Origin of the sequence: Nocardia sp. NPDC004168 (genome assembly GCF_040610355.1) — a bacterium.
In the GTDB taxonomy this organism is placed as follows: Bacteria; Actinomycetota; Actinomycetes; order Mycobacteriales; family Mycobacteriaceae; genus Nocardia; species Nocardia sichangensis.
Genome location: NZ_JBEXME010000004.1, coordinates 56,459 through 171,801, shown reverse-complemented (window position 1 = coordinate 171,801; position 115,343 = coordinate 56,459). Strand labels below are relative to the sequence as shown.

Below are 115,343 nucleotides of genomic sequence, written 5' to 3'. Positions count from 1 at the left end.
CCGGTACGGCCTGGGCGAACGACGTGCGCGGCGCGTCGGTGGATATGAGCACCGTGTCGGTGTCCCTCGCGGAGGGCAACGTGAACGAAGGCTATCTGCTCGGCGGTGAGGTCGGCGTGCTCGTCGCCGTCGTGTTCACCTTCGGGCTGTTGCTCGCGTGGGAGCGCGCACTGTATTCGCGGTTCTTCCCGGTCCTGGTGCTGGGGCTCGCGATCACCGGCGCCTCCACCCTGTTCGAACGCGGGATTCTCGGCAGCTTCGAGAATCTCGGCAAGTTCGCCCAGTCGGCCGTGCTCGCCTGGTTCGTCCATCTGATCGTCACGGAATTCCGCCGCCGCGCGACGCCGCTCCCGTCACCGGCGCACGCTTCAGCAGTTACGAAGACATGAGGTCGCAGTTCATGGGTTTGATCGATATCTGGCATATCGTCCGGCGGCGGTGGATGCTGATCGCCGCCATCGCGCTGACCGTCACGGTGGCCGGCGTCTGGTACGCCTCCTCCCGCGCCGTGACGTACGTGGCCAGCAGCACGATGTACGTCTCGATGGCCACCGGCACCTCGGTCAACGACTCCTACCAGGGCGGTCTGGCGGCCCAGCAGCGCGTGCGGTCCTATCTCGAACTGGCCACCAGCGCCGCGGTCGCGGAGCGGGTCGTCCACGACCAAGGGCTGACGGAATCGCCGGACGAGTTCCGCGGGCGGATCACCGCCTCGTCGCCGCCCGCAAGCACGATCCTGGAGATCGCGGTCTCCGCGCCCACCGCGCAGCGGGCGCGTGATCTCACCGACGCCACGGTCTCCCAATTCCGGGCTCTAATCGACAGTCTCGAATCCATCGAATCAGGCGCTGCTCCCGCCGCCCGCGTCTCGGTCGTCGACCGTGCCCGGTTACCGGCCGCTCCGGCAGGCCCCGGCACGAGCCGGTTCGTCGCCATGGGCTTGTTCGGTGGACTGCTGCTCGGCTTCGCGGCCGCATTTCTGCGCGAACGCACCGACCGGCGTATTCGCACCAGTAGCAACCTCGCCGAGGTCGCGCCGGTCCCGGTGGTCGCCGCCTTCGACCACGGAGAATCCACCTCCGAGGCGGCCCGGCGACTGCGTAATCACCTGCGGGGCGCCCAGATCATCGAATGCACCAGCCTCACCGACCGATCACTATCAAAGGTGGCGAACACCCTGGCGCTGGCCTTCGCCGATGCCGGTCATCCGGTGATCCTCGTCGACGCCGACACCTCCGGCGACGGAAGCTCCGGCACGGTGCCCGGTCCAGGCCTCACGACGCTGCTGCGCGGCGGTGTACCGCTGGACCGGGCGATCACCGAGGACTGGGGCGGGACCGGGGTCGCGGTGCTGCCGATCGGGCACATCGAGCCGGATACGTCCGACCTGATCGCCTCGGAACACTTCGCCCATCTCATCGCCGATCTGCGCGAGCGCTATTACCGCGTGATCATCGAGACCGCACCGGTCAGTCGTGCCGCCGACGCGGTCGCCGTCGCGCCGTTGTCCGATGCCATCCTCGGCGTCGCCGATCTCGGCAGACTCACCGAACCGTGGCTGCGTACCGCCCTGACCGCGTTCGGCACGTCCGGGCCGACCGGCGTGGTCGGCTACCACGCGCCCGGATCGGCGGCGGACCGACTGGTGGGATGGTTGAGGGTATGAGCGACGACATTCTCCGGCGGCGCCGCTTGCTCGCCGCGACTTTGGGTGCGGCGGCGGTACTTCCGATCACCGCCGCCTGCACCACAGCCGAGCCGGACGACCCGCAGTTCCGGTCGCCGACCACCGATGCGCCCGCGGCACGTAACGTCCGGGACTTCGGAGCCGTCGGAGACGGTATCGCCGACGACACCAAGGCTTTGGCCGCAGCCGTGGCCAAGGACCCGGACGAGCCGCTGGTGCTCTACCTGCCCGCCGGGCACTACCGGGTCGAGTCGATGCCCGATCTGCCGGACTACGCCACGATTCTCGGTGACGGCGCCGACGTCACCACGATCGTCTACGCGGGCGAGGGCACTCTGGTGCGGCTGCGCAAGCGCAGCCGGGTCCGTTTCGCCAGGCTGGGCATCTACACGACAGGTCCCGGCTCGACGGCGGTCGACCTGTCGGAATGCTTTCGCTGCTCCTTCGACGCGGTGGTACTGCGCGGCAACCACCTCGCCGACAACCATCCCCGGTACCTGACCCAGCGCGGAGTCGTGTTGCGCGACAACACCGGCGGCACCGCCTTCATCAACTGCGACATCAACAACTTCGGGATCGGACTGACCACATCCTGTATCCAGAACTACGTCACCTCCTCGAAGTTCACCAGTAATCACACCGGCGTCCTCGGCACCGGCAACGACCACAACGCCGGGCTGGCGCTGACCAACGTCGAATTCGTCTCCGACCAGAACCCGCTCACCACCCACCGGCACCTGCGGGTCGACGGCGCCGCCAACGACTGGTGGCTGACCAACGTGTGGTTCGAAGGAGCCGACGTCGCCGTGTCGGTCGGCGAGAACGGGCGCGGCGGGCCCGCGCAGTTCGGCATGGTCAACGCGAAGGTCGCGGCCCGTTCGGTCGGGCTCGAACTGAACTACTGCCGACAGCCGTATCTGGCGAACGTGATCTTCGACGCGGAGTCGCAGCCGCCGGGCATCCCGGTGCGCGTGGATCCGGTCGGCTGTCCGGAAGGCACTGCGCTCGGATTGATCTCGGGGATCACCGACGACATTCCCGTCGAGACGTTTCCGGGCGGCTGGAATGTCATCGGCCGCAAGGGCATGCGCACTCCGCGGTTCACCGGCACCGTGGTATCCCAAGCGGGGCCGCACGGCGCGGACGTGTTCCAGGCACAGAGCAGCGACGGCGCCGTCCGCGCCGCGGTGACCGCCGACGGAACCTGGGTCTGCGAGCACGCCGACAACGGTCCAGTGCTCAAGGCGCCCGACGGCGGCTACTGGCGGCTCACGGTCTCCGACGACGGAAAGCTGGGCACGGTCGCGCTCGGCAGGAAGCGTCCCGGCGGATGACCCGACGCCAGTACCGCCGTATCGAAGCGCAGCCGACCATCACCGGTCCACTCGGAACGCCGGTGCGGTTGCGGCCGCCGCGCTTCGACGATTTCGCTGAGTGGCGGCGGATCCGGCTCCGTGACCGCGCGATCATGGAACCCTACTGGGTCAGCTCGGAGCAGGACTGGCCCGACCGCCACACCGCACGCCACTGGGTGCGGGAATGCCTGGACAACTGGGCCGAGGCACGCGCCGTGCGGCGGGTGAGCATGGTCATCGAGGTGGCCGGGCGGTTCGCCGGACAGATCGAACTGGCCTCGATCGATGCGGCGGCGGGCAGCGCCGAACTCGGCATCTGGATCAGCTCCGCCGTCGCGCGCGGCGGTATCGGCGCTCTTGCCTTGACCATGATGACGGACTTCGGTTTCGACAGTCTCGGCCTCATGCGAATCACCGCACCGATCGCACCCGGCAACATCGCCGCGGCCAAGGCCGCGGCCACGGCGGGCCTGCGGTACGAAGCCCGGATGACCACCTATTTCGATGCCGGTGGCGCACGCCGCGACCACGAGCTGTGGGCGGTGACCCGCCCCGATCGGCCCGACCTCGGCTTCACCGCCGTCTACCTGGCCCGGCAGCGCCTCCACCCGATGACGACGCAACTGCCCGCCGCCCCCGCTGTCCCGCACGGGCCGCCCCGCGTGAGCATCGCAGCCGCGCGTCTGCGGTACCAGCTTTCCCGATTGCGCCGGGTGTTCAGGTGGTTGCGGGGCAGCGCCGCCGTCGCCCTCTCCGACTCCGATGACCGCGGCGGGGTGCTGGTGCGGTCACGCCGTGTCTCCGATTTCCGGCAGCGCCGCGCGGCCCGTATCCGCAACCGGGCGACGCTGGCACGCGATCCGCACATGTCACCCGCCGCGTGGCTGCGCCGACATTCCCTGCGCCACTGGCTGGCCGAACTCGCCGAAGCCAGGGCAGGCCTTCGTTCCGGGCCTGGGCTGACGCTGACGATTCTCGACGACGGCCGATTCGTCGGGGAAGCCCGGCTGCACGGGCTGGACATGTTCGATCGCAATGTCCGGCTCAGCGTCTGGACCGACGCGTCGGTTCGTCCGGAAACCCGCGCGAGCGTGCTCCGCCTGCTGGTGCGCCATGCGACCGAACAGCTCGAGATTCTCCGCGTCGCCATCGCGATCCCCGTATCCGACGTCGCCGCGGCGGCTGCGGTCGCCGCGGCCGGGTTCGCCGAGGAGGGGCGGATGCGCGGGCACCTCGATGTCTTCGGGCCCCGCGGCGATCACGACCTCTGGGCGTACAGTCATCCGGCCCGCACGGCTGCCCCGGATGACGCGCCGGTTCGTGGGGAGCCGGTCCCGTGAGTTCGGCGACCGGGCGCGCCCCGGCGCACGACCACAACACCTCCGGCCGTCCCGCGACCTCCTCGACGCCAGAGCGTATCCCCGCCCGGCACTTCACCGGCACCGCTCTGCTGTACCGGCTTCCGCCGGTATCCTGCCCGAACCGCATACGGAGCACCAGATGACTCTGCACCCCGGCCTCCCACCACACCACGGGTTCGCCCGCAGCAATGCGCTGCAGCGTCGGCTGCACGAGCTGGTGCCGGGCGGCGCGCACACCTACGCCCGCGGAGCCGATCAATACCCCGAGCAGATGGCGCCGATTTTGGTGCGCGGCAACGGATGCCGAGTCTGGGATGCCGACGGCAACCAGTACGTCGAATACGGGATGGGACTGCGTTCGGTCACCCTCGGCCATGCCTTTGCACCGGTTCTCGACGCCGTGACGACCACGATCGCCGACGGAGTGAACTTCAGCAGGCCGACCGAACTGGAACTGCTCGCGGCCGAGGACTTCCTGGACCTGGTTCCCGGTGCGGACATGGTCAAGTTCGCCAAGAACGGCTCCGATGCCACCACCGCCGCCGTCCGGCTGGCCAGGGCCGTGTCCGGTCGCCAGCGGATCGCCGTCTGCGAGCAGCCGTTCTTCTCGGTCGACGACTGGTTCATCGCGACGACACCGATGTCGGCGGGCATCCCCGCTCAGGTCGGCGCCGAAACCGTCCGGTTTCCCTACAACGACGTCGACGCCCTCGCCGCGGTCCTGGCGGGCGACACCGTGGCCGCGGTCGTCATGGAGGCGGCCACCGCGACCGCGGAACCCGAGCCCGGCTATCTCCAAGCCGTGCGCACCCTGTGCGATCGGCACGGCACCCTGCTGGTGTTCGACGAGATGATCACCGGATTTCGCTGGGCCGCAGGCGGCGCACAGTCCGTCTACGGCGTAACTCCCGACCTGTCCTGCTGGGGCAAGGCCATGGGTAACGGATTCCCCATATCGGCGCTCGCCGGACGGCGCGAGTACCTGGAACGGGGCGGTCTGCGCACCGACGCCGACCGCGTGTTTCTGCTGTCCACCACGCACGGGCCGGAAACCAGTGGGCTGGCGGCCTTCCGCGCGGTCGCCGCGGCCTACCGGACCGGCGATCCGATCGCTCGAATGGAAGCGGCCGGCGCCGCACTGGCGACCGGGTTCACCGCGCTGGTAACCGAACTCGGGATCGGCGACCACCTCCGGGTCCGCGGTCGCTCCTCCTGCCTGATCTTCGAAACCCTCGATTCCCACGGGAACCCATGCCAGGCGTTCCGCACGTTGTTCCTGCAAGAACTGCTGCAACGCGGAGTACTCGGGCAATCCTTCGTCACCTCGGCGGCACACGACCACGACGCGATCGCCGCCACCCTGTCGGCTTGCGCGGCCGCGGCCGAGGTGTACCGGACCGCCCTCGAACGCGGCAACGTCGATGGACTGCTGCGCGGACGATCGGTCGCTCCCGCGATTCGACGCACCGCCGCGCCGCGGCAGATCGAAACGAGCACATCTCGATGACCACACCCCGCATCGCCATCGTCCACGAACGGTTCACCGAATTCGGCGGATCCGAAGCCGTCGTGGGCGAATTCGCCCGCACCTGGCCCGGTGCGGACATCTACGCCCCGATCGTCACGCCGGACGGAATCCGCCTGCCCGTCCGGCATGTCCACGACACCTGGCTCTCTCGCGCCCACACGGTGACCCGCGGTCGGCACGCCCCTCTGCTGCCGTTCGTCCCCCGTTCCCTGCGTCGTATGCCGTTGCGGGGCTATGACGCCGTGGTCGTCAGCCACCACTCGTTCGCCACTCAGGCCGCGTTGGCCACCGACGCGCCCGTGATCGCCTATGTGCACAGCCCCGCGCGATGGGCCTGGGATCGAGAGTTCCGCATCCGCGAAGCCGGCGGACGGACCGGCCAGTTCGCCCTCGGCGCCCTGGGCGCACTGGCCCGCCGCACCGAACTGCGAGCCGCGCCGCGCCTGACCCAGGTGATCGCCAACTCGACCGCCGTCGCCGACCGGATCCGCGACTGGTGGGGCCTGACCGCCACCGTGATCAATCCCCCCGTCGATGTCGACCGTTTCACCCCCGATCCCACACGTGCCCGGGAGGACTTCTTTCTCTGCGCCGGTCGCCTCGTTCCCTACAAACGCGCTGATCTCGCCATACGAGCCGCGCAACTCGCCGGCGTGCGGCTGGTCGTGCTGGGCGCCGGTCGTTTCCGGCCTCAGCTCGAAGCCCTCGCCGGACCCGAGACAACTTTTCTGGGCGCCACCTCTACCGACGTCCTGCGGGACATGTACCAACGCTGCCGCGCCCTGCTCATGCCCGGCGTGGAAGACTTCGGCATCGTCCCGGTCGAAGCCATGGCCTGCGGTACCCCGGTGATCGCCATCGGCGCGGGCGGCGCGCTCGACACGGTACGACCGGGCACGACCGGCGAACACATCGCTCCGGGCGCCGATCCCGACGTCGTCACCCGCCTGGCCGCGGCGATGGCCGACTTCGACGCCGCCCGCTACGACCCGCGCATCGTCCGCGCCCACGCGGAAACGTTCGCACCAACCGCGTTTCGGGCACGGATGGCCGCGTGCGTCGCTCAGTAAGCGGCCGCCCAGCGAAGTGCCGAACGCTGTTTGCTCGGCGAGCGTGATCTGCCTGGCCGCATGGTCGAGCGCGTCTGCTCACTCGTCGAGCCGGTCGTAGCAACGGCTGCCGTGACGTATCACAGGTTCTCCGGGATGGGAACGGATGCGCAGGGGGGCAACGTGTTCCGGGTCGATGATGGTCGGTATGGGCGGCATCGTCGACTTCGTTCGGGCCAGGCGCATCAGTGTGCATCCAGCTGTAGAGCGTCGGTGACCCGTGCGGGTGCTGTTGACGGCGAGTGGGTCGCGCGGCGACAGCGAGCCGATGTTGGGGCTCGCGCTGTGGTTGCGGGAATTCGGAGCGCGAGTGCGGGTGTGCGCGCCACCGGATATCGCCCCGCGTTGCGCTGACCTGGGGGTGCCGATAGTGCCGCTGGGGCCGCTGAAGGCCGGTTCGCGGGCCGGGAGGCCGTCGCGGGCCGAGCTGTCGCGGTATGTGACGGACTGGCCCAGAATCCAATTCGACACGATCGCCACAGCGGCCGCAGGATGCGACGTCGTGGTCGCGGCCGGCGTGACACAGGTCGCGGCCCGGTCCGTCGCCGAGAAGCTCGGCATCCACTACCAGTATGTGAGCTATCAGCCGACCAGTCTGCCCTCGCTACATCACCCGCCGATGCCGCTGCCGGGCGATCGACCCGCACCGGAGGCGATCGACAACCAGCTGCTGTGGGAAATCGATACCCACGGTTGGAACGCACAGTTCGGCCACGCGCTCGATACCGGCCGGGCGGCGCTCGGGCTAGGGCCGGTAACCGACGTACGCGACCACGTCATCACCGAGAGTCCGTGGCTGGCCGCGGACCCCGTTCTGGGTCCATGGCCGCAGTCGCCGGAACTGAACGTGGTGCAGACGGGTGCCTGGATCGTCCCCGACGAACGCGCCTTGCCCACCGACTTGTCGGCGTTCCTGGACGCGGGCACACCCCCGGTGTATGTCGGGTTCGGCAGTATGCCGATGCGCAGCGGAATCGCCCGTGCGGCAATCGAGGCGATCCGCGCCCACGACCGCCGAGTCCTCCTTTCCAGTGGCTGGGCCGAGCTGGCCCTGATCGACGATCTGCCCGACTGCATGGCCATCGACGAGGTCAACCACCAGGCGCTGTTCGCTCGGGTCGCCGCCGTCATCCACCACGGCGGCGCGGGCACGACGACCGCCGCCGCCCGGGCGGGCGTCCCGCAAGTGGTGGTACCCCAGATGATGGACCAGCCGTACTGGGCACGCCGGGTGGTCGACCTCGGCATCGGCGCGGCGTGTACGGAAGCCGACCCCAGCGCAGCGTCATTGTCTGCCGCTCTCGACATCGCATTGGCGTCTACCACCCGAGCGCGCGCGAACGAAGTGGGCGGCATGATCCGCTCGGACGGGGCGGCGGTGGCTGCGAAACTGCTGATCGACGGGATCAATTGAGTTTCGGCTCGTAGCCAGCGCGATTCCGCGAGTGCTCATTCAGGTCAGCATTCCCCGCACTTCGGCAATCCGCCGATCCAGCCGTGCCGAGTGCGCGGTGGCGGCAGCCTTCTCCGCCTGCCGGATGGTTGCGCGCGCTGCGTCCAGTTCACGCTTCCTCAGGAAAGACTCCGCGAGCCAGGTGCGGTAGAGGGCCACTTCGCGGGTTCGGTCGGCCGAGAGTTGCCCGATCGCGCGGGACAACAGTGGGCTCGCTTTGGCTGGTTCGCCCAGCTCGACGAAGCACCTGCCTGCCATCACGTCTATCTCGGTACGGTCCATCCAATACACCCACTCCGGCTCAGGAATGTCCGATGACCTGCGCTCATACGACTCGTCGACCGCATCGAGCGCTCGTTCGGCTCCTTCGCGATCACGCGACCGTGCGCATGCCCACGCCAAGCGATCGGTCAGCAAGGACCGGACCACCGGAGGTGCATCTATCGCTCCCTTGACGGCGGTACGTGCGAGCAGCGCGGCCTCACTGGGATTGCCGATATTTGCGATCTGATAGCTGAGGCTGGATAAAAGTTGCGCCGTCAATACGCGGTCTCCGGCATCATCGGCGGCCGATGCGCCGCTCAGGTACAGCCGCTGGGCGTCGTCATATCTACCTGCGTCGCCGGCCACCCACCCGGCGAGTTGTGCGAGCTCACCCGCGACTGTCAACAGCCGCTTGCCCACTCGTTCGGAATAGCTGCATTCCGTGATGACTTCCCGTGCGCTTTCGAACTCCTGCAATACCAAGGGGAACAAGTCCTCGCCACCGACACTGTCGTCCAGATGCCGAAGCTGGACCACACGGTGTTCCATTTCGGTCGCCAGCGATTCTCCGACGCGCCGACCAGTCGAGGCACGCGCCTTGGGCACAGGATCCGCCACCAGCCATTCGTGCGCGACTCGGATCGGGTCCGGTGATGGCGTCATGAGGGCACCAATCGGAATATTCAGTGCCCGTGAGTAGCCAATGATGTGCTCTTGCTTCACATCGCGCTGCCCGTTCTCCAACATGCCGAGCAGCGACTTGCTGTAGTTGGTCTTCGCCGCGAGCGCGGCCAGGCTGACCCCCTGGCTCAGCCGCGCAGTGCGGAGCAAAAATCCAGGATTCTCCATGGAGCCGACGCACCCCCGATTCTGTGGACTCTTGTGGACTGTAAATCGATTCCGCGCCCCACCGATCGATCCGAGACTACTACGTACCGCCTGGTAGAGGCGGGTCCGAATCGTATGGGAGTGGGGGTACCGAATGGAAACGCGCGGAGATACACCGTTGTCGCGATGCTTGTTCTATCGGCAGGAGTGCGGTCTGCCCGCTGTGGTCGACCCGCCGGAACTCGGGCGGATCGTCATGCGAGCGGGGTCAGTGTGGGCGATGACGATGCCTATTCGCCTGGGGCAGGCGGTGAAGGCGCACATGCACAACAGAAGCGTCCCGTTGGGACCGATTGTGGGACATCCGCGTTCGGGGCGCTGGACCTTCCTTATCCAGCCTGATCTGCCCGATGACGTGCGGTTGTTCGCCGAACTGTTCCGGCTGGACGTGGCGGTCGCGCGGACGGGAGCGACGATCGCGCTGCCTTCGCCAACCGCTGCGGTAGGCGCGATCCGGCACTGGATAGTGCCGCCGCGCACCGCCTTCCGCCCGTCAGGCAGGTTCGTAGTCGAAGCCGTCCGGGCGTGGGCGGACCAGATGCCGCGTACTCGGCGCAGGTCGGGGACAACTCATGTCGGATGACGAATTGCGCACGAGGCGGTTCCTCCGCGTCGATGAGTCGCGGCTCCAGCGCGCACATGACAACCCACACTGGCCGGTATCCAGTCCCGCGAATGCCAGAAAGGCGCTGGAACTGCACTACGAATGCGACTACTCATCGTGCGCGACGCTCGTCGCGGCGGTGATAGCCAGCCGCGAGGACTACCGATACTTCCGCCGCACCGAAACGAACGCAGCCGGAGTCGTGAGCGAGTGCGCGACGTCCACACCGGGACCAGGTGCGTGATGTGTGGCGATTCATCCATGAACCCATCGAACGACGTTCACGTGAGCGTATTCCTACACGGACTGCGAATGGATTTCGCCGCATGCGCCACGGCGGCGATGACCTTCGCGCGGGAATGGCGGCACACCCATTACCCCGACGCGGTGGAGATCCTCCCGGACGGCGCACACGGCCTGCCCCGCCTCCCTTGTGAACGCTTGTATTGCGATCGTTCGCGCCCCGCTAGCGGAAACGAGTGAGCGCGAGCCGGTGAGATCAGCTGACGTAGCGCATCATTTCGACAGCTTGGGTCATGTCGTAGCGCTTCTCGAGAATGTTCAGCAACTCATCGATCGATTGGGGCGGGTTGCGGTAACGGCGGCTCAGGCTCGTCAATGCGCGAAGTGCTGTCTCGGGAGCAGTCGAGACTGTGTTTGCCGCGAACAGCGCTGGTTCGATCACCTGGATATGCCTGGGCACCCGCGTATCCGGGAAATCCTTCACGTTGCTGGTGATGATCGCGCCCGCCCCACCGACCAGGGCGGCGGCGAGCACGTGCTCGTCGTCGGGATCGGGAAGCCCGAAGGTTCCCTCATGGGGTTCCCAGTTCCGCACCACGGCATCATCGAACGCTGCTCGCATCGTTTCGACGAGCCGCCGTGCCCGCCGCTCGGCGTCGCCTTGAACCTCGCCCTGCTCAACAAGTTTGGCGGTTTCGGTGTACTCGACCTCTTCGAGGATCCGGTCCGACCATAGCGGCCGGTACAAGCTCTCCACGGCGAGCGACAGCAGGAAGTCCCGCTGCAAGCTGGGATAGAGCACACAGGTGTCGAGCACTACCGCGAACACACGGTGATTCTCTCAGCTCTGCGCTCGTCGCCGCGCCGCCACAGCACGGCGTGCCTCCTTCAGCCGCGCTCGCACCGCGTCGGGATCGTCCTCGGCGTCGATATCGACGGTGCTCGCTGCGATCGCCTCGTACTGCCGTACCTTGCGCGCTTCCTGGTACTCCAGTACGTCGTCCAGCCGCAGACGGTGACGGGAACCGATGCGCTCGGCGGGCAGTTCACCGCGCTCGATCAGCTTGATGACCGTCGGCCGACTGACGCCCAGCAGGTCGGCTGCTTGCTGCGAGGTCAGTGTCATGCTGCGCGGCGCGACAGTCACGGCTTTACCCGCCTGCATCGCCGTGACCACCTGCACCAGTGCCTCGTGTACTTCGGGTGGGAGCTCTATCCGATCGCTTTCACTCGCGCCGACCAGTGCATAGCGCACTGAGGGCCCCGCACCCTGCGAGATGGCGTGCGCGATCAGGAAATCCAGCAGCGAAGGCAATGTTTCAGTGTGTTCCGGCACGAACGTCCGCGCTTCGATCGCCGTGGTCATGTCTGCGCCTCCATTCGCACATCCAACGAAAATTCCGCAAGATGTTTCGAATCTTTCGAATAAGCATCGCACGGCTTCCGTGCGATGTCGAGAGAGGCGATGGACACAGCTCGGCAACGCTCGTACTGCCGCCGTGTTCGGTGCCGCCTCGATCAACGGAAGCGGGTGAGTGCGCGGCACGGGGACGGGGCGGGTACCTCACCTCGGAGGAACGACGTCGGTGGCACGCCCATCAGGATGCGGAAATCGGCTGTCATGTGGGACTGGTCGTAGTAGCCGGTGGCTGCCGCGAGGTCGGCCCACGGTGTGTCTTCGGCTCGGGACAAGACGCGCCGGACGCGGTCGATGCGGGCGAAGTGTTTCGGGGAGACGCCGATTCCGGTGGTGAACAGGTTGCGGAGCTGACGTTCGCTGACGGAGAGGCGTGTGGCGAGTTCCGGGACGGGGAGCGGGTGGGCGGCGGCGATGGTGGCTACGGCGGTGGCGAGCAGTCGGCGGTGGGCGCGCTGGGCCGGATCGTCGGGGATGCGGCGCGGCAGTTCGTTCTCCAGGTACGGCACGACCTCGTCGTGCTCGAGTTCGATCAGCTCGGCGGCGAGGTGCGCGACCGGGCCGGGTAGGTCGTCCAGTCGCGCTACGCGATCGGTGAGGTCCGCCGCAGGGACTCCGAGCAGGGCGGGGACGGCACCGGGCGCGAGTCGTAGGCGCACGCAACCTGCGGGTTTGCTCGCGCGCGAGTAGCTGGCTTTCGTCTGCGGGCCGACGACGAGCGCGACGCGGGTGGCTCCGGCATCTCCGTGTTCGGCGCGCAGCACGATCGTGGTGGCCGTCTGCGGAATGTGCGCGAACGGCTCGGAGAGGTCGAGCACGGTGGGGATGCGTCCGAGTTCGACCAGCCACGGCCGCAGCGACTCCGGTGCGGGTTCGGACGTCTCGACCAGATCGGCGGTCACGACGCGCGGCAGGGTGATCACCGGATCCACTGTAGGCAGTCGCTGCCGCGCCAGGTGTGCCGGAATTTCCTAGAGACCTGCGCGAACGCCCGGCACGGTGGTCCACATGATCGTGATCACGGGTGCGACCGGCACCATCGGCAGTGAAATCGTCCGGCAGCTGAGCGAGCGGGGGATATCGGTCCGGGCCGTCACCCGAAACCCGGACCGGGCGGAGGTGCCCGCCGGGGTAGAAGTGGTGCGCGGCGATTACACCGACCTCGCGTCCATGGCGAAGGCGATGGCCGGTGCGGAGGCCGCGTTCGTCGTCGGCGTGCTGGGCCCGGAATATGTGGAGGCCGACCGGGCACTCATCGCCACCGCGCGGGACGCGAAAGTTGCCAGGATCGTCAAACTTTCCGCCATCGGCACCGGAGATGCCGGACTCGGCCGGGTCGGAACCTGGCATTTGCCCGGTGAGCAAGCCGCACGCGAGAGCGGAGTCGACTGGACTATTCTGCGCCCCAGCGCTTTTGCCTCCAACACCCTGAGCTGGGCCGCCGCGATTCGTGCCGGGCAGCCGGTGCCGAATATGACCGGCTCCGCCGCACAGGGTGTGATCGATCCTCGTGACGTCGCCGGTGTCGCCGCCGAAGCGCTGGTTTCCGCCGAGCACGCGGGCCGGATCTACACCCTCACCGGGCCGGAATTGCTCACCACGCACGATTTGGCCGCCACTTTGGCTACCGTGACCGGCCGAACGGTGGAGGTTGCCGACATTCCGGAAACCGAAGCGCGGCAACACATGCTCGCGTCCGGAATGTCCGCCGAATTCGCGGACGGTGCGCTTGCGGGGCAAGCCTATGTGCGTGCGGGACACAACGCGATCGTCACCGACGACGTGCGGCGGATACTCGGGCGGGCGCGAACTTTCGCCGAATGGGCTGCCGACAATGTGCGGGCATTCGATGCCGCGGTGCGCACGTCATAGGGTATATGTGATTGGCCTCACATCGAATTGCCGAACGCTGCCTGCTCGGCAAGGGTGACATGACTGGCCGCGTGGTCAGTGCGTATACACGAAAAGGGGATTCGGATGCGTCGACGGGTCATGACGGTCTTGGTCGCGCTCGTAGCGGGAGGTTCGGCAGCGGCGTTCGGCGGGGCGAGTGCCTCGGCGGTCGCGGTGAATCCGTTCCCCGGTGGCACGGAGGTCTACTTCGACAACGGTGAATCCGCGGCGATCGCGAACCTGAACCTCGGACCGGTGCTGAGCCAGGTGGCCGTCGCATGGTCGCCCGGAGCGAAAGCGCTTCTCGGCGAAGGGATCACCGAGCACGCCCAATGGGCCGCCGAAACCCCGACCGGCGGGGTGTCGATCGAGGTCTACGGGGCATTCATCCAACCGTCGCTGGTCACGGTCACCACGCTGCGCGGCTGAGCTTTTTTCGTTTCGGAATTCGGTGTGCCAGAGGTATGCTCGCCCATGGCGTTATGCGCATGAGACCTCCTGGCGGATGCCCGGACGGGACGACACCACGTGTGCCGTCCCGTCCGGTGTTTCATCATCGTGCTCGGTTGCCCGCGGTTTCCGGGAACGCGTCCTGAGCGGCCATTTCCTGGGCGATCGCCGTCGCGAAGGCGTCCACGCCGGCTTCGGCGGTGTCGAACGAGCACATCCAACGGACCTCGCCGGTGCGCTCGTCCCAGGTGTGGAAGCGGAAGCGTTTCCGCAGCCGCTCGGCGACCTCCCGGGGCAGTATGGCGAAGACGGCGTTGGCCTGGACCGGCCGTACGATCTCGACACCCGGCACCAGGGCGACGGCCGTGGCCAGCCGGGCCGCCATCGCGTTGGCGTGCCGCGCGTTGCGTAGCCACAGGTCACCTTCCAGCAGCGCGACGAACTGCGCCGACACGTACCGCATCTTGGAGGCCAGCTGCAACGCGGCCTTGCGCAGGTACTGCACGCCGCGCACCGCGTCCGGGTCGAGCACCACGATCGCCTCACCGAGCATCAGGCCGTTCTTGGTGCCGCCGAACGACAGCACGTCCACCCCGGCGTCAGTGGTGAACGCGCGCGGCGGCAGGTCGAGCGCGGCGGCCGCGTTGGCCAGCCGGGCGCCGTCCACGTGCAGCAGCATGCCGCGCTCACGCGCCAGCGCGCCGATCGCCGCGATCTCACCGGGCGTGTAGAGGGTGCCGAGTTCGGTGCTCTGGGTGATGGAGACGACCTTGGGCTGGGCGTGGTGCTGATCGCCGAAGCCCCATGCGTACCGGTCGAGCAACTCCGGCGTCAGCTTGCCGTCCGGAGTGGGCACCGGGATCACTTTCAGCCCGGCCACCTTCTCGGGTGCGCCGCGCTCGTCCAGGTGGATGTGCGCGGACTCCGGGCAGATCACGGCGCTCCACCGGTCGCACATCGCCTGCAACCCGACCACGTTCGCGCCGCTGCCGTTGAAGACCGGATAGACCTCGGCACGCTCGCCGAAATGCCCTTTGATCAGCTCGCGTAGCCGGGCGGTGTGGACGTCCGCGCCGTAGGCCGGCTGGTGGCCCTCGTTGGCAGCGGCGAGCGCCGCCATGATCTCCGGGTGCACGGAGGCGTTGTTGTCGCTGGCGAATCCGCGGAGCGGCTCGCCCTCGTAGTCGGGCTCGGGAGAGCTGTCGCTCACCGGTCCTCCTCGGTCGACACGGGTAGGCCTGTAGTTCGCTCGAAATGCCGGACGGGACGACACTACGCGTGCCGTCCCGTCCGGTGTTCCGTGTTATCGGGCTGTCGAGCGGAAGCCGCGCAACCGCAGGCTGTTGCTGACCACGAAGACCGAGGAGAACGCCATCGCGCCGCCCGCGAGCATCGGGTTCAGCAATCCCGCCATGGCCAGCGGGATCGCGGCCACGTTGTAGGCGAAGGCCCAGAACAGGTTGCCTTTGATCGTCGTGAGGGTGCGGCGGGACAGGCGGATCGCGTCCGCCGCCGCCCGCAGGTCGCCGCGGACCAAGGTCAGATCGCCCGCCTCGATGGCCACGTCGGTGCCGGTGCCCATGGCCAGGCCCAGGTCGGCCTGGGCCAGTGCCGCGGCGTCGTTCACACCGTCGCCGACCATCGCGACCACTTTGCCCTCGGCCTGCAACCGCTTGACGGTGTCGACCTTGTCCTGCGGCAGCACCTCCGCGATCACCTCATCGATGCCGACTTGCGCGGCGATCGCGTCGGCGGCGGCCCGGTTGTCGCCGGTCAGCATGATCGGGGTGAGCCCGAGGGCGCGCAGCTGGGAAATCGCCTCGGCCGAGGTGGGTTTCACCGCGTCGGCCACCACGAGCACGCCGCGCGCCTCGCCGTCCCAGCCGACCGCGACGGCGGTCTTTCCTTCGGCTTCGGCCGCGCGCATCGCCCGGGTCAGGTCGTCGTCGAGATGCTGTGACCAGTCGGCGAGCAGCCGCGCGCGGCCGACGACCACCGCGTGCCCGTCAATCGTGCCCTGCACGCCCAGGCCCTCGACGTTCGCGAAATCCTCGACCGGCTTCAGCTCACCCACCCGCTCGCGGGCGCCCTTGGCGATGGCCTGGGCGATCGGGTGCTCGGAGGAATCCTCCAGCGCCCCGGCCAGTTCCAGAATCCGTTCGACCTGCTCACCCTCGGCCGCGAAGACATCGAGCAGCGTCATCTTGCCCGCGGTGACGGTGCCGGTCTTGTCCAGCACGATCGTGTCCACCCGCCGGGTCGACTCCAGCACCTCGGGACCCTTGATCAGGATGCCCAGCTGCGCGCCGCGTCCCGTGCCGACCATCAGCGCGGTCGGCGTGGCCAGTCCGAGCGCGCACGGGCAGGCGATGATCAGCACTGCCACCGCGGCGGTGAACGCCGCGGCCACCGAACCGCCGGTGCCGAGCCAGAATCCGAGCGTCGCGACCGACAGCGCGATGACGATCGGCACGAAGATCCCGGAGATCCGGTCGGCCAGCCGTTGCGCCTGCGCCTTGCCGGTCTGCGCGTCCTCGACGAGCTTCGCCATCTGCGCCAGCTGGGTGTCGGAACCGATCCTGGTGGCGCGCACCACGATCCGGCCGCCCACGTTTACGGTCGCGCCGACCACGGCGTCATCCGTGCCGACCTCCACCGGCACCGACTCACCGGTGAGCATCGAGGCGTCGACGGCCGAGGAACCTTCCACCACGACGCCGTCGGTGGCGATCTTCTCGCCCGGCCGCACCACGAACCGGTCGCCGACCGTCAGCTGCTCCACCGGAATGCGCAGCTCGGTTCCGTTGCGCAGAACCGAGACCTCCTTGGCCCCCAGCTCGAGCAGGGCACGCAGCGCCGCACCCGCCCGCCGTTTGGCGCGCGCCTCGAAGAAGCGTCCGGCCAGGATGAACGTGGTGACACCCGCCGCGGCCTCCAGGTAGATGCTGCCGGTGCCGTCCATCCGGGAGATGGTGAACTCGAACGGGTGCGTCATGCCCGGCCTGCCCGCGGTGCCCCAGAACAAGGCGTACAGCGACCAGCCCAGTGCGGCCAGCGTTCCCATCGAGATCAGGGTGTCCATGGTCGCGGCGCCGTGGCGCAGATTGGTCCACGCCGCGCGGTGGAACGGCAGCGCGCCCCACACCACGACCGGCGCGGCCAAGGTCAGTGACAGCCACTGCCAGTTGGTGAACTGCAAGGCCGGGATCATCGCCATGGCGATCACCGGCACCGACAGCGCCACGGAGATCAGCAGGCGGGTGCGCAGGCTCGCCGCGGGATCTTCCTCGGCGGCGATTTCTTGTGGCTTCGGGGGCGCGGGCAGGGCGGCGGTGTAGCCCGCTTGTTCGACGGTGGCGATCAGGTCGTCGGGCGAGACGTCACCGGTGACGTCCACCCGGGCCTTCTCGGTGGCGTAGTTCACGGTCGCGGTGACGCCGTCGAGCTTGTTGAGTTTCTTCTCGATCCGGGCGGCGCAGGACGCGCAGGTCATTCCACCGATCACGAGTTCAACCTGCCCGGAGGGCTGCGGTTGTGTCGCGGTGGTCATCGTGGGTGCTCCGTTCTGTGCGGCGGTCGGCGGGTCAGTGCACGTGGCCGTCCGGCGCCTGCTGCTGACCAGTGTGTTCGTTGTGGCTCGAGGCGTCTACGGCGGGGGTACCCGGCGCGACGGCCAAGGTGAATTCGGCGGTGCGGACCACGCCCTCGTGCTGGAAGTCGAGGAACAGGCGGTAGTCGCCCGCGCTCGGCGCCGTGACGGCGAAGGTGATGCCCGGTCCGGCCGCGGTCACGCCGTCGCCGGGGTAGCCTTCCGGATGGACGTGCAGATAGCCCAGGTCGGCGGCGCGCAGGGCCACCAGATGCCCGTAAGCGCCGAGGTAGGGCTGTAGGTCGGTCACCGGCTTGCCCGCGCGGCTCACCGACAGCGTCACCTTGGAAGCCCGGCCGGGAACTACGGTGCCGTCCAGCGTCACGATGTAGTCGCCGACGTTGGTGGTGGAGGTCGCCGCGGGCAGCTGCTGTGGGTCGTAGACGCCCGCCACCAGCAGGTCCGCGCCGAGTGTCAGGTTCTCGCCGCCCTGCGGAGTGAAGTCGGCGAACACGCGATAGTCACCGGCGCGGCTGAGGTCGAGTGGGACGCTCCAGGTCCCGTCGGCGCCGAGCACCGGGTGGACGTGCTGGAAGGCGGCCATATCACGGCGCACGACGATCAGGTGCAGATCCTTCTCGTGGCTGCGCACGTAGCGGGTGACGGGCTTTCCGTCCCGGTCGAGGATGGTGAAGCGCAGCGGTACGTTCGCCGCGGCGGTGGCTCGGGTGGTGTCCAGCCGCAAGGTGTAGCCGCGGTCGGTCGCCATCATTCCTCCAGGTAGTGCGTGGTCCTCGCCTTGGGCGGCGCCGTGTGCGTTCGAGTCGTGGGCGGCGGGTTCGGTGGGCTCCGGCCCGATGGTCGCACCGGCCGCGAGGGCGATCCCGAAGACCGCGGCGAGGCCGAGGGCGAAACCGCCGAATTTGATGGTCGCGTTCATCGGAGTACTCCGTCCGTCAGCCTGCGACCGCGTCGCCGGCGCGAACCACCGCCGCGGCGAGTTCGGCGCGTTCGATCGGGGTCGCGCTATCGACGGTCACCAGCCCGTCGGCGAGGTCGGCGGCCACCGACTCGACGCCGGAGATGCGGCCGATCTCGGTGCGGACCGATGCGGCGCAGCCGCCGCAGGTCATGCCGGTGACGGTCACGGTGGTGGTGCTCATGGTCGGTGTCCTCCTGCTGGTTCGTCTGCTTCTCGAGTTTTACCCTACCCCCCTAGGGTATCTACATGTCAAGTCCGGAGCAGACGAAAGCCCGGCCCGCGACGAGTCGCGGACCGGGCTGTGCGGGTCGGGATCAGCGGTAGGTCACCAGCGCGACGGCGGGTGCCGAGACCACTTGCACATCGGCCGAGTCCGATACCTTGACGTGCAGGAATCCGCCCTCGATCGCGATGTGGACGTCATCGACGGTGCGTGCGGCCCGGCCCTCACGGTCCACCAGGGAGTAACCCTCGACCAGGACAACCTTGCTCGCGGGCCGCCATTTCGCTTCCATTGCCGTGCCTTTCGTCGGTGCCGCGGGCGGGAAGTCGAGTTCCGGCTCGGCGACATGGTTGAAGTAGTTGGACAAGACGTTCAGTGCGACATGGCCGACGATCTCGCTCAGTTCGGCGTCGCTGACGCCACGGGCGCGCGCCGAGGCGAGCGCGGCGTCGTCGAGCCGGCCGCCGGAGCGGAGCACGTCACGGGCGACGCGCAGGATCGCGTCGGCGTGCGGGTCGTCGGCGCGCGCCGCGCGGGTGTCGACGATCGCCTGCTCGGTTAAACCCATCCGGTCGGCGCGCATGGTGTGCGCGGCGGTGCAGTAGTCGCAGCCGTTCTCGCTGGCGACCAGAAGGGCGAGTTGCTCGCGCACCCGGGCGGAGAGCTTTCCCTTGGTCAGCGCGTCGCGCAGGTTCAGGTATCCGCGCAGGGTGGCGGGGCTGTTCGCCATGGCGGCGTAGAGATTCGGGACCCGGCCCAACTGGCGCTGTACCTCGGCGAGCAGATCGGCCTGCTCGGCGTCGGCGGAGTCGGTGGACACAAGGGGCAGGCGGGACATCGAAGCCTCCAGCTCGGACAAGATGGTACCGATCGGTTCCGAATCGAGACGGTACCGATTGTTTCCGTATTGGTCAAGTCGAATGGTACTGATCAGTTCCGTTCTGCTACCGTGGCGTTATGCCAACCCGGGCCAAGCAACGTTTGCTCACCACGGCGGAAGAACTGTTCTATGCCGAAGGCATTCGTGCCGTAGGCATCGATCGCCTGCTCCAGGAGTCCGGCGTCGGCCGGGCTTCCTTCTATCGCCACTTCGCGAGCAAGGGCGACTTGGTCGTCGCTGTGCTGGAGGATCGCGACCGCCGGTGGCTGGACTGGCTGCGCGAATCGGTCGAACAGACCGTCGACCCCGCCGCCCGCCCGCTCGCGGTCTTCGACGCTCTGGCCGAACGGTTCGCCCGCAACGACTTTCGCGGCTGCGCGTTCATCAACACCATGGTCGAGGTGGCCGATCGCGAGAGTGCTGCCCATCAGGTCGCCGATCGGCACAAGCGCCGCGTGATCGAATATCTGAACGAACTGCTCACCGAAGCGGGGCGATCCGACGCTGAGGTGCTGGCCGCCGAACTCGCGCTGCTGGTCGACGGAGCGATCGTCACCGCGGTCCGTGAGGGAACTCCGGAGGCGGCCCATCGTGCGCGCACGATCGCGGAGCGTTTGCTCGCGACGCGGTGAGAGTTGGCGTACTACCGCCGATTTGCATGCGGGGTCTACTCGCTCGCGGTGATCGGGCCCGTGGCGTGTACCCGCTTCTTGGCTACGGACCTGTTGGCTTCATGAACTCGTCGCGAGACGGTCGGCGTTGTGACGAAGCGCCACCCGGATCGCTGAGCGGCGCCCGAGGTAGTCATCGCGGACCCGTCGCTGTCGGCGTCGTGGCGACTGCGGCCGTTGGGCGAGCTCACCGGCGCGCCACCCGCTGGAGTCGTCGCCGGACCGCCTTGGTCGCGCAGCGGTCCGAATGCCCGGTGCGGGTAGTGCGGTCGTGGGTATGCGCGCCGGGTGCCGCCCCGGCTGACTTATCGCGGGGCGGCACCTGCTTTGATCAGGCGGAGTGCAGATTACGTGCCGTGGGTGAGGTCTCGGTCGTGGCCGGGTCGGGGTAGGTGCCGAAGAGGCGGTCGGCGGTGCCGGAACTGGTGACCGTGAACCAGTAGTGCTCGTTCTTGTAGTGGTGGTGGCGATGGTTGCGCCAAACCGCCCGGTAGAGCGAACCTTTCGGCTTGTAATCGGTGTGGATCAGGTAGTGCGTCCACTCGTAGCCCAGGCCGAGCAGGGTGATGGTGATCAGAAAGGTCAGGCCGAGGCCCGAACCGGGGAAGGCGAAGGCCGCCAGCGCGATCAACACCACGACCAGCACCGCCAGCGTTTTCGTCGGGATGAAGATCAGCGGGATGTCGCGCGGATCCACGTGATGCTCGCGGTGCTTGCGGGCCAGTTCGCTGTCGAGTGCGATCGGGCCGAGCCGCCGTGGCCGCCAATGCAACACCGTGACGTGCACGATCCACTCGAACACCGGGAACACCGCCAGCATCACGGCGGGGACCAGCAGATCGGTGAGCTGCCAATCGCCGACGACGACGCGAGCGATCAGCGCGCCCACCAGCGTGGTCCCGATCATCCACGGCGAGGGGTGCCGGAGGAATTCTTCGAATGCCCGGCCGAGGGTGAGTCCGCGCCGCAGCGCCCGCTCATCCCTGCGTACCCGCGCCCGTGCGTCCGTGTCGATCGAAGCGTGTTCGGATGCTTTCGGTTCGGTCATGATCGTTTCTAGCTGTGCGTGACCGGCGGTCCGCCGAGGACCTCGATCAGGGCGGTGGTCGCCGGCTCGAGCAGCGCCCGAGCAGTGCCGGCGGCCTTCTGCGGCCGGCCCGCGGCGATGGCGGCGGCCAGTTCGCGGTATGCCTCGACGTTGCCCACCTCGGCGGACATGATCGGGGCCAGCGCCGCGAGCGCCGGTTCATATGCGGCGCGCAACATGTTGAACATCAGCCGGAACACGATCGAGTCGGCCGCGTCCACGACGTGATCCCAGAACTCCATCGCATGCCGTTGCTGTGCGATCGGGTCCTGTTCGGCGGCAAGCGCTTCGAGGGAAGCCTCCAGCAGGGGACGAACCGCGCCCGCGCCGATCGCGCCGACCCGGCGCGCGGCCAGCTCCGCCACCTTCGGCCCGTTGTGCAGGCGGGCCTCCAGAATGCTGCGTGCGACCGCGGGGTCCAGTTCCCCGGCCTGCACCAGCAGCCTGGGCAGAACCTCGAGCCCGGCGCCGCGCCGATAGTCCAGCACGGTCGTCGCGTCTCCCTGGCGCACCGACACCAGCCCGGCCGCGGCCAGCCGCTGCAAGGCTTCCCGCACCGCGGGCCGGGACACCCCGAGCGCCTCCGCCAACTGCCGCTCACTGGGCAAGGTCGCCCCGGGCGCCAGTTCACCGCTGAGCACGTCCGCGGCGATCTGCTCGAACACGTCCGCCGACACCGATCGCTTGACCACAGGTTGCAACGCCATGCGTCTACTGTGCGCCTCAGTGGTCAGGAGGTCAAGTGGTCAGACCAATTGCTGTCGATCAACGTCGCCGCCTTCGAATGAGCCGAGGAGGCCGCGCTGGTCGACGCGCTACGCGACGACCCAGCATGGATCGACGGCCTGTCCTGGGCCCATCCATGCGCGGTGGTGTGGCGGCGCGAGCTTCGTCCCGCCGTCGGGCACCGCTGCGTACCGGCCTACGGCACCGGACCTGTCGGGGTCGAAACCCTGGGATGGCGGAGCGGCCGGATCGCGCAGGCCGAGTTCTGGCTAACCGAACGGGATCTGGGTATCGCGCTTTGCTATAACAGCGGGAATGCTGCAATCACCGACCGTGCTCGGTCCTGGTCGACAGAGGTGATGATCGTGGGAGCGGCACGTGATTCGTTGTATGGCAAAACTCTGGCAATCATCGCAATAGATAGCCAATGTATATGATTTCGCGCGAAACTGTGCGAAGTATCCCCGCGTGGTGGCAGGTACTTGACGTCTTGCGCCGGTGGGTTGCTCGTGATAAGTTCCATGACACGCGGTGTAAAGCTGATGCACCGGTGCAAGGGAGGGTTTTCCAGCATTTTGGGGGAGTCGGTCAGTGGGTAAGAGTAGACGTGTTCTATCGATCTGACCTCAGTGTCAAGATCGGGCTGCGGCACCTGCGCTTATTCTGATGGCGGCTGCTTCATTCGAAGCGCAAGGGGAGATTTCATGGGGGCGGAATATTCTGTAAACCACCATGAATGGTGGGACAGGGCCGGGGAATGACATCCACGGAACAATGGGATGGTATCTCGGAACCGCGAATGGTCTTGGTGGGATCGATCCGAATCTCTGATTCGCCGCGGATGGTACGGGAAAACCTGGAACATATTCGCACCTTGGTGCACGTGGAGACGCCGATGCCACCGATAATTGTGCATCGACCGTCTATGTGCGTCATCGACGGCATCCATAGGCTGCGCGCCGCCAGACTTCGCGGTGACGAACACATCCTGACCGCCTTCTTCGACGGCACCGCCGCCGATGCCTTCGTAGTGGCGTTGAAGGCGAACGTGGCGAATGGATTGCCCCTGTCGCTGGCCGAACGTACCGCCGCTGCCCAGCGCATCCTCCGAACCCATGCCCACTGGTCGGACCGTGCCATCGCGCGATATGCGGGACTTTCGGCAAAGACCGTCTCCGCCATCCGGCAGCGTTCGAGCGTGGAAATTCCACAGTCGAACACTCGATCGGGACAGGATGGGAGAGTCCGCCCCCTCGACAGCGCCGAAGGCAGGCGGCTGGCAGGCGAATTGATCCACAGCCGCCCCGACGCTTCGTTACGGGAGATCGCCCGGGAAGCGGGAATCTCCGCGTCGACTGTATTGGATGTACGCGAGCGTATACGTCGTGGTGACGACCCGATTCCGGAAAGCAGGGTTCGGGGTCGGTCCTCGAAAAAGACTGGAGAAGAGGACCCGGCTCTTGCCGTGGATGCGGTGCGTTCGCTCGGCAGGGATCCTGCTCTGCGTTTCAACGAAACGGGCAGAAGTTTACTTCGGCTGCTCAACATACTTTTGCTGGACGTCGAAACGCGCAATCGCCTGATCGACAATGTCCCGCCGCACTGCAACGAGATGGTCGCTCGTGCCGCTCGCGGTTGTGCCGTCGCCTGGCAGGAATTCGCGACCCAGGTAGAGAACAGGTGTGCTGATGGTGGAGAAGCCATCGGGAGATGAGAATGAAGGGAGGTGTAATCATGGAAATCGAATTCAAGAAGGTGGCGATCGACGTCATCGCGGAGGCCGAACTCGACGACATCGTGGGTGGCGTGGTCCTCTCCGGTCCGCTCGCGACGCAGGCCATCTAGTAGTTGCCCTGGGTGGCCGTGAACGGCGACCCAGGGCTTCTCGAAGAAAGCTGATCATGACGCTTCCAGTAATGCCGAGTCAGGCGGATGTCCTGTGGGATCAAGAACGGGCCGGTACTCCCAGCAACAATCTCGGATTTGTTCTGACATTCGGTCCGGACATTTCCGATGCGCGAGTCGTGCGCGGGCTGGAGGCTGTGATATCCGTGTTCGCCGCTTTTCGAATCCGGTGTAGCGGCTCTGCCGAATCCGGCTATTCGCAGGAGATTCTTCCTCCGAGCGAACCCGCGGATATCGAACTGCTCGATGTCGCGGATTTCGACCTGAGAAGAGTCGACCGCTACCTCCAGGCCGTCCTGTATCGGGACTCGGTCGCCTGGGACTGGCAACGGCGTGGCACGTACCGCTTCCGGGTTCTGAAAGCGGATCAAGGGGTACATCATGTCGCGGCATCGCTGCAGCACGTGGCCTTCGACCACCGTTCGGTGCAGATCGTTCTCGATTCGATCCGAGACTTCGCTCTGACGAGCGACGAGAAGCGTCGCACCACCACTGATTCGGACGACTACGAGAAAGCGGTCCGTGCGACGATTCCCAATGCCGACGCGAGTGAGCGGGCCCGTGCGTACTGGGAGAACGAGCTGAGTACTGTGCCGGCCGCATTCTCCGTGCCATTCGATTCGCGGCCTGCTCCGTGGCACCGGCAGAGTCTTGTGCTGGAGGGTGACGACTACACGCGATTTCGCGAGCGCGCGGGTACATCGACGTGGGGAGCCGCGGCATTGCTGTTGGAGCGACTGCTGGACGAATGGCGCGAGCGGCAACCGTCGGCCGCGGTAGTGGACGTCCGCCTGAACTGCCGTCCACCGCGGTTCGAAAAGCAGGTCGGAATGTTCGCAACCACGCGTCCGCTTGTCTTCGATCTTGTCGGTACCGAGTGGCGCAGCCGCGTCTGGTCGAAACTGATGCGGGCCGCCGTACACCAGTGCGTGGACAGCATCACGCTGCGCGCGATCGAAGAAGGGAGCGGAATCGGAGCGCATCGTCCGATTCCCGTCTTCGACTACGTCGTCGACACCGAATCTTCGACATCATCCGCGCTCCACTCGCCCGGCACCGACGTCCGCAGGGTTCCCTTCCGGCCACGCAGCGTCACCTACCGGCCGATGGGGCTGAGCGTCCGCGAAAGAGGCGGTTCGGTAGCGATCCAACTCGGGTTGAACTCGCGGCTGTTCAACCAGGCCGATGTCACCACGATGCTGAATCGGATCGCAGGTAGATGAGCGGCGACAGCGAGCGCGCAACGATCACCGACGGTTGGGACGACTCCGGACGGTTTCGTCGGCATGCCACGGACAAGGGCGGAAGGATTGGGCATTTCGGCAGTCCGACGTTCATCCAGGGCCAGGACCCGGTCGAGCGCGCGACCATGGGGTTCCGGCGTGGCGTGCGGTCGGTGATCCCCGAGAGCCGTCAGGTGGGCGAGGTCGACTGTGGCCCGGCGAGCCTGCGGATGGCGCTGGCCAGTCGTGGCATCGATGTTCCGTTGGAGCAGCTTCGAAGAGAGACCGGCAGCGGCAGGAACGGTACCTCGGCCGCGGCGCTGCTGCGGGTGGCTCGATTGCACGGAATGGACGGGCGTGGAGTTCGAAGTAATCTCGCCGGACTTCGTCATCTCGCCACCGGCTCGATTCTGTTCTGGCGCTTCAACCACTTCGTAGTTCTAGAGGGCGCCAACCGGTCGCATGTGGTGCTACTCGACCCGGCCGTGGGCCGTCGGCAGGTTCCTTGGAGTGAGGTCGATGAAGAGTTCACCGGTGTGGCACTGGAGTTCGCCGCCGCGCCTGTGGTGCGCGCGAACAGCCGACGGCCTGGGTGGCGGCGAGTAGTCGGCGAACTCGAAACAGCGAGTTGGATAGTTCCGCGTACCGCGAAGTGGGTCTCAGCGCTCGCCGCGTCCGCGGCACTGCTGATCTTCAATCTGGCCTACCCGTACGTTCTCGGCAAGATCGTCCCGCTGGCCGCGGGGAATGAGATCTCCGAGCCAGGGGCCGAATTGCGCTACGGCGCAGTACTGGCCGCGGCGGTGATGTCGTATGGCCTGTTGCATCTCGTCCGTTCTCGGCTGATCGTCACCATCCAAAGTCTGGTGGAGGCGCGGACCGCCGAGACACTGGCGGCTCGAATCACCCGTTTGCCGTTGGATTTCTTCCTCGGCAGGCACCCCGGGGATCTGGCCATGCGGATTCGGTCCGCAGGGCGCTTCAAGCAAGTCGTTTCCGTGACCACACTCGGGGCAGCGTTCGACGCGGTGCTGATCATGGGATATCTGCTCGTGGTCGGGGCTCGTGATTTCGTCTTGGGGGCGGTGGCGGCAACCGGGGTGCTGGCGTTCGCACTCGGACTGGCGGCTACGTGGAAGCGTCAGCGCGAACTATCGGTAGCCGCGTGTGCCGCCCAGGTGGAGTCGACGAACGTCGTGCACGAGATGTTGTCGAACATGACGACGGTGAAGGCGCTCGGCGCAGAAGGCGCAGTCCATGCCAGGTGGCTGAACGTCTTCAGCGGCGAGCTGACCACCGGGACGCGAAAGCGTCGACATGCCGGCTCCATCTCAGTTTTCGTCTCGACACTACAGTTCGCGACACCTCTGACCGTCCTGTTCACCGGTGTGCTCACGGCTTCGGGCGACCGGACCGGTCTGACCGATGCCGTCATGTTGAGTGCGGTGAGCGCCGGATTGTTCGTTTCGCTGGCCAATCTCTCCGTCGCAGTCGCCGCCTTGGTGGACCTCGCACCGGACCTGCTCCGGATCAACGATGTCCTCGACAGCGCGGAGGAACCGAGCGGCGGACGGCACTTCGCTCGACCCGAGCGAGCCGTCTCGGTCCGACTCGACGGAGTGTCGTTCGCCTATCCGGGGAATCCCAGCGAGACGATTCGAGAGGTCGGCCTCGATATAGCACCCGGCGCCACGACGGTCATCGTCGGGAAATCCGGCTGCGGGAAATCGACTCTCGGAATGTTGATCGCGGGACTTCTGTCGCCGATCGGCGGACGGGTCCTGGTCGACGACGTGGACCTCGCGCACCTCGATCGCCCCGCGTACCGAAGGCATATCGGGTATGTCGATCAGAACAGCAGTCTGATGGCCGGGAGCATTCTGGACAACATCCGCCTCGGCGATGAGTGCGCCAGCCTCGCTGATGTTCGCCGGGCAGCCCGGATCGCGCAAATCGATGAATTCATCGGGAAGCTGCCCATGAAATACGAAACGATGCTCGGCGCCGGGGGCGGCGGTATCTCGGGAGGGCAGCGTCAGCGGATCGCGCTGGCGCGGGCTTTGGTGAAGAATCCCCGATTGCTCGTCCTCGACGAAGCGACCAGCGCGGTCGACCCGGTCACAGAGCAGGCGATATTCGGGCAATTGGCCTCGACGGAGACAACTGTCGTCGTCCTCGGGCATCGGGTGCCGCCGCAGTGCGATGGGTGCCACGTCGTGGTGATCGAGAACGGACGAGTCGGCACAACGAGGAACAGTGTATGACTGATTGCTACTATTGTGCGCTGCACGCAAGAAGAAGCGAAGATATTCCGATTCATCCGGCAGAATTCGACCTCGGGTCGCCTGCGCCGCGCTGCGCCGCACACTGGCGTATGATCTGTGAGTGTTGCGGTTTATCCGCACATTTCATGGCTACGGCGTTCTGTGCGGTGCGTGAACAATATTTCTGTGCGAATTGCGCCGAAGCTGTCGAGACCGTTTCGGATTCCTTCCTCGGCTGGGAGTATTATTTCCGGTACCGGTCTCCGTGGAGCGGCTCGTGGGAACTGGCGCTGGACCGCGCCATATTCGAGGGTTGTCATCCGCATCAGGGCGCGGTGCGGGCCGGTAAGCCCTTTCCTGGTGTCTCTCCCGAGCGTCACGTGGGTCGCCGGGATGCGCGATCCCAGGTCTGGCTCGGCGATACCGTAGACAGTGCGTACATCACGCGAGCCTGGAACCGTAATGCGGAGCGCTGGGATGCGGTTTTCGATGTAGACGGCGATGAGAGCCGAAAATACCACGGCGATGCCGCTCTCTTGTCATTGACAGGCGACGTGCGCGGCGCGCGTTTGCTGGATCTGGGCTGTGGTAATGGCTATCTGAGTCGCATTCTGGCGGGTGATGGTGCTGAGGTGACCGGGGTGGATCCCAGCGAAAACATGGTGGCGCTGGCGCTGGATCGGGAATCGCGGGATCCGCTCGGAGTGAAGTTCGCCGTAGCCTCGACCAGTGATTTGTCACCGTTCGCCGATGCCGAATTCGACGTCATCGTCGCCAACCACGTTCTCACGGCGGTCGTAGATCTGGATGGTGCGTTGGCCGAAGTGAATCGGGTACTTCGGCCCGGGGGCCGTCTGGTCGCCCTTTTCAGTCATCCGTGTTTCTCGTGCGGCCCGCGGGCGTGGATTTCGCTGGTTGCCGACTCGCCTCGGCGAGAAGAAATAGGCGGATATCTCGTAGATCACTACTTCCGCAGCGGGACATATATCCTGGAGGGATGGGAGGGGTTCACCCCGGTGCCATATGTCCATCGCCCGCTGAAAGCGTACTGGCGCGCTATACGGGATGCCGGATTCACAATAGATGAGTTCGACGAACCGTCGGTGAACGAGCGTGGTATCGCGGAATTGCCCGCGTGGCGAGTCGCGCAACTCGAGCGTGCGGCACAATCATGTGTCTTCGCCTGCACCAAGGTGGAGAACAAATCCCGAGTCGGCAAGCAGTGGGGGGAATCTTGAGTGCACCGTTGCGGATCTGGTACGTCTCGGCACAGCGGCTGTGCAATTTTCGTTGCACATACTGCGTGTCGGTGAACGACTACAGCAAAAGTAACAAATTCGACTGGGCGAAGGACAGCGACCGCGACGACTTCGATGCCATCGTTCGCTGGATAGGATCCCGGCCTTTTCCGGTCGAGGTCCGCTTGGCGACGCTCGGCGAACCGTTCGCATCGCGCGACTTCCTCGCCGGTGCATCGTGGTTGACACGACAGGAGCAGGTCGGATTCGTGGAGCTCCTGACGAACGGGGCCCTACTCAAACGACGTCTTCCCCAGATGGCGAAGACCGCGGATATGACCAAGGTTTCGTTGTGGATCACTCATCACCACACCGAGATCGAGATCGAACGCTTCATCGAGAATGCCAGGTTCGCGCAGGATCACTACGGTTGCTTCGTCGTCGTAAACGCGCTTCTGTTCCCCGGAAACCAGCGCGAGGTAGCCGATCTGCGAAAGGCTGCCGAGCAGGCCGGGTTGCGGTTCCACGTCGATATCGGCTACGACCCGGCGACGAGCGGATCGTCCGGGCCACCGTCGCGGTCGGTGCCGATACTGCAAGAGCCAGGAGGCGCCGACGCTGTCGTGGAGATGGGTGTCGATCCGGAAATGTTGCGGCTGAACCTGACCGCTTTGGACGACCCCGGCGGCAAAGCGTGTTCGGCTGGACACGACTACGTCTACATCGGCATCGACGGCGACGTGTATCCGTGCTCACGGTATTACGTGCTGAAAGAGGACAGGTTGGGCAATGTCCTCGACCCGGACTTCGAGTTGGTGCCGCGGCCATCGCAATGGACCCGGTGCCGAGCGCTCGCGGGCTGCTGCAACAAGGAGGACTTCCTGAATCTCGCTGTGAGTCGCAGCGTCGGCGAGCGTCGTGATCCGAGTCTGGGCTGGACGAGCAGGTGAGAGGAACCGGAGTTTCGATGCGAGCAGCGGACATAACCTGGCCCGAGTACCGAGACAGTTTGCGGGATAGGCTGTGTGTGCTCCCGATCGGTGGGACGGGCGCACACGGACCACACCTGCCGCTGGGCACGGATACCATCGTGGTAACCCGTCTGGCTGAGCTACTGGGCGAACGGATCCCATGCCTGGTGCTTCCTCCGATACCGTATGGATGCCGCACCAATCCGGCCAGAACCGGAGGCGAGTTCCCCGGTAACGCGGACATCCGAGGGTCCACTCTGACGGCCCTGGTCACCGAGGTGATCGCTGCTGCCTATCAGCAAGGCGCTCGTCGATTCGTTCTCCTCAACGGTCACTATGCCAACGGCCCCTTCATCTTCGAGGCGTGTGCCGATCTGACGCGAAACGCACACGGTGCGCGGTTGATGACGGTGTGCTGGTGGGAGATGACCACCGAGCAGACGCGCGATGCCATCGCGGGGGAATCCGGTGTGACCAGGGCCGAGGACAATCACGCCGCCGTGGTGGAGACCAGCCTCGTGATGCACCTGTCGCCGGGTGCGGTGCGAGCCGATCGGATAGTCGACGACGTCGCCGAACGACCTCTTCGATACTCGATGCTGCCGCTGCCCGCCTCGGCCTGCACGAGTCAAGGCGTCGTTTATCGCGCCCGTGGCGCGAGCGCCGACATCGGTTCGCGCGTGACCGAGGAGATCCTCGCGAACTTGGTGCGCGAGATCGCTGACAATTTGCCCGCCGCGGGCGGGGATGTACCAGGGGCCGAAATCTTCGCGGGGGAGGCCGAATACGCCGAGCCCGGCCTACCGGACCGATACGCGTTCCCGAGCGTGCTGGAGTTCGACGGCAGTGACCGCTCCACGGCGAAGTCCGGGGTGTGAGCTGAGCATGTCGCGGAGTATCGGATGCTGAAATTCGTCTTGGACAGGCAGGCAGAGTGCGGAAGCTCGTCCGATTGGCGCTGGGACGGCCGTGCGTGGCGAAAGGGCGACAGTTGGATCGTCCCGCTGCGCCATCCCGCGCTGACGCACCGGATGGTGACCTGCGAAGAGACGGTATCGGTTGTCTCCCGGGAGCGTCGACGCGGAGATCCCGCCGTCGAACCCGGTGCGCCGGAACAAATCTCCTATGCGGAGCTCATCCGTCTGGCACAGGAAACGGCGCGGTGGCCGATCGACTACACGATGCTGCGCATCGACGCGGGCACGGTAGCCGTCGAGGCCGGAGTCTGGGCGATCGCACCGATCTATCTGGCGGGTGGGCGGGATCGGCTTGCTGGTTCGTGGCAGCCCACCGATCTGCACGACTACGCGGACACCTCGACCCTGTCGGACACCGAGGTCGCCCGCCTGCTGACCAGGCGACACCGATATGGTCACGAGACCGTCTGGCGCGCGGTGAAACGGCTGACCGAGCGCTCGACCGCGACTTGGCAAGACGGCACGCTGCGGCTGACCTATCCGAGCCCCGCTGAGCACGCGATGCCGAGACCGCTGCGCCGTGGCGCGGATGTGCTGACCGCCTTCGAGCACGCGTTGGACACCGCGGTGCACCGGCGCGAGTTTCCGGCGCACCAGTGCGGTATCGAATTGTCCGGCGGACTCGACAGCACCAATGTGGCCGCGACGCTGGCCGAACGCGGCGGCCAGATGATCACCGCCGCCGCCGTGCTGATGGACGGGTCCTGCGGGCAGGCGCAGCGGAACCGGCGTCGGCAGTTGATCGAGGAGTTCCACTGCGCCGGCGATATCACGGTGGACGCAACCGAACACCTGCCATTTCATCCCGGTGGAGTACGCGGCCGTGGGCTTCCGGTCAGCCCGTACTCCGAGCCGTGGATCGAGGCGAAACAACCGATGCTGGCGGGCCTGGCGGCGTGCGGTGTGCGGTGGTCCTTCGGCGGCACGGGCGGTGACGAATTGATGTCAGTGCGGGCCTGCGAGAAGACCGGATCGCACGGCTCACGTCCTTACCCGCCCTGGCTCGGTAAGCGAGCTGTCGCGGCGGCGCCGCACAGCGAGGAGGGCATCGCGCCGGCCACTGTCCTGCGCGAGAGCACGTTATTGGCGTTCGGTAGCCGAACACCCCAATTTCTCGACAAAGGATTGTGGCCGGTCTCACCGCTGGCGGATCCGCAGTTGACTCGTTTCTGCGAGTGGCTGCCCCTACCGTGGCGGGCGGACAAGACGCTGGCACGACTGCGCCTGAGCGGCTTGGGTTTGCCGCTGTCCGTGTACTGCGGCCCGCGCGACGATCCACGAGAGACCTTGGATATCGCGTTCCGGCGCCATGTCCTGCCCTTCCTGGAGACCATGTGCGTCGAAGGCGGCGTCCTGGTCGATTCCGGTTACGTCGACGCCGATGGGCTGCGTAGGACCGCGCGGGCGGTGCGTCGCATGGGCGAGAAGGTCGCGCTGGACCGGACTCTGTTCACGATCGCCGCGGTGGAGGCGGGACTGCGAACGTGCTCGGCGCACGCTGTCGGATGACATGAGGGGGAGAACCAGTGGACTTTGTAACTACGACGCCTGAAGAACTCTTCGTGTTTTCGCCCGCGTCGTCGTACCCCGATCCGGCGGCGTTCGTCGTCGATCGCACAGGCGCGGAACTTCATCGGTGGAGCAGTCCCGCGGAGCAGCCTGGTGAGCGCACCGACCCGCCGAGTTTCCTGCGGGGCTGGAATCACGTCGAGGTGCTGCCCGACGGTGGCCTGCTCGCCATTGTCCCTTTGCATGGCGTACTTCGACTCAGCAACACATCCGAGGTCCTATGGTGTTCGTCTGTCGCGGCGCATCACGACATGTATGTTGACGCCGAGGGTGCGGTGTACGTCCTGACCGAGCATCGGCGTCGAATGCGAGTCGACGACAAGCCCTGGGCGATACTCGACAATGCGATCACGATGCTCGGTCCGGACGGCGTGGTGCAACGGTCGTGGTCCATATACGAAATTCTCTCCACAGAGCCGGTTATCGCAAGGATGCTCGACGAAGCGCAACGCCGGAAACATGCGCTGTTTCTCCGATCCGGCTGGCCCGCAGTGGATTCTGCACTGCGTGCGGCCGAAGTTCCACAAGCTCTGGAGCTTCTGGGCAATGACGACCGTACGTATCTCTCGCGAGATGAACTCGCCGTCCTGCGTCGGCTGCCTCATTCTCCGTGTGACGTGTTGCATGCCAACTCCATAGAACTGCTCGGAAGCCCTCCGCACGGGTTGTGGGAGCAAGGACACTGGCTGGTCTCGCTGCGAGAGCTCGATCTGATCGCAGTACTCGATCTCCGGGCAGGTCGAGTGGTGTGGTGGTGGGGTCCCGGTGAGCTGTCCGGTCAACATCAGCCGTCGGCGTTGCCGTCTGGCAACATCCTTGTCTTCGACAACGGCAGAAGTCACGGCAGGTCTCGAGCGGTTGAAGTCGATCCGACAACCGGGCGGATCGTGTGGCAGTACGTTGCCACGCCGCCGACATCCTTCTTCACCGCCGTGGCAGGCGGCTGCGAGCCACTGTCCAGTGGGAATGTCCTGATCACCGACGCCCAAGCGGGGCGCGCATTCGAGATTTCGCGGTCCGGAGATGTCGCGTGGGAATGGACAGTGCCGGACGTCTACTGTCCGCCTCGAAAGAGCCGCGCGACGATCTACCGCTTCGCCGCGGTACCGGCTACCGTGCTGCGGCGTCCAGAGGCGCTGGTGGCATCCGAACGAGGGGGCAGGGCATGAGAACTTGGAGCGAAGAGTACGAGAATCTGCTTCGGCGGCACGTCACCGCTGTCGCGGCAGAGGAGTCGTTGCGGGCTGAGGCGCCATTCGGTGATCTCGGTATCGATTCTCCGAGCATCATCAGTCTGCTCGTCGAAGCGGAGGAGATCTTCGAGATCACCATCCCTGACGATGAGTTGAACGGGGAGACCTTTCACAGCCCGCTGTCGTTCTGGCGGGTCATCGATCGCCTTCGGCGTGCCGACAGCGCGTAGTTCACGATCGCAGAGCCGTTCGGACCAGCTCCGTTCTGCTGATCGAGTGCAGTTGGCCATTGTCGACCACGGCCTCTCGGGGCAATGCACGACTGAGGAAACCGAGGAGGCTGGCGGACAGCCCATATGCGCCGACATTCGGAACTCGCATCGAGTCACCGACATGTGGCAGAGGCATCCGAACATTCCGCGACAGGGTGTCCATCGGTGTGCAGAGCGGTCCGACGAAGTCGACGGAGCGTTCCTCCGCATGGCCGGCACTCCGGTCGGCCAGCGAAACCAGCTGCGCTCGCATGGGAAGTAGTCGCCCAAGGCCTGACAGCCCACCGAGGTGGTTGATGCCCGCATCGAGGATCGCGTAGTGACGGTCGCCGAGCTGTTTGACGTCCAGCACGCTGCAGATCAGGCTGCCCGCCGAGCCGACGAGATAGCGACCGGACTCGAAGGAGATCACCGGCGTACCTTGTCGCCAGCCCGGTGCGTAGCGATCGAGCAGCGCGGCCACAGGCTCGCGCAGGCCGGAGTAGTCGACCGGCGGCCCCGCGGTCGCGAAGGGCGTGGCGAACCCGCCGCCGAGATCGATCTCGGTGAACGGCGCCGCGGCGTGCTCTTGGAGTTCGGCCGCGACGGTGAGACTGTGCTCGATGCCGCTCAGCAGAGTCGATGGATCGGTGACCGACGACGCCGGGAAGAAGTGCAGACCGGTGACGACGCCCATGTCGTCGGTCGAATTCCGCATTCTGGTGCGCAGTTCCGCCAAGTCGATGCCGAACTGCGAGGTGCCGTTCATTCGAAGCCCGCCGCCGTCTGCTGCGCCGGTATTCACGCGAAGCAGGCAACGAACGTCAACGTCTTCCCGTCGCGCCTGCTCGGTCAACATGCGCAACTGGCCGTAGGACTCCACGGAGAAGCTACGGACGTTCGATCGGATGGCCCGCACCACCTCGGCAGGAGCCTTTCCCGGCCCGGTGTACAAGATCTGCGCGGCATCCGCACCGGCGGTCAGCGCGACGTCGAGCTCACCGAGTGAACTCACCTCCGCGGTCGCGCCACAACGCAACAGCTCCGCCACGACCGCTGGATGCGGATTGGCCTTCACCGAGTAGTAGAGCTTGCTGCCCGCGGGCAGGGCAGCCCGCAATGCGTCGTGGGCGCGACGGATCTCGTCCAGCCGGTAGAGATACAGCGGCGTCCCGTAGGCGGCTGCGAGGTCGCGCGCGAGACCGTCACCATGCCCTACTCCGGTCATCGCGCCACCAGCCGTGTGGTCAGCTCACGCAGCGCTGCGCGGTCGAGTTTGCCGTTTGCCGTGGTCGGCATGCTTTCGAGTACCTCACAGTGATCGGGGACCTTGGCTGGAACAAGCCGTTCACGTAGCCCCGCCAGCACCAACGCCCCGGTGACGGGACCCGAGACCCACAAGACTGCCGGTGTGCCCTGGTGCGGTGGAATCAGAACCGCGGCCCGCACGCCCGCTACCGCTGAGGCCGCGCCTTCGATCTCCGCCGCGCTGACACGGATACCTCGCGCCTTGTATATGCCGTCCATCCGGCCGTACACGGTCAATTCCCCACGAGCGTCCAAGCTGCCGTAGTCGCCGGTGAACAAAACGCGATGACCGGTAGCGAGACAGCGAGCGAAGTTCGCGACCGTAGATTTCGGTGCGCGCCAGTATCCATCGGACACATGCCGGCCGATGGTCACGATATGACCGGTGTGTCCGGGTGGGAGTGCGTTCCCCTGCCCGTCGACGACGACCACCTGGGTACCGGGAATCGGGTGACCTACCGTATCGACCGGCAGATCCTCTCGGCTCGGCGTTCGAATCGAGATCCGCGCGCACTCGGTCAAGCCGTACATGAGCGCGATTCGCGCAGTGGGGAATGCGTCGATCAAGGAACACTGTATGTCGGGTGTCAGGCGCTCGCCGGTGTTGGTGATCAGCCGCACGGTCGACAGTTCCCCATGCCGCGCGGACAACGCGACGATCATCTCGGCCAAGGTGGGCACCACCGGCACAATGGTCGCCTTCACTGCACGGACGCGTCGCAACAGGCCGACATAGTTCGCCGGATCGGTCAAGACGAGTTCGGAGCCGGCCCGCGCGCACAGCAATATCTGATAGAAGCCGTAGTCGAAGCTCATCGGAACGGCGCACAGCACGACATCGCGGCGCGAATACCGCAGCCGTGTGTGCACCGCTGCCAGTACGAAGCTCGCTTGGCGATAGGAGCACACCACTCCCTTCGGCGTGCCCGAGCTTCCGGAGGTGTAGAACAACAGGGCCGGCGCGGTACCTCGATGAACTATCGCGGGTATCGCCCGGTCGCCGAACGCGCGGATCCGTTCTTCCACCTCGCTCCAGGGCACCACCGCGAAATGCCGTGCGCTCGATGGATCGAGCGGCGCGACGTCGAATCCTACGACCAGCACCGGATCGGCGTCGCGCACGATCGGCAGCAGCTGGTGATCGCGTAGCTGGATGTGCAGCGGAACGAGTGTCGCGCCGATGCGCATCACGGCGTGCGCGAGTGCCGCGAACTCGATCCTGTGCTCCGCTCGGACGACTAGTCGGGTGCCCGGTCGTACCCCTTCATGCCACAACCAACGAGCGAATTGTTCGATCAGCGCGACGAGTTCGCGATAGCTGATACTGCGATTATCGTCCGTGACCGCAGTCGCGGAGGGCGCTCGGCTCGCTGCGAGCGGGATAAGGTCCGGCAACGAGCATTCTGCCGAGTCGGCAGCCGGGAACTCGGCGAGGCCCCAACTGGTGGTGTCGACGCTGCCGAGCGGCGCTGGTTCGTCCATGTGGTCAGCGGCTCATTCACTCGTAGTTCGGTTGGCTCTCGAATGATCGCGAGGTACGCGGCAGCGTGTCAAGGACACGAATTATTGTGTCTCAACGCTATTCGGGGGTACGTTGCAGATCGGGTCGCAGTCTCGCGTGGCCCGCATGTTGGGGGAGGAAGGATTTCCGATCCAGCGTTTCGCTGACCATGGACTCACGCCGAATTATTCGGTGCGGGCCGCTGTCCAGTTTAGGAGTGCGATGATGCTACCCGCACAGCTTCAGACCTCGCCGTATCTGACATGTGTCCGGCCGGGTGACCAAGCGCCGGTCGTATATATGACCGACACGCTGGGCCCAGAGTATCCGTATATGACCGACGCGGATGAAGCCGCGTTCGGAGTAATAGGATTGGATCGCAGCGTCACCTGGCATCGTGATCCCGCGGGGCTGAACGCATTGCAGGCCGCTGCGGCGGAGCCGCTGTCGACGCGCAACCTCACCGAGCGTTTCGGAATGGATCTGGTCCGAGACCTGGTGGCCCGGGGTTGGTTACAGGACCCAGCACTGCTCTGTCGAGACTATATGTTGAGGACCGGTCAGATCGAAGTGACTGCGCACTGCAACTGGGGATGCAGCTACTGCCCGGTCGCGGTGGATCCGAAACCGAAGGCGACCATGCCGATGGATCTCTTCACCGAAATCATCGAGAAGCTACAGCCGCACCGGGACATTCGGTTCGTCACCTTTCATTTCTTCAATGAGCCGACTCTGGACAAATATTTCTCCGAGCGAATCGATGTGTTGTCCGAGTACGGCATGAAGCTGTCCCTTTCCAGTAACGCCAGTGCGCTGACCTCCTCGAAAGCCGCGAAGCTGATCGACAGCGGCGTAATGCACCACCTGGTGGTGAATCTCCCGAGCCTGCACGAAGTCGAATTCGCCTCGCTCACCGCAGCGTCGACCTTCCAGCAGTCGCTGCGCAATCTCGACGAAGTGGTCGCGGCGGAGAAGTTCCCGGTCACGATCGCGGTCAATGGGGTCGGCGAATCGGTGTCCAGGCGCCGGGAGGAACTGGCCGCCGTGTACGAACCGCGCGGTGTAACCGTCGTAGCGACGCAGACCTGCGATCGGGCGGGAACGTTGGACAACGAATATCATCAGGACGTCAGGGTCGACGATAGGCTCCGTGGTTGCAGTTGGCCGTTGAATCACGCGTATTTCTCCGTTACAGGTGACATGTTCATCTGCTGTAACGACTACTATCAGCGGGAAAAGTTCGGCAATATCCGAGAAGGTTCCGTACACGAGATCATGACGAACGCGGAGGCGGTCCGCCTGCGACGTCGGGTATTCGGCGTGGAGGACGCTCCGGCCGACTATATCTGCCGTACCTGTCACGATCAGAAGCTCGATTTCGTGCATCGGCAGTTCCGGCCACTCGCCAGCTTTCCGCTCGAGGTCCTGAATCGCGATCGGTGTGGCGTTGGGAAAAGTTGTGGTTAGCGGTGGTCGACGGCTGCGCGTGGGGGAGCTCGTCCGATGATCAGTGTCGTTATTCCCACACTCGATAGGCCGGATTTGCTCGGGCAGGCCTTGGTGAGCATATACGAGCAGACATATCGCGACGTGGAAGTCATCGTCGTCAACGACGGTGGCGTCAGTGTCGCGGATATCGCTCGGGCCTGGGAGCACGAGCTGTCGATCGATCTCGTCGAACTACCCCATCGCGCGGGCTGTTCACGCGCACGCAATATCGGCATCGAGCGCGCGTCCGGCGAGTACATCGCCTTCTTGGACGACGACGACATCTTCCTTCCCCACCATCTCGAATCGGCGTCGGCGCTGCTTCGATCTGGTGCGCGATTCGCATACTCCGGGGCGGTCGTCAGCAGTCGGCGGTGTACTGGGCTGCCCGGCGACTGGAAGCAGATGCATCGCAAGAGCTATGCGTTCGACCCGAGATTCCTCCTGGTTGCCAACTACATTCATACCGGAGCCGTGGTCGTCGAAAACTTCAAGGACACGCGGGTGCGGTTCGATGAGCGCCTCAGCCTGTGCGAGGACTGGGACATGTGGCTGGCATTGACTCACGAACTCGCCTATCCCGTGGCCTTCGAAGACGCCGTTACGACGATCTACCACCAGATCGAGGGCGAAGGGGGCATGGTCGTAGATGGTCAGGCAACCGTTCCCAGCCCGTTCTCTGTTGTGCGGCAGGAAGTCTATTCGCGATGGAGTGCGACCGACGACGAGCTGGTCGTACGGTATCGCGATTGGTTCACCGCATTCGAGAACTACCGGAACGAATTGATCTCGCGCGCGAGCCCGATGCCGCGGCAGCTGTTCGACTCCGTTCTGCGGCAATCGTATTGGCGATTCGCCGAAGGCATCGAGCCGGACTTCGACGAGATACCCACCTTCTTCGCGCTTCCGAACCATTCGGTGGGGCAGCCAGCGTAGTGAACGAGCTCGTTATCGTGCGGCACGGCCAGTCGTACAGCAATGTGACCGGCGTGCTCGCGGGCCCGGGTTGCCGAGGGTTGACCGCCGACGGAAGGGCTGCCGCGCGAGCGGTGGCCGATCGAATGACCTCGCAGGGCCGGGTTCAGTCCTTTGTCTGTAGCCCAACACGGCGGGCGAAGGAGACCGCTGAGATCATCAGCGCCCGGACACAGTTTCCGGTCGTCGAAATGGCCGCGCTCCGGGTGGCGGATCCCGGGCTCAACGAGGGAATGACCCGGCAACAGTGGCGCGCCACCGACGCGGTGGAACGACAACGACGCGGCTCGGAGAGTTGGTGCTCGTATTTGACGCGGTCCTCGGCGTGCCTGGCCGATCTTCTGTCCAGCTGTCGAGGTCGAACGCTGGTGGTGGGACATACCGAAACGGTGATCGCGGCCTTCTCCTTGCTCCTCGGTGCGACCGACCTAGGCAGGCTCGGCATCAGTGTCGACTACACCGCGGTGACGTCGTTTCGCGAATTCGATGGCAAGTGGCAGTTGGTGGGATACAACGATGTGAGCCACCTCCCGCCCGGCATCGCGAGATACCCTGGAGCGCTCTCGCCCCTGTCGTCATCCGGCTATCGCGGGGTTGGCGGCCATGATCCGTTCGGCCACCCGAAACAGCGTGGGCAGTGAACGAGTCACCGCGTCGGCTCGCGCGGCGAGGTCGGCGCTGGACACTATGCCTATCTTCGAAAGCGCGGTGCAGAACCGCTCGGAACAAGCCCGCCGGTCGGCAGCCGACCCGTCCGTGTCCACAATCTGTTGACAGCGCCCATAGGTGGCGATGATCCAGAAGACCGCCGCTCGATGCTCTCCGGCGGCAACGAGACGGCGGGCACCTTCGATGGCGACCGGGCGACCGTGGGCGGTGATATCCGCACTGAACGGGAACCGGCTCGTTGCTACGGTCGCCGCGACATCGAATACCTCGGCAAGATCGGCCACCATCTGGTCAGCCTGCTCGGCGCTCAGTTCGAGCGGGCACAGATGCCGCAGCAGGTCTTCCTGGATCTCCGGCATGCCGTAGTCCTCGAGCACCTGCCGGACTGCCTGATAACGCAGCCGCACCGTTGGATTGCGCAGGGCGGCGACGAGGGGCACATGTGCCATGACACCGGTACCGAACAACCAACACGTCACCTGGTCGGGCCATGGTGCGGACGGGGTGAGCCGCGCGAGGAAGCGCTCGCTGTGCCGGATGGCGTCTCGGCAGCGTTCTCGAACCCAGCGGAGGTCCGCGAAAGACCCCGCAACAGTGCGTTGAAGCGCCTGTAGATCGCCTGAGGGATCCACGATCACCGAGTCGACCCGGAACGCGGACGCCAAATGATATGAACCCAGGACGGCTTCGGGATCGGCGAGCCGACTCCACGGCCGATAACTGATCTCCAGCAGCGCACCGCGGTGGACGATCTTTCCGGGCTTGGGACCGTGCGCTGACGAAGACGTCACGACTACGACATCGACGTCGGACTCGGGATGGATCGGGATGTCGCCCGGCAGGCCCACGGTGGAGCCTGCGTAATGGGCGCTGTGGAACCACGGGGCGCCCTCGGCATACCGCGCGACCCAATCCGCCGCCGCGGCCCTGGCTTCGCTGATCAGCACAGTCGTTCCCCCGGGTCAGCGGAGCAGATCCAGGGCATCCCAGTCGTCGGCGGCAACCGCGCAACGCTCCAAGATGGGCAGTCGAGCGGGCCAACTCCCCCGACTCTGCTCCAGTCCTATGACGTGCAGCGTGAGCGGTGTGCAGAAGTTCCACAGCAATCCGGCCCGCAATTCGGTGGTCCACTGCTCGGTGTCTTCCCGCGCTGCGCCGAGTTCCGCGAGACGGTCGTGGTACGTGCGGAGCAGATCGCCCTCGATCGCACGGCGGACCTCGGTCGTCAAACTGGTTGCGAGGAACCGGGCCACATCCAACATGCCCGACGCGTGCTGCAGGAACTGGAAGTCGATGAGCGTGCAGCGACGCGGTCCGAAGTGGATGTTCTGACTGTGGAAATCGCCGTGTGCGATGGTGCGCCGCGGTGGCGTGAGCAAGGCGGCCACAGCGTCGAATTTATCCACGACGAGAGCGGGCAACGATCCGAGCACCGTCGGCCAGTCGCCGCTGTAGCCGCGCAGCCAGCGTCGGCAGAACGTACCGACACGCGAACTCGCCGGCGGCAGCAACCAGTCCCATTCCGCGGGCAGGGCCCGATTCCAGCCCCACACGTGCATGGTCGCGAGCGCGGATATCGCGCGGAATGCCAGATCGGGCGGGCACCCATCGATCTGACGGACGAAGCCGTCATCGCCCAGGTCTTCCATGAGCAGCCACGGCACGGGGGTCAGACCCCGGGCCAGTACCGCGGGGACATCGATCGGCGTGGGATTCGTCTCGTGATACCGGTAGAAACCGAGTTCGACTTCGGCCAGATGACGGCTTTCGGGAAACCGATCCGACGCTTGTTTGTAGATCAGCGAATCGGGCCCGGATGTGTCCGGTCGGCCGTAACTGATCGAGAGGCGTAACACTTCGCCGACCAGGCCGGACTGCGCAAGTCGGTGTATCGCCACGTCATCGATGCGGTCGGTCGACGATAGCCGGTGCGTCGCGCGCAGTGTCGACTCGAGCTCGTGGGGGCCCATGATGGCGGGGATATGTGCGACTTCGCCAGTCAAGTGATGTCCTGGGGTCGAGTGGGGAGACAGGAGACGGGAGGAGGCCACTTCCGCCCTCAGGCTGCATGCGCCCAGTCACCGATGTCAAACGTTCGGCGTTCGCGAGAGGGCATCACGGGTGTCCGCCCCAGTAGTTGTCACGTCGGGTCGGAGCCGCGGATGGCAGAGAGCCAGATCGCCGCGGCGGCGGCGATCGTGGTCGCGGCGAGAAAGACGGGGAAGCCGCCGCCGTCGAGATAGACCCAAAGGAGGGCAGCGACGGAGGCGGCGACAGTGGGTTGCGCATCGAGCAGGAGACGGCGGCGCAGCCGGGTGGCCTTCGCGGTGAGGGCGGCCGCGTCCGGGTCGGGGCGGCTGGGATTGTCGATGAGTCGACCGGGCGGTTCGGTGTCGCTTATCCGGCCAACGGGGTAAAGACGTCGTCCGGCGATGTGGATAGTGCGGTCGGTGAGTTCCGCCTCGGTTTCGGTGAGGATGATCAGCGCCGGGTCGAAGTACACCGGAAGCCACCGTGGCCGCCCGGTGCCGTCGATTTGTAACCACGAGCGGCTGTCCAGGCGATGCTGCTGGCGGATGCGGGTCACCCGCACGGTGCGCGCGGCGCCCGATCGCCGGAACGGGAGCAAGCCGAAGGCGACGGCGAGCCGATACCCGGTGTACCCGAGGATCCCGAGGGCAACCGCGCCTATGGCCGCCACCTGATCCGGAGTGCCGAACGGCGCCCAGGCCGCACAGACCGCGAGGGCGCCGATCGTCACGGTGATCGGATAGGCCAGCGGATGGCCCCGTCCGGAACTCACTTCAGGAAACCGACCTTGGTGTAGTCGCGCGAGGCGAGGCCGAACGCACCGTAGTTCGCCAGGTCGGTACGGGCGGCATAGGTGCCCGCCGCCTGGTTCAGCGGTACGGAGTAACCCTCTTCGAAGATCATCCGATCGCATTGGTTGGCCAGCTGAATGGCCTTGTCGGGGTCCAGTTCGGCGACGGTCTGGTCGATCAGCGCGTTGAGTTCAGGAGTGCCGATGCGCGCCTTATTGCTCTGCAGGTTGGCGAGATCGTAGTAGTAGATCTGCCGCAACCCGCTGAGCGGCAGAACGCTACCACCCCAGCTGAACTGGGCCAGGTCGAAATTGCCCGGATCGATGACATTGGTGAACAGGCCGGTGCCGGGCACCGTCTGGATGATCAGCTTCACGCCGACTCGCGCGAGATTCTGCTGGACGATCTGCGCGGTCTGCACCCACTGGTCCTGCTGGTACATCACGTCGCGGAGTTCGAGCTTACGGCCGTCCTTCTCGCGGACATCGCCGTTGAGCTTCCAGCCGAGCGCGTCCAACATGCGGGCCGCCTCGTCCGGGTCGTAGGCGATCGGCGCGGCATTGTCCTGGTAGCCCTTCTGCCCCGCCACGAAGACGTGATTGTTCAGTGGCTTGGGATCGTCGACGACGCCGTGCTGCGAGGCGGTGACCACTCCCTGCCGATCGATCGCCTTCGAGATGGCGATCCGCAGCTGCGGGTCGGCGAGCAGGGAACCTGGTGCCCCGTTGAACGTGATGTGGGACCACGTCGATTCCGGCGTGCGACGGATGACCACGTTCGCGGCATTGCGCGCCGCGCTGACGTTCTCGATGCCGGACATGTAGGCGATGTCGAGCTCGTTGTTCTGGATCGCGGGCAGCCAGGCCGAGTGGTCCAGCACGCTGAAGGTGACGGAATCCAGCTTCGGCGTCTCGCCCCACCATCGGGGATTGCGCCCGAGCACGATGCGATTCTGACTGCGATCGATGGAGGTGATCACGAAGGGGCCCGCGCTGAGCGGCAGCTCGTTCTTTGCCGCGTTGGTGAAGGTGTCGGGCGTCGCCGTGACCGACTTCGGGTACAGCGGGTTGAACAGTCCTTGCCATTCGCCGTACGGCTGGTCGAAGGTCACCACGGCCTGCCGGTCATCGGCGCCGCGCTCGACCTTGCCCACCCGTTCGAAACCGCCGGTGGCGGAGACGAGGAACGCGTTGTCCTTGCCGCTCAACGCATTCGCCTGAGACCGGAGGTCTTCCCAGGTGATCGGCGAGCCATCGGACCACACGGCCTTCGGATTGATGGTGTACTCCACCTGCTGCGGATCGGTGCCGATCAACTTGATGTCGGTGAAGAAGTCGTGCGCGATGCTCAACTGCCCCGCCGCGTCGCTGACGAAGGTGGTGGGCATTGTCGCTTCGACCAGGTAGAAGACGGTCTCCGTTCCGCCGTCCACATGCAAATAGTTGAAGTTCTCCGGGAAGTTGGTGAGTGCCAGCCGCAGGTTCCCGCCGTCGCGCAGTTCGCTCGGGTCCCTCGGATTGATGTCGTTGGTGGTGCCGATCGTGCTGCTGCCCGCGGTGACACCATTGTCGCCGCCGCATCCCGTGAGCGTCAGCCCTACGACGACCAGCGACAAAGCCAGCCGGGCACACGCAGAGGTAATCCGCATGGTGATCCTTCCTGCTCGTTGCGTCCTACGGACCGGCTCACTTCACGAAGCCCACCCGAAGGTAATCCGTGGAAGCCAGCCCGAAAGCGCCGTAGTTGGCCAGGCCTTCCCGGACGGCCACGTTGCCGGGCGATTGCGCGACGGGCACCGAGTGGCCGAGGTCGAAGATCATCCGGTCGGCCTTGTTCGCCAGCTCGATCGCCCGCTCGGGGTCGAGTTCGGAGATGGTCTGCTCGATCAAATCGTTCAGTTCGGGCGACCCGATCCGGCCCTTGTTGCTGAGCGTGTTCGCCGGGTCGTACGCGTAGATCTGGGGCAGCGCGCCGAGCGGGAAAATGCTTCGTGACCAGCTGAACTGAGCGATATCGAAGTTGCCGGGGTCGATGACATCGGTGAACAGGCCGTTGCCGGGGTAGGTCTGGATCAGCAGTTTCACCCCGATCCGCGCGAGATTCTGCTGCATGATCTGAGCCAATTGCACCCAGGTGTCCTGCTGGAACATCACGTCGCGGATCACCAGCTGGCGTCCGTCCTTCTCGCGGACGTCACCGTTGAGTTTCCAGCCCAGTTCGTCCAGCATCCGGGCCGCCTCGTCCGGGTTGTAGGCGATCGCCGCGGAGTTGTCCTGGTAGCCCTTCTGTCCGTCCAGGTAGATGTGGTTGTTCAGCGGCTTGGGGTTCTCCACGATCCCGTTCTGCAGCGCGGTGACGATGCCTTGACGATCGATGCCCTTCGCGATCGCTACGCGCAACTTCGGATCCGCGAGTATCGACCCAGGGGCGCCGTTGAACGTGATGTGCGAGTTGTACGGACGCGAGGCACGCCGCACGATGATGCCCGGTGAGTTGGTCGCGGACTTGACCTCCTCGATGCCCGAGACATCGATGGCGTCGAGTTCGTTGTTCTGCAAGGCGTTGAGGCGGGCCGAATAGTCGAGCACGCTGTAGGTGACAGTATCGAGCTTCGGCGTCTCGCCCCACCATTTCGGATTGCGGCTGAGCACTATTCGTTGCTGTGCCCGGTCGACGGTGGTGATCACGAACGGTCCCGCCGACTTGGCGAGCCCGTTGCGGTCGCGCTCGTTGAACGCCTGCGGCGTAGCGGTCGATTCCTTCGGCATCAGCTGACTGAACAAGCCCCGCCACTCCGCGTAGTGCTGCGCGAAGGTGACGATTGCCTGACGGTCGTCGACGCCGCGCTCGACCTTGGCCAGCCGGCTGTAGCCCTGGGTCGCGGAGACCCGGTACTCCGTGTTGCGGCCGCTCAGCGCCTCTGCCTGGGACCGCAAATCTTCCCAGGTGATCGGGCTGCCGTCGGACCAGACCGCCTTGGGGTTGATGGTGTAGACCACCCGCTGCGGGTTGGTCTCGGTCAGCGTGATGTCGGTGAAGAAGTTGTGGTCGATCGACAACTCTCCAGCGGCATCGGACGTGATCGGCCCGGGCAACGTCCAGTCGACCACCTCGGCGACGTCACCGTCGGCGTCGACATGGTGCGAATTGAACGTCGGGGGGAAATTGGTGATGGCGAGACGCAGGTTGCCGCCGTCGCGCAATTCGCTCGGCTCGCGGGGATTGATGTCGTTGGTCGATCCGATCGCGTTGGAACCCGACTTCACTTCGCTGCCGCCCGCGCCACAGCCGACCAGCAGTGCGAGCGCCGTGCCGACGGTGAGCGCCCGAACCATCACGTTGCGTGCCTGCCTTCGGCGACTGCGGGTGGGCTGTGCTGGTCTCATTTCACAAATCCGATCTTGGTGTAGTCGTACGACGCCAGGCCCGGGGAGCCGATATTGGCGAGGTCCGCGCGGGCTCCGAAACTGCCGTCGGACTGGGTCAGCGGCAGGGAATGTCCTTCCTCGAATACCTTCCGGTCGACCTCGTTGGCCAGTTCGATCGCCTTCTTCGGGTCCAGTTCGGTCAGCGTGCGCTCGATCAGGGCATTGAGTTCGGGAGAACCGATGCGGCCGTAGTTGCCCTGCAGGTCGTTCGGGTCGTAGTAGTAGATCTGCCGGATCGAGCTCATCGCGAAGGCGTCACCGGAGAAGATGAACTGTGCGGCGTCGAAATCACCGGGAATGATGACGTCGGTGAAATAACCTGCCCCGGGCTTGGTGTCGATGGTGAGCCGCACGCCGATCCGGGCCAGATTTTGCTGGATGATCTGCGCGATCTGCACCCACAGTGGGTCGTTGTACATCACGTCGCGGATTTCCAGCTTGCGGCCGTCCTTTTCGCGGACGTCACCGTTGAGCTTCCAGCCGGCCGCGTCGAGTTCCCGTGCCGCCTGGTCGGGGTCGTAGGCCACCGGGGCCGAATTGTCCTTGTATCCGTCCTGTCCCTGCAGGAAGATATGGTTGTTCAAGGGCTTCGGACTCTCGACCAGACCGTTCTGGGTCGCCGTCGCGATGCCCTGCCGGTCGATGGCCTTCGCGATCGCCACGCGCACGCGCGCGTCCGCGAGAATGGAGCCGGGCGCGCCGTTGAACGTGATGTGCCGCCAGCGATTACCGGGCGCACGGCGAATCACCAGCCCATTGGTATTGCGGACCGTCTTGACCTCGTCGATCGAGGTCAGCCGGACGAGATCCAGTTCGTTGTTCTGCAAGGCGGCCGCCCAGGCCGCCTGATCCAGCACGCTGTAGGTGATGGTGTCCAGCTTCGGTGTCTCGCCCCACCATTTCGGATTACGGCTGAGCACGATCCGGCCCTGGACGCGGTCGGTGGATCGGACGACGAACGGACCCGCGCTGAGGCCGAGCCGGTCCACGAGTCCCTTGTTGAACGATTCGGGATTCGCCGTCACCGACTTCGGGAAAAGCGAGGAGTTGCCCGCGAACTGTCCGCGCCATTCGCCGTAGGGATGGTTGAAGGTGAGGACCGCCTGCCGGTCGTCCACTCCGCGCTCGACCTTCTCGACGAACTCGAAGCCGTTGGTGATCGCGATCAAGAAGCGCTTGTCGCGGCCGCTGAGCGCGTGCGCTTCCGCGGCGATGTCCTCCCAGGTGATCGGCGTCCCGTCGGACCAGACCGCTGCGGGATTGATGGTGTAGGTGACCTGTTGTGGATTGGTGCCCGTCAGAGCGACATCGGTGAAGAAGTCCTTGTTCACGGTGAGGTTGCCCGCCGCGTCGACGTCGAAAGCGCGCGGCATGAGCGGGCGCTCGACATCGGCGATCTCGCCGTCGTTCCCGTCATTGGACAGGGTGTTCCAGTTCGCCGGGAAGCTGGTGACCGCCAGCCGTAGGTTGCCGCCTTCGCGCACCTCGTCGCGGTTCTTCGGGTTGACGTCGCTGGTGGTGCCGAGCGCGTCGGACAGGCCCGCGGCCGATTCGTCGGCGCCGGCCGCGCAGCCCGCGGCCATCAGTGCGATCGCCGCCAAGCCCGCGGTCCACCGCATTCGGTCGAAACGGATCCGCATCGCGCCCTCCTACCTATCTGCTGACTGCCGGCACCGGCACCGCGTCGATCAGCGCCCGCGTGTACTCGTGTTGCGGGGCGGCGAAAATCTGCTCCGCCGGGCCGTACTCCACGATCTTCCCGCGATACATGACCGCGATGTCGTGGGCCAGGTTCCGCACCACGGACAGATCGTGTGAGACGAACAGATAGGAGAGGCCGCGCTCGGTCTGCAGATCGCGTAGCAGGTTCAGCACACCCGCCTGGATCGAGACGTCCAGCGAGGAGACCGGTTCGTCCAGCACCAGCAGTTCCGGGTCCAGCGCGAGTGCGCGGGCGATGCTGATGCGCTGTTTCTGGCCGCCGGAGAAGTCGCCGGGGTAACGGTCGGAGTGTTCCGGGCGCAGACCCACCTTTTCGAGCAGTTCCGGTACCCGGCGGGCGATCTCGGCGCGCGGCCGCCCGTCGATGCGCAACGGCTCGGCGAGGGCGTCGAAGATCGGCAGGCGGGGGTCGAGGGAGGCGGTGGGGTCCTGGAAGACGATCTGCATCTTGCGGCGGATCTCCCGTTTGCGCGCCTTGCTCAGGGATCCGACGTCGTTGCCCATGATCTCGATGGCGCCCGATTGCGGCGGGACCAGATCGAGGATCTGGGTGAGCGTGGTCGATTTGCCGGAGCCGGACTCACCGACCAGCGCCAAGGTGCGCCCGCCGCGGACCTCGAAGCTGATGCCGTCGACCGCCCTGATCTCCCCCTTGCGGCGGCGCAGCACCACACCGGAGGTGATCGGGAAGACCTTCACCAGGTCCGAAACCCGCAAAACGACGTCCGACTCCACCTGCGCTTCGGCCTCCGGCTCGGCGATCTCGCGCCGATAGGCGTCGAACAGCTCGTCGGTGCCGACCTCGGCGGTGCGGATGCAGGCGGCGGTATGACCCGGTTCGACTGCCTCCAGCGGCGGTTCCGCCGCCCGGCATTCGCCGATCGACACCGGGCAGCGCGGTGCGAACGAGCAGCCCGGCGGCAGCGCGTGCATGGCGGGCGGGGCGCCGACGATCGGGATCAGCGGTCGCCGCGGCGGACCGTCCATGCGCGGGATCGAGCCGAGCAGACCAACGGTGTACGGCATCCGCGGCGCGTTGAACAGCTCGCTCGCGGTGGCGGTTTCGACGATCTTGCCCGCGTACATGACGGCGACCCGATCGGCCAGGGTCGCGGCGATGCCCATGTCGTGGGTGATCATGATGACGCCCGCGCCGGTGATGTCGCGCGCTTTGCGCAGCAGATTGAGGATCTGCTTCTGCACCGTCACGTCCAGCGCGGTGGTCGGCTCGTCGCAGATGATCAGCGCCGGATCGTTCGCGATCGCCATCGCGATGACGACGCGCTGGCGCTGGCCACCGGAGAACTCGTGCGGAAACGCCTTGGCCCGCACTTCCGGGTCCGGGATACCGACCAGGTCGAGCAGCTCCACCGCGCGCTTCGCGGCATCGCCTCTGCTCGCCTTGCCGTGCGCCAGCAGGGCTTCGGCGATCTGATCGCCCACCCGGTAGACCGGCGTGAGCGCCGAGAGCGGGTCCTGGAACACCATGCTGATGGAACTGCCGCGCAGCTTGGACAGTTCGCGATCGCCCAGCCCGAGCAATTCGCGTCCGCGGAACCGGATGGAACCGGTGATCCGCGCCTGCTCCGGCAGCAACCCCATCACCGCCAGCGAGGACACCGACTTGCCCGAACCGGATTCACCGACGATGGCGAGCACTTCGCCGTCGGAGACCGTGTAATCGACGCCGCGCACCGCGTCGATGCGGCCCTCCTCGCTGGGGAAGGACACCCGCAGATCGGTGATCTCCAGCAGTGGCGCGGTGGAGGTCGTCGTCGTCATGCCTTCGCCTTCTTCTTCGACCGAGCCCGCTTCGCGCCGGGATCGAACGCGTCGCGCAGTCCGTCACCGACGAGGTTGGCGCACAGCACGGTGATGATCAGCAGACCACCTGCGAACAGGAACAGCCAGGGATAAGTCAACGCTGATTTGGTCCCCGCGGCGATCAGCGAGCCGAGCGACACGTCCGGCGGCTGCACGCCGAAACCGAGGAAGCTCAGCCCCGTTTCGGCCATGATCGCCGAGCCGACGGTGAGGGTGGTGTCGATGATCAGGATCGAGGCGATGTTCGGGATGACGTGGCTGAGGATCACCGTGCGGGTGGGCGCGCCCATGTACCGCGCGGCCCGGACGAATTCGCGATCACGCAGGCTCAGCGTCAGGCCGCGCACGATCCGCGCCGAGATCATCCAGCCGAAGCAGGACAGCAGGAGGATAAGCAGCAGGATGGAACCGCTGCCCTTGGTGCGCGGCGCGAACAGCGCGATGATGATGAAGCTCGGGACCACCAGCAGCAGGTCGACCAGCCACATGATCGCCCGGTCGGTCCAGCCGCCGAGCAGTCCGGCCAGTGAACCGGCGGTGGCGGCGATCGTGGTGGACAACAGCGCCACGCACAGGCCGATGACCAGGGACTTCTGCAATCCGCGCAGGGTCTGCGCGAGGACGTCCTGACCGATCTGGGTGGTGCCGAACGGATGTTCCGGGCTCGGCGGTTTGAGCAGGGCGGTGTAGTCCAGCTGTTGGTAGTCGTAGGGCAGGAAGGGCGGCAGCGCGAAACTGACGACGAACAGCGTGATGAGGACGATGCCGCCCGCGACGGCGGGTTTGTTGCGCAGGAAGCGCCGCAGGACCAGCTTGCGCCGCCCGGTCGCGGCGACCTCGGGCGCGCCTTGGACGATGATCTCGGCTTCGGTCATCCCACACGCACCCTTGGATCGAGAATCGCGTACACGATGTCGGACAGCAGACCCGACACCAGCACGACCAGGCCGGCGAACGCGGTGACCGTCACCACGACGTACAGATCCTGGGCGTTGATCGAGTCGACCAGCCACTCGCCGACGCCGTGCCAGCCGAAGATCTTCTCGGTGAACGTCGCGCCGGTGATCAGGGCGCCGAGACTGTAGGCGAACAGCGTGGCCATCGGGATCAGCGCTGTGCGCAGGCCGTGCTTGTACAGCGCCTTGCTTCGAGTGAGCCCCTTGGCGCGGGCGGTGCGGATGAAATCGCTCTGCAGCACGTCGAGCATCGCGTTGCGCTGGTAGCGGCTGTAGCCCGCCATCGCACCGAGGGCCAGCGCGGTGGTGGGCAGGATCAGGTGCTGGATGCGGTCGAGCAGTTGCGGCCCGAATCCTTCGATCTTGTTCGCCGACGTCTCGCCGGTGTAGAGGAAGATCTGCGATCCGGTGAGCGAGTTTACTTCCAGCGCACCGTATTTCAGCAGCGTCGCGAGCAGGAACACCGGCGTGCTCAAGATCAGTAGCGACACCACGGTGGTGAAGTAGTCGCTGAACTTGTACTGCCGGATCGCCCCCGCCGCGCCGATCAGCACGCCGAGCACCGTGCCGACCAGGGAGCCGACGATCAGCAGCCGCAGACTCACCGCGACCCGCCGCGGCAACTCCTCGCTGACCGGTTGACCGGCCAGCGTCGTGCCGAAGTCACCGTGCGGAATGCCCTTCAGCCAGGTGATGTAGCGCTCCGGGATCGGGTCGTTGAGGTGCAGCTCCTCGGCCTTGGCGTCGATCACTGCCTGTGGCGGGCGCGGATTGCGTTGTTCGAGACTGTCCAGCGGCCGGAACGTCAGGGACGCCAGACTGAACGTCAGGAACGAAGCCAGCAGCAACAGCACGACATAGTTGAGCGCGCGTCGTAGCAGGAAGCCGGTCATCAGTCCTCTGGTCTTTCGGCTGGACGGGCCAGCGTCGGTATTAGCCCCCGATCATAAGGACGTGGTTCGCGGCGCGCGTGCCACACGACATCCGGGCATGTCCGGGGCACAGCCGAGCACGGTGGCCGGGCGCGGGCCGGAGGTTGTCCGGCAGGATGGAATGGGTGACGCCCCTGCACCTCCCCAAACCGAAGATGGTCGCCACCGACGTGGACGGCACGCTCATCGATCACGACGAGCGGGTGACCGCGCGGACGAAGGCGGCGGTGGGCGCCCTGATCGCCGACGGTGTGCCGTTCGTGCTGGCCACGGGCCGTCCACCACGCTGGATCGACCCGGTGGTGCAGGGGCTCGGGTACGCGCCGCTGTGCGTGTGCGGCAACGGCGCGGTGATCTACGACAGCGCCGCCGACCGGGTGCTGGTCAGCATGACGTTGGACGTGCCGACGCTCGCCTGGCTCGCCGACGTCGCCGAACGTGCCTTGCCGGGCTGCGGCCTCGCGGCCGAACGCGTCGGCGAGAGCGCGCACGACGCGGTGACGCCCCAGTTCGTCAGCTCGCCCCAGTACGAGCACGCCTGGCTCAATCCCGACGACACCTCGGTCGCCCGGGAGGAGGTCATCGACGCGCCCGCCATCAAGATGCTGATCCGGCTGCCGGGTGCGCGCAGCTCGGACATGCGCACGGTGCTCGCGCCGCTGATCGGCGAACGCGCCGACATCACCTACTCGACCGAGCACGGGCTCATCGAACTGTCCGCGCCCGGCATCACCAAGGCCGCGGGGCTGGCGGTGGTCGCCCAGCGGCTCGGTGTGGACGAATCGACCATCGTCGCGTTCGGCGACATGCCCAACGATGTCCCCATGCTGACCATGGCCGGCCACGGTGTCGCGATGCGCAACGCCCACCCCGAAGCCCTCGCCGCGGCCGACGAGATCGCCGAATCGAACACCGACGACGGAGTCGCGCGCGTCCTCGAGCGCTGGTGGGTGTGAGCTGTGTTTGTTTTTCCAGCGCCTGCGGCGCTGGGTGTTCGCGGCCCCTTATGGCTCGCGTCCGAACGACCGCCGCTTGCTCCTTCGTCGCCTACGCGGCGGCCGCTCGGACGCGAGCCGGGCCGCGAACGGCGGATGCTCGGTCTCGCTTCGCTCGAAAGACGTGGTTGAGGTTGGCTGGGCGCGCTGGTCTCCGACCTGGGGAAACGGTGCGCGCAGGGAACGCGGGGAAACGGTGCGCGCGGGGAAACGGTGCGCGCGGTTCGGGTCCGAGGGGGCGACGGGGTGTTCGGGGCCATCTGGTGGCCGATTGGTTTGCCGGGGTCGAGTGACCGCGGCTTCGGCATGTCCGACCCACAAGGCCATGGGTATGTGCCTGAACGACTCGGAGCACGCGCGGGGCGCGAGCTCCGAGAGGGGCAACTTGTCCGGGATCAATCCTCGGTGATGGCGTCAGCCCTCAGGTGATCGCGGTGGAGCGGGGAACGCGGCTTCGGCTGGGGTCGGGCCGTGTGGCGGGTGTACGGCGGGGTGCTGTGGGGGTAGCTGTGGCGGACTGGTCGATGCCGGTGCGTCTGCCGGGGCCTGGGCGAGTGAGGTTCGTGCCGCGGGTGCCGGGCCGATCGACGGTGTGGGTGTAGCCGGGGCGGGGGTGCCGTTCTGGATCGGTGCGCTACCCGGAGCTGTGACGGCCGGAGCTCCGTTGGCCGGTGTGGGTGTAGCCGGGGCGGGGGTGCCGTTCTGGATCGGAGCGCTACCCGGAGCTGTGACGGCCGGAGCTCCGTTGGCCGGTGTGGGTGTAGCCGGGGCGGGGGTGCCGTTCTGGATCGGAGCGCTACCCGGAGCTGTGACGGCCGGAGCTCCGTTGGCCGGTGTGGGTGTAGCCGGGGCGGGGGTGCCGTTCTGGATCGGAGCGCTACCCGGAGCCGTGGTGGCCGGAGCTCCATTCGCCGGTGCGGCCGGAGCCGGGGGATGGTGCGGGAGCGGGGCGCTCACCTGCGCCGCGACCGGGTTCCGGCTTACTTCCTCCTGGTAGGTGTCGTTGTAGGTCTTCCATATCGTCGTGACGATGCCGGTGAGCTGGTTGAGGATCAGCGAGCCGTGCTCGAAGTCGGCGCGCAGGCCGTCGGAGACCGGGTGAGCGTTGCGCAGGGGGAGTCCGAGCGCGCCCGTGTCGGCGCCGAGTTGCAGGAAGCGGTCCAGGATGGTGCCGAGCACCTCGACGACCTGTCCGTCCGCGGCGGTGTAGGCGTAGCCGTTGGCGAACTTCGCATACTGCCTGCCCTGCGCGGCGGGCAGCACGTCCGACCGCGCGGCGCCGAGCGGGCCGTTAGGTCCACCGGACTGCGACCAGTGCCTGGCGATGATGTTGTCCTGCACCATGTTCAGCAGCTTGGTGGTCAGCGCGGCGAGGCCCGCCACGTCGGATTCGCCGGGCGGGGCAACCTGGCTGTCGTGCGTGGCGGGGGCGCCCGGCGTGCCGGCGGCGATGTCGCGGATCCGGTCCATCAGCGCGTACGCGGCGTCGCCGGGGCAGGTGGTGTTGCCGACGTCGCGATGTGCGAAGACGATCGGCAACCGCACCGCCTCACCCTCGGCGTACGAGGTGAAGGAGGTGCCCTCGGAGTACATCGTGGTGGAGCCTTTGGGATCGAGTCCGGCGACCTTGGTGCGCCAGCCGACGAATGCGCCGATCGCCTGGATCGCCTCCTGTGTCGGTTGCTCGGACTCGTAGTTGCCCATCAGCGCGACGCCCGAGGTGTTCTCGTTGAACCCGCCCGCGTGCGCGCCCTGTACCGGGCGGTCGAGGCCGCCGAAGCGTCCCTCGAAGACCTGCCCGTACTTGTCGACGAGCGCGTTGTAGCCGATGTCGCACCAGCCCAACGTCTTCGCGTGATAGGTGTAGATCGCGCGGACGATGCCCGCCGACTCGGACTTGCTGTAGTCGTTGCGGCCCGCGGTGTGGTGCACCGTGACGCCGCCGAGATGGTCGTCGTAGGTCGGCTGGTCGCAGCGGATGGATTCGTCGGCGCCCCATTGGGCGCGGGTGATCACGCTCGGTCCGCCGCCGGGCAGCGCGGCGGCGACGCTGTGCAGGTCGCCGTCGGCGGTGGCCCGACCGGGATCGATCAGCACGGCGGTCAGGTCCGCGGACTGCTGGGCCGGGTCGTCGGAACGCGCGGCGGGGTGCGGAGCCGGGTCGTCCGGTCGCGACTGGTCGTCCGCGATGGGTCCGGGCTGCGCCACCGGCTGGATCGTCGGAGCTGCTTGCTTACGGGTGACCAGGACCTGCACGGCGTTCGTGTTGCCGACGTAGATCGGTTCCGTGCCGTCGGTCGGGCCGGGACCGGAGTGATCGGTGCGGTAGGTGTCCACCGCCTCGGTGTCGTACCAGGGCCCCCAGGTGCCGTCGGGCTGGCGGGCACGGATCGTGGCCGTGGTGTCCGCCAGTCGGCGCGCGGTGAGTGCGACCATGCTGAACGGGGTGTCGCTGGAGAGTTCCTTCACCTGCGCCCCCACCTGGCCCATCAGTTCGGGGGTCACCGCACCGGGAGACAACGCGGGGGTTTCGGGAGTGGTGCCGGGCTGGAGCCGGGCGGGATCGGCGATGAAGCGCACACTGCTCGTTGGCGCCCCGGAAATCGGCTGACCAGGGGAATTCGCGCTTTCGGACGTTTGACTCGGAGTGAATTCCGAACCGGAGGTTTGAACGGAATCCGAGCTGGGTAGTCGCATTCCTTCCGGTGGCTGCGCGCCCGGTGGCAGCGGCCCGTCCGGAATCGGAATGCCCGCGGCGCTCGGCAGCATGCGCAGGTCGGAAAGATGCAGATCAGGCAGGCTCAATCCGGTGAGTTCGCGCAGCGGCAACACGATATCGGGCGCGCGCGTGAGTGCGACCTCGGCGAGTCCGGCCGCGACGGCGCCCGGCTCGCTGTTGGTGGCGGTGCGGTAGTCGTTCGAATCGCTGAGCATGAGCGTGCCGAGCGGGGCAGCTACCGCGAGGGTGGTGACAACCGGTAGCACGTAGGAGCGTTTCGGTTTGCGGTACCGCACGAGCGTCTCCAATCAGGTCGTACCAGTGATCATGTGTGATTAAGGGTCACTTCCTGATGTATCAATGGTCACAATAGCCACATTTGTCACACGGCTAAACCTCTGGTTGAGGATTATGTGATTGCCTGAATGTAGCTCGATGATTGCTAGCGCGTCTGGAAAACGTGCGGAAAAGGTGGGGATCTACCGGATCTGTTAACCGTGGGAGTGAGCGGATGCATCGTAATACGCGTATGCGGAGATCAGAAAAATGCAGGTAAAGGCGATATCGACGAGCCAGGAGCTGGCCAGGCGGCCGCATCGGCGCGTGATCGGCCTCCTGGTGCGCACTTCCCTGTTGCTCATCGGATCCGGAGTGATCGCTGGAGCCCTCGCCGCGCTTCCGGACCGGCCGGTCGACGCGCTGTATCGCCCGCTGGCCGGACCCGGGCACGGCCGCGGCTTGAGCCAGGTCGGCGCGTTCGAAAGCGCCCGAGCGGGGTGGGGGGCCGACCGCATTCTCGCGCACTACTATCCCGGCGCGACGCTCGGCGCCGTCGCGCCTACCCCGGTCCGGGTCCGCCTCACGGCACAGGACGGCTCCTCGCTCGACGCCTTCGCCGCCACCGGCCTGCGAGTGGCGGGCCGAGAGTTGCCGCCAGGCCAGGCCGCGCACCTCACGCCGCTGCCCGATGGCGGCGCGAATGTGGTGGTGACGGTCGGCTGCGACGGTGAGGTGCTGTGGCAGGCGCCGACCGACGACCCCTGGATTCATCCCATCGACGCACGTCCGAATCGCCCTGTAGCGGAACATCTCACGGTGTGCGGTGGTCCGTCGTACCGCGGCGCCCTCGGCGTCGCCCTCGAGGATGGCGCGGCCCGCACCATCAACCAGGTGGATGTCGAGGACTATCTACTCGGCGTGGTCCCGGCCGAGGTGCCACCCGACTGGGCGGACAAGGGAGCGGCCGAGGCGCTGCGTGCCCAGGCGATCGCGGCCCGCTCGTATGCCCTTGCCGAGCAGCGGTATCCGTACGCGCAGACGTGCGACACGACGGCCTGCCAGGAGTATCCCGGTACCGCGCGGGAGGACCCGCGGACGGCGGCCGCCGTCGCGGCCACGGCGGGCGCGGTACTGGTGCGCGAAGGCCGGATCCTGCGGACGGAGTACTCCGCCGCACCGGGCGGTGGGGAACCGGCGGATATCAACACCATGGACGTCGGGCCTGCGCCCGGGGAACTGCTCACCACCGCTCCGGCCGGCGATCCACGGACGCAGGCGGCGGTCACCGAGTCGGCGGCGGAGGTCACCGAGTCGGCGATCGATGCCGAGTACCGCCGTATCGGCGGTGCGAACAGTTCCCTCGGTGCGCCGGTCGGACCGCAGATGATCCTGCCGCAGCGTGCGGGGATCTACCGGATGTACACCAACGGCATGATCATCGTGACGCCCACGCTGGGCGCGCAGGTGGTGGACTATTCGCGCATGTTGCAGGTGGTGCCGGAAGTCGCTGGGGCGCAGCAGGTCCCGCCCAGCGCGCCTGGTGCCGCGCTTCGGCCCGAAGCGGGCGGTATGGCTCAGCCCGGCGCCGTCACGCCTGACGGTGGGGCACCAGCCATCGGTTCTCCGCCATCGGCCGGTGTGATGCCCCTCGGTCCGCTTGCGGAGACCGTGGGCATGCCTCCGGTCACTGGATCTCGGCCCGCTTGACCGCTGGCCTCTGCCGCGCCCTCTCGATGACGGGGTGCCGGTCCGGGCGTCGTCGTGGTGTCCGGGCGGCTGCTACTCCGGCGGCGTATCGCCGAGCGACTCGGCCAGTGTGCGCAGAAATCCGGCCAGTTGCTCGCGGGAGGCGGCGTCGAGCGCCGCCAGCAGCCGCTGTTCGTTCGCCATGTGCTTGGGCAGCAGGTCGTCGATGAGGGTGCGGCCCTGCTCGGTGAGGTGGATCCGGACGGCCCTGCGATCCTCCGCGCACGGTTTGCGCGCGACCAGTCCTTTGGTCTCCAGTCGGTCGATCCGGTTGGTGATGGCGCCGGAGGTCACCATGGCGACTTGGAGCAACGCGCCCGCGGTGAGTCCGTCTTCGGCGCCGGAGCGGCGCAGCGTCGCCAGCACGTCGAATTCCCAGAACTCCATGCCGAACTCGCCGAAGAACCGCTTCAGGTCTTGGTCGACCAGTCGCGCCAAGCGTTGGATCCGGCCCACCACGTGCATCGGCGAGACGTCGACGTCCGGGCGCTCGCGCTGCCACTGACGCCCGAACAGGTCCACCGCGTCGGACATGAGTCTCCTCTCTACAGGAATAATCTCAACGTTCATCTACTTGACGCTGAGGCAACTCGACGGGTAAGTATTTCAACGTTGAGATTATCAATGAGGAGTCAAGTATGACGACACGCACCGCGGGGCCCGCCGAGGCTTCGGTCGCGGCCACCCTGGCGCTCACCTCGCTCACCCCGATCGTCTGGGGTTCCACCTACGCCGTCACCACCGAGTTCCTGCCGCCGGACCGCCCGCTGTTCACCGCGCTCATGCGCGCCCTACCCGCTGGACTCGCGCTGCTCGCGATCACGCGAGTTCTCCCCCGCGGCCGGTGGATCGGCCGGGTGGCGGTGCTCGGCGCGCTCAATATCGGTGCGTTCTTCCCGCTGCTGTTCCTGGCCGCCTACCGGCTGCCAGGGGGCGTCGCGGGCGTGCTCGGCGCGGTCGCACCGGTGTTCGCGCTCGCCTTCGCGACCGTGGCTCTGAGCGAGAATCCCGGTGCGCGCAAGTTGTTCGCAGGGGTGGTCGGCGTCTTCGGCGTGGCGCTGGTCGTGCTGCGGGCCGACGCGCAACTCGACGTCGTCGGGGTGGTCGCGGGGTTGGCGGGCGCGGCGTCGATGGCGATGGGCACCGTTCTGACCAAGAAGTGGGGTCGACCGGACGGCGTCGGCCCGCTGACGCTCACCGGCTGGCAGCTGACCGCCGGTGGTCTCTTCATCGCTCCGCTCGCGCTGCTGGTGGAAGGCGCCCCGCCCGCGCTGGACGCGGAAGCGGTCGGCGGCTATCTGTACCTCGGCGTGATCGGGACCGCGGTGGCGTACTGGCTCTGGTTCCGCGGCATAGCGCGAGTGCCCGCCACCTCGGTGGCCTTCCTCGGATTGCTCAGCCCGGTGTCGGCCGCGGTGATCGGATGGGTCGTGCTCGGGCAAGCGCTCACCACGCTCCAGATGGCCGGCATGGCGATCGCGCTGGGCAGCACACTGCTCGGCCAAGCGGTCGGCGCGCCGAAGGAACCGGTTCAGCCCGCGCCCGTTCCGGCTGGCGACTCCAGCGTTGCGCTGGGCACCGAAACCTCGCCGGAGAAGGTCTTGACTTTGACGTAACGTCAACTTGCAAGCTGGTTGCACCGACGAGAGCACGAGGGAAGACGGGTCGTGGGCGGCAAGGAGTGGTCCATCCAGGATCTGGCGAAGGCGGCCGGTACCACCAGTCGCACGCTACGCCATTACGGGCAGTTGGGGCTGTTGCCGCCCAGCCGGATCGGAGCCAACGGCTACCGGTACTACGACCAGCACTCCCTCGTGCGGTTGCAACGCATCCTGCTGCTGCGTGACCTCGGCCTCGGCCTTCCGGTCATCGCCGAAGTCCTTGCCGGAGAGCAGGAAACCGCCGCCGCGTTGCGTACGCACCTGGAACTGCTCCGGCAGGAACAGGATCGGATCCGGCGGCAGATCGAGTCGGTGCGAACCACGCTGCACAAGACGGAAAGAGGTGAACAACTCGTGGCAGCAGAAGTTTTCGACGGCTTCGACCACACGAAGTACAAGGACGAGGTGATCGAACGCTGGGGCAAGGACGCCTACGAGAGCGGTGACCGCTGGTGGCGCTCGATGTCCGACACGGACAAGAAGAACTTCCAGCAAACCCATCTCGACATCGCCGCCGACTACGGCCGAGCGCACGCCGACGGACTCGCGCCCGACGCCGACGAGGTGCAGGCCATCGTCCAGCGCCACTACGACTGGATCGGCATCGGCTGGCAGGGTCGTCCGGTGGTGCGAGAGGCGTTCGTCAACCTCGGCGAGATGTACGTCACCGACCCGCGTTTCGCGGCGAACTACGACGTGCACGGCGCGGGCACCGCCGAGTTCGTGCGCGACGCGATGAAGGTCTACGCCGAGCAGCGGCTGTAGAGCACAACTCTCCGGCGGCCGGTACGCATGTGCGCGTACCGGCCGCCGGATCGCCCGCAGTAGGGCCGATGCAGGGCGATATCGCTGTGCGAAGGCCACTTTCGCCTCGAATATGCCCGGAGAGCGCGGTAAGGTTCGATGCGGAAATGGGGGGTTCGATGAACGATCCGTACGCGCGATCCGGGGCGCGGACTATCGGCGCCGCACCGGCGACATGGCATGGCGCGGTGGCGGCGATAGCGGCATGCATCGGTGGCGGGGCGACCCTTCTCGGGGCGGTGTCCGGCATCAACTTGCTGCGCGGCCTCAACGATCTGAAGTTGGATGCCGCCAAGGACATCGACACTTGGTTGGTCACCCGTCACATCCGAGTCGTGCAGGAAAACTTGCTCGTCGTCTCCGCGCTGCTGGCAGTGGTCCTGATCGTCGGTGGGATCCTCCTGCTGCTCGGCAAGCCGGCCGGGAGGGAATCGGTTCTGATCGGCGCAGGGTGGGGATTCTTCGGCGGCTTGCTCGCGGCGACCTACGGGAACCAATACGGGCTGTCCGCGGAAACGCCTGGCTCGCCCCTCTTCCTGATTGTCGGGGCGGCCCTTTCTTTGATCGCCCTCGTCACTGTCGGGACGAGTCCGCTCGGCCGCAGAGCCACAGCGCCCGCGCCGCCGCAGTCCCTTCCTCGGCCATCGGTGCCGCAGTTCGGCCACCAGGCCCCGGCACCCCCACCTGGCTATCAATCGTCTCAGCCTGGCTACCAGCCCCCGGCGCCCCAGCTTGGCCACCAAGCCCCGGCACCTCAACCCGGCCACTTCCCGCCGGCGTCACAGCCGGGGCCGCATCACTGAACGCTGAGTCAACTTTCGTCGTCGCGGCCGAGCGCGTGCATCAATTGGTGCTCCGTGATCGGAGGCACCGGAAGCGGGTGGGCGGCCTCCGCGCGCAGGCCGTCGAGTATCAGACCGAGGTGGCGCCGCCAGGCTTCGGGGGCGATATGACTGGTCGCCTCGACGATTCTGGTGTGTGACCAGGTGATGAACGCGATGTCCTCGAGTACCCAGTCGGCGCGCAGCGCGCCGGCCTCCTGCGCGCGGGTGATGATCCGGCGCATCAGGCCGTGGCCGTATTCCTGGGCCTGCGCGATGGCAGGACTGGGCGCGGCCCGCACGGCGAGTTCGCTGAGCAGCCGGTCGGCGGCCTGTAAAGCGCACACCTGCTCCACCAGGTAGACGAACGACTCCCACGGGTCATCGATGGCGAGCGCGTTTTCGGCGATACGGCTGCCCGCTTCGATCCGGTCCTCGACCGCGGCCGCGATGAGGTCGTCGCGGGTCGGGAAGCGGTTGTAGAGCGTGCCGATGGCCACCCCGGCGCGGGCGGCGATCTCTTTCAGCGGCGCGTCGAGACCGCGTTCCTCGAAGACGGCGCGGGCGGCGGTCACGAGCGCGTCCCGATTGCGCTGGGCATCGCTGCGTAACGGCTTGTCCACGGGCCGATCCTACAAATCGGGCAACACGCATATGTTGAGCATTGGTTCAACTTAATGCTACCGTAGACCGCATAACTTGAACCATGTCTCAACTTAACAGGAGTGGCAATGTCCAAGACCATCGCGATCTTCGGGTACGGACCCGGCCTCGGCGTCGGCACAGGACGCCGATTCGGGCGCGAAGGCTTCCGGGTGGCCGTCATCGGCCGGGATCCCGAAAAGGCGCGGCGGCACGCGGAGGAGTTGACGGCCGAAGGCATCGAGGCCGCGGCCTTTCCCGCGGATGTCACGGTTGGCGCGCAGGTCACGGGGGTGATCGAGAAGATCGAGGCGACGTTCGGGCCGATCGACGCGGCCATGCACGGCGCGGCGGGCAACATGAGCGATCGCATCCCTGACACCCTGTCGGTGGACATCCCGTCCCTCGATGCGCCCATCGCGCTGAAGCTGCACTCGCCGATCCTGGTGACGCGCGCGCTCGCGCCGAAGATGGTGGAGCGAGGCGAAGGCGCGCTGCTGTTCTCCTCGGGTTCGTCCGAGCACTACGTGGCGCCCTATCTGGCCAACTTCGGCATCGCCCTGGCCGCGCAGCGCGGTTACCTGCGCCAGCTCGAGGTGGAATTGCGGGGTACCGGCGTCTACGTCGGCTTGCTCAACATCGGCGTGCTGATCGACGGCAGCAAAGCCGCGCAGATCATCGATGAGAATCCGGAAGTGATCCCGGCGGGCCTGGAGATCGTCCGTATGAGCGGCGACGAGCTCGGCGATCACTATTGGCGGCTGTACACCGAGCGGGACAAGGTGGAGCTCGACGTAGGTTTCCCGGTCTGAGACCCGTCCCGAGAAGATCACTCGAGCGCGCACCGGCTCCGGCGGCCGGGAGCACCCGGAGCCGTGCGCGCTCATTGGGCCGCGGCAGTAAACAACCGGTCAGTTGCCAAAGAAGTCCATTTGGGCAAACATCCGGCGAAATACTGAGGTCAGGGAGGTGAAACCGGGTGCGGCGAGTGGTGTCGCTGAGCGCAGTTCCGACTCCACCCGGACGCGGCGGGGACTTCCGATACTCTGGGCTCCCGTGACCGTCGCATCGTCCCCGGGTACCTCCGTCCATTCCGCCTCACAGTTCGATCTGATCGTCGTCGGCTCCGGATTCTTCGGGCTGACCGTTGCCGAACGCGCCGCCTCCGTGCTGGGTAAACGGGTTCTGGTGATCGAACGGCGCCACCACATCGGTGGCAACGCCTACTCCGAGCCGGATCCGGAAACCGGGATCGAGATCCACAAGTACGGCGCGCACCTGTTCCACACGTCGAACAAGCGGGTGTGGGACTACGTCACCCAGTTCACCGAGTTCACCGGCTACCAGCACCGCGTCTTCGCGATGCACAAGGGACAGGCCTACCAGTTCCCGATGGGCCTCGGCCTGGTCTCCCAGTTCTTCGGCCGCTACTTCTCGCCGGAAGAGGCGCGCGCGCTGATCGCGGAGCAGGCCTCGGAGATCGAGACCAAGGACGCGCAGAACCTCGAGGAGAAGGCCATCTCGCTGATCGGCCGCCCGCTCTACGAGGCGTTCGTCCGCGACTACACCGCCAAACAGTGGCAGACCGACCCGAAGGAACTGCCCGCGGGCAACATCACCCGCCTCCCGGTCCGCTACACCTTCGACAACCGCTACTTCAACGACACCTACGAGGGCCTGCCCCGCGAGGGCTACACGAAGTGGCTGGAGAACATGGCCGCCTCCGACCTGATCGAGGTGCGCTTGAACACCGACTGGTTCGAAGTGCGCGAGCAGTTGCGCGCCGAAAGCCCGGACGCGCCGGTCGTCTACACCGGCCCGCTGGACCGCTACTTCGACTACAGCGAAGGCGAGCTGGGCTGGCGCACCATCGATTTCGAGACCGAGGTGCTGCCGCTCGGCGACTTCCAGGGCACCTCGGTGATGAACTACAACGACGCGGACGTTCCCTACACCCGCATCATCGAGCCGCGCCACTTCCACCCCGAGCGCGAGTACCCCACCGACAAGACGGTGATCATGCGGGAGTACTCCCGATCCGCGCAGACCGGCGACGAGCCGTACTACCCGATCAACACACCGGAGGACCGGGCGAAACTGCTGGCCTACCGGGAGCTGGCCAAGCAGGAGACCGCCACGGCGAAGGTCGTCTTCGGCGGCCGTCTCGGCACCTACCAGTACCTGGACATGCACATGGCGATCGGCAGCGCGCTGAGCACGTTCGACAACGTGCTGCACCCGCATCTGGCGGATGGTGCGCCGCTCGTGGACCAGGAGGCTTAGGAGCGGAATGACCTCCCAATCCATTTTGGAAGACATGACCACCGAGACCCGCGCCAAGTCGCTGTTGCAGCGCATCATCCTGCCGCGGCCGGGCGAGCCGCTGGACGTGCGCACGCTCTACGTCGAGGAGTCGCAGACCAACGCCAGGCGCGCGCACGCGACCACCCGCACATCGCTGTCGATCGGCGCGGAGTCCGAGGTCTCCTTCTGCACGTACTTCAACGCCCTGCCCGCGAGCTACTGGCGGCGCTGGAGCATCCTGTCTTCGGTGGTGCTGCGGCTGGAACTGGCCGGTCACGGCCGGGTGGACGTGTACCGATCCAAGGCCGACGGCTCGCGAATCCACGTGCAGGGCAAGGAATTCGCGGTCGCGACCGGCGCCGACTCGGTGGCCGTCGAATTCGAGACCGACCTGGGCCCGTTCGAGGACGGCGGCTGGATCTGGTTCGACATCACCACCGACACGGCGGTCACGCTGCTGTCAGGCGGCTGGTACGCGCCGATCGAGGCGCCCGGCGAGGGCAGCATCGCGGTCGGCATGCCCACCTTCAACCGGCCCACCGACGCGGTGAAGACGCTCGCCGCACTCGGCTCCGACCCGCTGGTGCTGGAGAAGATCGCGGCCGTCATCATCCCGGACCAGGGCACGAAGAAGGTCGTCGACGAGCCCGGCTTCACGGAATCGGCGGCCGCGCTCGGGGATCGCCTTTCCATCCACGACCAGCCCAACCTCGGCGGGTCCGGCGGCTACAGCCGGGTCATGTACGAGGCACTGAAGACCACCGACGCCGAGTACATCGTCTACATGGACGACGACATCGAGATCGAGCCGGACTCCATCCTGCGCGCGCTGGCCTTCGCCCGCTTCGCGAAGTCGCCGGTGCTGGTCGGCGGCCAGATGCTCAACCTGCAGGAGCGCTCGCACCTGCACGTCATGGGCGAAGTGGTCGATCGCGGCATCTTCATGTGGACCGCGGCGCCGAACGTCGAGTACGACCACGATTTCTCGAAGTACCCGCTCAAGGACCGGGACAACTCGAAGCTGTTGCACCGGCGCATCGACGTCGACTTCAACGGTTGGTGGACCTGTGTCATCCCGCGGCGCGTCGCCGAGGAGCTCGGCCAGCCGCTTCCGCTGTTCCTGAAGTGGGACGACGCGGAGTACGGCTTGCGTGCTCGCGCGGCCGGGTACCCGACCGTCACGCTGCCCGGCGCGGCGGTGTGGCACATGGCCTGGAGCGACAAGGACGACGCCATCGACTGGCAGGCGTACTTCCACTTGCGCAATCGGCTGGTCGTCGCCTCGCTGCACCTGCCGGGCAACGGGCGCGGCATGGTCGTCAACACGATCAAGGCGACGCTGAAGCATTTGCTGTGCCTGGAGTACTCGACGGTCGCGATCCAGAACCTAGCCATCCGCGATTTCCTCGCAGGCCCGGAACGGCTGTTCCAGCTACTGCCCAGCGCTCTGGGGGCGGTGCACGAGCTGCGCAAGCAGTATCCGGACGCGGTGATCCTGCCCTCGTCCACCGAACTGCCGCTGGCCAGCCACATCGGCGTCGGGGCGGTCGGTGAGCCGGCCAATCCGATCGCCAAGGTGGCGCGGCTGGCCAAGGGCGTGGTGCACAACTTCCGCTCCGCGCGCACCGAACACCACGAGACCCCGCAGCTGAACGTGCCGACGCTGGACGCGCGCTGGTTCCTGCTCTCGCAGGTCGACGGCGTCACCGTCACCACGGCCGACGGCCGCGGCGTCGTCTACCGCAAGCGCGACCCCCGCCAGGCGCTCGGCCTGTTCAAGGAAGCCATGCGCCTGCGCAAGGAGCTGGCCGCCCGTTTCCCGGAGATGCAGCAGCGCTACCGCGCCGCCCACCCGCAGCTGACCAGCACCGCGGCGTGGGAGAAGGTCTTCGGCATCGACACGAAGGATGAGCAGCAGTGAGTCTCGGAGCGAGCGCCGCCGACGACGCGGCGGTGCAGCCGCCGCTGCACAGCGCCAACGGTCACGGTGGCCCGGTGTCCGCGCACCCCGCGCCTGCCGGGCAGGCGCCGCCGGAGGTCGCGATCATCAATGCGGTGCAGGCCACCCTCGGTAGCAAGCCCGCCGTGGTGTCCGCCGCGCGTGGCCTGTCGCACTTCGGCGAGCACGCGCTCGGCTGGGTCGGCATCGCCGCCGCAGGCTGGCTGGTGGACAAGCCGCGGCGCAGACAGTGGGCCGGGGTCGCGGTCGGCGCGGTCGGCGCGCACGCGGCCTCGATCGTCATCAAGCGCGTCGTTCGCCGTCCGCGCCCGAACGATCCGTCGGTGCAGGTCAACGTGGGGACGCCGAGCAAACTCAGTTTCCCGTCCTCGCATGCGACCTCGACGACGGCAGCGGCCGTGTTGCTCGGCAGATTGACCGGGCTACCCTTGCCTGCGGTGCTCGTCCCCCCGATGCTGCTTTCGCGGGTGGTCCTCGGGGTGCACTACCCCACCGACGTGCTCGCCGGTTCCGCGCTCGGCGCCGCGTCCGCCGCCGCCCTGCTCGCCGCCGAAAAGAGACTCGACAATGACCGCACAAGAAAGAGCCTTCGTTGACATGAGTGAAGAGCCGACCGGCGCCGACCTGGCCGAGGCGGTAGTCAAGGGCCCGCCCAAGACGCTGGCCGGCGGTCTGTTCAAGGCAGTCCGTCCGCGGCAGTGGGTCAAGAACGTATTGGTGCTCGCCGCTCCGCTGGCCGCGGGCACGGCGACGAACGTGGACGTGCTCGCGCACGTCGGCATCGCCTTCGTGGTGTTCTGCATGGCGGCATCGGGCATCTACCTGGTGAACGACGCGCTCGACGTGGAGGCCGACCGGGCGCATCCGACCAAGCGGTTCCGGCCGATCGCCGCGGGCGTCGTCCCGGTGAACCTGGCCTACCTGTTGTCGGCATTGCTGCTGGCCGGGTCGATCGCGGGCTCGTTCCTCGCCTCGTGGCATCTCGCCGTGGTGATGACGGTCTACATCGGCATCCAGCTGGCCTACTGCTTCGGACTCAAGCATCAAGCCGTGCTGGACATCTGCATCGTGTCCTCCGGCTTCCTGCTGCGCGCGGTCGCCGGTGGCGCGGCGGCCGACATCGAGCTGTCGCAGTGGTTCCTGTTGATCATGGCCTTCGGCTCGCTGTTCATGGCGGCGGGCAAGCGCTACGCGGAGCTGCAGATCGCGCTGGGCACCGGCGCCAAGATCCGCAAGTCGCTGGAGTACTACACGCCCACCTACCTGCGCTTCATCTGGACGCTGGCCGCGACGGCGGTGGTGGTTTTCTACGGGCTGTGGGCGTTCCAGCAGGACGGCATCAAGGACACCAACTGGTTCGCGATCTCGATGGTCCCGTTTACCATCGCAATCCTGCGTTACGCGGTCGACGTCGATGGGGGCGAGGCCGGGGAGCCGGAAGAGATCGCGCTGGGGGACCGCGTCCTGCAGTTCCTCGCAATCGCCTGGATCGGAGCGGTAGGTGTCGCTGTCTATCTCACCTGACGAGATGCTGGTGGCGGAGCGAACGGAATACGCGGCGGAGCGGTCGGCCGATGAGTCGTCCGGCTCCGCGTCGCGGTTCGCGCGTCTGTCCAAAGCCACGTTCGTCGGTGGGATCACGCTCACCGTTGTTCTTTTCGCGGTCGGGGGCTGGCAGCGGCGGTGGATCGCCGACGACGGTCTCATCGTGTTGCGCACGGTGCGCAACCTGCTGGCGGGCAACGGCCCCGTCTTCAACGAGGGCGAGCGCGTCGAAACCAACACCAGCACCGCGTGGACCTACCTGGTCTGGTTCTTCAGCTGGCTGACCCAGGCGCGGCTCGAGTACGTGGTGCTCGGCGTCGCGCTCACTGTCTCGCTGGCCGCGGTCGTGTTCGCCATGCTCGGCTCGGCGCGCCTGTGGGGCGGGACCCGCACCGGGCTGTTGCTGCCCGCGGGCGTGCTGGTCTACATCGCACTGCCCCCGGCCCGCGACTACGCCACCTCGGGTCTGGAAAGCGGCTTGGTGATCTGCTGGATCGGCCTGCTGTGGTGGCAGTTGATGCGCTGGAGCCAGGCCAAGTCGGTGCGCCTGCCCGGCCTGCTCGGACTGGTCTTCCTCGCCGGGCTGGCCCCCCTGATCCGGCCCGAGATGACCTTGGTCGGCGCGCTCGCGCTGCTGATGATCTTCTGCGCGCCCATGCCCGAGAGCAGGCTGCGGCCGATCGTGCTGCGCGCGGTGATCGTCGCGGTGGCCGGACTGGTGCCGCTGGGCTACCAGATCTGGCGGATGGGCTACTACGGCCTGCCCTACCCGAATACCGCCGTCGCGAAGGACGCGGGCGGCGCCAAGTGGGGGCAGGGCTTCACCTACCTCTGGGACCTCGTCGGTCCGTACTTCCTGTGGGCGCCGCTGCTGGTATTGCTGATCGCCGGTGTGCTCGCCGCTCGCACGGGTGCGACTCGGAACGCGCGTGCCGAAAACGAAGACGCGCGTGGCTGGTCGATCGGCCGGATCCGGGAGTGGTTGCGCTCGCCGGGCGCTGTGGTCGCTTCGGTTCTGGCCAGCGGGTTCCTCCTGACTGTCTACGCGCTTCGGGTCGGCGGCGACTTCATGCACGGCCGAATGCTGTTGCCCCAGCTGTTCCTGTTCCTGCTCCCGGTCGCGGTCATTCCGATCCGGGCGCCGCAGGGCGGTGTGCGCGCGGCCACCGCCGCCGACTGGTCCTACGCGGCGCTGGCGGTGGCATTCGTCGGCGTCGCGGGGTGGGCGCTGTTCGCGGCGAACACCACCGCGATCAAGACCGGCACCAAGATCACTTCGACCGGAATCGTCGACGAGCGCGTCTACTACGTGCTCAACACCGGGCACGACCACCCGATCCTGGCCGAGGACTACTTGGACTACCCGCGCATCCGCGCGATGGTCAACGACATCACCGGCACTCCGGACGGCGGTCTGCTGCTCAACTCGCCGTCGTTCATGTTCTGGTACATCGCTCCGCCGCCCCAGCCGATTCCGGACGGCGGCGCCGGGCACACGGTCTACTTCCTGAATCTCGGCATGACCAGCATGAACGTTCCGCTGGACGTGCCCGTGATCGATCCGATGGGTCTGGCCTACCCGTTGGCCGCGCACACCGACCGGCTCACCGACGGCCGGATCGGCCACGACAAGAGCCTGTACCCGGACTGGGTCGTCGTCGATACCGGCATGGTGGACAAGAAACCGTGGATGCCCTGGTACCTGGACGAGAAGTGGGTCGCCCAGGCGCGCACCGCGATGTCCTGCCCGGACACCCAGGCATTGTTGATCTCCTACCGCGATCCGCTCACCTTCGAGCGTTTCCGGCACAACCTGCGCAACGCGTTGCGGTTCGCGAAGTACCGCATCGATCGCGTCCCGAAGTACGAGATCCAGCGGTGCGGACTGGTCGATCCCTTCCCGCAACCGGTCGCGCAGCGCTGATCCCGTGAATCACATTGGGCCCATCGGGCACGGTGGGCCCAATGGCCCCATTGTGCGAGGTAGATAAAGTGGCGTACGCCGCTTTATCTCTTTTTGGTAACGCCACCGTGTCGATACCGATATACGCTACGACCGTATGCCCGGCCTGGCGTCCACCGGTCGTGGGCATCGACGGGTTACCGTGTGGACGGCTTGCCGCTGTCGCTGTGCAAACGAAAGGTTCAAACTGATGCGAGGCGTGATCGGGCGTCGTCTTAATTCTCGAAGAGCGGGTTCCTGGCTCAAGCGGTCCATGCTGGTTTCGCTGGCAGTTCTGCTACCGCTCGGGGTGTCGGTGGCAGGCCCTGCCGCCCCGGCGTCCGCCGCGTTCAATCCGGATGGCATGGATTTCTGGGTCGACTCCGAAATGGGGCCGATCAAGTCGCGCATCTTCCGCGCCGCCGATGGCAACACCGGCCGCGTGGTGTACGCGCTGGACGGCATGCGGGCGCGCAACGACCTCAGTGGCTGGGAGATCGATACCGAGGTCGCGCGCGAGCTGACCAAGTGGAACATCAACGTGGTCATGCCGGTCGGCGGCCAGTCCAGCTTCTATGCCGACTGGAACGGCCCAAGCGACTTCTTCGGCCTCGGCAGCGCGGGCTCGTCCTCCACCGGTTCGGCGAACTCCGGCTCCGGCCTGCTGACCGGTTCCGCTGGCGGACCGGGCAAGACCAGCACTTACAAGTGGGAAACCTTCCTCACCAACAACCTTCGCTGGGCGCTGCGCGACCGCCTCGGGTTCAACCCGAACGGCAACGGCATCTTCGGTCTCTCCATGGGCGGCAGCGCCGCGCTCACTCTCGCGGCCTACCACCCCGACCAGTTCCGTTACGCCGGTTCGTACTCCGGGTACCTGAACATCTCCGCGCCGGGTATGCGTGAGGCGCTGCGCGTGGCGATGCTGGACGCAGGCGGCTACAACATCGACGCGATGGCGCCGCCGTGGGGCCCGCAGTGGCTGCGGATGGACCCGTTCGTGTTCGCGCCGCGACTGAAGGCGAACAACACTCGCCTGTGGGTCTCCGCCGGTAGCGGTCTGCCCAGCGGGGCGGACGGCATCAGCTTCAACACGCTCAACGCGATGGGTCTGGAAACGCTGGCCCTGGCCAACACGCGCGCCTTCCAGGTCCGCATGCTCACCCTGGGCGCGAACAATGTCACCTACGACTTCCCGGCCGTGGGTGTGCACAACTGGAACTACTGGGCCGATGAGGTCTATCGGATGATCCCGGATCTGTCCGCGAACATCGGGTAGTAGCCCGGCCATAGCGAGGAAAGGCCGTTTCGCGCCATCGGCGCGGAGCGGCCTTTCGGCGTTTACCCGGGCGTCCGCGGGTACTTCGGCAACGAATACGAAGAGAAAACGGCTTCGGTAGTTGTGGTCTGGATCACCATCCAGCAACATGAAGGCATTTCGTTTCCAATTGATACCCGAACAGCATGCACCAAGGTCGATTCGTCCGGTTTCTTGGTGGACGTCTCGTCCTGGTGCCCGACGAGGGGCCGGTTGGGATTGCTAATAGTTTGCCAGACCGGGCCGCCTGAGGGAAAGGTCGATGTGATGCGTAGTGCGCGCGGGAAGCGCTGGCCCCAGAGGCCCCGAGTAGCCGGTTCGTGGTTGCGGCGGTCCGCCCTCGGCATCGCCGCGGCGATGCTGCTGCCGCTCGGGGCGACCGTCGCGGGCGTGGGCGCCACGGCGTCGGCGGCGTTCGACCCCGCGGCCTTCGATTTCTGGGTCGATTCCGGCATGGGTCCGATCAAGACCCGGATCCTGCGTGCCGCCGACGGCAACACCAATCGCGTCGCCTATGTGCTGGACGGCATGCGGGCGCCGGAGACGCTGAACGGCTGGGAGATCGAGACCAACATCCCGCAAGTCCTGGCGAGCCAGAACATCAACGTGGTCATGCCGGTCGGTGGCATGTCGAGCTTCTATGCCGACTGGATCGCGCCAAGCGAGTTCTTCGGCGTCGCGGCGGGCGCGGGCTCCAGCACCGGTTCCGGCGGGCTGGACGGGTTCGCGGGCGGGCCCGGCAAGAGCTACCGGTATCAGTGGGAGACCTTCCTGACCAACAACCTGCGCTGGGCGCTGCGCGATCGGCTGGGGTTCAACCCCAACCGCAACGGCGCCTTCGGCTTGTCGATGGGCGGTAGCGCGGCGCTCACCCTGGCGGCCTACCACCCGGACCAGTTCAGCTTCGCGGGGTCGTTCTCCGGCTATTTGAACAACTCGGCGCCGGGTATGCGGGAGGCCATCCGCGCCGCCATGCTGGACGCGGGCGGCTACAACGTCGACGCGATGGCGCCGCCGTGGAGCCCGCAGTGGCTGCGGATGGACCCCTTCGTGTTCGCGCCCAACCTGATCCGCAACGGCACCCGCCTGTGGATCGCCGCGGCCAGCGGACTGCCCTCGGCCGGCGACCCGCCGAGCTTCGGCACCCTCAACGGCATGGGGCTGGAAAGCCTGGCGCTGGCGAACACTCGCGCGTTCCAGGTCCGGATGGCGACCTTGGGTGGCGGCAACGCCGTCTACTCCTTCCCGCCGTTCGGTATTCACGCCTGGAACAACTGGGCTGACGAGGCCATGCGAATGATCCCGGATATGTCGGCGAACATCGGCTGAATCTTTTGGCAGCGCCTGCGGCGCCGCGTGTTCGCGGCCCCCTATGGCTCGCGTCAGAGCGGACGAGCCTCGCGCCTGCGGCGCATGCGCTTCGTCCACTCTGGCGCGAGCCGGGCCGCGAACGGCGCTCGTAAGACTCGCACCCGGGTGGGTTCGGTGTGTGGGGAACTTGCGCTTTCTGGTGTGCGGCGGGATTGGCGGGGCATTTGTTCGCGGTTTGTGCAGTTGTCTTCCTGGCCGTTGGGGGCTGCGTAGTGGTCCTTTTGAACAGGGAGGCGTTCTTGGGGCCGCCAGCTCGGGGGAGTGGGGGTAGGTAGTAGGGGGTTATGTGAGGGCGGTGCAGGGGAAAGTCCGGGCATTCCACCCAATGTTTGCTGCATGATCGCTGTCGTGCGGTCGTCGGTGCTCGGAGCTGATTGCCCGAAGTCGCCTCTGTGGCTATCACGGCAGATCTCGGTTCCGATCACGGTTCGGTCACTGGCCTGGGAGGACTCTGCCCCGTCGCTCGGAGGCACCGGGGCCTGCGGCGAGGCCGCTGGAGGTGTCGGGATTGCGAAGATCTCGGGCCGGTGACAGTTCCCGCCAGGAGCGCGAATATCTTGCGTTCCAACACGACATCACCGCGAGAACGCGATAAGGTCACCGCACCATTACCTTGCGTGAACGGATGGATTTCGGCCAGTGGAAAGACCCGGATCTTGCTAAAGCGGGGGGCGTCGAATATCGTCCAGCGAGCGCAAGTGTGACCAGATCGTTGTAGCGCCGTCATGGGTATCGGATTGTCGGGACCATGTCCGTGACGCGCGTCTCGTTGGCAACACGGGTGCCGCTTCGCCCCTCGGGCGGCGAGTGGCACCACAACAGCAGAAAGAGAGCAGGATTCATGCGTTTCGGCAGGGCGGCCGCGCCGAAGAGAACACAGTCGGGACGGCGAGGCGCGGCTCGCGGTTGGCGTAATCGAATTCTGGCTGTCGGTGCCGCCGCGCTGGCGCTACCGATCGCCGCAGGCCTGGCAACCCCGACTCTCGCCGCAGCGGCGCCGTCGGTGCACACGCCGGTGTTGCGGGCGCCCGCGGGCGGCTTCGAGGACCTGATGGTCCCGTCCAGCATGGGCCCGATCAAGGTGCAGGTGCAGTGGGCCGCACGCGGCGGCAACGCGGCGCTGTACCTGCTCGACGGTCTGCGCGCCCGCGACGACCGCAACGCCTGGTCGTTCGAGACCAACGCGCTGCAGCAGTTCGGGAACGACAACATCACCCTGGTGATGCCGGTCGGCGGCCAGTCCAGCTTCTACACCGACTGGTACGCGCCGTCGAACCTGAACGGCCAGAAGACCACCTACAAGTGGGAGACCTTCCTCACCAAGGAACTGCCCGCCTTCCTGGAGGGCTACGGCGTCTCGCGCACCAACAACGCGGTCGTCGGCCTGTCCATGGGCGGTAGCGCGGCGCTGGCGCTGGCGGCCTACCACCGCGACCAGTTCAAGTTCGCCGCCTCCTACTCGGGCTACCTGAACATCTCCGCGCCGGGTATGCGGGAGGCGATCCGCGTCGCGATGCTGGACGCGGGCCGCTTCAACGTCGACTCGATGGCCGCGCCGTGGAGCCCGCAGTGGCTGCGGATGGACCCGTTCGTTTTCGCGCCGCAGCTGCGCGGCCTGCCGATGTACATCTCGGCTGCCAGCGGTCTGCCGGGTCAGTTCGACCAGCCGAACTCGGCGGTCGGCGTGTTCAACACCGGTAACGGGATGGCGCTGGAAGCCCTCTCGCTGGTGAACACCCGCGCGTTCCAGGCTCGCCTGAACTCGCTGGGCATCCCCGCCCGGTACGACTTCCCGGCCGCGGGCACCCACTCCTGGAAGTACTGGGAGGGGCAGCTGTTCGCCTCGCGCAACATGATCCTGGACGCCACCGGCGCCTGGTGATCTGATCCGCCTCGTCGCAATTCAGGCCGCGCCGATTCGGTGCGGCCTGAATTGCGTTCGGGGGCAGCTATGATCGCGTGACAGCGAACATTGTTTGCTGTGCAGCGCGTGTCTCCCGTAAACGTCGCTATAACGGGAGTACAAAGCTTTTGTGGCAGGGATTACGCGCGGTAGCTGTGGCATACGCGGGCGTCTCGTCGCGCGTTCGGCACGCGAGCGGCTCATGCTGCTCGCCGCCACGATGGTGATCCCGCTAGCCGCGAGCGTGTCCGTCGAGGCTCCCGCCGTCGCGGAGCCAACGGCGGCCGTGGCCGCGCCCGCGCTGGAGAAGGTCCAGTGGCTCAGCGACCGTCGCGTCGCGCTGTGGGTGACCTCGCCGTCCATGGGAGTGCCGATCCAGGTCCAGTTGCTGCTGGCCAGAGACTGGAACGCCCACCCGGAGGCCAGATTCCCCGTCCTGTTCCTGCTCGACGGTCTGCGCGCGACCGACGACGAGAGCGGCTGGACGAAGGAGGCGGGGGCGGTCGATTTCTTCGCCGACAAGAACGTCACCGTGGTGCTGCCGGTGGGTGGGCAGGCCAGCTTCTACGCCGACTGGCTCCAGCCGGACAACGGCCGTACCTACAAGTGGGAGACTTTTCTCACCAAGGAGCTTCCGCCGCTGCTGGAGAGTCATTGGCGTGCGACACCCGTGCGGGGCGTGGAAGGCCTCTCGATGGGTGGCACGGCCGCGATGTTCCTCGCCGCCCGCAATCCGGGCTTCGTACGGCACGCCGCGTCGTATTCGGGCTTCCTGACCACGACGACGCTGGGCATGCCGCAGGCCATCGAGTTCGCCATGCGGGATGCGGGCGGCTTCGACTCCGCCGCCATGTGGGGCAGGCAGACGGACCCGGAGTGGGAGGCGCACGACCCGTACGTGCTGGCCGACAAGCTGCGAGGAGTCAGTCTCTACGTCTCCAGCGGCAGCGGCGCGATCGGTCCCTATGACCACGCCCTCGGCATTCCCGGGGTGAGCACCAACATCGCGGGTATGGGATTGGAGATCCTCTCCCGGCTCACTTCGCAGAACTTCGTGACCAAGCTGTCCAAGCTGGCCATTCCCGCGCAGGTGAACTATCGCCCGTCCGGCACCCATTCCTGGCCGTACTGGGACTTCGAGATGCGTCAGTCCTGGACCCAGGCCGCGTCCGCGCTCGGCGTCGATCAGGGCAAGCCCGCCTGTCAGCCGGGCGGCGCGATCGGCCCGGTAGCAGCCGCGGCGGGCTGGCTCGGTGACTGCCTCACCGGGGAGTACGCCGTGGCAGGAGGCACCGCGCAGGACTTCAAGGGCGGCCGGGTGTTCTTCACACCGGACAGTGGCGCTTACCCGGTCGGCGGTGTGATCGGGCCCGGTTACCAGGCGGCGGGAGGACCTACCGGACCGCTCGGGCTGCCGACGGGCGAGGAACGCGCGCTGGAGGACGGCCGCGGCCGGTTCCAGGCCTTCCAGCACGGCGCGCTGTACTGGACGCCGCAGACCGGAGCTCAAATGGTGCGTGGCGCAATTTACGACGAGTGGGGCAAGCAGGGGTTCGAACGCGGTCCCGCCGGTTACCCGACAGCGCCGGAGGCCAAGACACCGAGTCGCGACGGCGCCGTGCAAGCCTTCGAGAACGGTCCGTTCTACTACAGCCAGGCCACCGGCGTGCACCGCGTCCAAGGCCTGATCCTCGGCAAGTACGCCCAGCTGGGCTTCGAGAACAGTCCGCTCGGCTTCCCGGTCGCCGAAGAGCAGACGGTGAAGGACGCGGGCCGCTTCAGCCGATTCGAAGGCGGGACCATCTACTGGAGCCCGGTGTCCGGCGCTTGGGCGGTCCGCAACGGCCCGATACTGGATGCTTGGCGCGACGCCGGCTACGAGAACGGCAAACTCGGCTTCCCCACCGGCGACGAGTTCCCCATCTCGGACGGCGTGCAGCAGAACTTCCAGGGAGGTTTCATCACGCTGCGCGACGGCAAACCGGAACTGCACGCGCTTTGAGCAGGACAGGTGCACGGCAGCCCGTGGGCTGCCCCCGGACCGGGCCCGACCGCGCCACGCCTATCCGAGGGTCACGCACGCGCTTACGGTCAGGTCGTGCCCGGCTCCCAGTTGCGAGCGCAAGGGTGGGGTTGCCATTTCCCAGCTCGGTCGAGCGCAGTGCGCACAGTGTTCGCGGATGTGGCCGCCGAACCGGCCGACTCGAACCAGGTGGCCCGGTCGCGGCAGCTGCCGATGCGGCCGACGCAGGCCGCAAGGCGGGTGGTGTTCCCCGACGACGACAGTGGCGCGGCATCGTTCACGCGGGCCAGGTCGAAGTTGTGCGCATGGGTCCAGGAGCAGTGCCTGGAGGCGCGCATCGGATGGTGAGATGACGCAGAGCCGACCACGTCGGCGCAGCCCCCGGTTTCGAGCGAAGCGAGACCGAGCATGTGCCGTTCGCGGCCCGGCTCGCGTCCGAGTGACCGCCGTGTCCGTGACGAAGTCGCCAGCGGCGGTCGCTCGGACGCGAGCCATAAAGGGGCCGCGAACACGCAGCGCCGCAGGCGCTGCAAATTGGACCCAGCTAGCCTGGTGGGCGACCCGACCCCGCTCAGTGACAGATCGAGGACAAGAATTCATGCATCGGACCCGTGGAAAGGTATTCGGCGTGGTTGTGGCGATTGCCGCAACCGGCCTGCTCGCCGCGTGCGGCGACAATGATTCGACCGCGACGAGCACGCCATCGCCTACCCGCACCACGACGGCAGCGGCGGCGACCACGTCGCCGGTCGCTTCGACACCCGCCGAAACCGGCCAGCCCGCTCCCGCACCGGAGCAGCCCACCACGACGGTGGCGCCCGAGCGTCCGCAGCCGGTGCCGACCGAAGCCGTCCCGCCCGCGGACACCTCGAAGCTCACCGACAAGGACAAGAAGTTCCTGGATGAGCTGGCCAAGCAGGGTGTCACCCCGTCAAGCCCGGACATCGCGCTGAGCATCGGCGCGTACGTCTGCCAGGGCACCGCCGCGGGCGCGTCCGATCAGGATCTGATGACCTTCGTCAACGCCATGGCAGGTTCGGATCCGTCCTTCGACCCGGCGAAGATGCCGGTGGAGAAGGCCGGGCAGATCTACATCTCCACCGCTCGCGCCACGTACTGCCAGTGAGTTCGCGCGTCCGTTCGACCTCCCGCCGGTCCAAGCCGGCGGGATGCCTGCTCGTGATCGGCGGCATCCTGCTGATCATCCTGGTGGTCCTGCTGCTGTGGTACCTGCTAGCAGGGCGTTTGCGCCCGCCCGGCCCCGGGCCGAAACCGCCGGAACGCCCGACGTCGCAGCCCGCGAGCTGTCCGGATGTGCAGATGATCTCGGTGCCCGGCACGTGGGAGTCGAACAGCGCCGACGATCCGCACAATCCGACCGCCAACCCGGTGTCGCTGATGCTCAACGTCTCCGGCCCGATCACCCAGCGGTTCCCGAGCGAGCGGGTGGACGTGTACACCGTTCCGTACGTCGCGCAGTTCTCCAATCCGATCGCGATCCCGCCGGACGGCCAGCAGTCGTACAACAACAGCCGATCCGAGGGCACCCAGCGGATGGTCGACGCCATGGCCGCGCGGCACCAGGAGTGCCCGCTGACCACCTACGTGCTCGCGGGGTTCTCCCAGGGCGCGGTGATCGCGGGTGACGTCGCCGCGCAGATCGGTGCGGGCGCGGGCCCGGTGCCCGCCGATCTGGTGCTGGGCGTGACGTTGATCGCCGACGGACGCCGTACCGGCGACAACGGCCCAGGCCAGGCGATCCAGATCGGCACCCCGCCGCCGGGTGTGGGTGCCGAAGTCGCGCTGAAGGGGTTGAACGTGCCCGGCATCACGATGACCGGTCCGCGTCAAGGGGGCTTCGGCACGCTGGCCGGTCGCACCTACACCATGTGCGCGCCCGGCGATCTGATCTGCGACGCACCCCGGGAGGCGCTGAGTCCGTGGAACATCCTGGGCAGCGTGAACACGCTGGTCCGGGCCGCGGGAAACCCGGTGCACACCCTCTACAACAGTTTCGTCGTCGACGGCGACGGCAACACCGCGACGCAGTGGACGGCGAACTGGGCGGCCGGACTCATCGAGACAGCGCCGCATCCGGCTCATTCGTGAAAATTCACAGGCCGTGAGATACCCCGCACCCGATTGGCGTGACAAGCGCAACTCGAGTTGGGTAGCACGCTGTAAAGTGCGCTGGTGATCGCGACGCCGGGCACCACCCCAGCGCGGACCCGAAGCGGGCGTCGCGCCCGTATTTTCCTTACAGCCAGGAGCATGAGTTCATGACAGAAGCCGCCGCACCGGCCACCACGGCGAGCCGTGACGCGGATGCTGCGTTGTCCGCGCTGGGCACTCCGTTGCGCCCGTTCCGCTTCGCGGCGGCCGGGGAAGGAAACAAGCAGGAGGGCGGCGCGCGGAAGTTCGTGCAGACCGCTCAGCAGGCCGAGGAGTACGGCTTCGACACCTTCGTGGTGCCCGACCACCTCGGTGAGCAGATCGGGCCGATCGCCGCGCTCGGCGCGCTGACCCAGGCCACCGAGAAGATCCGGCTCGGCACGTCGGTGCTGGCGAACGGTTTCCGCCACCCCGTCGTGCTGGCCAAGGATCTGGCGACCATCGACGTGCTGTCCAAGGGCAGGCTCGAGGTCGGCGTCGGCGCGGGCTGGATCAAGGAGGAGTTCGAGACCGCGGGCATCCCGTACGAGTCGCCCGGTGTCCGGCTGGAGAAGTTGGACGAGTCGTTGACCATTCTCGACGTGCTGCTGCGCGGCCAGGAGTGCACCTTCGAGGGCAAGCACTACCAGGTCCGCGGCGTCAAGGGGACCCCACGGCCGCGGCAGGGCCCACGCCCCCCGATTTGCACCGGCGGCGGCGGTCCGAAGATGCTGCGGCTGGCCGCCAAGCACGCCGACATCGTCTCCGTCGTTCCCGTGACCACCAAGAACGGCAAGGGCCTGCTCTCCGGTATCACCATCGAGAAGGCCGTGGAAAAGGTGAATCTGATCAAGGAGGCCGCCGGTGACCGGTTCGCCGACATCGAGCTGAACTGGGCCATCACCGCCATCGTGATCACCGACGATCGCGAGAAGACCGCGGAGATGGCGCTGTCGGCGTTGGACCGGGGACTGCACCCGAACCTGGAGGTCGATGTGCAGCTGTCCGTCGAGGACATCCTCAACTCGCCCTACGTGGCGATCGGAACATTCGAGGAGATCGCCGAGCAGATCCGCCGTGTGCGGCAGCTCACCTCGATGTCCTATGTCGGTGTATTCCCCACCCAGATGGACGCGTTCGCCCCCGTTATTCCCCTGCTGCGGGACGAGTGAGCCGGTCTTCTCTGTAACATGACTCTGGTTTGAGTACATCTAGCCGATAAGCGGTCACCGCGCAGACCGCACAAAATCTGCAGGCTGGCTCTGCACTTGGAGCACCCGCGGGCGAAAGCGAGTCGGGGCCTCACAGGTAAAAGCGGCGATCTCGCCGTCTTGCTGCGTGTGCCTCGGAGGAGAAGAAGGAATGGAAGAGACTTTCGACGACTACCTGGACGAAACCGGGAACATCCGCATTCCCGAGGATCACACCCTGGTTGATCACGTCGAGAAGCACACCCGGAACGACGCGAACACCCTGGCGTATCGCTACATCGACTACTCGCGCGAGCGCGACGGCGAGGCGCAGGAGTTGACGTGGCGTGAGTTCGGTATTCGGCTGCGCGCGGTGGCCGCTCGACTGCAGCAGGTGACCAACCCGGGTGACCGGGTCGCGATCCTCGCGCCGCAGGGCTTGGATTACGTGATCTCCTTCTTCGCCGCGATCTACGCGGGCACCATCTCGGTCCCGCTGTTCGACCCGGACGAGCCGGGCCACACCGATCGCCTGCACGCGGTGCTCGGCGACTGTGAGCCCTCGGCCATCCTGACCGCGAGCTCCTCCGCGGCCGGGGTCCGGCAGTTCTTCCGCTCGCTGCCCGCCGCCCAGCGCCCGCGCATCATCGCGGTGGACGCGATTCCCGACAGCGTCGGCGAGAGCTGGGTGCGCCCGGACATCGCGATCGACGACATCGCCTACCTGCAGTACACCTCGGGGTCCACCCGGGTGCCTGCGGGTGTGGAGATCACGCACCGCGCGGTGGGCACCAACCTGCTGCAGATGGTCGACGCGATCAACCTGGACTGGAACTCACGCGGCGTCACCTGGCTGCCGCTGTTCCACGACATGGGCCTGCTGACGGTGATCCTGCCCGCGGTAGGCGGCAAGTACATCACCATCATGTCGCCGAGCGCGTTCGTGCGCCGCCCCTACCGGTGGATCAAGGAGCTGGCCGCGGTTTCCGACGGCGCCGGAACCTTCGCCGCCGCACCGAACTTCGCCTTCGAGCACGCCGCGGCGCGCGGTCTGCCGAAGAACGGCGAGTCGCTGGATCTGTCGAACGTCATCGGCCTGATCAACGGCAGTGAGCCGGTGACCACCTCGTCGATGAAGAAGTTCAACGAGGCGTTCGCCCCCTACGGGCTGCCCAAGACCGCCATCAAGCCCTGCTACGGCATGGCCGAGGCCACGCTGTTCGTCTCCGCCACCAAGGCCGAGGACGAGGCCAAGGTCACCTACGTCGACCGCAGGGAACTCAACGCGGGCCGCATGGTGAAGGTCGACCCCGGTCACGAGAACGCGATCGCGCAGGTGTCCTGCGGCTACATCGCGCTCTCGCAGTGGGCGACGATCATCGATCCGGAGTCGGTGGAGTCGGGCGGCGGTCGCGAGGTGCCCGACGGGCACGTCGGCGAGATCTGGCTGCACGGCAACAACATGGGCATCGGCTACTGGGGCCGTCCCGACGAGACGGCGGCGACGTTCCAGAACAAGGTCACCGAGCGCCTGTCCGAAGGCAGCCACGCCGAGGGCACCGAGCCGGACGCGAACTGGATGCGCACCGGCGACTACGGCGTGTACTTCGAGGGCGAGCTCTACATCACCGGCCGGGTCAAGGACCTGGTGATCGTGGACGGTCGCAACCACTACCCGCAGGACCTCGAGTTCTCCGCGCAGGAGGCCAGCACCGCGCTGCGTCCCGGCTTCGTGGCGGCGTTCTCGGTGCCCGCCAACCAGCTCCCGGCCGAGGTGTTCGAGCAGGGCAGCCACTCCGGCCTGCAGTTCGACGCCGACGACGCGTCCGAGCAGCTGGTCATCGTGGGTGAGCGCGGTCCCGGTGCGGGCAAGGCCGATCCGCTGCCGATCGCCGACGCGGTGCGCGCGGCGATCTCCCAGCGCCACGGCGTGACCGTTCGAGACGTGCTGCTGGTGCCAGCGGGATCGATCCCGCGCACCTCCAGCGGCAAGATCGCCCGCCGCGCCTGCCGGGCGGCCTATCTGGAGGGAACGCTGCGGGGTGGTTACACCCAGCAGGCTTTCCCCGATGCACCGGAAGAGTAATTGCCAGGGGCGGCCTCGGACCGACCATCGACGCTCGGCGCCGAGCTTCTCGAGCGCCGAGCATCAAACACGGTACGCCCGGTACGCAGACAGGTAGCTTGAGGAATTGATGGCTGACAACGAGGGCACGCCCACCCAGACGACCGACGCCCCACCCGTGGAGACCGTCGCCGACGCGGCGGCCCCGGCCGAGTCCGCGAAGGGCGGCGCGCAGACCGACATGTCGGTGGCGGAGCTGCGTGAGTGGCTGCGGCGCTGGGTCTCCGAGGCGACCGGGCAACCGATCGAGCAGATCACCGTGGACCGGCCGATGGAGGAGTTCGGGCTCGCCTCGCGGGACGCCATCGCCCTCGGCGGGGACATCGAGGAACTGACCGGCGTGATGCTGAACGCGACGATCGTGTACCAGCATCCGACCATCGCCTCGCTGGCCGAGCGGATCATCAACGGCGAGCCGGAGCTGCCCGCGGAGTCGTCCGACGACGCCTTCTACACGGCGGGCTACGCGCCGGGTGAGGCACACGACATCGCGATCGTGGGTCTGTCGACGCGGCTGCCCGGTGCGGGCGACACTCCGGAGTCGACGTGGGAATTTCTCATCGGACGCGGTGACGGCATCCGGGAGCGGCCCGAAGGGCGCTGGTCGGAGTTCCTGGCCGAGCCGCAGTTGGCGGAAGCGGTCGAGAACGCCAACACCAGGGGTGGCTATCTCGATCAGGACGTCGTCAAGGGTTTCGACGCCGAGTTCTTCGCCATGTCGCCGGTCGAGGTCGAGCGGGTCGATCCGCAGCAGCGCCTGATGATGGAGCTGACCTGGGAGGCGTTGGAGCACGCCAGGATTCCGGCCAGCGAACTCAAGGGCGAGCCGGTCGGCGTGTTCATCGGCTCGTCGGGCAACGACTTCATGCTGCTCGCGGCGCTCGGCCTCGGCAGCGAGCGCGATCCGAACGTGCCGGTATCGGCCGAGGCCTACGCGATCATGGGCAGCGTCACGTCCATCATCCCCAACCGGGTTTCCTACTTCTTCGACTTCCGCGGTCCGTCGGTGGCCGTCGACACCGCCTGCTCCTCGACGCTGGTCGCGGTGCACGAGGCGGTGCAGGCGCTGCGCAGCGGTGACGCTGATCTGGCACTCGCCGGTGGCGTGAACATGTTGCTCGCGCCGATGGCCACGCTCGGTTTCGACGCCAATGGCGGCGTCGCCAAGGACGGGCACATCAAGGCATTCTCCAGCGACGCCGACGGCATGGTCCGCTCCGAGGGCGGCGGTCTGGTGGTGCTGAAGCGGCTCGCCGACGCGGAACGCGACGGCGACACGATCTACGCCGTGATCAAGGGCTCCGCGGTCAACAACGACGGGCGGTCCAACGGTCTGCTCGCCCCGAATCCCGACGCCCAGGCAGAAGTGCTGCGTCGCGCCTACCGGGACGCGGGCATCGCGCCGTCGGCGGTGGATTACATCGAGGCGCACGGAACCGGCACCCTGATCGGCGACCCGATCGAGGCCGACGCGCTCGGCCGGGTGGTCGGCCGGGGACGTGCGGCCGACAGGCCCGCGTTGCTCGGTTCGGCCAAGACCAACTTCGGTCACCTGGAGTCCGGCGCCGGTGCGGCGAGCCTGGCGAAGGTGATCATGTCGTTGCAGCACAACGTCATTCCACCGAACATCAACTACGCCGGACCGAACCCGTACATCCCGTGGGATCAGGCGCACCTGAAGATCGTCGACGAGCCGACCGAGTTCCCCCGCTACAGCGGCAAGGCCACCATCGGCATCTCCGGCTTCGGTTTCGGCGGTACCAACGCGCACGTTGTCGTCCAGGAGTACATGCCGACCGCGACCGAGACCGAGGCTCCGTTCTCCGAACTCGAGGCCCGGCTGGACGAGGACGCGGTGGCGGAGAGCGCCGACGCGGAGACGGAATCCGCGGCAGGCGACGCCGTGGCCGAGGCGGCCGAAGCCGACGCGGAATGGACCGCCGAGCGCACCGAGCCGCTGCCGCAGATCCTGCCCGTGTCGGGTTATCTGCCTTCGCGGCGTCGTCGTGCCGCCGCCGAGCTGGCCGACTGGCTGGAATCCGAGGCGGGCGCGCAGACTCCGCTCGCCGATGTGGCGCGGTCGCTGGCCAAGCGCAGCCACTGGCGTTCGCGCGGCGTGGTGCTGGCGAAGACGCACGAAGAGGCGATCGCCGGACTGCGCGCCATCGCGGCGGGCAAGCCGGGGACCGGCGTCTTCACCGCCGACGCGCCCGCGGCCATGGGCCCGATGTGGGTGCTGGCCGGTTTCGGCGCGCAGCACCGCAAGATGGGCAAGCAGCTCTACTTGGAGAACTCGATCTTCGCGAAGGCCGTCGACGAGGTCGACGAGCTGGTGCAGGACGAGGCCGGATACTCGGTGCGCGAACTGTTCCTCGACGACAGCCAGGACTACAACGTCGGCACCTCGCAGGTCGGCATCTTCACCATCCAGGTCGGCCTGGCGGCGCTGCTGCGCGCGCACGGCGCGGAACCCGATGCGGCGGTGGGTCATTCCATGGGCGAGGTCGCCGGCGCGTACATCGCCGGTGGTCTCTCGCTCGAGGACGCGGTGCGCGTGATCTGCGCTCGCTCCCGCCTTATGGGCGAGGGCGAGCAGATGATCAGCGACGACGACGTGCGCAACATGGCGCTCATCGAGTACAGCGCCGAGGACGTCGCGAACCTGCTGCCGGAATACCCGGACGTCGAGGTCGCGGTGTACGCCGCGCCGACGAACACGGTGATCGGCGGTCCGCAGGACCAGGTCGCGGCGATCGTCGCCCGGGTGGAGGCGGCGGGCAAGTTCGCCCGGGTGCTGCAGACCCGCGGTGCGGGCCACACCTCGCAGATGGATCCGCTGCTCGGCGAGCTGGCCGCGGAGCTGGCCGGTATCGAGCCGACCAAGCTGAAGACCGGCCTGTACTCGACGGTGCACAAGGAAGAGTTCTTCCGCTCCGGTCACGACCCGATCCACGACGAGGACTACTGGGTCAAGAACATGCGCCACAGCGTGTACTTCACCAACGCGGTGAAGCTCGCCGTGGACGCGGGGCACACGACCTTCCTGGAGCTGGCGCCGAATTCCGTCGCGCTGATGCAGGTGCTGGGCACCACCTTCGCCGCGGGCGTGCACGACGCGCAGCTCATCCCCACGCTCAAGCGCAAAGAAGACGAGTCCGCCGGTGTGATCGCCGCGCTCGCCCAGCTCTACGTACACGGGCACAAGGTGGATCTGTTCTCGCTGCTCGGTGCAGGCGAGTACGCCGACGTTCCGCGTACCACGTTCGTGCGCAAGGAGTACTGGCCGAAGGTCCAGCTGTCCTCGGGCGGCAACGGCCGGGTTCCCGGTGCGCACGTGGCGCTGCCGGACGGCAGGCACGTCTGGGAGGTCCAGGTCTCCTCGGTGACCGATCTCGCCGGACTCGTGCGCGCCGCGGCGGCGCAGGTGCTCAGCGACGTGTCGCTGGGCGCGTCCATCCCGCACGCGCCGATCCCGGCCGCGGGCACGCTCACCACCACGCTCACCCCGCATCCCGGCGGCGCCTCGGTGCAGGTGCATGCCAAGGAGGGCAGCGCCTTCCGCCTGGTGTTCGACGCCGTGGTCACCTCCGGTGCTCCGCTGCCGGAACCTGTTGCGATCGAAACGGTCCCGGTGCCCGCCGCGCAGCCCCAGGGCGACGCCGACATCGAGGTCGTGGAAACCTTCGGCGACCGGTGGGATCCGAACGGCACGCAGACCGTCGAGGAGCGGCTCGCGCTGATCGTCGCGGAGTCCATGGGTTACGCGGTCGAGGATCTTCCGATGGAGATCCCGCTGATGGAACTCGGTCTGGACTCGCTGATGGCGATGCGCATCAAGAACCGGGTCGAGTACGAGTTCGACATCCCGCAGTTGCAGGTACAGGCTGTGCGGGACGCGAGCCTGCACGAGGTCGGCAAGGTGCTGCGGTACGCGATCGAGCACCGCGACGAGGTGCAGGCGATGGCGGATCAGCAGGCCGCAGACAAGGCCGCGGGCGGTACCGGCGAGCTGGCCGTCGACTCCGATTTCATCGCCACGGCCCGCGCGGCGCTGGCCACCGGGGCCGACCCGGTCGCGGCGGTCACCGGCAAGACGACCGACGCGCCCGAGGCAGCACCGGCTGACGCGCCGACGGATTCCGTGCCGCCGGAAAGCGCTGTGCCCGAAGCCGTGGCGCCCGCCCCCCAGCCTGCTGCCGCGCCCGCAGCCGTGTTCGGCGGCGCTGCCCAGCAGCCCGCCGACGAGGACGACGTCCCGCCGCGCGACGCCGCCGAGCGCCTGACCTTCGCCACCTGGGCGGTGGTCACCGGTAAGTCGGCCGGAGGCATCTTCAACACGCTGCCGATCCTCGACGAGGACACCGCGGAGAAGCTGGCCGCGCGCCTGACCGAGCGGGTCAAGGCCGAGGTCACCGTGGACGACGTGCTCGATTGCGAGACCATCGAGCAGCTCTCCGACATCGTTCGCAACCTGCAGGACAGCGGCGCGGATGTGGACGGTTTCGTGCGTCCGCTTCGGGCTCGCGCGGAGGGCTCGAACGCGGTTCCGGTATTCGTGTTCCATCCGTCCGGTGGAAACACGCTGGTGTACGAGCCTCTGCTGAAGCGTCTGCCCGCCGACACGCCGATGTACGGCTTGGAACGGGTCGACGGTTCCATCGAGGAACGAGCCCGCCAATACCTGCCCGAGCTGCGCAAGCTCCAGGGTGACGGGCCGTTCGTGCTGTACGGCTGGTCGCTGGGCGCGGTGCTTGCCATGCAGACCGCGCAACTGCTGCGGGCCGAGGGCGCGGACGTGCGCGTGGTCGGCCTGATCGATCTGGCCATTCCGACGCAGGGCGAGGACAACAGCCCCGAGGAGCGGGTGCGGCGGATCGAGCGCTACCAAACCTTCGCCAAGAAGACTTACGGCGTCGACGGCGAATTGGACCGCGAGCAGTTGGAGACACTGGCCGCGGCATCCGACGAAGAGCAGTTCAAGATGATCAGCGACCTGATCAAGATCAGTGGCGCGAAGATTCCCGGTGGCGTGCTCGAACACCAGCGCACCTCGTGGATCGATAGTCGCCACCTCGCCCGTACCCAACCGTCCCACTACGACGGCAACGTCGTGCTCTACCTCGCCGATCGCTACCACGACGGGATGATCGAGCTCGAGCCACGCTTCGCCGACCGGGTGCCGAACGGCGGCTGGGACGAGTACATCCCGAATTTGGAGGTCGTCCACATCGCGGGCGACCACCTGCAGATCATCGACGAACCGCGGATCGGCAAGATCGGAGCCGACCTGACCGCGAAGCTCGCCGCGATCGAGGCGAAAGGGGCCAAGTGAGCACTACTGCCGAGAAACTCGCCGACCTGCGCAAGCGCCTGGATTTAGCGCAGGAGCCGGCGGGTGAAGCGGGCGTGGCCAAGCGGGCGAAGAAGGGTATTCCCAGCGCCCGCGACCGGATCAACATGCTGCTCGATCCGGGAACCTTCGTGGAAATCGGCGCGCTGGTCCGCAAACCGGGCGACTCCGCCGCGCTCTACGGCGACGGCGTCGTCACCGGGCACGGTTTGGTCGAAGGCAGGCCCGTGGCGGTGTTCTCGCACGACCAGACCGTCTACGGCGGTTCGGTCGGCGAGATGTTCGGCCGCAAGGTGGCCGGGATCCTGGAGTACGCCGCCAAGGTGGGGTGCCCGGTGGTCGGCATCAACGACTCCGGCGGCGCGCGCGTGCAGGAGGCGGTGACCTCACTGGCCTGGTACGCCGAGCTGGGGCGGCGGCAGGAGCCGCTGTCCGGGCTGGTCCCGCAGATCTCGATGATCCTCGGCAAATGCGCCGGTGGCGCCGTCTACGCCCCGATCAACACCGACGTGGTGGTGGCGACCGAAGAGGCGTACATGTTCGTCACCGGGCCGAAGGTGATCCGTGAGGTCACCGGCGAGGACGTGAGTCTCGAGGAACTCGGCGGCGCGCGCAGCCAGGCGGAGTACGGCAACATCCACCACGTGGCCAAGGACGAATCGGCCGCGTTCGAGTGGGTGCGCGACTACCTGAGCTACCTGCCGACCAGCTGCCAGGAGCTGGCGCCGATCGTGAATCCCGGCTTGGAGCCGGAGATCACCGACACCGACCTGGAGCTGAACTCGATCGTCCCGGACTCCGACAACTCCGGGTACGACATGCACGAGATCCTGCTGCGCATCTTCGACGACGGCGCCTTCCACGAATTCGGCGCTTCGGCGGGGCGCAACGTCATCACCGGCTTCGCCCGCGTGGACGGCCGCAGCGTCGGCGTGGTGGCCAACCAGCCGATGGTGTACGCGGGCGCGCTGGACGCCCGCGCGTCGGACAAGGCGGCGCATTTCGTGCGTCTGTGCGACGCGTTCGAGATCCCGCTGGTGTTCGTCGTGGACACGCCCGGGTTCCTGCCCGGTGTGGAACAGGAGAAGATCGGCGTCATCAAGCGCGGTGGACGGTTCCTGTTCTCCTACGTGGAGGCGTCGGTGCCGAAGGTCACCGTGGTGATCCGCAAGTCCTATGGCGGCGGTTACGCCGTGATGGGCTCCAAGCAGCTGGGCGCCGACGTGAACCTGGCCTGGCCGACGGCGCGGATCGCGGTCATGGGCGCCGAGAGCGCGGTCAGCTTGATCGGAGCCAAGCAGATCGACGCCGCGCCCGAGGACCAGCGGGCGGCGATTCGCCAGCAGATGATCGATTTCTACAACGCCACCGTGGCGACGCCGTGGGTGGCCGCCGAACGCGGATACGTCGACGCGGTCATCGAGCCGTCGACGACCCGACTGGAAATCCGTCGTGCGCTACAGCTTTTGCGGGACAAGTCCGTTGCCCGCAATCCGCGCAAGCATCACCTGCTGCCGCTGTAGCAACCGGTACACGATCGGGCCGCACCCCTTGGGGCGCGGCCCGATTCGCGTCTGGCGTCTCGAATGATCAGCTGACGGTGACGGATTCGATGACGACGTCGTCGACCGGCACGTCCTGATGCATGCCCGCCGAGGAGGTGCGGACACCCGCGATCTTGTCGACCACGTCGGCGCCCTCGGTCACCTCGCCGAAGACGGCGTAGCCCCAACCCGCCGCGGTGGGAGCGGAGTGGTTGAGGAAGTCGTTGTCGGAGACATTGATGAAGAACTGCGCGGTGGCCGAGTGCGGGTCGTTGGTGCGCGCCATCGCGACGGTGTACTTGTTGTTCTTCAGGCCGTTGTTCGCTTCGTTCTGGATCGGGGCTTTGGTGCCCTTCTGACGCAACCCGGGCTCGAACCCGCCGCCCTGGATCATGAAGCCGGGGATGACGCGGTGGAAGATGGTGCCGTTGTAGTGGCCCGCGTTCGCGTAGTCCACGAAATTGCGCACCGTGTTCGGCGCTTTCTGATCGTCCAGCTCGAGCACGATCGATCCGTAGTTCGTCGAGATATTCACCTTGGTCATACACCCACCTTTCCATCCTTTCGTAGACCGTTGCGTGATACGGGTACTTTTCCAGTAGCGTCCGATACCGACGAACTGGTTTCGTGAGCACATGGGTAACTCGCCGGGTACGCCCAGAACCTGAGTCGCACCTGACGTAGGACCTGAACGCAAATGGCGCGACGCCCCACTAGCACGGCCTAAAGACCCGGAGAGGCGGGGGAGCCAGCTAGCATTGCCAACCGTGCCCGACGCCGCAACCGCTGTACTCACGAAACCTCCCGCCGCCCCGGTGGTGACCCCGAACGATTTCCGGACCGCCCGGCTCATCGCGCTGGTGGCCGGAGTGCTCGGCGCGTTGTTCGCGCTGGCGACGCCGTTCCTGCCGGTCACGCAGACGACCGCGGTGCTGAACTGGCCGCAGGGCGGGACGCTCGGCAACGTGCAGGCGCCGCTGATGTCGCAGGTCCCGATCGACCTGAAGGCGACGATCCCGTGCGAGACGATCGCCCAGCTACCCGAGCGCGGTGGCATGCTGCTGGCCACCGCGCCGCCGCAGGGCGACCGGGCCGCGCTGGAGGCGCTGTTCGTGCGGGTGTCGGAGACCTCGGTGGACGTGGTCGACCGCAACGCGGTGGTGGTGTCGGCCGACCGCAGCCGCATGGGCGAGTGCACGTCGTTGAGTATCGCCTCGGACAGCGACAGCACCTACGGCGTGTTCAACGGGCTCACCAGGCAGGTGGAGCGTCCGATCGAGGGCGGGGCGCCCGGGGCGAACGAGTCGGTCACCGTGCCGGTGGAGGGGCAGCTCGGCGGCGATCTGCGGCCCCAGGTGGTCGGGGTGTTCTCCGATCTGAAGGGCGCGGCGCCGACCGGTTTGTCGTTCACCATGACGGTGGACACCCGCTTCTCCTCCAGCCCGACCGCGATCAAGCTGGTCGCGATGATCGCGGCGGTGCTGTGCACGCTGATCGCCCTGGCGGCGCTGGCCCGGCTCGACAGCAGTGACGGGCGTGGGCACCGCCGGTTCCTGCCCGCGAACTGGCTGAAGCCGACCTGGGCGGACGGCGCGGTGGTCGGCACGCTGCTGCTGTGGCATTTCGCGGGCGCGAACACCTCCGACGACGGCTACATCCTCAGCATGGTGCGGGTGGCCCCGCACGCGGGGTACATGGCCAACTACTTCCGCTGGTACGGCGTGCCGGAGGCGCCGTTCGGCTGGTACTACTACGTGATCCAGGTCTTCTCGGAGATCTCCACCGCCAGTGCCTGGGTGCGGTTGCCCGCGCTGGCCTGCGCGATCCTGTGCTGGCTGGTGATCAGCCGCGAGGTGGTGCCCCGGCTGGGTCGCGGGGTGCGCACCAGCAAGGTGGCGCTGTGGACCGGCGGGCTGGTGTTCCTGGCGTTCTGGCTGCCGTTCGACAACGGCCTGCGCTCCGAGCCGATCGTCGCGCTCGGTGCGCTGCTGACCTGGGTGTCGATCGAGCGGGCCATCGCGACCGGGCGGCTGCTGCCCGCCGCGGTGGCCGTCCTGGTGGCGGCGTTCACTCTCGCCGCCGCGCCGACGGGCCTGATGTGCGTCGCCGCGCTGCTGGCCGGTATCCGTCCGATGCTGCGCATCGTGGTGCGCAAGCACCGGCAGTTCGCCGCGCTCGGCGCCGGTCGGTGGGGCTCGACGCTGCCGCTGCTCGCACCGATCGCCGCGGCGGGCGTGCTCGTGCTGACGGCCGTCTACACCGACCAGACCTTCGCGGGCATCCAGGAGGCCAACCGGGTTCGCCAGGTGACCGGGCCGAACCTGGCCTGGTACGAGGACTACCTGCGCTACTACTACCTGTTCGTGGAGACCGTCGACGGCTCACTGTCGCGGCGCTTCGCCTTCCTGGTGATGCTGCTGTGCCTGTTCACCACCATGCTGGTGCTGCTGCGCCGCAGGCGGGTGCCGGGTATCTCCAGCGGTCCGACCTGGCGGTTGATGGGCGTGGTCTTCGGGACGATCTTCTTCATGATGTTCAACCCGACCAAGTGGACCCACCACTTCGGCGCGTACGCGGGCATCGCGGGTTCGCTGGCGGCGGTCACCGCGGTCGCGGTCTCGGCGAGCGCCCTGCGAGCCCGCAAGAACCGGGCCATCTTCCTGGCCGGGTTGCTGTTCGTGCTCGCGATCGCGTTCTCCGGCATCAACGGCTACTGGTACGTGTCCAGCTTCGGTGTGCCGTGGTTCGACAAGCGCGTCTCGCTGCACGGCTACCAGTCGAACACCCTCATGCTCGTGCTGTTCGGCGTGGCGCTGGCATTGGTCGGTTGGTACGCGCTGCGGGAGGACTACACCGCGCCGCAGCCGTCGGCCAAGACGGCACGTGGCAGGCGGATCCGCCGGTTCGCGGCGATCCCGCTGACCGTGGTCGCCGCGCTGATGGTCGCGCTCGAGGTGCTCTCGCTGGTGAAGGGCGCGGTCTCGCAGTATCCGGCGTACTCGCTGGCCCGGTCGAACATCGACGCGCTCAGCGGCAGCACCTGCGGCCTGGCCAATGACGTGCTGGTCGAGCCGGACCCGAACGCGGGCAAGTTGCAGCCGATCATGGATCCGGCGCACCCGCCGACGAATCCGTCCGATCCGCTCGCCGGTGTCGATCCGGTCGGTTTCGACCCCAACGGCGTGCCCAATGATCTGTCCGCCGACAGCGTCGAGGTGAAGCCGGGCACCGGGAACACTTCCACGCAGTCGGTCGGCGCGGCGTTCGCGGAGGGGCAGAGCGCGGGCACGGGCGGCGGTCAGGGCGCGCGCGGCGTCAACGGCTCCACCGTCGCCCTCCCGTTCGGCCTGGATCCGGCGACCACGCCGATCCTCGGCAGCTACCAGAACGGCGTGCAGCAGCCCGCGAACGTCACCTCGAGCTGGTACCAGTTGCCCGCGCGTTCGGCGGACAAGCCGCTGGTGGTGATCTCGGCCGCCGGTCGCATCCTCTCCTTCGACGACACCGGCGCGATGAAGTACGGCCAGTCGCTGACCGTCGACTACGGCAAGCGGCAGCCCGACGGCAGCGTGCAGAAGCTCGGCACCTACCTGCCGCGTGACATCGGCCCGTTCCCGTCCTGGCGCAACCTGCGGGTGCCGCTGGACGAGATCGCGCCCGACGCCGACGCGGTGCGCATCGTCGCCAACGACCCGATCCTGATCGGGGATCAGTGGCTGGCCTTCACGCCGCCGCGGATGCCGAAGTTGCAGACGCTCAACAGCCTGCTGGGTTCCCAGCAGCCGATCCTGCTGGACTGGGCGGTGGGCTTGCAGTTCCCGTGCCAGCGTCCGTTCGACCACCGCAACGGCGTGGCCGAGGCGCCCGGCTACCGCATCCTGCCGGACCGCCCGCTGGCCATCAGCTCGACGAATACCTGGCAGGCCGAGGAGTTCGGCGGCGTGCTCGGCTTCACGCAGATGCTGGCCAGGTCCATCTCCGTGCCCACCTACCTGAAGGACGACTGGGCGCGGGACTGGGGCTCCCTGGAGCGCTACGAGCAGTACGACCGCAGCGCCGTCCCGGCGAAGCTGGACACCGGCACCGCGACGCGCTCGGGCCTCTGGTCGCCGGGCAGTATGCGCGTGTTCTGATCCGTTTCGGGCAAACACCAGGCCGTCGCATCGGTACAGGGACCGATGCGACGGCCTTTGCCTTATCCAGGACATCGTCGCACGGGCTGAGCAGTGCGAATCCGTACCGTGAAATGCGCGAGCCGGCCGGTAGTCTCAGGGCATGACGAGCAGCGCACCCAGCGACTGGTACCGCTGGATCCCGGACCAGATCACGGCGCGGGACTACGAACAGCTGCCCCCTGATTTCTGCCGGACCATCGAGGTCATCGACGGCCATATCGTCAAGTGCGAAAGCCCCTCACGGCTGCATAATCGGGTGGCGCGGCGCATGGCCGCGCATATGGAAGCAGCGCGCAAGCCGGAACCGTGCTTGATGGTCGAGACCGACGTGGACGTCCGGCTCAGCGACGTTCCGCTCAGCCTCCGCCGACCGGACGTCGTCGTGTATCGCTGTCTGGACGACGATGCGCGACTGTATGCCGATGACACCGTGCTCGTGGTCGAGATCGTCTCTCCCGACAGTTCACACCACACCGATACGGTGGAGAAAAAGGCCGCATACGCGGCGGTCGGTATCCCGGTCTACCTCATCGTCTTCCTCACCGAGCCCGGCGATGGAATCGAGCAGATCGAGGAGTACCGGCTCTCCGAAGGTCGCTACCACCTGGTCTGTCTGCATACTCGCCGTCTGGCTGTGGACGTGCCGATACCCGTCGACGTCGCGTTCAGCGAGCTGGCCACGGGCTAGGTGCCCAGAACACAGGGCCGCCGCGCAGGTGAATCCTGCGCGGCGGCCCTGCCGTATGTCGCCGGTGCGTTACCGGGCGCTCAGACCTTCAGCCGAAGGCCGAGCTCGCGCCGGAGCACCTCTTGCGAAGGGAGGCGGCCGAGCACGCGCAGCACCGCAGGCCGCAGCTCCCGTTGTTCCTCTTCGTTGAGCAGTCCGACAAGATCGCGCAGATCCATTTCATCGAATGCCGTTGTCATGGATTCAGATTAAGGCCAGCGGCCCGATTCGTCCTGCGATGCATAGCCACAGGTGGGAGCATATTTTTCAGACCGGACAACCGGTTTATTGGACGGTGCGGTCGTAGCGCGCCCGCGCGGCGATCACGTCGTCCATGCGTGTCTCCGCCCATGCTTTGACCGCGCTCATGACCGGCTGAAGACTGTGGCCGAGCGGGGTGAGTTCGTAGTCGACGCGGACCGGGACTTCCGCGGTGATCCGTCGCTCCACCAGGCCGTCGCGTTCCAGTCCGCGCAGCGTTTGCGTGAGCATCTTGGGACTCACGCCCGCGATGATCCGGTTCAGTTCGCCGTAGCGCAACGGCCCGTCGGCGAGGGCGGCCAACACGAGGCTCACCCATTTGTCGCTGATCCGGTCCAGGAGTTGCCGGGTCGGGCACTCGGCGATGTACGCGTCGTACCGCTGTTTTGCCAGCTCACGGCGCTGCGCCGCGGTCTTCGTCGCCATCGGGAGCACCTCGCTGCCTCTAACGCACTTTCGGGTAACTACTACCCATTGGATAGTAACCGTTCCTAGATTGGTCGGCAGCAGACAGGAAGGAACATCATGCGTGCAGTGGTAGTCCGCCGGCCGGGACCGGAAGCCGTGGTGGAGATCGTGGAAGTGCCGACTCCGCAGCCCGGCCCGGGTACGGTTCGCATCGCGGTCGCGGCGGCGACGGTGAACCCCGTGGATCTGATGGTGCGGGCGGGCGTGGGCGGCACGCCGTTCGCCGCGCAGCGCGATCAGTGGGGCGTCGGCTGGGATGTCGCGGGCACGGTCGACGCGCTCGGCGCGGGCGTCACGGAGTTCACGGTGGGGCAAGCGGTGATCGGCATCAGCGACCGGCTCGACGTCTCGCTCGGTGCGCAGGCCGACTACGTGGTGCTGGAGGTCGGGAACGTCGCGCCCGCTCCAGTTTCCGTGTCGCCGGTGCAAGCGGCGACCCTCCCGCTCAACGGTCTCACCGCGCTCCAGGCGCTCGACGCGCTGGATCTCGTGTCCACCGACACGCTCCTGGTCACCGGCGCGGCGGGGGCTGTCGGCGGCTTCGCGGTCGAACTCGCGGCGGCGCAGGGTATCCGGGTGATCGCCGCGGCCGCACCCGCCGACGAGGACGCGGTGCGCGCCTTGGGAGCCACCGATTTCGTTCCGCGCCAGGCATCCTTGCCGGATGCCGTCCGCGCCATCGTCCCCGGCGGCGTCGACGCCGCCCTGGACGCGGCCGCCCTCGGCCCGGCGGCGCTCGCCGCGGTGCGCGGCGGCGGGCGATTCGCGTCGATCAGCGTTCCCGACACCCCGATCCCGTTGCGCGGCACCAAGGTCCACACAGTCCTTGTCCGCGCCGACCGCACCCGACTCGACCACCTCGTAACCCAAGTAGACGCGGGCAAACTAACCCTCCGCGTAGCGGCGACCCACCCCCTCACCGCCGTCCGAGAAGCCCAATCCCGCCTATCCCTCGGTGGCCTCCGCGGCCGCCTCGTCCTCACCCCCTGACACCCTCCACGAGTGGCACACGGCTGCGGCGAATCGCGAGAAGCCCGCTCCACCATGTGCCACTCGCGGAGTCAGCGGATGCGGATGGGGTCGTCGGTGGAGAGGCCGGTGCGGGTTCGGGTTGTGGTGGTGATGGGGGCAGGAATGGCGGTGGGGTCGTAGGGGGTGAAGCGTTCGAGGGAGCCCCAGTCGCGAGCCCAGTCGCGGTCGAGGTATGCGGGGACGGTTTGGGATTTCAGCAGCAGGCCGGTCCAGCCGAGAGGGCCGCCGCCGATGTCGTCTTGCCAGGCGTTCGAGGCGTCGGAGCCGACCCGGTCGGGCAGAATGCGCCACTGCGGAATCTCGCCCACGCCGTCCTTGTGGTCGAACGGCCGCTGGCACGGGAAGGCGAGGCCGACGTGCCAGTCGAGTAGCACGGGAGCCTGCGATCCGACCACGGAATTCAGCGTGGCCAGCTTGGGCAGCCGGGGCGGGGTGACGGCCAGCCACTGCTTGGGCGTGATGTCGTTGTCGATCGCGACCAGCCGCACCGCGTTCACTTCCGCCGGCAGCCGGTCCAGCGGCACCCGCAGGTTGCGCCAGGACGGCGCGGGGCCGATGTCCAGCGGATCGATCGAGCCGAGCGTGCGCACCTCGCCGTCCGCGCCACGGACGCCGTACTCCAGGTGCAGTTCCTGTCCGTAGGTGAGCACACCGTCGGCGTCCACCGAGCGGATCCGGCCCGCCGCCGTGATCGCGAGCACCTGGTAGGCGGGGTCGTTGCGCATGCTGTCGGTCAGGTCGAGCCGGTACCACTGGGTGGTCAGCTTCGCCTGCTGTTGCTCGCCCTCCTGGTAGCTGCCCAGCACCGGGGTTCTCGCCGGGTCGAGACCGAACGGCAGCGCGACGGTGCTGCCGTTGATGCCCGCCTGCTCGGTGGTGCCGCCGCCGGTGCCCGCGCCGGTGGTATTGGTGGTCTTGTTCTCCGAATCCTTGTCCACGGAGTTCGCGCCGCCGGTGACCGTCTCCTCCGCGTCTGCGGTGAGGTCACGCGCGACCCCGTTCGGGGTGAATCCTTTGTTCTGCGCGGCCAAGCCGTCCGCAGGCGATCCGGTGAAGGGCTGCAGCAGCGAATCGGCGGTGTCGGTCTCGACGAGCACTTCGTTGGCCAGCGCGCACGAATCCCCGCCGACCGATTGCACATTCGACTTGGTGATCGAGTACGCGGGGTACTGCGTGGCAGCGGCCTTGGCGAGCGAGGCGACCTCGAAGATCACCAGCAGCGCGGCGGCCACGGTCAGCGGCGCGGAGGCCCACCGGTCGAATCGCCGTGGCGCTCCAGGCCGCTCACGCCGGTACGGCTCGCGATAGTGCTGCCATATCGCGACCAGCAGCGCGAGGACACTCAGCCCGAGGAACAACGTGGACAGCCCCTTGCCCGCGATCAACGGCGCCTTGTCCCACCACGGGACACCGTAGCTGGACACGTACCACCACCCGTTCGAGCCGGTGAACGTCACGGCGAGCAGGAAGAGCACGGCGGCGGCGAACAACGCGCGGTTGCGCGGCGAGCGAATACCGGTGGTGCCCACCGCGACCGCCGCGAGCGCGGCCAGCGATCCGGCCAGTCCGGCGTACACGCCGAAGTGGTGCGTCCACTTGGTGGGGGTGAACATCATCAGGAACAGCGATGCGAACACGATGCCGAGAATGCGCACCGAGGGGCCGCGCGAGGTGCCCGGAATCCGGCCCTTGCGCAGAACTTGCAGCACGCACACGAGCAGGCACAGCAGCATCACCAGCACGCCGAACCGCCGCGCCAGCGAACCGTCCGGCGAGAGCATGAGCAACGAGTCCCAGCGGGTGCGCTCGTCGAACCACGCGACGTTCGGGCCGACGATCGTGCGCACCCGGGTGGCTTCCAGCACCGTCGCCAAGGTCTGGTCGGCGAAGATCACCACCAGCACCAGCGTGCCCGCGGCGAGGCCGGGGGCGACCAGCGCGGCGAACCGGAACACCGCGCCCGCCCGGGACGGCTCGCGCACCTTCGCGGGGGCGTTCACCGCGGCCGCGGCTTCGGCGGAACCGGCGGCGGCCGCGTCGGCGTCGGGCCCGGTCCGGGCCGGGACGGCGCCGCGAGCGCGCTTGATGATGATCAGCAGCACCGGCCGTGAACCGGCGATCAGCGCCGCGATGCAGATCAGGCCGGTGGGGCCCGCCGCGAGGGAGAACGCGGCGATCAGGACGGCCACCGCGGCGGGCAGCAGCCGTCCGGTCGCGATGGCGCGCTCGATCGAGCACCAAGTGAGCAGCGCGCCCGCCGCGATCAGCGGTTCGGGGCGCAGGCCGTTGTCGTAGGGCAGCCAGAACGCGAGGAAGACCAGGCCCGCCGTCCACAGCGCCACTTTGTTGCGGCGCACCCGCGCGCCGAGGCGGGGCAGCACCTCGCGGCTGATCACCAGCCAGCAGATCACGCCCGCCAGCAGCGTGGGCAGTCGCATCCAGAGACTGGCGTCGGAGATCCGCGACATCCACGCCAGCACCTCGTACGACCACCCGAACGGGGCCTCGGGGACCGCGAACCACCGGTAGTAGTTCGCCATGTAGCCCGCGTGCCCGGAGACGCGCGCCATGTTCAAGATGTAGCCGTCGTCGGACGTGTTCGCCCCGATGACGTGCCACAGCGCCAGCGTGCCCAGCACGACGCCGTCCGCGGGGGTGACCCGCCACCAGTGCGCGGGCAGGAACCGGCGCGGTCGGCGCCCGTCGGCGGTGTCCAGCAGATGCAGTGCGACGAGTGCGATCAGCGTGAACACGGCGGCGGCGATCATGGCGGCCAGCTTCAACGGCGTCGGCGTGGAGGAGAAACGCGAGTCGATGTCCGCGTGCACCTGCGCTCCGGCGAGCCGATCGGCCTTCAGATCGGTGAACACGCCCACCAGCTGCGGCCGGATGTCCCGGCCGACCGTGGACTGGAACGGCGTGCCATCCTGCCGGGTGACGCCGGTGAGTTCAGCCGTCGTCGCGGCGGCGGTCGACTCGATGCGGATCGTCGCGCAGGACCCGACCTCGGCCAGCGGCGCGGACAACAGCGGGATGTCGCGTTGCACCACCGAGAGGACGCCGTCGGCGACCGAGACCACCAGGCCCTTGGTAGCCGCACGCCCGGAGGCCACGGGGGCGGTGGAAAGCAGCGTGCCGCCCGATCCGAGCTCTCCGGTCATCGAGCAGGGCAGCGTCGCGCTGAACCGCAGCGGCTCGTAGGACACCAGCGGCGCCGCCACGCTCCTGGCGCCGGACTGGGGCCAGTCCAGGCTCGCCCGATCCTGCCGCACCGGCAGCAGCGGGGTCAGCAAGGCCAGCAGGAATCCGAGAAGCCCGGAGAGGAGGGCGATCAAGCGGATACGGGTGAACGCTGGAGAAGATCGGTCCGGTCGCACGGTGGTTGATGCTAGCTACCGCCCGGTGTGATGCCGACTGCCCCCGACGCGCGCAGCGAATGAACGTCCCACAGCCAGACGTCCTCGACCCGCGTCGGCGTGAATCCGAGCAGCTGGGTCACGGTCTCCCGCAACACTTCGCCGTTCTTCGTCGCGGGCAGCACCAAGACGTCGGCTTGCCAGAACCGCAGATCGTCCAGCGCACGGGTACGCACGCCCGCGTCGATCGGCGGTACGACTCCAGTGTCCTGGGCCTGTACCAGCAGAGCGGTGGTCGGACGGGCCTCAGGACCGTAGATGCCTTTCTTGCTGGTACCGGTAGGGCCGACGAAGTAGCCGCCCGCCAGCGGGAAGGTGAAACCCGCGTCGGCCTGCCAACGTAGCGCCCGTGCGTCGGGTGGCCGGGGCGGCGGCACCAGGACCACCGATCCGTCGCCGACGTAACGGCGGACGGCGCCGTCGAAGAAGTCCGGTGTCGGCGGTCGCTCGACCACCGGCAGGATGGTCGGGATCAGCGGCAGCAGCGCACCGGTGAGCGCCGCGAACCAGGCCAGCGGCTTCCAGTCCACCGCCGATTGCGTCCATGTCCCCACCGCGCGGTCGCTGGCCAGCGCGAGCACCACCGCGATGGCCGGGATCGCGGCCATGCTCATCCTGCTCTCCAGCACGGTGTTCAACAGCGGAACATGTTCGGCCCAGCGCCACGGCAGATCGATGCCGGTCGGCTGTTTACCGATCGTGGCGACCGCCCCCAGCGACAGCAGGCCGAAGACCGCGATCACCACGCCCGCGGCCCGCACCACGCGGTCGCGCCACAGCATTCCCACCGTGAACACGACCAACAGCAGCAGCGGCCAGCCGAAGTACGCGTTCTGCTCGGTCGGATTGATCGCCACGTTCGCGCCGGGCGCGAACACGCCGCCCAGCGATTCGGACGGGAACTGCACCAGCGCTTCGAGGTCGTTGCCCATCGGGCCGTGGTCGATCGATCGATAGCTCTGCGGGCCGAAGAATTGCCACCACAGCGGAATCTCGGCGAGTGCCAACGTGATCACCGCGGCCAGCGCGAAAGTCGGGGCGACCACTCGCGTCACGCGCAGCGCGGTGCGCGGAGCATGCGCGTAATACACGATCCCGAACAGGCCGAACGCGAGGGCGAAGATCAACAGCGGTTCCTCGCCGAGCGCGATCTGCGTCGCGACCAGAAGTCCGAGAACGGCGGCATCCCGTACCCGCCCGCCCGGCCGTTCCCGTTCCGCCGCGGCCGCTCGCCGCGCAATCCGGATCAGCAGACCCGCGATGATCGGAAGCAACAGCAGCACGACGAAATTCGGGTGGGCGTTGGCGTGCGAGATCATTCCGGGCGCGAATCCGCAGAACAGTCCGCCGATCACCGCCGCGACCCGGGACCGGACGAGCTCGCGGACGAACAGGCGATACCACGCGAACGCTGTTCCGGCCAGACCGAGGGTGAGCACGAGTACGAACGTGACGGTCGGCCCGAAAAGCAAGGTGACCGGTGTCAGCGGCACGCCGACACCGAACATGGCCGTGTTGGCCATCATGTTCACCCCGGCCGGGAAATTCTGCAGATCGGTACCGAGCGGGTTGTGCAGGGCGGCCACCGAGTGTGCGGTGACGGCGAAGAACCACTCCCACATCGTCTGGTCCTGACCGCTCTTGATCAGGTATCCGTTGTCGGTATCGCGCCACTGGCCCGACAGCACCGTCGCGGCCAGCGTCAGGTAACCGGCGCATACGAGCAGATCGGCGAGCGGAAGTCGGGGCAGCCGCCGGGTACGCGCGGGAGTGGTGAGCACTCCGGTCGCCGTCGCCTCTTTCGTCGCGATCGCGACCGTCGCCGATTCCGCCGGTAGGTCGGTCTCGGCGTCTTGTGCCTGTGTCACCTGCGCATCACTCCTCGCCAGCGCCCTCCGTTGCAACCACGCTGTGCGTGGACCGACAAACGAGAGGGGTATCCACTGCGCGCGAGTTCAACCGCCGCGATTTCAGCGGTGGACGGTGACCAGCGTGAACGGTCCGATGTCGGTGGTGGTGAAACGCGGGTCGGCGAACAGTTCCTTGGGGAAGCTCACCGAATAGCGCGCCACGTTCGGGTCGTTCGGGTAGACGTCCTTGGCCAGCCGCAGTGTGTAGGTGTCGCCGCTGCGCCGGAACAGGAACGCGTCCGGTGCGCGCCACGGGCTCGCCGCGAGCGCGTCGATCAATTCCTGCGGCGTCTTCAGCTTGCTCCAGCTCTCGATGGTCGCCGCCCGGCCGGCGAAGTCGGCGAGCGGGTTGGCGTAGTGGGAGGTGAGCGCCTGGAAGCCGAAGTAGGGATAGAAGGACAGGAAGCTGGTGTCGGCGGTGAGTACCACCGTGTCCGAGCGTGGCCGCCCGGTCTGCGCGGTGAGCGCCGCATCCACTTCGTCATAGAAAGACACGGCCGACACAGGCCGTTTGTCGGCTCGCTTTCCGTCTCCGTCGGTGTCTGTGTAGGCAGTCGTGATCTCCGGAGTCAGCACGTGCGGGATGTCTTGGGCGAACGCCAACGCGCCGATCGTCGCGACGACGATCGCCACCAGCCGGAACCGGGCGGGCTCGTTCAACGCCTGGTAGATCGCCCGCGCGCCCTCCACGAACCCGAACGCGCCCGCGACCGACAGCAGCACCAACAGCACCGGCTCCAGACGGAACGACAGCAACGTGGTGCCCGCCGCGGTCGCGGCCATGGACAGTAGCGCCCACAGGTAGATCGCCGCCACGCCGATGCCCAGCGCCTGCGCCCGTCGCGACGACGCGCCGCGCAGCACCAGCCAGATGATGCCGATCAGGCACAACGCCCCGAGCAGGGAGAACTGGAACATCGGCAACGGCAGTTCCGCTCCCGCTTCCGGCAGATAGTGCTGGGCGGTCCCGGAGCTCGCCGTCGCGCTGCGCAGAGCCTTCGCCAGGTACGGCGCCCACACGACGAGCGCGAACAGCCCGGCGATCACCGCGATCACCACGAGCCGCACCAGCGGCGGCGCCGCCGCGCGCCACGCGGGACGGGTCGGCCCGGTCGCCGCGCGTGCGCGGCGCGGACGGTCGGCGCGCCGCGCACGCACCGCGAGGAAGGCCGCCACCAGACCCATCAGGGCCACCGCGAAGGCCGCCACGAGGAAGTAGAGGGTGTAGAACGTGGCCGCCCAGCCGAGGAACAGCCCCGTGCCGACGACCGCGCCCCAGCCACCGGCCGTGCGATGCTCCTCCGTCACGCCCTCCAGCGGGCGATACAGCGCCCCCCAGGCGAGCACCAGCGCGGGCGGCAGCAGCAGCACGATGACGGCGCTGTAGGCCTCGGGGGCGGCGTAGGCCAGGGTGACCGCCGTGCTCGCCGCCGCGACGCCCACCGCCCAGTCCGCGCGGATCAGCTTCGACCACAACACCAGCGCGACCACCGCGGCCACGGCGAGGAACGTGATCGCGTACGGCTTGAATACTTCCCAGCCGTCCATCCCGAGCAGATTCGCCACCCGCCCGCCGATCCAGAACCAGCCCGCGGGGTAGAACGACGGTAGATCCGCGTACGTCATGTCGCGCAGCGCGGCGGAATCGGTGAGCCGGGTGAGGAACTCGGTGCGGAACTCCTGATCCACCGAGACGCCGAACAGGTACAGCTTCGTCGCCGCCAGCGGCATGCCGAGCGTGAACGTGACGAACGTCGAAAGACCCACCCAGGACAGCAGTTTCGCTATCCAGGGCCACTTGCGCAGCCGCAGCAGCGCGATCGCGACCGCGAGCACGACCGCAGCGCCGACCTGCCCGACCGTGGTCAGCGCCCGCGTCACGTTGGAGGAGTTGAACGCGGGCCACTGCACCAGCGAGAACGCGACGAGCCCGACGACGGCCACCACGGCGGCGACCACCGCCGCGAGCGCGGCCTCGCCGACGCCGGCCGCGATCTGACGTGCCACGAGTGACCCGCGCCCCGGCGCGGGGGCCGGATCGACGGGACGCGGCGGCGCTTCGTCCGCCGCGGTCACCGTGCTCAACGGACCGCTCCGCGCTCGTCGCACTGGATTACTCGCATGGCGCCTCCGGGTTCACAGGGTCACTCCGTCAGACGATAGGTGCCCGCGCGATCACTGATCACGCGGGCACCATGTCCGAGTTCGGTCGCCGATCAGATCGGCAGTCTGCGGAAGATCGAGCGCGGGATGTGCCGCAGCACCATCATCACGTAGCGGAAGGTTCCCGGCGCCCAGACCAGTTCCTTCCCCCGCTGCGATGCCGCGACCGCCAGCGCCGCGACGTCTTCCTTGTCGACGGTGAGCGGAGCCTCTTTGACGTGCGCGGAGAACTGGGTCCGCACCATGCCGGGACGGATCACCAGTACACGCGGGCCGTGCGGCCGCAGCGCTTCGCCGAGCCCGAGGTAGAAGCCGTCCAGACCGGCCTTGGTCGATCCGTAGACGAAGTTCGAGCGGCGCACCCGTTCGCCGGCGACGGAGGACATCGCGATGATCCGGCCGAAGCCCTGCGCCTTCATCTTCTCGCCGACCAGCACGCCGACGGAGACCGCGGCGGTGTAGTTGATCTGGGCGACTCGCACGGCCTTGGCCTGGTTCTGCCACAGCTCTTCGGGATCGCCGTCGAGGGCGAAGGCGACGATCGCGACGTCCACGTCGCCCGCGTCCCAGGCGGCGTCGATCACCTTGGCGTGCCCATCGGTGTCGAGCGCGTCGAAGTCGATGACCTCGACCTGGCTCGCGCCCGCGGCCTTCATCTGGGCGACCGCGCCCTCGCGCAGCGGATCACCGGGCAGCGCCGCAAGGGTGATGCGCGCGGGCCCCTTCTTCAGGTACTCCGCGCAGATTGCCAAGCCGATCTCCGACGTGCCACCCAGCAGCAGAATCGACTGCGGGTTACCAACGGCATTGATCACTGCAGCTCCAGCCTTCTCGCCATATCGGACATGAAAACGCCTGTGGGGTCGACGCTACGGCGGACCTTGATCCACTCGTCGATCCGGGGATACATCTTGTGGAAGGTCTCGGCGGTGGTCCGCGAATCCTTCGCGGTGTACAGCCGCCCGCCGAACTCCAGCACGCGCCGGTCCAGCTCGCCGACCAGCTCGTTGAGACCGGGCTTGATCGGGAAGTCGACGCAGATGTTCCAGCCCGGCATCGGGAAGCTCAGCGGGGCCTGGTTGCCCGGGCCGAACAGCTTGAACACGTTCAGCGCCGAGTAGTGCCCGGAGGCCTGGATGTCGACGATGATCCGCTTGAACTCCTCGACCGCCTCGGTCGGCACCACGAACTGGTACTGGAGGAAGCCGTTGGAGCCGTAGCCGCGGTTCCACTCCGCGATCATGTCCAGCGGGTGGTAGAACTGCGTCAGGTTCTGCACCTTGCCGGTGTAGTTGCCGCCCATCCGGTAGTAGGCCTCGCCGATGGACATCAGCGTCAGCTTGTTCATCGTCCAGTTCGGGAAGATGTCCGGGACGGTCATCAGCTGCGGCGCGTCGAACTTCAGCGGCTTGCTGCGCAGCCGCTTGGGCAGCTCGTCGAGCTTCGCCAGCCTGCCCCGGGTGATGGTGGCCCGGCCCAGCTTGGGCAGCGGGCTGATCACGTCGAACCAGGCGCTCGAGTAGGTGTAGTCGGCCTCGCTGCCGTCGCTGTGCGCGGCGATGGTCTCGTCGAGGGTCGTGGTCTTCACGCCGTCGTTGAGGAAGTAGGCCGTCTCCGTCGGCACCATCTCGATGGTGGCGCGCAGGATGATGCCGGTGAGCCCGTTGCCGCCGACGGTCGCCCAGAACAGCTTGGCGTTGCGCTTCGGCGTGATGTGCTGCACCTGCCCGTCGGCGGTGAGCAGATCGATCGAGCGCACGTGATTGCCGAAGCTGCCCTCGCTGTGGTGGTTCTTGCCGTGGATGTCGGAGGCGATCGCGCCGCCGATGGTCACCTGGCGGGTGCCGGGGAGCACCGGGACCCAGAGGCCGAACGGCAGCGCGGCCTTCATGAGCTGGTCCAGGCTGACGCCGCCGTCCACGTCCACGATGCGGGTGTCGCGGTCGATCCGGTGGATGTTGTTCAGCGCGGTCATGTCGACGACCAGACCGCCCGCGTTCTGCGCGTGGTCGCCGTAGGAGCGGCCGAGGCCGCGCGCGATCACGCCGCGCCGCAGGTGGGCGGGCTTGCCGTCGTTGTCCTCGGCGACCATGGCGACTGCCTTGGCGATCAGTTCGGGATCGCTGGTCGAGAGCACTTCGGAGGAGGTGGGTGCGGTGCGACCCCACCCGGTCAACGTGCGGGTGCGCGTCGGAAGAGTGAACGCGGTGCCCGCGGCCGGGCCGTCGTTCGCGACGCCGGCGCCTTTGTCGTTCCCGGTTGTCTTGGTGGCGGTCGGAGCTTTCGTGGACATCGGCATAGAGGCTACAGGTATGACGGCAGATGGGGACGCGGTCGCTCTACCCATGGGTAGTGACGAACACGTCGGTTTAGAACCGAAATGAGTGCCCAACCCGGTCCGGCGCTACGCTCGTCGGCGTGCAAGCCGAACCCCAACTGCCGCTTCCGGCCGAGTTGCCCCTGGTCGACGAGCCCGGCGGCACCGAGGTCGACCTCAAGACGCAGATCATCCGGTTCACCCTCACCGGCGGGTTCTCGGCCGTCGTCGACTACGGGCTCTACAGCCTGCTGCTGAACCTGGTCGGTCTCCCGGTCGGCGTCGCCAAGTCGATCAGCTTCGTGGCGGGCACCACAACGGCTTACCTGATCAACCGCCGCTGGACCTTCCAGGCTCCGCCCAGCCGCATCCGCTTCCTCGCGGTGGTCGTTCTCTACGCGGTGACCTTCGCGGTGCAGGTCGGCATCAACAACCTGCTGTACTTCTCGCTGGCCGACGAGTGGTGGCGCCAGCCGCTTGCCTTCGTCGTCGCCCAGGGCACCGCGACCGTCATCAACTTCATCGTCCAACGCTTGGTGATCTTCAAGCTCCGCTGAATTATCCGCTCGTCGCGGCGTGGTCGGCCAGGAAGGCGCCGACCAGACGATTCACTTCGTCGGGGACCTCCGCGGCCGCGAGGTGTGCGGCTCCGTCGAGGACCACGAGCCGCGAGCCGGGGATGGCGTCGGCCATGACCTCGAGCTCGGGCACGGGGAAGGTGCGGTCCTCGCGACCTCCGATGACCAGCGTGGGGCAGGTGATCGAGGAGAAGAGGCGCCGCTGGTCCGGGCGGTCGGTCACCACGGATCGGACGGCGTGCACGAGCGACGCCGGATCATTGCGGCGGGCGACGTCGAGAACCTGTCGGACGACCTGCGGGCGCGTGCGTTCGGTCGTCGGACCGAGAAATGCCCGGACCACCGATCCGGTGAGCGGCGGGCGAATCCCGCCGAGTATCCGGACCGCCATCAGCAGCATCCGGTACTGCGCCCGCTGAGCGAGCGGGGCCGATGACGCCGTGCCGTTCATCAGGATCGCGGATTCGACGCGGTCAGGGAAACCGGCGGCGAAGGTGCCGCCGATCATGGCGCCCCAGGAGTTCCCGAGGAAATGGGTCTTCGGTAGTTCCAGCTGATCGAGGATGTCGGCGACGCACGCCGCGCACTCGTCGAAGGTGAAGGGTCGTTCGAGGCGGCTGGACCGCCCGTGCCCGGGCGGGTCGACCGCGATGGTCAGGAAATCCCGGGCCAAATGGTTCACTTGGGCGTCCCAGAGGGCAGCGTCCATGAGAAGGCTCGGCCACATCACGATCGGATCGCCGCTGCCGGTCAGGACGACATGCAGCAGCCCCAGCCGAGTCGGTAGATGAATATGCCTGCGGTCCATGACTGTGCTCATTCCTTGCAGTGAGCGGGCGGCCGATCTGCGTCGCATGTTCCCGCACACGGTGAAACGCCGGTGTCCTGGTCTGTGATCTGTACGATCGAGACTCACGTTAAGCGTGGACCGCTGCGCGCTCGACCTGATCCGTGCACGGGTCTGACGGAAACGCGCACGTCGGTCTGGGAGGTTGCTGGTGTCGGTCGCCGAGCCGTATTTCGTGGGGCGGGTCGATACCGGCGCGGTCCTGCCCCGGGAGTCGGCCGACCTCTGGGCCGAGCACGTCGGTCGTAATCAGGGCACCTTGCAGTGCCGTTTCGCCAGTCCGTCGTCGTTCCGAGGAGCGATGGCCGTGCAGCGATACGCGGGCTATCAGCTGATCGACTTCTGGTCGGACAGCATCGTCTATTCCAGATCCCGTGCGGATATCCGGCGTGACGGCGATGAGGGTCTGAGGGTGATGATCGCGACCGACGGAGAAGTGCGGCTCCGACAGGACGACGCCACCGCCCAGGTGTTGCCGGGGTACGGCGCGGTCGTCACCAAGACGCGTCCCGTCGACTTCGGCCAGCCCCTCGCTGCGCGCGGGTGGGTGATGAACGTCCCCGCGGGCGCTCTGCCGCTCGAAGTCGGCGCGGGACCTGCGCTGATCGACCTGCGCGAGGGCTTGGGCGCGGTCGTCTCAGGTCTGATCAGCGAACTCGGAGAGCAGCGTGCGACTGTCGACGGTCCCGAGTTCGCCGCCGCCTGCGACACGATCATCGATCTGCTCCGCCTCTGCCTGCGCCGCCGCGCCGCGATGCCGACCGTGCTGGCCACGGTGGACACCGCGGTTCGTGACCACGTGCTCCGGCACGCCGACGATCCCGATCTGACTCCGATCGAGATCGCACGAAGCCTCGGTTGGTCACTGCGCCAGGTCCAACTGGCCTTGCATCACACCGGCACGACACCGAGCGAGCTGATCCGCGGCGCGCGGCTCGACCGCGCCCACCGCCGCCTGCGCGAATCTTCCTCCGACCGCACGGTCGCCGAAATCGCCTACGCCAGCGGCTTCCGCTCCCTCAGCGCCTTCGGCTCCGCGTTCAAGGCACGATTCGGGGTCACCCCGCAGGACGTACGACCTCGTTGACGGCGTCCGGGCGCTTCTCGGATCCGCGGAGCGGTGGCCCAAGCCTCGCCCCGAATGGATCAGTCGAGAGAGGTTCGAGTCGAGGAATCGCGCTCAGCCGGTCAGAACGAGCAGTCGGTGGGACGGCCTGCCCAGCCGCCCTTCAGGAATTTGATGACGGCGCAGAACAGATCCTCCGACCAGGAACCCACCGGGGTCACGGCCGAGATCGTGGCGACGGGTGTGGAGACAGGTGCGGCGACAGGTTCCGCGGCGGCCGAGCCCACCGGAACGACGAGTCCTGCGATCACGGCGGTGACGACGACAAGCTTCTTCATCAGGTGGCCTCTTCCGTGGTTGTGGATGGCGGCTCGTAGTGCCGCACAACCGACTGATCGGCAGCAATTACCCCGACGTTACGAAGTATGTTGAGCACCAAGCAATTAGACCTCGCTGTCGTCCAGGCACACGGCTGTGGCATTGCCCGAGGGAGGTCTCGATGATGCGCCGCTCGCGGGCAGGCTGATTGATTGGCAGTGCCAACGATGTATGGTGGCTGTTGTGGAGGAGACACCCGCGCGCCTGGCCGCGAAGCCGAGTTGGCTGGTCACCCAGTTGGCCGTGCACGCCCACCGGTTGGCGTCCGACAGCTTCGGCGAGGTGGGTGCGCGTGGGTACCACTACCGCATTCTGGCCGCGCTGGACGAGTTCGGGGCGGCGAGCCAGGCCGAGCTCGGGCGCCGGTGCAACATGGACCGCAGCGACGTGGTGGCGGCGATCAACGAACTGGCCGGCCAGGGTTTCGTCGAGCGGACGCCGGACCCGGACGACCGAAGGCGCAATATCGTGACCCTCACCGAGGCGGGCAAAGGGCAACTGCGGCGCATGGATCAAGCGCTCGAGAAGGTGCAAGACGACCTGCTCGGACCGCTATCGGCCGAGGACAGAAACGATCTGACCCGCCTGCTCACCCGCCTGCTCGCGCACCATCAGCGGGGTTGACGGGCCTGGTCCACCGCTGGCGGCGCCCGGCAAACCTCGCCGCGGCCGGTGATCCGCCACGCCCTTCAGGAGCCGCTGATCATCGTGTCGGCCAGCTCACGTTTCTCCGCCTTCGCCCCGAAGTAGTCGCCGCCTTTGGCGCGAATGTTGTCGGTGCCCCACTCGCGTTGTTCGCGCGGGGCGGGGATCAGGTGCGGGATGTGCTTGCGGCAGTGGATGTATGCCTCTTGCACATCGACCACCACCCACTGCTCCGCGGCGCGGCCTTTGTGGTTGACGGGCAGGTCGGGCACGGTGGTGCGAAGTGCCGGGTCGGAGACGATGCGGGCCGAGCCGTTGATGTGCAGTCCGATGAGGTCGCGCACGAAATCGATGAGCAGAATCCCGACGTGCGGATTCTCCGAGATATTGCCGAGACTCGCCATGACGCCGTTGCCGCGGTATTCCGGATAGGCGATCGTGCGGTCGTCTATCACATGGAGGAAACCGGGCAGTCCGGCGCGGAAACTCGAGTCGCATTCGCCGTGTTCGTCGGCTGTGGCGATGAACGCCATATCCATCCGGCCGATGAAATCTATCATCGTCGGATTGAGCCGGTCGAGCACCTGATCATCGTAGAAGCGCTGTGCTCGATCTGCTGTTCCGTACCGTTCTTGCAGCTCACGCTCTCCGTCGCTGCCACTGTGTCCACCGGGCATCGCAGCCCCCTCCGGTCGCCGGAATGCGGGTTACACCAGGCTCGACGTTGAACCGCGGTCGTCTCGAGATCGCGTCCATTTTAGATGAGATCCACGCGGCAAAACGTCGAAATCCCCGTCGAGAATGCCCCTGATTCGGCTGCGGCGCAAGTATTTCCGACGGTTAGCTAAAAGCCGACCGGCCGGAATAATATCCGGCCGGTCGGGATTTGCGGGATCGGTTGGAGAGATGTCAGGCCGGAGTCAGTGTCACCGGAACGCCGTTGAACACGGCGTTGCCGGATGGCGCGTCGACCACCGAATCATCGGTGAGCACATTGGCATTGACGCCCGCGTGCGTGCGGGCCACGGTCTGCGCGCTGTCGGCGTGGCCCCACCCGTGCGGCAGGCTGACCACCCCGGGCATGATGGCCTCGGTCGGCTCCAGCGGGACCGTCAGCGTTCCGGCGGCCGATTTCACCACCGCCTCGTCACCCAGCCCCAGTCGCTCCACATCGGCCGGATTGATATGCAACGTGCACCGATTCGATCCGCTCACCAGCGTCGAGATGTTGTGCATCCAGCTGTTGTTCGACCGCAGCTGCCGCCGTCCGATCAGCACGATCTCCGGCGCGGCGTCGGCCAGGCGCGCCCGCATCCGTGCCACGTCGTCCAGCAGCGGCTGCGGGGCCAGGTCCACCCGCCCGCTCGCCGTACGCAGCGCGCCCGGCAGGCGCGGCTGCAACGGGCCCAGGTCGATACCGTGCGGGTTGTCCAAGAGCACTCGCAGATTGAGTGTGCCGCCGTTCCATTCGCCGTACGGCCCGAGGCGCAGCATCAGGTCGATGCGCTGCTCGGTGCTGTTCTCGCCGATCAGGTCGCCGCGCCGTTCGGGGAAACCGGCCTTGTGCAGCATCCCCGCGATGACGAGTTCGTCCACGGCGGTGAGCGGATCGATCCCGTCGGAGCCGTCGTGCGGCCTGCCGGTCAGCGCGGCGGCGAGGCGAGCCAGGACGGCGGGTTCGGAAGGCCGGTCACCCAGCGGCACCAGCGGGCGCGAGTAGCGCGTGTAGTTGCGCACGGCGAATTGCAGCAGCGCGAAGTCGTAGTGCGGGGATTGCGTCGGACGCGGGGGAGGCAAGATCACATCCGCGTGCCTGGTGGTCTCGTTCACGTACCGGTCCACGCTCACCATGAACTCGAGCTGGGCGAACGCCTCGTCCAGGCGCGCGCCGCTCGGCGCGGACAGCACCGGATTGCCCGCGACCGTCACCAGGGCACGGATCTGCCCTTCGCCCGGCGTGGTGATCTCGTCGGCGAGCGTCGCGACGGGCAGCTCGCCCATCGCCTCGGGCAGCCGGCGGACTCGACTGGTCCAGCGCCCGGCGCGGAACGGCTTCGTGCGGGGGATGCCGCCGGCCGCGGCGGTGGCGAACATCGCGCCGCCGGGGGAGTCGAGGTTGCCGGTGAGCGCGTTGATCGCGTCGACGAGCCACTGCGTGATGGTGCCGAATTCGGCGGTGCACGTGCCGATACGGGCGTACACCGCGGCGGTCGGCGCCGCCGCGAGCTCACGGGCGAGCCGCACGACCGTGGACGCCGGTACGCCGGTGCGGGCCGCGACCGTCTCCGGGTCGAACGTGGCGGCGGCGGTGCGCAATTCGTCCAGGCCGGTCACCTCGACGCGCAGATCGGTCAATTGCTCGGCGAAGAGCGTGTGCACGATGCCGAACAGCAGGTACGCATCGCTGCCCGGCCGGATGAACAGGTGCTCGTCGGCGAGTTTCGCGGTGCGGGTGACCCGCGGATCGACCACCACGAAGCGGCCGCCTCTGCCACGCAGCGCCTTCAGCCTGCCCGGGAAATCCGGTGCGGTGCACAGCGAACCGTTCGATTCCAGCGGATTGGCCCCCAGCATCAGCAGGTAATCGGTGCGGTCGAGGTCGGGCACCGGCACGGTGAGCGGATCGCCGAACATCAGCCCACTGGCCACCTGCTTGGGCATTTGATCGGCGGTGCTGGCGGAGTAGATGTTCTTGGTGCCCAGCGCGCGTAGCAACGCCGGTACGTACAGCGTGCCCGCCACGGTGTGCGCGTTGGGATTGCCCAAGTAGGCCGCTGCCGACTGGGTTCCGTGCTCGGCCACGACGGCGGGGAACCGCTCGGCGATGTAATCGAAGGCTTCGTCCCAGGTCACGGTGCGCCAGGCACCGGTAGCGCGGTCACGAATCAGCGGGTCGGTCACCCGGTCCTGGTCCTCGTCGAGATGACCGAAGCTGGCTCCCTTCGGGCAGATGAAGCCTTTGCTGAAGGGATCACTGCGGTCGCCGCGGACCGAGGTCACGTGGTCGTCGGGATCCAGGGTGATTTCCAGGCCGCAGACCGCCTCACAGAGCGGGCAGGTCCGCAGCAGATTGCGCGATTGCGTGATCGGGGCCATACCCCATCTTCGCGTTCGACAGTGGAACTGAAAAGAGAACGCTTGATATCGGCGACGCCGAACGACCGGTACCCGGCAGCGCTCCGGGGTGGGGATCCGGAGCGCCGGGACGGATACCGGTCGCAAACAGGCCGGGTAGCGCGGGCCCGGCCCGCGATCAGCAGGTGAACTCGCTCAGGGGTGCGTTGCTCAGCAGGCGATGGTCAGCTTGGCGCGGCGCGACGTGGTGGCGGCGCGCACGGCCGCGGCGATCGCGACGACCGGCGGAACCCAGCGGGCCTCGCCGGGCGCGACGCCCCAGCAAGCCGAACCGGCCGAGAGGTGGGTGGGCGGCAGCGGGATGCCCGCGCCGTCGGTGTACACGGTCGCTCCGGCCTCGCGCAGCGCCTCGAGCGCCATCGCCGCCTTGCGGACGCCCGTGACCAGGTGAATCTCGCGACGCTCCGTGCCCGGGATCTCGATAACCGCACCCGACAGGTTGTTCGCCCGCAGGAAGCGGCGGACCTCGCCGGCCAGCTCGCCGGTGACCTCGATGCCGGACAGGTCGTCGTCGGTGATCAGGCTCAGACCGTTGGCCGTTTCGGCGACCGTCCACCCGCGCTGGTTGTAGTCCTGCGCAGCGGCGGTCAGCTCGGCCGCCGTGACGGAAGTCGGAAACGTGGTGCGCACTGTCTTCTCCATTCCCCGGTAGATCTCTGGGTCCTGCATTCATGGGTCGTATCGGCGGGGGACGCCGTGGGCGTTACGGGTTCTCCGAAAGAATTTCCAGAGTGTCGCCTACGTCTCATTTCCGGAAGGTTCGTCCGGGTATCGCCGGGCATCCCGAGGTGGCTCGCCATGCTTGCCACGCAGCTACTTTCGGCCGTGGACCTGGCCACTCGCTGCGCCGGAGCTGTGAGATCGCTGTGGGGTGGGCGTGATGGGTGTTGCGGGTGCGAAAACATACCGGGGGCGTGTGTTTCCGGCTGGATCCCCCCGCCCCGGACAGGGAGGATTCTCGGCATGAGCGTCAGGCTCGAAGGAGGACCCGGCATGAGTGACGAAGCCAACGGACCCGGCGCGCCCGCGGACGCCGACGAGTACGAGGCCGAATCGCGCTGGATCACGTGGAAAGAGTCGGCGGCCGAGCGGTTCTCCAGGTCCGCTCCCGACGAAGAGCAGCCCGCCGAGCCGTTCCGCAGCCCGCGCGCGTTCGCGCAGTGGAGCGCCGCGGCCGCGCGCGCCCTGCTCGACGTGCAGTTCCACCGCCCGGCTACCGGCACTCTCTTGCCGCTGGCCTACATCCTGGGACTGGTGTTCGCCTTCGCCGTGCCCATCACGTTGACGGTATCGGCGTGGCGGGTGTCCGCGGTGCTCGGCGTGCTCGCCGCGGTGCTGGGCGTGCCGCTCGGCCTGACCATCGCCGCCGCCGTGCGCCTGATGCTCGAGTTCCTGGTGAACGCCTCGCGTCTGGCGACCAGGGTGGAGCACATCAGCGAGTTGGCCGACGACCTGTTCCAGGCGTTGTCGGACGTGGCCGAGCCGGTCAACCAGCTGTCCGAAGACGTTCGGGCGGTGCAATTCTGGCGCTTCCGCAAGCGAAACCCGCGCAGGTAGGGACGAAATCGCGTCGTGCGGAAGTAGTTTGACTCGCAGGGGCCACCGGCCTGGCTGGGACACGCGCCGTGACCGCTGCGAGCTTCACTGTGAACAATGCTGTTCGGATACCCGGCATCCACCTCGGGTGTCCGAGGGCGTGCCGCGTCGCAGACCGAGGATGGTTCACGGTGCGCGCGGTGCAGGGCGAACAGGGGGGAAGCATGGCTTTACCGCAGGGAACGACCGGATCGACTATGCCGCGGCGGCAGCTCGGCAGGCATTTGCGTGATCTGCGCAACCGGGCCGGGATGACCACGCGGGTGGCCGCGCAGCAGTTGGAGTGGTCGGAGGCGAAGATCTGGCGGATCGAGACCGGGCAGACCTCGCTGCGCGGACTCGATGTCGAGGCGATGTGCAAGGTCTACGGCGCGCCGCCCGACCTGCTCGAACCGCTGCGCGCGTTGGCGCGCGACACGAAGGCCAAGGGCTGGTGGACCACCTACGGCGACGTGATCGCGGAGGGCTTCGACGTCTATATCGGGCTGGAAGAGGCGGCCACCAGGCTGTCCACCTACGAGAACGAACTCCTACCCGGCCTGCTGCAAACCGAGGGCTACACTCGCGCGCTGTGCACGGCGGCGCACCCGGAGTTGGCCGCGCACGAGATCGACCGCCGGGTGCGCTTGCGCCAGGCCCGGCAGACCCTGGTCACCCGGGCCGACGCGCCGCTGCGGCTGGACGCGCTGATCGATGAGGCGGTGCTGCGACGGCGCATCGGCGGCCCGGCGGTGACCGCCGAGCAACTCGACCATCTGCTCCGCATGGCGCAGCTGCCGAACGTCCGGATCCGGCTGGTGCCCGCGGATTGCGGCTATCACGACGGCATGGCGTCGGGTCGTTTCGTGCTGTTGGAGTTCGCCGAGGCGGGTTCCGGCGAGCGGCCGGAACCGCCGGTGGTCTACCTGGAGACATTCACCGGACCCGTCTACGTGGACAAGGAGCACGAGATCGCGCGCTTCCGAGCGGCGTTCGCGAGCATCGAGGCGGCGACGATCGACGCGCGTGAGCGCATCGAGGACGCACGGAAAGCGCTCTGAGTAAAACGCTTCAGGCCGCGCTGATCAGCACTTCGGCGGCCCCGGCAATCCCCAGGTGTCGCTCAATACCGCCCGGTGGGTGGGCAGGGCCCGGTCGTAGACCTCGCGGCCCTTCTCGGTGAGGCAGACGAACACGGCGCGGCGGTCTTCCGCACACATGGTGCGCTGAACGAGGCCGTCGCGCTCCAGCCGTGCCACGGCCCGCGACAGCGCGCTCTGGCTGAGGTAGATGTCGTTGGCGAGGTCGCTCATCCGGTAGTCGCCACAGTTCGCGTCGATCAGCCGGTCCAGCGTCTCGAATTCGCTGAGACCGATGTTATGACCGTTCTGGAGCGCTTTCTCGAGCGCACAACTCACCGCCGCGTGCCGGTCGAGCAGCTCACGCCACTCTCCAACCAGCCCGGCCGGCGCGGGAGCGCGCCGGGCTGTGCTCACGGTGGTCGGCTTCGACATGGCCCCATCTTAGTGGGCACGGCATGTCCATGCAACCGCATTAAATGTGTTGGCATTTAATGCGTGCGCATGTAATGTTCCCCGCATGACTTCACCAGCAACGCTCTCGGCCGCTCAGGCGACCGATCCGACCAGATGGTCAGCCCGGCTCTGGGGCATGCTGATCACGCTGTGCATCGTGTTGTTCCTCGACGGTCTCGACGTCTCGATGATCGGCGTCGCGCTGCCGTCCATCGGCACGGAACTCGATCTGTCCACCTCGACCCTGCAATGGCTGGTCAGCGGTTACGTCCTCGGGTACGGCGGTCTGCTGCTGCTCGGCGGCCGCACCGCCGACCTGCTCGGGCGGCGCAAGGTCTTCCTGATCGCGCTCGCCGTCTTCGCGGTCGCCTCGCTGGCAGGCGGTCTGGTCAGCTCCGGTCCGCTGCTGATCCTCACCCGCTTCGTCAAGGGCCTCGCCGCCGCGTTCACCGCACCGACCGGCCTTTCGATCATCACCACCAACTTCGCCGAGGGCCCCGCCCGCAACAAGGCGCTGTCCATCTACACGGTGTTCGGCGCGGGCGGCTACTCCATGGGCCTGCTGTTCGGCGGTCTGATGACGGGCGTCGGCTGGCGCTGGACGTTCCTGCTCCCGGTGCCGATCGCGCTCGCCGCGCTGGCCGCGGCCTACGTGCTGGTGCCCAAGGACAAGCCGGCCGAGGAAGGCGGCCACGACCTGTTCGGGGCGCTGCTGTCCACCGCCGCCATGCTGCTGCTGGTCTACACCGTGGTCGCCGCGCCGGAAGCCGGGTGGGCGTCCGCGCGCACCATCGGTTCGTTCGTCGCGGTCGCCGCGCTGTTCGCCGGATTCGTCGCGGTGGAGAAGCGGGTGCGCTACCCGCTGGTGCGTCTCGGGATCCTGCGCAAGTCCTCGCTGGTCCGGGCCAGTCTCGCGATCGTGGCGGTGGCGGGCTCCTACTTCAGCTGGCAGTTCATCGTGACCCTGTACATGCAGGACACTCTCGGTTGGTCTCCGCTGAAGCTGGCCATGGCGCTGCTGCCGGTCGGTCTGCTGGTCGTGCTGTCGGCCTTCTTCTCCGACCGACTCGTCGATCGTTTCGGCACCGGGCCGGTG

Annotated in this window: 92 protein-coding genes (2 of these 92 running past the window's edge); 53 read left to right on the top strand and 39 right to left on the bottom strand. The window is 67.2% G+C overall.

The window, feature by feature from the left end; translation table 11 throughout:
- From ABZW96_RS10200 to ABZW96_RS10170, 7 genes are all read left to right on the top strand, one after another.
- Positions 1-389 carry the 3' portion of a hypothetical protein gene (locus ABZW96_RS10200; protein ID WP_355073238.1) on the top strand. 877 nt of this gene lie to the left of the window's left edge, so only the last 389 of its 1,266 coding nucleotides appear in the window; its start codon lies off the left edge, out of view; the stop codon is at positions 387-389.
- A gap of 11 nt (positions 390-400) precedes the next feature.
- On the top strand, positions 401-1,666 hold the full coding sequence (locus ABZW96_RS10195) for a Wzz/FepE/Etk N-terminal domain-containing protein (RefSeq protein WP_355073237.1): 1,266 nt from the start codon (positions 401-403) through the stop codon (positions 1,664-1,666).
- A complete protein-coding gene (locus tag ABZW96_RS10190; protein ID WP_355073235.1) occupies positions 1,663-3,021 on the top strand; it encodes a glycosyl hydrolase family 28-related protein in 1,359 nt (452 codons plus the stop codon). The genes ABZW96_RS10195 and ABZW96_RS10190 overlap by 4 nt, the downstream gene beginning before the upstream one ends.
- Positions 3,018-4,382, top strand: a complete 1,365-nt coding sequence (locus ABZW96_RS10185; RefSeq protein WP_355073234.1) for a GNAT family protein — start codon at positions 3,018-3,020, stop codon at positions 4,380-4,382. The genes ABZW96_RS10190 and ABZW96_RS10185 overlap by 4 nt, the downstream gene beginning before the upstream one ends.
- A 160-nt stretch (positions 4,383-4,542) precedes the next feature.
- On the top strand, positions 4,543-5,910 hold the full coding sequence (locus ABZW96_RS10180; protein ID WP_355073233.1) for a glutamate-1-semialdehyde 2,1-aminomutase: 1,368 nt from the start codon (positions 4,543-4,545) through the stop codon (positions 5,908-5,910).
- A complete protein-coding gene (locus ABZW96_RS10175; protein WP_355073231.1) occupies positions 5,907-7,001 on the top strand; it encodes a glycosyltransferase in 1,095 nt (364 codons plus the stop codon). Before ABZW96_RS10180 ends, ABZW96_RS10175 begins: the two co-directional genes overlap by 4 nt.
- Positions 7,002-7,260: 259 nt before the next feature.
- On the top strand, positions 7,261-8,454 hold the full coding sequence (locus tag ABZW96_RS10170; RefSeq protein ID WP_355073229.1) for a glycosyltransferase: 1,194 nt from the start codon (positions 7,261-7,263) through the stop codon (positions 8,452-8,454).
- Between the two features lie 39 nt (positions 8,455-8,493).
- On the opposite strand, the gene ABZW96_RS10165 is transcribed toward ABZW96_RS10170, so the two are convergent.
- The 4 genes from ABZW96_RS10165 to ABZW96_RS10150 all read right to left on the bottom strand — a co-directional run bounded on the left by ABZW96_RS10165 (position 8,494) and on the right by ABZW96_RS10150 (position 12,832).
- Entirely contained in the window at positions 8,494-9,606 is a 1,113-nt protein-coding gene (locus ABZW96_RS10165) for a helix-turn-helix transcriptional regulator (protein WP_355073228.1), read from the bottom strand.
- 1,142 nt (positions 9,607-10,748) lie between these two features.
- Positions 10,749-11,321 carry a PIN domain-containing protein gene (locus tag ABZW96_RS10160; protein ID WP_355073227.1) on the bottom strand — a complete coding sequence of 191 codons (573 nt, stop codon included), beginning with the start codon at positions 11,319-11,321 and terminating at the stop codon, positions 10,749-10,751.
- Positions 11,322-11,333: 12 nt separating this feature from the next.
- On the bottom strand, positions 11,334-11,858 hold the full coding sequence (locus ABZW96_RS10155; RefSeq protein WP_355073225.1) for a helix-turn-helix domain-containing protein: 525 nt from the start codon (positions 11,856-11,858) through the stop codon (positions 11,334-11,336).
- Positions 11,859-12,010: 152 nt separating this feature from the next.
- Positions 12,011-12,832: a helix-turn-helix domain-containing protein gene (locus ABZW96_RS10150; protein WP_355073223.1), complete on the bottom strand. Its 822-nt coding sequence runs from the start codon at positions 12,830-12,832 to the stop codon at positions 12,011-12,013.
- A gap of 85 nt (positions 12,833-12,917) precedes the next feature.
- Between ABZW96_RS10150 and ABZW96_RS10145 the strand changes: the two genes are divergently transcribed.
- Positions 12,918-13,781 carry an SDR family NAD(P)-dependent oxidoreductase gene (locus ABZW96_RS10145; protein ID WP_355073221.1) on the top strand — a complete coding sequence of 288 codons (864 nt, stop codon included), beginning with the start codon at positions 12,918-12,920 and terminating at the stop codon, positions 13,779-13,781.
- 105 nt (positions 13,782-13,886) lie between these two features.
- Positions 13,887-14,231 (top strand): hypothetical protein, encoded by a 345-nt coding sequence (locus ABZW96_RS10140; protein ID WP_355073219.1) that lies wholly within the window; start codon positions 13,887-13,889, stop codon positions 14,229-14,231.
- A gap of 124 nt (positions 14,232-14,355) precedes the next feature.
- On the opposite strand, the gene ABZW96_RS10135 is transcribed toward ABZW96_RS10140, so the two are convergent.
- The 5 genes from ABZW96_RS10135 to ABZW96_RS10115 all read right to left on the bottom strand — a co-directional run bounded on the left by ABZW96_RS10135 (position 14,356) and on the right by ABZW96_RS10115 (position 19,884).
- Positions 14,356-15,462, bottom strand: coding sequence for a beta-eliminating lyase-related protein (locus tag ABZW96_RS10135; protein WP_355073217.1), 1,107 nt, complete (start codon positions 15,460-15,462; stop codon positions 14,356-14,358).
- A gap of 93 nt (positions 15,463-15,555) precedes the next feature.
- Positions 15,556-17,802 carry a heavy metal translocating P-type ATPase gene (locus ABZW96_RS10130; protein WP_355073215.1) on the bottom strand — a complete coding sequence of 749 codons (2,247 nt, stop codon included), beginning with the start codon at positions 17,800-17,802 and terminating at the stop codon, positions 15,556-15,558.
- Positions 17,803-17,836: 34 nt separating this feature from the next.
- A complete protein-coding gene (locus tag ABZW96_RS10125) occupies positions 17,837-18,781 on the bottom strand; it encodes a hypothetical protein (RefSeq protein WP_355073213.1) in 945 nt (314 codons plus the stop codon).
- Between the two features lie 16 nt (positions 18,782-18,797).
- The gene (locus ABZW96_RS10120; RefSeq protein WP_355073211.1) at positions 18,798-19,004 is read right to left on the bottom strand and encodes a heavy metal-associated domain-containing protein; all 207 of its coding nucleotides are present in this window, start codon (positions 19,002-19,004) and stop codon (positions 18,798-18,800) included.
- Between the two features lie 133 nt (positions 19,005-19,137).
- The gene (locus tag ABZW96_RS10115; RefSeq protein ID WP_355073209.1) at positions 19,138-19,884 is read right to left on the bottom strand and encodes a carboxymuconolactone decarboxylase family protein; all 747 of its coding nucleotides are present in this window, start codon (positions 19,882-19,884) and stop codon (positions 19,138-19,140) included.
- A gap of 119 nt (positions 19,885-20,003) precedes the next feature.
- On the opposite strand from ABZW96_RS10115, the gene ABZW96_RS10110 reads away from it, so the two are divergent.
- Positions 20,004-20,558, top strand: a complete 555-nt coding sequence (locus ABZW96_RS10110; RefSeq protein ID WP_355073207.1) for a TetR family transcriptional regulator — start codon at positions 20,004-20,006, stop codon at positions 20,556-20,558.
- A 370-nt stretch (positions 20,559-20,928) separates the two neighbouring features.
- Here ABZW96_RS10110 and ABZW96_RS10105 read toward each other — a convergent pair whose 3' ends face one another.
- Both ABZW96_RS10105 and ABZW96_RS10100 read right to left on the bottom strand, forming a co-directional pair.
- The gene (locus ABZW96_RS10105; protein ID WP_355073205.1) at positions 20,929-21,645 is read right to left on the bottom strand and encodes a sterol desaturase family protein; all 717 of its coding nucleotides are present in this window, start codon (positions 21,643-21,645) and stop codon (positions 20,929-20,931) included.
- 8 nt (positions 21,646-21,653) lie between these two features.
- Positions 21,654-22,391, bottom strand: coding sequence for a GntR family transcriptional regulator (locus tag ABZW96_RS10100; RefSeq protein ID WP_355073203.1), 738 nt, complete (start codon positions 22,389-22,391; stop codon positions 21,654-21,656).
- An 818-nt stretch (positions 22,392-23,209) separates the two neighbouring features.
- On the opposite strand from ABZW96_RS10100, the gene ABZW96_RS10095 reads away from it, so the two are divergent.
- The 9 genes from ABZW96_RS10095 (at position 23,210) to ABZW96_RS10055 (ending at position 33,980) form a co-directional block, all read left to right on the top strand.
- Positions 23,210-24,124, top strand: a complete 915-nt coding sequence (locus ABZW96_RS10095) for a hypothetical protein (protein WP_355073201.1) — start codon at positions 23,210-23,212, stop codon at positions 24,122-24,124.
- A complete protein-coding gene (locus ABZW96_RS10090) occupies positions 24,099-25,538 on the top strand; it encodes a condensation domain-containing protein (RefSeq protein ID WP_355073749.1) in 1,440 nt (479 codons plus the stop codon). The genes ABZW96_RS10095 and ABZW96_RS10090 overlap by 26 nt, the downstream gene beginning before the upstream one ends.
- On the top strand, positions 25,535-27,802 hold the full coding sequence (locus ABZW96_RS10085; protein ID WP_355073199.1) for a peptidase domain-containing ABC transporter: 2,268 nt from the start codon (positions 25,535-25,537) through the stop codon (positions 27,800-27,802). Before ABZW96_RS10090 ends, ABZW96_RS10085 begins: the two co-directional genes overlap by 4 nt.
- Complete coding sequence (locus ABZW96_RS10080) at positions 27,799-29,040, top strand: methyltransferase domain-containing protein (protein ID WP_355073197.1); 1,242 nt, start codon at positions 27,799-27,801, stop codon at positions 29,038-29,040. The genes ABZW96_RS10085 and ABZW96_RS10080 overlap by 4 nt, the downstream gene beginning before the upstream one ends.
- Positions 29,041-29,111: 71 nt before the next feature.
- A complete protein-coding gene (locus ABZW96_RS10075) occupies positions 29,112-29,990 on the top strand; it encodes an SPASM domain-containing protein (RefSeq protein ID WP_355073195.1) in 879 nt (292 codons plus the stop codon).
- Positions 29,991-30,007: 17 nt separating this feature from the next.
- Complete coding sequence (locus ABZW96_RS10070; protein ID WP_355073193.1) at positions 30,008-30,889, top strand: creatininase family protein; 882 nt, start codon at positions 30,008-30,010, stop codon at positions 30,887-30,889.
- Positions 30,890-30,913: 24 nt separating this feature from the next.
- The gene (locus tag ABZW96_RS10065) at positions 30,914-32,497 is read left to right on the top strand and encodes an asparagine synthase-related protein (RefSeq protein WP_355073192.1); all 1,584 of its coding nucleotides are present in this window, start codon (positions 30,914-30,916) and stop codon (positions 32,495-32,497) included.
- Positions 32,498-32,514: 17 nt separating this feature from the next.
- Positions 32,515-33,726, top strand: a complete 1,212-nt coding sequence (locus tag ABZW96_RS10060; RefSeq protein ID WP_355073190.1) for an arylsulfotransferase family protein — start codon at positions 32,515-32,517, stop codon at positions 33,724-33,726.
- Positions 33,723-33,980 (top strand): phosphopantetheine-binding protein, encoded by a 258-nt coding sequence (locus ABZW96_RS10055; protein WP_355073188.1) that lies wholly within the window; start codon positions 33,723-33,725, stop codon positions 33,978-33,980. Before ABZW96_RS10060 ends, ABZW96_RS10055 begins: the two co-directional genes overlap by 4 nt.
- Before the next feature lies 1 nt (position 33,981).
- On the opposite strand, the gene ABZW96_RS10050 is transcribed toward ABZW96_RS10055, so the two are convergent.
- Together ABZW96_RS10050 and ABZW96_RS10045 are read right to left on the bottom strand one after the other, a co-directional pair.
- Complete coding sequence (locus ABZW96_RS10050; protein WP_355073186.1) at positions 33,982-35,229, bottom strand: alanine racemase; 1,248 nt, start codon at positions 35,227-35,229, stop codon at positions 33,982-33,984.
- The gene (locus tag ABZW96_RS10045; protein WP_355073184.1) at positions 35,226-36,791 is read right to left on the bottom strand and encodes a class I adenylate-forming enzyme family protein; all 1,566 of its coding nucleotides are present in this window, start codon (positions 36,789-36,791) and stop codon (positions 35,226-35,228) included. Before ABZW96_RS10045 ends, ABZW96_RS10050 begins: the two co-directional genes overlap by 4 nt.
- A gap of 319 nt (positions 36,792-37,110) precedes the next feature.
- On the opposite strand from ABZW96_RS10045, the gene ABZW96_RS10040 reads away from it, so the two are divergent.
- The 3 genes from ABZW96_RS10040 to ABZW96_RS10030 are packed head-to-tail and all read left to right on the top strand — an operon-like array spanning position 37,111 to position 39,914.
- Entirely contained in the window at positions 37,111-38,277 is a 1,167-nt protein-coding gene (locus tag ABZW96_RS10040; protein WP_355073182.1) for a radical SAM protein, read from the top strand.
- A 36-nt stretch (positions 38,278-38,313) separates the two neighbouring features.
- Positions 38,314-39,234, top strand: a complete 921-nt coding sequence (locus ABZW96_RS10035) for a glycosyltransferase family A protein (protein ID WP_355073180.1) — start codon at positions 38,314-38,316, stop codon at positions 39,232-39,234.
- Positions 39,234-39,914: a histidine phosphatase family protein gene (locus tag ABZW96_RS10030; protein WP_355073178.1), complete on the top strand. Its 681-nt coding sequence runs from the start codon at positions 39,234-39,236 to the stop codon at positions 39,912-39,914. The genes ABZW96_RS10035 and ABZW96_RS10030 overlap by 1 nt, the downstream gene beginning before the upstream one ends.
- Here the strand turns inward: ABZW96_RS10030 and ABZW96_RS10025 are convergent.
- The 9 genes from ABZW96_RS10025 to ABZW96_RS09985 all read right to left on the bottom strand — a co-directional run bounded on the left by ABZW96_RS10025 (position 39,849) and on the right by ABZW96_RS09985 (position 51,587).
- On the bottom strand, positions 39,849-40,382 hold the full coding sequence (locus ABZW96_RS10025) for a hypothetical protein (protein ID WP_355073176.1): 534 nt from the start codon (positions 40,380-40,382) through the stop codon (positions 39,849-39,851). The two genes, ABZW96_RS10030 and ABZW96_RS10025, sit on opposite strands and share 66 nt — an antisense overlap.
- Positions 40,383-40,904: 522 nt before the next feature.
- Positions 40,905-41,912, bottom strand: coding sequence for a phosphotransferase (locus ABZW96_RS10020; RefSeq protein ID WP_355073174.1), 1,008 nt, complete (start codon positions 41,910-41,912; stop codon positions 40,905-40,907).
- A 170-nt stretch (positions 41,913-42,082) separates the two neighbouring features.
- Positions 42,083-42,745 (bottom strand): hypothetical protein, encoded by a 663-nt coding sequence (locus tag ABZW96_RS10015; protein WP_355073172.1) that lies wholly within the window; start codon positions 42,743-42,745, stop codon positions 42,083-42,085.
- Positions 42,742-44,412 carry an ABC transporter family substrate-binding protein gene (locus ABZW96_RS10010; RefSeq protein ID WP_355073170.1) on the bottom strand — a complete coding sequence of 557 codons (1,671 nt, stop codon included), beginning with the start codon at positions 44,410-44,412 and terminating at the stop codon, positions 42,742-42,744. Before ABZW96_RS10010 ends, ABZW96_RS10015 begins: the two co-directional genes overlap by 4 nt.
- A gap of 37 nt (positions 44,413-44,449) precedes the next feature.
- The gene (locus ABZW96_RS10005; protein ID WP_355073747.1) at positions 44,450-46,099 is read right to left on the bottom strand and encodes an ABC transporter family substrate-binding protein; all 1,650 of its coding nucleotides are present in this window, start codon (positions 46,097-46,099) and stop codon (positions 44,450-44,452) included.
- Positions 46,100-46,146: 47 nt separating this feature from the next.
- Positions 46,147-47,775: an ABC transporter family substrate-binding protein gene (locus ABZW96_RS10000; RefSeq protein ID WP_355073746.1), complete on the bottom strand. Its 1,629-nt coding sequence runs from the start codon at positions 47,773-47,775 to the stop codon at positions 46,147-46,149.
- Positions 47,776-47,845: 70 nt separating this feature from the next.
- Positions 47,846-49,696: an ABC transporter ATP-binding protein gene (locus ABZW96_RS09995; RefSeq protein WP_355073168.1), complete on the bottom strand. Its 1,851-nt coding sequence runs from the start codon at positions 49,694-49,696 to the stop codon at positions 47,846-47,848.
- Positions 49,693-50,613 carry an ABC transporter permease gene (locus tag ABZW96_RS09990; protein ID WP_355073166.1) on the bottom strand — a complete coding sequence of 307 codons (921 nt, stop codon included), beginning with the start codon at positions 50,611-50,613 and terminating at the stop codon, positions 49,693-49,695. The genes ABZW96_RS09995 and ABZW96_RS09990 overlap by 4 nt, the downstream gene beginning before the upstream one ends.
- Positions 50,610-51,587 carry an ABC transporter permease gene (locus tag ABZW96_RS09985; RefSeq protein ID WP_355073164.1) on the bottom strand — a complete coding sequence of 326 codons (978 nt, stop codon included), beginning with the start codon at positions 51,585-51,587 and terminating at the stop codon, positions 50,610-50,612. Before ABZW96_RS09985 ends, ABZW96_RS09990 begins: the two co-directional genes overlap by 4 nt.
- A 155-nt stretch (positions 51,588-51,742) precedes the next feature.
- Between ABZW96_RS09985 and ABZW96_RS09980 the strand changes: the two genes are divergently transcribed.
- Positions 51,743-52,582, top strand: coding sequence for an HAD family hydrolase (locus ABZW96_RS09980; protein WP_355073162.1), 840 nt, complete (start codon positions 51,743-51,745; stop codon positions 52,580-52,582).
- A gap of 453 nt (positions 52,583-53,035) precedes the next feature.
- Here the strand turns inward: ABZW96_RS09980 and ABZW96_RS09975 are convergent, their stop codons facing one another.
- Positions 53,036-55,636, bottom strand: coding sequence for an N-acetylmuramoyl-L-alanine amidase (locus ABZW96_RS09975; protein WP_355073160.1), 2,601 nt, complete (start codon positions 55,634-55,636; stop codon positions 53,036-53,038).
- Positions 55,637-55,886: 250 nt separating this feature from the next.
- On the opposite strand from ABZW96_RS09975, the gene ABZW96_RS09970 reads away from it, so the two are divergent.
- Positions 55,887-57,326, top strand: a complete 1,440-nt coding sequence (locus ABZW96_RS09970; protein WP_355073158.1) for a SpoIID/LytB domain-containing protein — start codon at positions 55,887-55,889, stop codon at positions 57,324-57,326.
- Positions 57,327-57,398: 72 nt separating this feature from the next.
- On the opposite strand, the gene ABZW96_RS09965 is transcribed toward ABZW96_RS09970, so the two are convergent.
- The gene (locus ABZW96_RS09965; protein WP_355073156.1) at positions 57,399-57,899 is read right to left on the bottom strand and encodes a MarR family transcriptional regulator; all 501 of its coding nucleotides are present in this window, start codon (positions 57,897-57,899) and stop codon (positions 57,399-57,401) included.
- 104 nt (positions 57,900-58,003) lie between these two features.
- On the opposite strand from ABZW96_RS09965, the gene ABZW96_RS09960 reads away from it, so the two are divergent.
- The 3 genes from ABZW96_RS09960 to ABZW96_RS09950 all read left to right on the top strand — a co-directional run bounded on the left by ABZW96_RS09960 (position 58,004) and on the right by ABZW96_RS09950 (position 60,633).
- Positions 58,004-58,981 (top strand): EamA family transporter, encoded by a 978-nt coding sequence (locus ABZW96_RS09960; protein ID WP_355073154.1) that lies wholly within the window; start codon positions 58,004-58,006, stop codon positions 58,979-58,981.
- A gap of 51 nt (positions 58,982-59,032) precedes the next feature.
- Entirely contained in the window at positions 59,033-59,791 is a 759-nt protein-coding gene (locus ABZW96_RS09955) for a MerR family transcriptional regulator (protein WP_355073152.1), read from the top strand.
- Positions 59,792-59,949: 158 nt separating this feature from the next.
- The gene (locus ABZW96_RS09950; protein ID WP_355073150.1) at positions 59,950-60,633 is read left to right on the top strand and encodes a hypothetical protein; all 684 of its coding nucleotides are present in this window, start codon (positions 59,950-59,952) and stop codon (positions 60,631-60,633) included.
- An 8-nt stretch (positions 60,634-60,641) separates the two neighbouring features.
- Here the strand turns inward: ABZW96_RS09950 and ABZW96_RS09945 are convergent, their stop codons facing one another.
- A complete protein-coding gene (locus tag ABZW96_RS09945) occupies positions 60,642-61,274 on the bottom strand; it encodes a helix-turn-helix domain-containing protein (protein WP_355073149.1) in 633 nt (210 codons plus the stop codon).
- Positions 61,275-61,382: 108 nt separating this feature from the next.
- Between ABZW96_RS09945 and ABZW96_RS09940 the strand changes: the two genes are divergently transcribed.
- From ABZW96_RS09940 to ABZW96_RS09860, 17 genes are all read left to right on the top strand, one after another.
- Complete coding sequence (locus ABZW96_RS09940; protein WP_355073147.1) at positions 61,383-62,105, top strand: SDR family oxidoreductase; 723 nt, start codon at positions 61,383-61,385, stop codon at positions 62,103-62,105.
- A 244-nt stretch (positions 62,106-62,349) separates the two neighbouring features.
- Positions 62,350-63,576, top strand: a complete 1,227-nt coding sequence (gene glf, locus ABZW96_RS09935; RefSeq protein ID WP_355073146.1) for a UDP-galactopyranose mutase — start codon at positions 62,350-62,352, stop codon at positions 63,574-63,576.
- Positions 63,577-63,583: 7 nt separating this feature from the next.
- Entirely contained in the window at positions 63,584-65,518 is a 1,935-nt protein-coding gene (locus ABZW96_RS09930) for a glycosyltransferase (protein WP_355073145.1), read from the top strand.
- 74 nt (positions 65,519-65,592) lie between these two features.
- Positions 65,593-66,153 (top strand): phosphatase PAP2 family protein, encoded by a 561-nt coding sequence (locus ABZW96_RS09925; protein WP_355073744.1) that lies wholly within the window; start codon positions 65,593-65,595, stop codon positions 66,151-66,153.
- Between the two features lies 1 nt (position 66,154).
- Positions 66,155-67,081, top strand: a complete 927-nt coding sequence (locus ABZW96_RS09920) for a decaprenyl-phosphate phosphoribosyltransferase (protein WP_355073143.1) — start codon at positions 66,155-66,157, stop codon at positions 67,079-67,081.
- Between the two features lie 4 nt (positions 67,082-67,085).
- The gene (zomB, locus tag ABZW96_RS09915) at positions 67,086-69,026 is read left to right on the top strand and encodes a flagellar motor control protein ZomB (protein WP_355073742.1); all 1,941 of its coding nucleotides are present in this window, start codon (positions 67,086-67,088) and stop codon (positions 69,024-69,026) included.
- Positions 69,027-69,255: 229 nt separating this feature from the next.
- Complete coding sequence (locus tag ABZW96_RS09910) at positions 69,256-70,323, top strand: alpha/beta hydrolase family protein (RefSeq protein WP_355073141.1); 1,068 nt, start codon at positions 69,256-69,258, stop codon at positions 70,321-70,323.
- Positions 70,324-70,629: 306 nt separating this feature from the next.
- On the top strand, positions 70,630-71,691 hold the full coding sequence (locus ABZW96_RS09905) for an alpha/beta hydrolase family protein (protein ID WP_355073139.1): 1,062 nt from the start codon (positions 70,630-70,632) through the stop codon (positions 71,689-71,691).
- An 883-nt stretch (positions 71,692-72,574) separates the two neighbouring features.
- Positions 72,575-73,615 carry an alpha/beta hydrolase family protein gene (locus ABZW96_RS09900; RefSeq protein WP_355073137.1) on the top strand — a complete coding sequence of 347 codons (1,041 nt, stop codon included), beginning with the start codon at positions 72,575-72,577 and terminating at the stop codon, positions 73,613-73,615.
- Between the two features lie 223 nt (positions 73,616-73,838).
- The gene (locus tag ABZW96_RS09895; protein ID WP_355073740.1) at positions 73,839-75,638 is read left to right on the top strand and encodes an alpha/beta hydrolase-fold protein; all 1,800 of its coding nucleotides are present in this window, start codon (positions 73,839-73,841) and stop codon (positions 75,636-75,638) included.
- A gap of 159 nt (positions 75,639-75,797) precedes the next feature.
- On the top strand, positions 75,798-76,007 hold the full coding sequence (locus tag ABZW96_RS09890; protein WP_355073135.1) for a hypothetical protein: 210 nt from the start codon (positions 75,798-75,800) through the stop codon (positions 76,005-76,007).
- Positions 76,008-76,287: 280 nt separating this feature from the next.
- Entirely contained in the window at positions 76,288-76,785 is a 498-nt protein-coding gene (locus tag ABZW96_RS09885; protein ID WP_355073133.1) for a DUF732 domain-containing protein, read from the top strand.
- A complete protein-coding gene (locus tag ABZW96_RS09880) occupies positions 76,782-77,768 on the top strand; it encodes a cutinase family protein (protein WP_355073131.1) in 987 nt (328 codons plus the stop codon). Before ABZW96_RS09885 ends, ABZW96_RS09880 begins: the two co-directional genes overlap by 4 nt.
- A gap of 170 nt (positions 77,769-77,938) precedes the next feature.
- Positions 77,939-78,982, top strand: coding sequence for an LLM class F420-dependent oxidoreductase (locus ABZW96_RS09875; protein ID WP_355073129.1), 1,044 nt, complete (start codon positions 77,939-77,941; stop codon positions 78,980-78,982).
- Positions 78,983-79,172: 190 nt separating this feature from the next.
- Positions 79,173-81,086, top strand: a complete 1,914-nt coding sequence (fadD32, locus tag ABZW96_RS09870; protein WP_355073128.1) for a long-chain-fatty-acid--AMP ligase FadD32 — start codon at positions 79,173-79,175, stop codon at positions 81,084-81,086.
- A gap of 109 nt (positions 81,087-81,195) precedes the next feature.
- A complete protein-coding gene (gene pks13 / locus ABZW96_RS09865) occupies positions 81,196-86,457 on the top strand; it encodes a polyketide synthase Pks13 (RefSeq protein ID WP_355073126.1) in 5,262 nt (1,753 codons plus the stop codon).
- Positions 86,454-87,998 carry an acyl-CoA carboxylase subunit beta gene (locus ABZW96_RS09860; protein ID WP_355073124.1) on the top strand — a complete coding sequence of 515 codons (1,545 nt, stop codon included), beginning with the start codon at positions 86,454-86,456 and terminating at the stop codon, positions 87,996-87,998. Before pks13 ends, ABZW96_RS09860 begins: the two co-directional genes overlap by 4 nt.
- A gap of 67 nt (positions 87,999-88,065) precedes the next feature.
- Here the strand turns inward: ABZW96_RS09860 and ABZW96_RS09855 are convergent, their stop codons facing one another.
- Entirely contained in the window at positions 88,066-88,563 is a 498-nt protein-coding gene (locus ABZW96_RS09855; protein WP_355073122.1) for a peptidylprolyl isomerase, read from the bottom strand.
- A 271-nt stretch (positions 88,564-88,834) separates the two neighbouring features.
- Here ABZW96_RS09855 and ABZW96_RS09850 point away from each other — a divergent pair, with 271 nt between their 5' ends.
- Positions 88,835-92,152: an arabinosyltransferase domain-containing protein gene (locus ABZW96_RS09850; protein WP_355073738.1), complete on the top strand. Its 3,318-nt coding sequence runs from the start codon at positions 88,835-88,837 to the stop codon at positions 92,150-92,152.
- A 142-nt stretch (positions 92,153-92,294) separates the two neighbouring features.
- The gene (locus ABZW96_RS09845; RefSeq protein WP_355073120.1) at positions 92,295-92,882 is read left to right on the top strand and encodes a Uma2 family endonuclease; all 588 of its coding nucleotides are present in this window, start codon (positions 92,295-92,297) and stop codon (positions 92,880-92,882) included.
- Positions 92,883-92,962: 80 nt separating this feature from the next.
- On the opposite strand, the gene ABZW96_RS09840 is transcribed toward ABZW96_RS09845, so the two are convergent.
- The gene (locus ABZW96_RS09840; protein ID WP_169332658.1) at positions 92,963-93,121 is read right to left on the bottom strand and encodes a hypothetical protein; all 159 of its coding nucleotides are present in this window, start codon (positions 93,119-93,121) and stop codon (positions 92,963-92,965) included.
- 85 nt (positions 93,122-93,206) lie between these two features.
- Positions 93,207-93,608 (bottom strand): helix-turn-helix domain-containing protein, encoded by a 402-nt coding sequence (locus ABZW96_RS09835; protein ID WP_355073117.1) that lies wholly within the window; start codon positions 93,606-93,608, stop codon positions 93,207-93,209.
- 99 nt (positions 93,609-93,707) lie between these two features.
- Between ABZW96_RS09835 and ABZW96_RS09830 the strand changes: the two genes are divergently transcribed.
- Entirely contained in the window at positions 93,708-94,640 is a 933-nt protein-coding gene (locus ABZW96_RS09830; RefSeq protein ID WP_355073116.1) for an NADP-dependent oxidoreductase, read from the top strand.
- 71 nt (positions 94,641-94,711) lie between these two features.
- Here ABZW96_RS09830 and ABZW96_RS09825 read toward each other — a convergent pair whose 3' ends face one another.
- The 5 genes from ABZW96_RS09825 to ABZW96_RS09805 all read right to left on the bottom strand — a co-directional run bounded on the left by ABZW96_RS09825 (position 94,712) and on the right by ABZW96_RS09805 (position 104,470).
- Positions 94,712-98,059, bottom strand: coding sequence for an arabinosyltransferase domain-containing protein (locus ABZW96_RS09825; RefSeq protein WP_355073114.1), 3,348 nt, complete (start codon positions 98,057-98,059; stop codon positions 94,712-94,714).
- 11 nt (positions 98,060-98,070) lie between these two features.
- Positions 98,071-99,966, bottom strand: a complete 1,896-nt coding sequence (locus ABZW96_RS09820; protein ID WP_355073112.1) for a glycosyl transferase — start codon at positions 99,964-99,966, stop codon at positions 98,071-98,073.
- Between the two features lie 102 nt (positions 99,967-100,068).
- The gene (locus tag ABZW96_RS09815) at positions 100,069-102,015 is read right to left on the bottom strand and encodes a galactan 5-O-arabinofuranosyltransferase (RefSeq protein WP_355073736.1); all 1,947 of its coding nucleotides are present in this window, start codon (positions 102,013-102,015) and stop codon (positions 100,069-100,071) included.
- Between the two features lie 209 nt (positions 102,016-102,224).
- A complete protein-coding gene (locus tag ABZW96_RS09810; RefSeq protein ID WP_355073111.1) occupies positions 102,225-102,986 on the bottom strand; it encodes a decaprenylphospho-beta-D-erythro-pentofuranosid-2-ulose 2-reductase in 762 nt (253 codons plus the stop codon).
- Complete coding sequence (locus tag ABZW96_RS09805) at positions 102,983-104,470, bottom strand: FAD-binding oxidoreductase (RefSeq protein ID WP_355073109.1); 1,488 nt, start codon at positions 104,468-104,470, stop codon at positions 102,983-102,985. The genes ABZW96_RS09810 and ABZW96_RS09805 overlap by 4 nt, the downstream gene beginning before the upstream one ends.
- Positions 104,471-104,589: 119 nt before the next feature.
- Here ABZW96_RS09805 and ABZW96_RS09800 point away from each other — a divergent pair, with 119 nt between their 5' ends.
- A complete protein-coding gene (locus ABZW96_RS09800; RefSeq protein ID WP_355073107.1) occupies positions 104,590-105,045 on the top strand; it encodes a GtrA family protein in 456 nt (151 codons plus the stop codon).
- 1 nt (position 105,046) lies between these two features.
- Here the strand turns inward: ABZW96_RS09800 and ABZW96_RS09795 are convergent, their stop codons facing one another.
- Positions 105,047-105,886 carry an alpha/beta fold hydrolase gene (locus tag ABZW96_RS09795; RefSeq protein WP_355073105.1) on the bottom strand — a complete coding sequence of 280 codons (840 nt, stop codon included), beginning with the start codon at positions 105,884-105,886 and terminating at the stop codon, positions 105,047-105,049.
- Positions 105,887-106,064: 178 nt separating this feature from the next.
- Between ABZW96_RS09795 and ABZW96_RS09790 the strand changes: the two genes are divergently transcribed.
- A complete protein-coding gene (locus ABZW96_RS09790; protein WP_355073104.1) occupies positions 106,065-107,000 on the top strand; it encodes an AraC family transcriptional regulator in 936 nt (311 codons plus the stop codon).
- A 101-nt stretch (positions 107,001-107,101) separates the two neighbouring features.
- On the opposite strand, the gene ABZW96_RS09785 is transcribed toward ABZW96_RS09790, so the two are convergent.
- The gene (locus ABZW96_RS09785; RefSeq protein WP_355073102.1) at positions 107,102-107,317 is read right to left on the bottom strand and encodes a hypothetical protein; all 216 of its coding nucleotides are present in this window, start codon (positions 107,315-107,317) and stop codon (positions 107,102-107,104) included.
- Positions 107,318-107,540: 223 nt separating this feature from the next.
- Here ABZW96_RS09785 and ABZW96_RS09780 point away from each other — a divergent pair, with 223 nt between their 5' ends.
- Positions 107,541-107,981, top strand: coding sequence for a MarR family transcriptional regulator (locus ABZW96_RS09780; RefSeq protein ID WP_355073100.1), 441 nt, complete (start codon positions 107,541-107,543; stop codon positions 107,979-107,981).
- A 65-nt stretch (positions 107,982-108,046) separates the two neighbouring features.
- Here the strand turns inward: ABZW96_RS09780 and ABZW96_RS09775 are convergent, their stop codons facing one another.
- The 3 genes from ABZW96_RS09775 to ABZW96_RS09765 form a co-directional block, all read right to left on the bottom strand.
- Positions 108,047-108,679 (bottom strand): pyridoxamine 5'-phosphate oxidase family protein, encoded by a 633-nt coding sequence (locus ABZW96_RS09775; protein WP_355073098.1) that lies wholly within the window; start codon positions 108,677-108,679, stop codon positions 108,047-108,049.
- 232 nt (positions 108,680-108,911) lie between these two features.
- On the bottom strand, positions 108,912-111,098 hold the full coding sequence (locus ABZW96_RS09770) for a molybdopterin-dependent oxidoreductase (protein ID WP_355073096.1): 2,187 nt from the start codon (positions 111,096-111,098) through the stop codon (positions 108,912-108,914).
- Positions 111,099-111,287: 189 nt separating this feature from the next.
- Positions 111,288-111,806, bottom strand: a complete 519-nt coding sequence (locus tag ABZW96_RS09765; protein WP_355073094.1) for a hypothetical protein — start codon at positions 111,804-111,806, stop codon at positions 111,288-111,290.
- A gap of 324 nt (positions 111,807-112,130) precedes the next feature.
- Here ABZW96_RS09765 and ABZW96_RS09760 point away from each other — a divergent pair, with 324 nt between their 5' ends.
- The gene (locus tag ABZW96_RS09760; RefSeq protein ID WP_355073092.1) at positions 112,131-112,694 is read left to right on the top strand and encodes a DUF4282 domain-containing protein; all 564 of its coding nucleotides are present in this window, start codon (positions 112,131-112,133) and stop codon (positions 112,692-112,694) included.
- A gap of 236 nt (positions 112,695-112,930) precedes the next feature.
- Entirely contained in the window at positions 112,931-113,773 is an 843-nt protein-coding gene (locus ABZW96_RS09755; protein ID WP_355073090.1) for a helix-turn-helix transcriptional regulator, read from the top strand.
- A gap of 24 nt (positions 113,774-113,797) precedes the next feature.
- Here the strand turns inward: ABZW96_RS09755 and ABZW96_RS09750 are convergent, their stop codons facing one another.
- The gene (locus ABZW96_RS09750; protein ID WP_355073088.1) at positions 113,798-114,226 is read right to left on the bottom strand and encodes a MarR family transcriptional regulator; all 429 of its coding nucleotides are present in this window, start codon (positions 114,224-114,226) and stop codon (positions 113,798-113,800) included.
- 85 nt (positions 114,227-114,311) lie between these two features.
- On the opposite strand from ABZW96_RS09750, the gene ABZW96_RS09745 reads away from it, so the two are divergent.
- Positions 114,312-115,343 carry the 5' portion of an MFS transporter gene (locus ABZW96_RS09745; RefSeq protein WP_355073086.1) on the top strand. Its footprint extends 435 nt past the window's final position, so only the first 1,032 of its 1,467 coding nucleotides appear in the window; it begins with the start codon at positions 114,312-114,314; the stop codon falls past the right edge of the window.

Bases quoted from the DNA above. Each gene is read 5' to 3' on its own strand.
- ABZW96_RS09990 (WP_355073166.1), bottom strand. From the start codon at position 50,613: ATGACCGAAGCCGAGATCATCGTCCAAGGCGCGCCCGAGGTCGCCGCG.
- ABZW96_RS10085 (WP_355073199.1), top strand. From the start codon at position 25,535: ATGAGCGGCGACAGCGAGCGCGCAACGATCACCGACGGTTGGGACGAC.
- ABZW96_RS10165 (WP_355073228.1), bottom strand. From the start codon at position 9,606: ATGGAGAATCCTGGATTTTTGCTCCGCACTGCGCGGCTGAGCCAGGGG.
- ABZW96_RS10035 (WP_355073180.1), top strand. From the start codon at position 38,314: ATGATCAGTGTCGTTATTCCCACACTCGATAGGCCGGATTTGCTCGGG.
- ABZW96_RS09875 (WP_355073129.1), top strand. From the start codon at position 77,939: ATGACAGAAGCCGCCGCACCGGCCACCACGGCGAGCCGTGACGCGGAT.
- ABZW96_RS10110 (WP_355073207.1), top strand. From the start codon at position 20,004: ATGCCAACCCGGGCCAAGCAACGTTTGCTCACCACGGCGGAAGAACTG.
- ABZW96_RS10005 (WP_355073747.1), bottom strand. From the start codon at position 46,099: ATGGTTCGGGCGCTCACCGTCGGCACGGCGCTCGCACTGCTGGTCGGC.
- ABZW96_RS09940 (WP_355073147.1), top strand. From the start codon at position 61,383: ATGTCCAAGACCATCGCGATCTTCGGGTACGGACCCGGCCTCGGCGTC.
- ABZW96_RS10050 (WP_355073186.1), bottom strand. From the start codon at position 35,229: ATGACCGGAGTAGGGCATGGTGACGGTCTCGCGCGCGACCTCGCAGCC.
- ABZW96_RS09985 (WP_355073164.1), bottom strand. From the start codon at position 51,587: ATGACCGGCTTCCTGCTACGACGCGCGCTCAACTATGTCGTGCTGTTG.
- ABZW96_RS09795 (WP_355073105.1), bottom strand. From the start codon at position 105,886: ATGAGCACAGTCATGGACCGCAGGCATATTCATCTACCGACTCGGCTG.
- ABZW96_RS09835 (WP_355073117.1), bottom strand. From the start codon at position 93,608: ATGGCGACGAAGACCGCGGCGCAGCGCCGTGAGCTGGCAAAACAGCGG.
- ABZW96_RS10055 (WP_355073188.1), top strand. From the start codon at position 33,723: ATGAGAACTTGGAGCGAAGAGTACGAGAATCTGCTTCGGCGGCACGTC.
- ABZW96_RS09770 (WP_355073096.1), bottom strand. From the start codon at position 111,098: ATGGCCCCGATCACGCAATCGCGCAATCTGCTGCGGACCTGCCCGCTC.
- ABZW96_RS10185 (WP_355073234.1), top strand. From the start codon at position 3,018: ATGACCCGACGCCAGTACCGCCGTATCGAAGCGCAGCCGACCATCACC.
- ABZW96_RS10080 (WP_355073197.1), top strand. From the start codon at position 27,799: ATGACTGATTGCTACTATTGTGCGCTGCACGCAAGAAGAAGCGAAGAT.
- ABZW96_RS10130 (WP_355073215.1), bottom strand. From the start codon at position 17,802: ATGACCACCGCGACACAACCGCAGCCCTCCGGGCAGGTTGAACTCGTG.
- zomB (WP_355073742.1), top strand. From the start codon at position 67,086: ATGCTGGTGGCGGAGCGAACGGAATACGCGGCGGAGCGGTCGGCCGAT.
- ABZW96_RS10070 (WP_355073193.1), top strand. From the start codon at position 30,008: ATGCGAGCAGCGGACATAACCTGGCCCGAGTACCGAGACAGTTTGCGG.
- ABZW96_RS10045 (WP_355073184.1), bottom strand. From the start codon at position 36,791: ATGGACGAACCAGCGCCGCTCGGCAGCGTCGACACCACCAGTTGGGGC.
- ABZW96_RS09755 (WP_355073090.1), top strand. From the start codon at position 112,931: ATGCCGCGGCGGCAGCTCGGCAGGCATTTGCGTGATCTGCGCAACCGG.
- ABZW96_RS09900 (WP_355073137.1), top strand. From the start codon at position 72,575: ATGCGTTTCGGCAGGGCGGCCGCGCCGAAGAGAACACAGTCGGGACGG.
- ABZW96_RS09950 (WP_355073150.1), top strand. From the start codon at position 59,950: ATGAACGATCCGTACGCGCGATCCGGGGCGCGGACTATCGGCGCCGCA.
- ABZW96_RS09960 (WP_355073154.1), top strand. From the start codon at position 58,004: ATGACGACACGCACCGCGGGGCCCGCCGAGGCTTCGGTCGCGGCCACC.
- ABZW96_RS10120 (WP_355073211.1), bottom strand. From the start codon at position 19,004: ATGAGCACCACCACCGTGACCGTCACCGGCATGACCTGCGGCGGCTGC.
- ABZW96_RS10180 (WP_355073233.1), top strand. From the start codon at position 4,543: ATGACTCTGCACCCCGGCCTCCCACCACACCACGGGTTCGCCCGCAGC.
- ABZW96_RS09995 (WP_355073168.1), bottom strand. From the start codon at position 49,696: ATGACGACGACGACCTCCACCGCGCCACTGCTGGAGATCACCGATCTG.
- ABZW96_RS09805 (WP_355073109.1), bottom strand. From the start codon at position 104,470: ATGCCGATGTCCACGAAAGCTCCGACCGCCACCAAGACAACCGGGAAC.
- ABZW96_RS10145 (WP_355073221.1), top strand. From the start codon at position 12,918: ATGATCGTGATCACGGGTGCGACCGGCACCATCGGCAGTGAAATCGTC.
- ABZW96_RS09970 (WP_355073158.1), top strand. From the start codon at position 55,887: ATGCAGGTAAAGGCGATATCGACGAGCCAGGAGCTGGCCAGGCGGCCG.
- ABZW96_RS10155 (WP_355073225.1), bottom strand. From the start codon at position 11,858: ATGACCACGGCGATCGAAGCGCGGACGTTCGTGCCGGAACACACTGAA.
- ABZW96_RS09905 (WP_355073139.1), top strand. From the start codon at position 70,630: ATGCGTAGTGCGCGCGGGAAGCGCTGGCCCCAGAGGCCCCGAGTAGCC.
- ABZW96_RS10175 (WP_355073231.1), top strand. From the start codon at position 5,907: ATGACCACACCCCGCATCGCCATCGTCCACGAACGGTTCACCGAATTC.
- ABZW96_RS09765 (WP_355073094.1), bottom strand. From the start codon at position 111,806: ATGCAGGACCCAGAGATCTACCGGGGAATGGAGAAGACAGTGCGCACC.
- ABZW96_RS10000 (WP_355073746.1), bottom strand. From the start codon at position 47,775: ATGGCCGCGGGCTGCGCGGCCGGCGCCGACGAATCGGCCGCGGGCCTG.
- ABZW96_RS09855 (WP_355073122.1), bottom strand. From the start codon at position 88,563: ATGACCAAGGTGAATATCTCGACGAACTACGGATCGATCGTGCTCGAG.
- ABZW96_RS09895 (WP_355073740.1), top strand. From the start codon at position 73,839: ATGCTGCTCGCCGCCACGATGGTGATCCCGCTAGCCGCGAGCGTGTCC.
- ABZW96_RS09775 (WP_355073098.1), bottom strand. From the start codon at position 108,679: ATGCCCGGTGGACACAGTGGCAGCGACGGAGAGCGTGAGCTGCAAGAA.
- ABZW96_RS10140 (WP_355073219.1), top strand. From the start codon at position 13,887: ATGCGTCGACGGGTCATGACGGTCTTGGTCGCGCTCGTAGCGGGAGGT.
- ABZW96_RS10100 (WP_355073203.1), bottom strand. From the start codon at position 22,391: ATGGCGTTGCAACCTGTGGTCAAGCGATCGGTGTCGGCGGACGTGTTC.
- ABZW96_RS09750 (WP_355073088.1), bottom strand. From the start codon at position 114,226: ATGTCGAAGCCGACCACCGTGAGCACAGCCCGGCGCGCTCCCGCGCCG.
- ABZW96_RS09965 (WP_355073156.1), bottom strand. From the start codon at position 57,899: ATGTCCGACGCGGTGGACCTGTTCGGGCGTCAGTGGCAGCGCGAGCGC.
- ABZW96_RS10090 (WP_355073749.1), top strand. From the start codon at position 24,099: ATGGTGGAGAAGCCATCGGGAGATGAGAATGAAGGGAGGTGTAATCAT.
- ABZW96_RS10125 (WP_355073213.1), bottom strand. From the start codon at position 18,781: ATGAACGCGACCATCAAATTCGGCGGTTTCGCCCTCGGCCTCGCCGCG.
- ABZW96_RS10195 (WP_355073237.1), top strand. From the start codon at position 401: ATGGGTTTGATCGATATCTGGCATATCGTCCGGCGGCGGTGGATGCTG.
- ABZW96_RS09840 (WP_169332658.1), bottom strand. From the start codon at position 93,121: ATGACAACGGCATTCGATGAAATGGATCTGCGCGATCTTGTCGGACTG.
- ABZW96_RS10105 (WP_355073205.1), bottom strand. From the start codon at position 21,645: ATGACCGAACCGAAAGCATCCGAACACGCTTCGATCGACACGGACGCA.
- ABZW96_RS09760 (WP_355073092.1), top strand. From the start codon at position 112,131: ATGAGTGACGAAGCCAACGGACCCGGCGCGCCCGCGGACGCCGACGAG.
- ABZW96_RS10190 (WP_355073235.1), top strand. From the start codon at position 1,663: ATGAGCGACGACATTCTCCGGCGGCGCCGCTTGCTCGCCGCGACTTTG.
- ABZW96_RS09910 (WP_355073141.1), top strand. From the start codon at position 69,256: ATGCGAGGCGTGATCGGGCGTCGTCTTAATTCTCGAAGAGCGGGTTCC.
- ABZW96_RS09980 (WP_355073162.1), top strand. From the start codon at position 51,743: ATGGAATGGGTGACGCCCCTGCACCTCCCCAAACCGAAGATGGTCGCC.
- fadD32 (WP_355073128.1), top strand. From the start codon at position 79,173: ATGGAAGAGACTTTCGACGACTACCTGGACGAAACCGGGAACATCCGC.
- ABZW96_RS10095 (WP_355073201.1), top strand. From the start codon at position 23,210: ATGGTCTTGGTGGGATCGATCCGAATCTCTGATTCGCCGCGGATGGTA.
- ABZW96_RS10065 (WP_355073192.1), top strand. From the start codon at position 30,914: ATGCTGAAATTCGTCTTGGACAGGCAGGCAGAGTGCGGAAGCTCGTCC.
- pks13 (WP_355073126.1), top strand. From the start codon at position 81,196: ATGGCTGACAACGAGGGCACGCCCACCCAGACGACCGACGCCCCACCC.
- ABZW96_RS10040 (WP_355073182.1), top strand. From the start codon at position 37,111: ATGACCGACACGCTGGGCCCAGAGTATCCGTATATGACCGACGCGGAT.
- ABZW96_RS10020 (WP_355073174.1), bottom strand. From the start codon at position 41,912: ATGGGCCCCCACGAGCTCGAGTCGACACTGCGCGCGACGCACCGGCTA.
- ABZW96_RS09785 (WP_355073102.1), bottom strand. From the start codon at position 107,317: ATGAAGAAGCTTGTCGTCGTCACCGCCGTGATCGCAGGACTCGTCGTT.
- ABZW96_RS10010 (WP_355073170.1), bottom strand. From the start codon at position 44,412: ATGCGGATTACCTCTGCGTGTGCCCGGCTGGCTTTGTCGCTGGTCGTC.
- ABZW96_RS10115 (WP_355073209.1), bottom strand. From the start codon at position 19,884: ATGTCCCGCCTGCCCCTTGTGTCCACCGACTCCGCCGACGCCGAGCAG.
- ABZW96_RS09920 (WP_355073143.1), top strand. From the start codon at position 66,155: ATGAGTGAAGAGCCGACCGGCGCCGACCTGGCCGAGGCGGTAGTCAAG.
- ABZW96_RS09930 (WP_355073145.1), top strand. From the start codon at position 63,584: ATGACCTCCCAATCCATTTTGGAAGACATGACCACCGAGACCCGCGCC.
- ABZW96_RS09845 (WP_355073120.1), top strand. From the start codon at position 92,295: ATGACGAGCAGCGCACCCAGCGACTGGTACCGCTGGATCCCGGACCAG.
- ABZW96_RS09830 (WP_355073116.1), top strand. From the start codon at position 93,708: ATGCGTGCAGTGGTAGTCCGCCGGCCGGGACCGGAAGCCGTGGTGGAG.